The organism is Prochlorococcus marinus XMU1411, from assembly GCF_017696075.1.
In the GTDB taxonomy this organism is placed as follows: Bacteria; Cyanobacteriota; Cyanobacteriia; order PCC-6307; family Cyanobiaceae; genus Prochlorococcus_A; species Prochlorococcus_A marinus_V.
Window position 1 is genome coordinate 1 of record NZ_JAAORI010000003.1, and the last position, 112,001, is coordinate 112,001.

The following is a 112,001-nucleotide window of genomic DNA, read 5'->3' on the forward strand; positions in this document are numbered from 1 at the left end:
AAAAATTCAAATAAGAATATACAAAATTTTCAAGTTTTAGTAGAACAAAATAACAATGACTAATTCTCAAGCTCCAATGCAGGCTGCGGAAGTCCGCGTTTATCCTATATTTACTGTCCGTTGGCTAGCAGTTCACGCTCTAGCTATTCCATCAGTATTCTTTTTAGGTTCTATTGCTGCTATGCAATTCGTAGCCCGATAAATTTAACTATCATGCAAGTAAACGAAAATCCTAACAAAGTTCCAGTTGAACTTAATCGTACAAGCCTTTATCTAGGCTTATTATCAGTCTTTGTATTGGGAATTTTATTTTCCAGTTACTTTTTCAATTAAATTAAAATCATGAGTAAATTAAAAGGACCTGATGGAAGAATTCCAGATAGACTTCCCGACGGCAGACCAGCAGTTGCATGGGAAAGAAGATGGACTGAAGGAACCCTTCCTTTATGGCTTGTTGCCACAGCAGGTGGAATAGCAGTTATCTTTGTTTTAGGAATATTCTTCTATGGTTCATACCAAGGGGTAGGAGCTGGAGGCTAATAAATCCTACCTTGACCTGATAATCACTAATATCAAATAAGCCTAATAAGAATCAGTAAATATCCTTAGTTTCTTTTTTGTGGAGCTTGGGATATTTTCTTTTTGGGTTATCAATCCATCTTTTAATGAAAAATGAGATTTACTTTTTGGTCTTTCTTTTTCAATTAATTTAGCTACTTCAAAAATTATTTTATTGGCTACTTCAGTATTTGATCTAAGATTATCCAAAACCATCTCTACAGAAACTTCTTGATGAGTTTGATGCCAGCAATCATAATCAGTAACCATAGATAAGGAGGAGTAAGCTATTTCAGCTTCTTTAGCTAATCTTGCTTCTGTATGGTTCGTCATTCCAATTATTGAACATCCCCAACTCCTATATAAATTAGATTCTGCTCTAGTTGAGAAAGCGGGACCTTCCATTGCTAGATAGGTACCCCCTCTATGCAATTGTCTACCGCCAGGAATATTTTTTTCTCCGATTTCACTTAATATACGTGATAAATTTGTGCAAAAGGGATCTCCCATAGTTACGTGAGCAACAGCTCCCTCATTAAAGAAGGTTGCAGGTCTGTTTTTTGTCCGGTCTATAAATTGATCTGGAACCACTATATCAAGTGGCCTTATCTGTTCTTGCAATGAACCAACTGCTGATGGAGCAATAATCCATCTTACTCCTATTGATCTTAGAGCCCAAATATTAGCTTTGTAAGGGATTTCAGAAGGATTTAAACTATGTGTTCTGCCATGTCTAGGAATGAATGCTATCTCTAGGTTTCCAAGTTTATATACTTTTATTGAATCAGAAGGTTTACCATAGGGAGTATTGATTTCTAGTTCTCTTAAGTACTCAATTTGATCCATTGAATAAAATCCACTTCCACCAATCACTCCTAATCTTGATTTTTCAATTGGTAATAAATGTTCTTTATTCATAGTGATGTAAATGACTTTTAATCATCTGGTACTAATTGGAGGAGGACACTCAAATGTTTCTTTATTGAAGAAATGGTTAATGTTTCCGAAATTGATGCCAGAAATTCCTGTTTCAATTATATCTAGAGATTCTCATTTGGTTTATTCGGCGATATTCCCATCGGTGATTTCAAAATCAATTTCTTTAGAAGAGAGTTTAATTGATATAAAATCTTTAGCAAAAAATGCAAAAGTATCTTTTATAGAAGAAGAAGTAAAGGATATTGATTTTAATTTAAAGAAAATTGTTTTCAGTAATAGATCTTCAGTTAATTATTCGAAGTTGGTGCTTAATTATGGAAGTCAAACAATAATTCCAAAAGAATTTGAATCATTAGTTAAAAATCGAAATGCTTTTACAATTAAACCTTTTTTGAGGGCTTATGAATTAATAAAAAAAGAGGACATTTTTGATTCAATTAATGAACTTCCATTTGTAATAGTTGGGAGTGGTCTTGCTGCAATTGAATTATCATATGCTTTGAGAAAAAGATGGAGAAATAGATCTTTAAAATTATTATGTGATTCAAGAAAAATTAATAATACAATTCTTAAAAGTTTACGGAATTACAATATTGATTTAGTTGGAAAACTTAATTTTGATTATGGCAAGATTCTTTTATGTACTGGAAATACATCTCCGTTATGGGCACAAAAAAAATTATTAGATTCGGATTATCATGGCAGAATAATCACGAATCAGAATTTGCAGATAAAAAGTTTATCTGGAATTTTTGCCGTCGGTGATTGCGCAGTTGTAGGTTCAGCGAAAAGACCAGCATCGGGAGTTTTTGCAGTAAAAGTTGTAAATACATTAGTTCAAAATCTAAAAAAGGATATAGAAGGGAGATCATTGAAAAAGTGGTTTCCTCAAAAGATTGGATTGCAAATAGTAAATATATTTCCAAGCCATCATCCAAAGGCTTTTGCTATTTATCGTAATTTTGTTTTCGGCCCTTCTTTTCTTTTTTGGATTTTAAAGTATAAGATTGATCTCAACTTTATTAAAAAGTTCAGATCAAAAAGGCTAATTATGAAAGGTAGTGAAAAAAATATTTCAATGAATGATTGCAGAGGATGTGCTGCTAAAATTCCTCAGTTTGTTTTGAATAAATCATTAATAAATTCTAATTTAAATTCTTTTGCTTCATCACCTGAAGATTCAGTTGAGATATATCAAAATGGTCAACATATTATCTTGCAAAGTGTAGATGGATTTCCTGCTTTGGTAAGTGATCCTTGGCTTAATGCAAAAATTACTACTTTGCATGCTTGTTCAGATTTGTGGGCATGCGGAGCAAAACTTTCATCCGCGCAGGCTTTAATTTCATTACCAAAAGTTGAAAGGGAATTTCAGAGTTACCTCTTTTCTCAATCACTTCAAGGTATTAAATCAACAGTTAAGGATCATGGAGGTGAATTACTTGGAGGCCATACTTTCGAGGCAAGAAGTTTAGTAAATAAACCTTATTCATTAGGAATAGATATTTCCTTAACAGTTCAAGGTATTTTAAAAAATGGAGCAAAACCATGGCTTAAATCTGGAATGAATGTTGGAGATATTCTCATGATGTCTAGACCTCTGGGCGTTGGGATTTACTTTGCCGGTCAAATGCAAAATATTAATATGCTCGGTAGTTCTTCTGAAATAATTAATAATTTAGTAAAGAGTCAGCAATATTTGATTGATGAAATTTATCTTTTTCAAAATCAATTTAAAGAATCATTAGTCAATGCTGCGACTGACATTACTGGATATGGATTTATTGGACATCTTAAAGAAATGGTTGAATCATCTAATTTATATAGGCAAAGCAATAATCTTGAGCAACTAAAAGTTTTATTAGATTTATTTGCATTTAAAGCTTATCCTGGAGTATTTGATTTAATAAGAAAAGATGTTAAAAGTACTTTCTTTGAATCTAATAAAGAAATTTTTGACAAAATTTATAAAGTAAATAAGCAAAAAAGAATTATTAATTTTTTAAACGAAAATTCATTAGATCAAGAGACTTTTAACGAGAGAATATCATTACTATTAGATCCTCAAACATGTGGACCCTTGTTGATTAGTTGCAATCGTAAATATGAAAATGTTCTAAAGGATAAGTGGTACAAGGTTGGAGAAGTTGTAAAAATGTAATTAATTTCTATTTAATTTGTCAATTTCCAAATATCTTAATCTTTTGATTTCCTTACCCATCTCCTTCCCTGGATCCCATCCTTCCTTTTTTAATATTTCTCCATCTTTTTTTGATTTTATGAATTTGTAAATAAATAACCACTTAAAAAATCTATGCCAGTATGGTCCTCCATCACAAATTAATAATTTGACTGTCTCATCATTAAGGTTTCTGTCCTCAATAAATTCTGTCCAACTTGATGGAGAAAAATGATTAAATTTTTTTTGGTTTGTATTTAATATCTTTTTAATATTTAAATAATCTTCTAATATTTTTATCTCACTATTATTTACCAAAAATCTTTGACATGCTTTTTCTAAATCTTCTGAATCTTTTAATAAGTAGAGCATATGATTTCCCTTTAACTTCTTGATCCAATTTAGTCCTCTTAAAAACCTTTTATCGACTTTAATATTTTCATTTAAGATTGAGATAATTTCCCATTTATGAATTATCGAAATTACATTAGTCAAATTATCGTGTTTGCATATTTCAGCTAGTTCCATCCTTATTCGTATACCTATTGCAGGAGGGTAAATCATTTTCTGATGAGTTTTTGTACTTTTCCATGGCCATTGTCTAACTGTTTCTTGAGATTGTTTGAGGGAATTATTTGAAATATTGAAATTTAACCTTGAAGCATATTTTGCACATCTAATTAATCTACTTGGATCATCTGAAATACTATTACTGTGAAGTAAGTTCAACTTTTTACTTTTTATATCAGAAATTCCGCCATAAAGATCATAGATTTTCCTTGTCGAGACCTCGAAAGCTATTGAATTTATCGTGAAATCTCTCCTCTTAAGATCCTCTTCAATAGTACTATTAGTTACTGTGGGATTTAAGCCAGGAGCAGTATAAATTTCTTTTCTCGCAGAAGCAATATCAATTTTATAGTCATTAATATTTATTTCTACTGTGTTGTATATATTAAATTCCTTGATTAAACATAAATCTACATTTACAATATTTTTTTTGATAAATTTTGCCAGAGAAATAGAGGATCCTTCAATAATAAGATCAATATCTACAGGTTTAGAAAATAATTTTTTGTGGAATTTACTAATTAATAAATCTCTTAAATAACCCCCAACAAAAGCTACTTTAGTATTGTTATTAGATTCTATGTATTTAACAATTAGGTTATATAGATTAAATGGAGTTTTGATTAATTCCCCTTGGATGTAATCAGAGATATCGTTCATGAGTTTTAACTTACATAACGAATTGGAGCTAATCTGGGATCTAGAATTTTACTTCCTTTATCACCAAATTTTACTGCTAAAGATATTTTTTCCCCACTCCCAAAAATATGTATGATTTCACCTTTCCCAAACTTTGAGTGAATTAGCTTATCTCCAACTATCCAGCTTTTTCCTTTACTGGGACCTGAATATAATTTCCTTACTGCATTTATTGGTTTGTTAACAAATTCATTTGGATTGTTTCGATCAACTCTAGTTAAACGATCAAGATGCCAATCTCTTCTAATTGAAGCACCACCAGTTTGTGGTAATTCGCCATCCATTAAATCTTCAGGTATTTCTGAGAGAAATATTGAAGGAATTGTTGCTTCACGCATTCCACCCCATAATCTTCTTTCTCTGGCATGACTTAAGAAAACTCTTTCTTTAGCTCTAGTAATACCTACATAGCATAATCTTCTTTCCTCTTCAAGAAGTGAGGGAGTATCTATTGATCTATGGCTAGGGAATAGACCTTGTTCTAGCCCAGTGATAAAAACATTTTGAAATTCTAAACCTTTACTATTATGCAGAGTCATAAGAGTTACAGAGTTTGGGTTATTTTTCTTCGTATCATTATCAGTTGTTAAGGCTGCTGTAGAGAGAAATCCCTCTACATCTCCACTTTCTGTTTCTTCTTCATATTGAGTAGCTGCATTAATTAGTTCTTGTAAGTTATTTCTTCTATCTTCAGATTCTTCCGTCCCACTAGATAACAAGTCACTTAAATAACCACTTTTTTCTAATATAAGTTGTAGTAGTTGAGCGGGCCCTGAATTTTCTAGGTAACACAGTAGATCATTCATAACTTCAGTAAATTTATTAATTCCTTTTGATGATCGGCCTACTGTTTCTTCAAGACTTTGCTTATCATTAAGAACCTCCCATAATGGGATATTTAACCTATTAGATAGTTCATTAAGTTTTTGAATAGTAGTCTTACCAATCCCTCTTCTAGGAACATTTATGATTCGTAAAAGACTAACGTTATCTGAAGAATTAACCAGAACTTTCAAATATGCTATTGCATCTTTAATTTCTCTTCTATCATAAAAACGCAATCCTCCAAAAATTGTATAAGGAATGCGCCACCTTACAAGAGATTCTTCTAATACTCTTGACTGAGCTCTGGTTCGATATAATATTGCAAAATTTTTCCAAATTGGGTTTTGATTATTGTTATTGAGTGATTTTATTTTATTGGTGATTGCTTCTGCTTCGGAAATTTCATCATCACAGCTGAGTAAAGTTAAAAGTTCCCCTTTTTCTTTAGTAGCCTTTAAAACTTTGTCAATTCTTTCAGAGTTGTTTTCAATTAGTGAGTTTGCAGCATCAAGAATATTAGAAGATGACCTATAATTTTCTTCTAATTTAATTAAAGATGATTTTGTATTGTCGTTGATTGAAGTTTTAAAATCTTCTTGAAAACCAATTAAAATTCTGAAGTCAGCTGCTCTGAAACTATAAATACTTTGATCAGCATCCCCAACTACAAAAATTGACCGATCTTCCCAATTGAAGAATTTTTTTGGGTCAGTATTACCAGCAGTAATTAATTTTATAAGTTCATATTGTGTTCTATTTGTATCTTGATATTCGTCAACTAAAATATGTTTAAATCTTTTGTGCCAGTAATCTCTGACTATATCATTTTGCCTCAATAAGAAAACCGGCAAAAGTAGGAGATCATCAAAGTCTAAAGAATTATTTTTTGAGAGAGAAATTCTATATCTCTTGTAGGCTTCTGCAACTGTTTTATCAAAATTATTATCTGCTTTCTCTAAAAGATCATTAGAAGTTAAGCATTGATTTTTAGCATTACTTATTAATCTCTTAATCTTTTTGGGATCATATCTTTTTGGGTCAAGATTCATATCTTGACTGATAATTTCTTTTACTAATGTTTGAGAATCTGTTTCATCATAAATTGAAAATCGCCTTGTCCATTTTAGGCCTTCTGGATCAGTATATTTTTCAATATCGTATCTCAGAAGTCTTGAGAATAAAGAATGAAAAGTACCGATCCAAAGATTTTGAAGTCTCTCTTGATGAACGTTTGATCTTAATTGATTTTGATCAATTTCTTTGAGAGTTGTCCAAGGCTGACCAAATTGATTTAAAGCTAATTCTTGGGCTAGAAGAACCTCTAATCTTGCTTTCATTTCTTTAGCAGCTTTGTTAGTGAAAGTGACAGCGAGAATGTTATAGGGATCTATAGAGTTATTTTCAATAAGATTTGCAATTCTGTGTGTAAGAGCCTTAGTTTTCCCGCTACCTGCACCTGCCACAACTAATAATGGCCCATAAACATGTTTTACTGCTTGAAGTTGCTCATTATTTAAAGATTTAAAAAGAAAATTGTTGGTTTGAGGCACTTTTGGAAGGGTTTTTCAAAAATAAGACTTTACTATGAGGTTAAGATTCCGTTTCTAGGTCTTCTAAAGCTTTTTTTAAATTTATAAGTTCATTATTGTTATTAATTATTTCTTCAAATTTATTTTGAGGCATCCTTAATTTAATACTTCGGTCAAGAATTTCTTTTTCCAATCTCTTTTTGTAAGAGGAAATAAGTTTCTTTGATAATTTTAAATCTTGTTGATCCAAAACTTTATTAAAACGTAAGTTCATACTAGCGGAAAAAAATTTTTTATTTGAACTATTTCAACTATCACTTTGGAATAAAGTTATTAATTAAGAAGCGTTGCGTTAATTTTGAAATTGTATTGTTTTTACTAGCTTTGTACTATTCTAAGATTCGAACTTTAAATTTTTAACTTTAGGAATGTCAGTTTCAAAGAATAATCAACTAATGTCTGCTGATAGGAAATTAAATGATTTAAGTAATATAAAAGAATTTATTAATAGTGCAAACTCAAGATTAGATTCAATAACCTCAATAACCAATAATTCGCATGCAATTGCGGCAGACGCTGTAACAGCAATGATTTGCGAAAATCAAGATTCAGTTAATACAAAAATATCTTTAAATACAACTAACAAGATGTCCGTTTGTTTAAGAGATGGAGAAATAATCCTAAGGATTGTTGCTTATCTTTTAATTTCTAATGACGAATCAGTTTTAGAAAAAAGTTGTTTGAAGGATCTTAAAAATACTTATCTTGCTCTTGGGGTGCCTTTAAGAAATGCAAGAAGAGTTATTGAATTAATGCGAGATGCAACAATCTCTGATTTAAATTCTACAGTTAATAATATGCAGGTAACCAAAAGCTTCCTTCCTGACTTAATTTCTGAAACAGAGTTTCAATTTGAAAGGATAATTAATCTTTTAAACTAGCTAAATTTCTTATTTCAGAAGTATGGGAAGTCTGTATTACTGAGTTATTTTCAATATTTCTAATAATGGAAAATCTGGATCTTATATGAGTGGATAAAAAAGAAACTCTTTCTTCAGAAACTGTTGATTTGTAAAAAGTTTTAATGTGTAAATTATTTTGTTCATCAACGAAATAACTTGATGATGAAATAAAAGATTCTGTATAACCTTTATTTCGTAAGACAATTCCTGAATTTTCATTTTTGGGTAAAAATATCAATAAAGTTTCATCTCCCTCATTTATATCATTTTCTTCCCAATCACTAATAGATTGCCATTTTATAGAAATAGCTATGCTCTCTAGGTTATAACTTAATTCATTATTTTTAAAAATTTCAACTACTTTTTTATTTGTTAAGTTGATATGTTTTATATTTATCTTACTAGTTGAGTTTTCAAATTCTTGAAAAGCTAAAGTATGAGTACTTCTTATTGATTTCCACTCTCCTATACTTTTATCAATAAATTGATTAATTTTTGTTAGATTCTTCGTCAAGTTTATCTTCTACGGAATGATTTTCTGCTTTTTGAATCATTCTTACCATTGAATCTACCATTAATCTCTTTGCTGAAGTTACTTTTAATCCAGAAGGAGTGGTTGATATTTGTTCTCCAGGGCGATCATATGAAGTTGGTCTAAATGGACTCATCTAATAACTTTAAAAATAAATCGATTTCTATTCTTGCATGAATTCTTAGTTATATACTTGATGTTTGCAAAAATGTCATATCTTTCTTCTTTTATTACAGAATAATTAAATGTTTTGTTATTTAGGCATTTTATTTTTTGCTAATCCTGAAATAGTCGCTAAAGCAAACATCGCTAATAGGGCAATCCCCAGAAATAATCCTGCTCCCTGGCTAACCCCAGCTCCCACTGCTACTAGTATAGAGTCACTGATTAGAAGACTTATTAATAATGCTGGGGTAAATATTTTCCAGCGAGTTCCTCCAATACCAATTGCATAACTTAGAAAATCAAAAAGGCCAGTCATTAGTAGTCCTGTCATAAGAAAGAAATTTTCTTCTAGTTGGTTTTGATTAAAACTTTCAATCTTTTTCATTGCTTTTGGGCCTACTAAATTACGTACAGGAACCCGACCATAATTTCTTGCAATAAAGAAAGCAGCTTGACAAAAAACTATATCAGAAAAGATTATTGTGATGTAACCTTTTTGAAAGCCTAATAATGATCCTGCTAGCAGAGAATAAGCTGAACTTGGAAGAGCAGGTAAAATAATACTTACTCCTCTAAGTATGAATATTCCAAAAGGAGCCCAAATCCCCAAACTTTCTATTTTGTTCCTTAGAGGTTCAATCCCATAATTTTGGATTAAATAAATCAATACAACGAATATTGCTATAAAAAAAACAACTGAGAGAAATTTCTGTATTTTATTCATTATTTTTCAAATAAATTTATTGGGAGTAAATTATCAATTTTTAATATTTGATTGTATCTATAATAGAAATACTAATCAATAAAAATTTTTACAAATTTTTAATCTTAATTTTCTCCCAATAAAAGATTTTGTATTACATAAGTAGTTATGAATGATTCTAAGAATAAAGTTAATTTAATTTTTTTTAGAAATTTCATTTGTTTAGTCCTTTCGATAATCTTTTCCTTATGTATTTCAATAAAACAATTAGATGCTTTGCCTCATGAATGGGTTGGAGTACCTAAAAGTGAATATGGGGAACAGCTATGGGATAGGCAAAGTATAAAGAGGAATGAAGACGGTTCTGTCAGAGTATTGAGTAAATTTATTCCCAAAACAAAAAGTGAAATTACAAAGGACATTCTTTATACGATGGATATAAATTGTTTTGAAAAATCATTCAGAGACGTTGATGTTTCTATAAATGAAGTATCTAGTAATTTAAATGATTTAGCTGATTGGCAAGATCCAAATGGAGATGCACTTATTTTGGGTGTGATTGGTCAAGTCTGCAGAGTGGAAAACTAAAAATTTTGAATTATGAAAATAAAAGAAAAATTCAGGTTCTATATGTTCATAAAATATAAAACCCTGTCATAAACAGGGTTTAAAAGGTGCCAGGACCCAGATTTGAACTGGGGACACGGCGATTTTCAGTCGCCTGCTCTACCAACTGAGCTATCCCGGCTCTAATCTATATACTCTAAATTAAGATGTGTAGTTTGTGAAACCTTTTCATTAAAAATTTTATATCTTCATTAATTAACTTAAAAATACTAGTTTGAATCAATGGTTAATAAGGCAGTGCCAAATGAAGTAGTTTTATTGGATGAAACTATTGGTATATTTATAATTTTTTCTCTTATTTTTCTCCACTGAGGGTTTTTTGAACCTCCACCAATAGTAATAATTTTTTTTGGAAGTGAACCAGTAAGTTCAGATAGCTTTTCCCATCCTCTCAACTCTATTTTAGCTAGACCTTCGAATAATGCATGTAAATAAAGTGAGTCGCTTACTGGTCTAGGGCTAAGAATCGGCTCTAAATTGGAGTTATTAATAGGAAATCTCTCTCCTTTACTGTTAAGAGGTAAAAGATTTAAAGAAGTGCTTTTCAAAGGATTAATTTGTCGACTGAGTTCCTTAATTTCTGAATCAGAAAAGAATTTAGATAAGATACCACATCCTGCGTTTGATGCTCCTCCGCAGATCCAATCGCCTCTGACTCTATGGGTTGTAATTCCTTCTTTTTTTACAGGGTTATCAATAATTTTTTTTACCACAATAGTTGTTCCTAAAACTGTGAGACCATTCTCTTTCCCTAAGCCTGTAGCTATTAAACTTGCATTAGAGTCAGTAGTGCCTGAGATTAATATTAATTTCTTATTCAAGTTAAATCTATTGGCTAAATCAGAATTTACTTGGCCAATAATTTTTCCACTTTTTATAATTTTAGGTAAGCATTTATGCCATGAAGTATTTAGATATCTTTTTGGCCATGATTCTTTTTTAAGATCCCAACCAAGTTTGAGATTGTTACCTTCTTCTCCATGAGTCCAATCTTTTAAAAGCCAGCCAGTTATCCAATCAGATTGATGTCTTAAAAGTATATTCGTGCCATATTTATCTATTAGTTTTAATGCCTTAGCAAGACTGCTATATGGTGTTTGTAAATGATCTTCTCCAGGAGTTAAAGATTTAAGAAGGATATTATTATCATTACATGCTTGGTCATAAGGGATTGCCTCCCCTAATGGATCCCCTTTTAAATTGAATGCTGTTAAAGTTCCTGAGGTGCCAGATATAGCCAATTTCCCAAGATTCCTTTTTATCTCAATAGGTAAACTTTCTAAGAGCTTTTCACAAGAATTAATCCAAGAGTTTGGATTTTTAAAGCCGTATAGATAAGGGACTGAATTTGAATATAATAATTCCTTATGAAAATTAATTATAGATATTCTTGCACCACTTGTTCCAAAATCTAACCCTCCATAAAAAATATCAGGCATAGAAAAATTTCTTATAAAAATATTTTGGCAGACGCAGCTAATTGGGTTACTTTTTCTTGAACATTTTCCCAAGGCAGATCAAGATCTCTTCTGCCAAAATGTCCGTAGGATGCAGTATTTCTAAAAAATTTACCACCCATTTTTTTGGGTAGATTTCTTAAGTTAAATTCCTTTATTATTGCGGCAGGTCTTAAATCAAAGTGTTTTTTAATAAGCTCTGTCAAATTAGCTTGTGAAATAACACCAGTATCAAAAGTATCAACGAGAATGGAAATTGGTTTTGCAACTCCAATTGCATAACTTAATTGTACTTCTGCCTTTTTTGCTAATTTCGCCTTAACTATACTTTTAGCTACATAACGGGCTGCATAAGCGGCAGATCTATCAACTTTTGTGGGATCTTTGCCCGAGAATGCCCCTCCTCCATGTCTTGCATATCCTCCGTAAGTGTCTACAATAATTTTTCTGCCTGTAAGCCCTGCATCTCCTTGAGGTCCACCTACAACAAATTTTCCCGTGGGGTTAACTAGAAATTTTGTATTGTGAATGTCTGGTTTAATTTTTAAATCTTCAGTAGCAGGAATTACAACATTATTCCATAGATCTTCTTTTATTCTTTGACGAATATCTTCTTCATTTGTGATTCCATCAATCTCAGGATTATGTTGAGTTGAAATTAAAATTGTATTAATCGAAACTGGCACCCCTTTTTCGTAATCAATGCTTACTTGTGTTTTACCATCAGGGAGAAGATAATTAAGGACCTCGTCGTGTCTTACTTTGGCAAGTTGAATGGCTAATCTATGTGCCAAACTTATCGGTAAGGGCATCAATTCGGGCGTTTCATCGCATGCATAGCCGAACATTATGCCTTGGTCACCGGCTCCGGTATTGTCTTCCAAATCATCGTTTATATCATCGGCTTCGTTTACTCCTTGCGAAATATCAGGTGATTGCTCGTCAAGTGCTACTAAAACAGCACAACTATTTGCGTCAAAACCACCTGCTTTATAGCCTTCATATCCAATTTCTTTGATTACATTCCTAACAAGTTTTATATAATCGACTTTTGCTTTTGAAGTTATTTCTCCAGTAAGCAAACAAAGACCAGTATTAACGACAGTTTCACATGCAACTCTGCTTTCTGGATCTTCTGTTAATAAGGCATCTAAAACGGCGTCACTTATTTGATCACATATTTTGTCAGGATGACCTTCAGTTACGGATTCAGAAGTGAAAATAAAATCACTCATTTACAAATAATTTTTGGAACTAGGATTCATCCTAAATTAGATTATCGTTACAAATCAATTATTGTTAATTAAAAAATACTTGTACAAGAATAAAGTGCCTTAAGTTCAGATATTCGTGCACAAAATAAATAAGTGAATTTATACTGTTTCAGATGAAGTTGCGAGGATCTCTTCGTTATCGTCAGTTTGTTCAAATAACATTTGTTTGTATTTCGCAGCCATTTCTTCTGCTTTACTAAAAACTTTCTGAGGGTCTGTAAGCATATCTCCTGGTTCAGGTTCAAGCGCTTTCGTTGATAATGAAATTCTTCCTCTTTCCGAATCAAGATCAATGATCATGACCTTCATTTGGTCACTAACATTTAAAACATTATGAGGAGTTTCAATATGTTCATGACTGATTTCGGAAATGTGCAATAAACCACTTACTCCTCCAATATCAATAAAGGCTCCATAGGGTTTAATACCTTTTACAGAACCTACAACAACCTCCCCTACCTCTAGTCTGTTCATTTTCTTCTCAACCAAAGCTCTTCTATGACTTAGTACTAATCTGTTTCTCTCTTCATCAACTTCAAGAAACTTTAAAGGTAGATATTCACCTTCTAAGTCATCTTTTATTTTGCGTGCACTTATATGAGACCCTGGGATAAAACCTCTCAAACCTTCTACCCTCACAAGAGCCCCACCTCTGTTAGTTGCAAAAACTTCAGAATATATAGTGGCATCTTCTTTTTGGAGTTGTCTAACTCTTTCCCATGCTCTTTGATATTCAATTCTTCTAATGGAGAGGGCTAGTTGGCCATCTTCATTTTCTTCACTCATTATGAAAAACTCTCTGCTTTCTGAGGGTTGTAAAACATCATTAAGTCCTTCAACTCTATTTATTGAAACTTCTTGAACGGGCATAAAAGCAGCTGTCTTTGCCCCTATATCTATCATTGCCCCTTTGGGTTCTAAAGCGAAAACGGTTCCTTTTACAAGGTCTCCAGGCTTAAAATTATAGTCATACTTCCCCAAAAGTGATGCAAATTCTTCCTGTGTGAACCCTGCATTTTCAAAATCAGTATTTGTTCTGCTAGAGGAGGAGTCTGCTGAAGGAATATCGTTCTTTTCGAAAGATAAATCTTCTTCATTTTGGGTTGTTGAATCGTTATCCAATTCAGACAAATTTTTAATTTCTTTATCCTCAGAAAGTTCTTTAATAGTTTGGGAAGAATTTTCGTTCATTTGTTACATCGCAGACTACCTAAGGTAGTTAGAAAGGAATGCTATTGGCCTGCAAACTAATAGCAAAGATATTTGTGTTATGTATTCTACACTTTAAGATGCTTAATTTTATAAAATTGAAGCTAATTGGTTTTTTGAACTACCTTTTAGAGACTCAAGAGTAGAAATAAAATCTTTTACCCCATTAAATTTTCTGTATACTGACGCGTACCTTATATAAGCGACTTCGTTTTCTTTCCTAAGATTTTTAAGTATTAATTCTCCGATTTGTGAAGATTTAATATCTTTATTAGAGTCTTGAACGATTTGTGATTCAATTCCATCTACAAAGTTAATAATTGCTTCACTACTGAAGTTTGTCTTTTCGCAAGCTCTTGATATTCCAGTAAATAATTTTTGTTTATCAAATAATTCTCTATTTCCGTCTTTCTTTATAACTGAAACAGGCATTGTTTCAACTCTTTCATAAGTTGTAAATCTAAAGCTGCAATTTAAACATTCTCTTCTTCTTCGAACACTTTTACCACTATCAGCAGATCTTGATTCCAAAACTCTGCTATCTGTGTTTTGACAGGTTGGACACTGCATGTAGTGAAATAAGGTGAACTGTAACTCTAATAGTAGAGTAAAATCCTAATTATGAAAAGTAAAAAAAAACCTCTTGTTAAAGAGGTTTTTTAATAACATCATTTTTTATCGAATTTAGGTGGATCTCTAAAGGCGACAGCAAAGAATAAAGTTACAACTGCAAGAGTTAAAATAAGAACGTATGCGAAAGCTTCCATAAGATTAAGTAATAAAGTTTAGTTTAAACCCTTCCTGGGATTCTTCTGGTGGTTTCGTCACCAAGTTTCTTGAATAAACCAAATTCAACTTGGTCGCCAATCTCAGCATCAATACCAGCAAAGGAATTTCTGTAAAGAGTCCTTGAAGCATGCCACCAGTGGCCAAACAAGAATAGCAATCCGAAACATAAATGTGCATATGTAAACCATGCTCTTGGTGAGCTTCGGAATACACCGTCAGATTTATAAGTCTCTCTGTCAAACTTGAATGCTTCTCCAAGTTGAGCCTTTCTAGCTAATCTTTTAACTACTGCAGGATCAGTAAATGTTTGTCCATTTAAATCTCCTCCATAGATAGTTGCAGTTATGCCAGTTTGTTCAAATGAATACTTTGCTTCAGCTCTTCTAAATGGAATATCTGCTCTAACATTACCTTCTTTATCTTCAAGTATAACTGGGAAGTTTTCAAAGAAATTAGGTATTCTTCTAACTTCTAATTCGTTACCTTCCTTGTCTTGGAAAGAAATGTGACCTTGCCAACCAGTTGGTAAGCCATCACCATTAACAAGAGCTCCAACTCTGAATAATCCTCCCTTTGCAGGACTGTTTCCAACATAATCATAGAAGGCTAACTTTTCTGGGATTGATGCATATGCCTCTGCTTTAGTGGCACCATCATCAATAGCAGCTTGGACCCTTCTGTTAATTTCAGTTTTGAAATATCCAGAGTCCCATTGATATCTGGTAGGACCAAATAACTCGACTGGAGTTGTTGCTGAACCGTACCACATTGTTCCAGAAACAACGAAAGATACAAATAGTACAGCAGCTAGAGCACTAGCAAGAACTCCTTCAAGACTTCCAAGTTTTAGTGCTCTATACAGCCTTTCTCCAGGTCTATTGGTTATGTGAAAAATACCTCCAATAATACCCATTAGTCCTGCCGCAATATGATTTGCAACTATTCCTCCTGGATTAAAAGGATTAAATCCTTCTACTCCCCATGAAGGGGCAACAGGCTCTACATGACCAGTTAAACCATAAGGATCTGAAACCCAAATCCCGACGTTTGCGCAATGAAAAGCTCCAAAACCAAAGCATGTTAGTCCAGCTAGAAGAAGGTGAATTCCGAATATTCTTGGCAAATCAAGAGCAGGCTCACCAGTTCTTGAATCTTCCCATAAATCTAAGTCCCAATATGTCCAGTGCCAAATAGAGGCCAGCATCAGTAGTCCACTAAACACTATGTGTGCCGCTGCAACCCCTTCAAAACTCCAGAATCCAGGATCAACTCCTGTAGCACCCGTAATATCCCATCCGTTCCAACTACTTGTGATGCCTAGTCTTGCCATAAAAGGCATAACGTACATTCCCTGTCTCCACATTGGATTAAGAACGGCATCAGAAGGATCAAAAATGGCTAATTCGTAAAGAGCCATAGAACCGGCCCAGCCGGCTAATAATGCAGTATGCATAAGATGCACAGCAAGTAGTCGACCTGGGTCATTAATAACTACTGTGTGAACTCGATACCAAGGCAATCCCATCGGTTAATTTCTAGTAACTATGCTGAATAAACAGCTAAACATCACGATAGTAAGGGTTTTTTAGTCTTTGAGGGATTTTTGTAAATAAATTTATTTTCTTGCAAAAATTGGGCAAATCAATAAGCAGAACTGGAGTTACAAGGAATTTTAAGCTAAAAATTGTTAATATTTTGGTCACAATTCTCAAAGTAAAACGCCAAAATAAGAAAAATAACTAAAAAAAATGGCAACTATCAGATTTATCCGTGAGGATTTAGAGGTTAAATGTAATCCTGGTGAGAATTTAAGAGAATTAGTAATGAAAGAGAATTTACAACTTTATGGATTAAAAGGAATTTTAGGAAATTGTGGCGGAGCAGGGCAATGCAGTACTTGTTTTATTTCAGTTGAAGGAGGAAGCAAAAATTCTTTAAGTCCTCTTACATCAGTTGAAGAAGAAAAACTTAAAAATAGACCAGAAAATTGGCGACTTGCATGCCAAACATTAGTTAAATCCTCTACAGTCATTTTAACAAAACCACAATCTCCACCTTCAAATTTTGAAGAACTTAAAAAAAATAGCGAAAATAAAAAATTACCTCGCTAATTGTTTAAGACTGTTAATTAGTTGATAAAAATTTGTTTATTTTTCCACTTTATTTCAAGTTATATGTCTATAGTCTTAATACCTAATAGAACTGTCAACTAAATGGAAACAACTAATTTCGGATTCGTAGCTAGCCTTTTATTTGTAGGGGTGCCAACAATATTCCTTATTGGTTTATTTATTTCTACTCAAGATGGCGAAAAATCAAGCTTCTACTCAGAATCTGGTAAAGGTAAGCTTGGCCCAAAACGCTAAAGCTTTTATAAATGCTAAGCATTTCTGTAAAAGAAATTTTATTTTGGAAAAAAAAACAACTTTTTAAGGGTGGAGATCATGAATCTCTTGCTCTTTTACTTGATTCTGTAGGCGGTATATCAACCAGTGATCTAAACTCGCTTAGTATAAATCCTGAAGGAAACTTATATTTAAAAAAAAACTTAGAATTTTTAGAAAATATTTGGGAAGATCACTTATACAATTCAACTCCAATTCAATACCTTTGTGGAATAACTTTTTGGAGAGACTTAAAATTAAAAGTTACAGAAAAAGTTCTTATTCCTAGATCAGAAACGGAACTTGTAGTAGATATTGTCGGCAAAATTTTTGGAAAAAAATCTGAAAAATTATTGTTTGCTGAATTAGGGACTGGATCAGGTGCTATAAGTATTGCTTTGGTATTAGCGTATCCTTTGTGGAATGGAATAGCAACAGATATAGATCAAGATGCATTAGAAATAGCCAAAGAAAATTATATAAATTCTACTAAACAATCAAATTTGAAATTTTATTGCGGAAATTGGTGGAATCCTCTTGAAAGCTTTAAAGGAAAATTAGATTTCGCCATTTCGAACCCGCCATATATCCCTAAAGATACTTATGAAAAATTACCCAAAGAGGTTAGAAATTTTGAACCAAAAATTGCTTTATTAGGCGGCGATGATGGTCTAAAACATATTAATGAAATAATTCAAAACGCACCATTATTTTTAAAAGAGAGGGGATGGCTAATTTTAGAGAATCACTTTGATCAAGGTACAAAAGTAAAACAACTACTTTTAAAAAATAAATTTACTTCAATAGAAGTTGTGAATGATCTTTCAGGTATTGGTAGGTTTACCATTGGAAGATATAAATAAATTATTATTGGTTCCCAATCTAGATGAATTTAGTAGATTACAAATCAGCTTCGAAGACTCTAAAAAGTGGTTTACCTATAATTTTTCCAACAGACACCTTACCAGCAATTGGATGCTTGCCAAAATTTTCAAATATTATTTATGAGTTTAAAAAAAGAGATAGAAATAAACCCCTGATTCTTATGGGATCCGAACACAAACAATTAATTGATTTTGTTCACGATTCAGCTAAAGAAGATTATAAAAATATAGCTTCAAAATATTGGCCTGGAGCTTTGACAATGGTTGTCCCTACTTCAGAAAAGCAGAGTTCAATCCTCACAAGCAATGATCTTACTCTTGGGCTGAGGATTCCAAATTCATATATGGCTCAATCTCTCATGAGAGAAACAGGCCCATTGTTAACTTCAAGTGCAAATATTTCAGGTTTTAAAGGATCAATTGCAGTTGAAGGTATTGCTCTAGACTTCCCTTCTTTAAAAATATTAAGCCCTATCCCCTGGGGGAAAAGTAGTGGAAAAGCTAGTACTATTATATTTTGGAAGAAAAGCGGAGATTGGAGTTTGATTAGAAAAGGAGAAGTATTAGTTAGGGAATTGTATTAATGTTTTTATTATTATTTTTTGTTTTATTAATTCAATTTTTTACTTATTGGATATTTGAACCACTTGCATCTTTTTTAGAGTATGTTCTCGCAATAAAATTGTTTCCTATCATTGCTCTGATAGGTTTAATCTTTTTATTTTCAGCAAAGAATATTCAACAGAAATAAATAAGGCAAAATGCCGGCTAACAGATTTGAACTGATGACCTTCGCTTTACAAAAGCGCTGCTCTACCGCTGAGCTAAGCCGGCAATTTCTACATCTTACAATTAGGGAGGGTCAACTATCAGTATTTTTTTAGCTTTTTTTAAATTTATTACTTTTTGACATCATTATTAGCTTTATCAGTTTTATTAGTTTTTTTGAATTTTATTTCTCCTGAAATAGTCCTTTTGATTGGTAAATTTGCAACTAATGCAGTCATTCTATCCTCAGTCTCTAAACTAACTGCTACCTCTTCAAAATCAATTTCCACATATTTAGCAACAACATCAAGAATCTCTTTCCTCATTTTATCTAAAAGATCAGTTGTTAAGGAACTCATATCAACTCTGTCATGAGCAAGTACAAGTTGTAATCTTTCTCTAGCTGTATTTGCACTAGACGTTTCTCTGCCTAGTAATTTATTTATAAGATCTCTGAGAGTCATCATTTTAAAAAACCTTTGTTTGCATTAATCTCATGAATTTATCTTTAAGACTTTTGCCTTCTTTTTTGGGATCAATAATTGGTACATCTTTATTTGAAAGTCTTTGAGAAACATTCAAATAACATTTTTTTGCAGGAGATTTACCATCTGAAAGTGTCAGTGGCTCGCCTCTATTTGTACTTATTATTACTTGTTCATCTTCTAAAACAATACCTAACAATGGCAAAGAAAGGATCCCTTGAACATCTTCTATAGATAACATTTCTTGACTAGCCATCATGTTAGGGCGGACTCTATTGATTACAAGTTGGATAGGCTCAATATCTGAAGTATTAAGAATCCCTATTACTCTATCCGCATCCCGCACTGCCGATAATTCTGGGTTAGTAACAACAATTGCTTCTTTACATGCTGCAAGAGCATTTTTAAAGCCATCTTCTACACCAGCAGGACAATCTACCAAGACAAAATCAAAGTTCTCACTAAGTAGCTCACTAATTTTCTTCATATCTTCGGGCTTCATCCAATCCAACATCCTTGGATCTCCAGCGGGTAGAAGAGCAAGATTAGGTTCCTTTTTATGTCTAACCAATGCTTGGTCAAGACGACAATTCTTATCTAGAACATCTTGAGCCGTATAAATGATACGATTTTCTAATCCTAGAAGAAGATCTAAATTTCTTAAGCCAAAATCAGCATCTAAAACAGCAGTTGTTGCTCCGCTATTAGCAAGTGCAATGCCTAGGTTTGCAGTTAAAGTTGTTTTACCAACCCCTCCTTTGCCTGAACAAATTAATATTGTGCGAGTTTTCTTCCCCACGATTTTAAAGATTTTACAAATAATAAAGCCACTTGCAGAAAGTTAAATATTTTAAAGATTAAGTAATTCTTAAATTTATTTAGTTTGAATTAATTTATTGCAAATGATTGATTAATTTTTACTTTCGATTATGTGTGGTTTGATAATTATCGTTTGTTTATCTATTACTGCAATTTCTGGATAACAATTTTTGGGCTTATCCTTTGGACCAATAGCTATCACATCTGCAATTCTTAACTGTAAAGGGTTTAGATAAAGTGATGCAATAGAGGCATTTTTATTTCCACTTTTCCCTGCGAATGCGATCCCTAGTAATTTGCCCCAAACGTAAATATTTTTCTTAGCAGAAACGATTGCTCCTGGATTAACGTCTCCAATAATGCATAGGTTTCCATTTGAAGATATTCTTTCACCCGATCGTACTGTTCCTTTGTGAAGAATATCGTCTTTCTTTATTGAATTGAATGATAGTAACTTTTTTTTAATCTCTTGCTCTCTTATAAAATCTGAATCTATTTTTAAAAATTTTCCGCTTAGTATCGTATCTCTATTATTTGAGTAAATGCGTAGGGAACAAATATTTATTTTGTCAAAATGGTTTTTTAATTTTGCTAATTGATGAGAACTTATTGACTCATTGACTGCGAAAATTTTTGCTTCTAAAGGTTCCTTGATGGAAGAAAACCTTTTGATAGTTTCATGGATATTATCTAAATCTAATAAAGTAAAAATTTCTAAATATTTACTTTTAGTATTTTTTAAAACGATTTCCATTGAATTAAATCTAGGAATTGTTTTTCATTAATGAAATTTCATTTTTAATTTCATTTTTGATCATACCTGGATAAATAATAAAAGAGCTTTCCTCTGATCTCATTAAAGTTTTTATTAATGCAGAACTATTTTCTAATGCGCTTTGATAAGTGCCGTCCCATATTTTTAATGCATTATTAGATTCAAAACCTTTAAAAGACCTTTCCTTAATCCCACAAAATATTTCTGAATCGTAACCATTTTTTTCACATAATTTTGTTGCAAATGCAAGGATTTTTAATCTATTCATTTTACTTAGAAAACTTATGTCTGATGCCTTTAGTAAATCCCTGTCAATAAACATTTTGCATAGTGTAGAAAGTGGTTCAAAAGATTCATCTTTCCATCTCATCAAATGATAATAAAAGGTTATATCATCATTTCTTATGAAATCATCAAAATCAACCTTTGAAGGTGAAAAAATCCATTTATATAGAGAATCATCTAACCAAATTTTCTTTTCATAATTATGTTTTATTGTGTGTAATATTTTTTCCAGAATCCATGTTGATATTTCGTTTATTCTGTGATTGTAGATTGTTCTATACATCAAGTTTCTTAGTACAAGGAAATGCTCAATAGCGATCACTCCTTTTGGTTTGATTCCGATATTCCCATCAGGTGAAAAGGTAAGAGCTGAAATAATTCTTTCTAAATCTACTAACCCATAATTAGTACCTGTGTTGTAACTATCGCGTAAAAGATAATCGAGACGATCACAATCTATCTCACTACTTATTAATGTTTTTAATGGTTTTGAAAATAGTTGTTTTGATTGAAATAATTCACCAATTTTTCTCGGTAATTCGTTGTCATACTTTTTGAGGATTGAATTTATTGGAGAATATTTTGTAACTAAGTTTTCAGACCATTGTTCATGATCATGCTTGAATATTGTTTCACTGGTATGGCTTAAAGGTCCATGACCTAAATCATGTAACAGAGCTGCTCCATACAGGATAAATTTATTTTCAGAAAATGCAGATTTGATTTCAATTAATCTTTTATAAATTTTTCTAGCTATACAAAAAACACCAATTGAGTGAGTAAATCTACTCGATTCTGCACCATGAAAAAGTAATGATGCCGCACCTAGTTGTTTTATTCTTCTTAGTCTTTGAAAAGCAACTGTATCAATTAATTCCATAATCATTAATTCTTCTGGCTTTCCTGCATCAAATACTATTTCTTTATGAATTGGGTCATGAAAAATTCTTTTAATACTCATATTTTTTAAGATTTTTTTTCAATCTTTAGTTATTTCAAGATTTAATTTCTTCATTGTTTAATTCAATAGTTTGAACTGAAACTTCTTCTTTTTCTAGAAGCGACCCAAGAAATAATTCTGCATTCCTCACCCATTTATCATCAGTACTTCCATAATCACTTGTATCAGGGAGATCAAGTAATTTGTCAGGAGTCATACCTTGGCCTTGAATATTATTACCTTTGGGGGTTAAGTAACTAGCCACTGTTATCGCAATACCACTATCTTCTCCCAAACTTTTTAGGGATTGAATTAAACCTTTCCCATAAGTTTTTTCTCCCATAAGAATTGATCTTTCATTATCTTGTAAAGAACCAGCAAGTATTTCACTTGCACTCGCAGTACCTTTATTAACAAGGGTCACCATTGGTCCATCAAAAAATGTTTCCTTTTGAGAAATTATTGCATCTTTGATTCCATTTCTATTTTTTGTCTCTACAACAGGTTTCTCGCTTAATAATGAATCTGCAACTGCTATACCTGAGCTTACTAGTCCACCTGCATTATTTCTAAGATCTAATATTAACCCCTCGACCTCTTTCTCTTTTAACTCTTGAAGTGCCTCTTCAACTTTTTTGGGTACGCTTTCGCTGAATTGAGTTATCCTTAAATATCCTATTGTGTGAGAATCGTCTCTTAATCTTTTTGTTCTAACTGGTCTGAGATCTACTGATCTCCTCTCTAAATCGACCTCCCTTATTTCTCCTGATTCCGAAGAGATTTCAACCAGAACTTTAGTCCCTGATTCACCTCTTAACTTAGAGGCAGTATTGGCAAGGCCTAATTCTTTGGATGAAATTCCATCAACTTTTTCTATGTAGTCTCCGCTAACTATCCCAGCCTCTTCGGCTGGAGATCCTCCAAGAGTTGAGATAACTTTAACTTTTTTGTCATCATCACCTTCTCCTAATTGGAGCCCAACCCCATTAATCTCACTTCCAAAATTACTTGATTTAAGAAGTTCATAATCTTTTGGGCGTAAAATTCTTGTATACGGATCTTCTAGAGGTCTTAACATGTCTTCAATTGCGGAATAAGCCTCTTCAGTTGTTTCAATTTGTTTCTGTAATGTTTTTTGTCTAATCCTCTTCCATTGTATTTCTTCAAACTTTTCTGGGTCATAGAAGCCCTCATTCACTAAAGTCCAAGCGTCTAGGACTAATTGCTTGCTATCACTGAGAGCATCCACTCTTTCTATTAATAAAAGATTGATAGAAAAAACTATGATCATTGATGCAGTGATCAAAGTTTTGAATGTTAAAAGTTTGTTAAAAGATGAATTCATTGGGTTAAGTGTTAACACCAAGTATAAGAATTTTAAGTAAGCTCTTTATATCAAAGCTAATTTTTTTTTGGATGGCGAATTCTTCATCTGTTTATGACTGGTTTCAAGAAAGACTTGAAATTCAAGACATAACTGACGACGTAACTTCCAAGTACGTACCCCCTCACGTAAATATCTTTTATTGTTTAGGTGGCATAACTTTAGTATGCTTCCTAATTCAATTTGCAACAGGTTTTGCAATGACTTTTTACTATAAACCAACAGTTACTCAAGCTTATAGTTCAGTAAGTTATTTGATGACCGATGTAAGTTTTGGATGGTTAATAAGATCTGTTCATAGATGGAGTGCATCAATGATGGTTTTAATGTTAATCCTTCATGTTTTTAGAGTTTATCTTACTGGTGGTTTCAAAAGACCTAGAGAATTAACTTGGGTTACAGGTGTTGTAATGGCAGTCATAACAGTAGCTTTTGGAGTTACAGGATATTCTTTGCCTTGGGATCAAGTAGGTTATTGGGCAGTTAAAATTGTTTCAGGTGTACCCGCTGCAATACCTGTAATTGGCGATTTTATGGTTGAACTTCTTAGAGGTGGAGAAAGCGTTGGGCAATCAACTCTTACAAGATTCTATAGCCTTCATACTTTCGTATTACCCTGGTCATTAGCAGTTTTCATGTTGATGCATTTTTTAATGATTCGTAAACAGGGTATTTCAGGACCTTTATAAACACTTACAATTAATTCATAACAGGATCTACTCAATGTCTACCTTAAAAAAACCAGATCTATCCGATCCAAAATTAAGAGCTAAATTAGCCAAAGGTATGGGCCATAATTATTATGGTGAACCAGCTTGGCCTAATGACTTGTTATATATTTTCCCAGTAGTCATTTTAGGGACTATTGCATGTGTGGTTGGACTGGCAGTTCTGGATCCTGCAATGTTAGGAGACAAAGCAAATCCATTTGCGACTCCACTAGAAATACTTCCTGAATGGTATCTCTATCCAGTGTTTCAAATACTTAGGGTAGTTCCCAATAAATTGTTGGGTATTGCGCTTCAAACATTAATTCCACTTGGATTAATGATTCTGCCTTTTATAGAGAACGTTAATAAATTCTCTAATCCCTTCAGAAGACCTGTAGCTATGTCAGCTTTCTTATTTGGTACTTTTTTAACTATATATCTCGGTATTGGTGCTTGTTTACCTATTGATAAGTCTCTAACTTTGGGCTTGTTTTAGTCTATATTTTAAACATATCTAGATCGTTATTTTCTTCTCTTAGAAAGTGATTCATTAATAAAAAACCAACAATCGTCCAAGTTTGGTAGGTTCTCGATTGTTGACCTACCCAAGTACCAGTAGGTCCATCAAAATATTCAGCCCACTCTTGCTTGGGCAATTGATTAAGCTGACACCAATAAGATTCTTCTATAAGAGATTTCATTTCTTCCATAAGAATTACATCATCAGAAGCGTAATTTTTTTGATGTAAAAGAACAGCAGCACCAAAAAACCAAAGTAAACTCGGCCAATGACCACCATTGTGGTAACTCCAAGGCCAATTCTTTGGATCTGATCCAGTTTTATTTTGCCATTCTTCGACATCCATGTGAGGATGACAAATTCTCATAGGCATTTGAGCCATTAAATGTTGTCTGTTATGTAAAACTAATCTAAATAAAGCTCTTTGTTCTGCTGGAGGTAGTATTCCGAACATACAGGCCAAAGAATTCCCTAAACTGTAAAATCGAAAGTCAGGTCTTCCTGTTCTAATATTTCCTATTAAATAACCACCCCTATTTTCTAACCAATCTTGAAGCCAAGATGGAACTACTTGAGGTTGAACGTTAAATTCATTGAAGTGTTGATCATCTCCATACTGCTCAGTGGGTCTTCTTCTTAGAATTTGCATTGTTTGACTGGTAACCCAATAATGTTTTAGGAGAAAGCTTCCTAAATCCTTAACCCATTGATTTGTAAGAATAAGCCTTTGATCTAAGAGTCTACTTACATGATCTGCTCGACTTAATTCCATTAAGTTGATACAACTTTTTAAGCATCCATGAAGTAAAACTTCTACTTCTAGAGGTGCTCCCCACACATCCATAGGTCTATCAATCATAAATGCGCAATCCGGAACAAAAAGTACTGGCGTACCCTCAAATGTTGGATGCAGAACTAAATCTAGTAAAAGTTGAATACCTCTTTGAACTCCTTGACTTTTTCCGAAGGCATAATCACCACTTTTGTTGACATAATACCAACATAAAATGGGCCACCATAAACTTGCATCAGCTGAAGTTATCCTCCCTATTGATCTCTGACCATAGTCTCCAATGAGCTTTCCATTCTCTTCAACGAAACTAGTAGGAAATACGCCACGTGTTTGGTAATTAGTGCTTTGTAACTCAAGGCATACACTTAGGAACCTTTTGACAATTTCGTACCGTTTTTGGGTAATGAGGTAAATCATTACTGGAACATTATCTCTTAAAAAGATTTCTCCATAATTTAACTTCTTATTTTTTGTTGGGTGTTCAAGTGCAGCAACACTGCCGACTAGCTCACCTGATATTTCAACTAAAGTCTTTTCAAAGTGTTTTTTTGCATTTGTTACAATTTTCTCTTCTTCGGAACTTGGTCTTACTCTTAAATTTTTTTGACTAAATCTTTCTGCCATTTCATTTATATCCCTTTATTTAAGCCTAGTTGTTTAAAGAGACTTTGAACAAATAAAAAATTAATAAAAAATTTTTGTATAAAAGGTTGCACAATTACAGTCGGATGGTTTAGTATTTTCTTCTGGGCAAAAATAATTTTTTTTGCATTATTCAAGCATTTATCTTAAATCTTATTTTTGGTAAATGAATGAATTTTTTGAAGATTTGATTTCTATCAGTATTTTCAGCCAGAAGAAGGGTTTTCCCTTCTAAATGAGTTATACAATTTTTGTTTAACTCTGCACCTAGAAAATTTAAAAACTTAGGAACTGATGCTTTTATTGCGTCAAAACTTTATCAAATTAGATTTGGTAATTTCGAGATGTAATGCAATAAAGGTGTGAGGTCCCGTCAAGAATATATAAAATTGTTTTCAATTGCTAACTTTTAGTTTTTTGAAAACCAACGGATCTGAGATCTTGGAAAGTCACCTTGAAATATTTTTAATGTGCACTCAAAGTAATCCTTAATTATTTAAGGAGGCTGAACCTAAATAACTTAAGTCAACCTTATCGTTATTTAGAGAATGCAATTCATATTGAGTAGATTTATCTACAAAAGGATTTGAACACAACGGAGAGTTTGATCCTGGCTCAGGATGAACGCTGGCGGCGTGCTTAACACATGCAAGTCGAACGAACCTTCGGGTTAGTGGCGGACGGGTGAGTAACGCGTGAGAATCTGCCCTCAGGAGGGGGATAACGGTTGGAAACGACCGCTAATACCCCATATGCCTATTGGTGAAATGAATTTCGCCTGAGGATGAGCTCGCGTCTGATTAGCTAGTTGGTGAGGTAATGGCTCACCAAGGCTTCGATCAGTAGCTGGTCTGAGAGGATGATCAGCCACACTGGGACTGAGACACGGCCCAGACTCCTACGGGAGGCAGCAGTGGGGAATTTTCCGCAATGGGCGAAAGCCTGACGGAGCAACGCCGCGTGAGGGACGAAGGCCTCTGGGCTGTAAACCTCTTTTCTCAAGGAAGAAGATATGACGGTACTTGAGGAATAAGCCACGGCTAATTCCGTGCCAGCAGCCGCGGTAATACGGGAGTGGCAAGCGTTATCCGGAATTATTGGGCGTAAAGCGTCCGCAGGCGGCTTTTCAAGTCTGCTGTTAAAACGTGGAGCTTAACTCCATCATGGCAGTGGAAACTGAAAGGCTTGAGTATGGTAGGGGCAGAGGGAATTCCCGGTGTAGCGGTGAAATGCGTAGATATCGGGAAGAACACCAGTGGCGAAGGCGCTCTGCTGGGCCATTACTGACGCTCATGGACGAAAGCCAGGGGAGCGAAAGGGATTAGATACCCCTGTAGTCCTGGCCGTAAACGATGAACACTAGGTGTCGGGGGAATCGACCCCTTCGGTGTCGTAGCTAACGCGTTAAGTGTTCCGCCTGGGGAGTACGCACGCAAGTGTGAAACTCAAAGGAATTGACGGGGGCCCGCACAAGCGGTGGAGTATGTGGTTTAATTCGATGCAACGCGAAGAACCTTACCAGGGTTTGACATCCTGCGAACCTCTTAGAAATTTGAGGGTGCCTTCGGGAATGCAGTGACAGGTGGTGCATGGCTGTCGTCAGCTCGTGTCGTGAGATGTTGGGTTAAGTCCCGCAACGAGCGCAACCCACGTTTTTAGTTGCCAGCATTTAGTTGGGCACTCTAGAAAGACCGCCGGTGATAAACCGGAGGAAGGTGTGGATGACGTCAAGTCATCATGCCCCTTACACCCTGGGCTACACACGTACTACAATGCTACGGACAAAGGGCAGCAAACTCGCGAGAGCTAGCAAATCCCATAAACCGTGGCTCAGTTCAGATCGTAGGCTGCAACTCGCCTACGTGAAGTAGGAATCGCTAGTAATCGCAGGTCAGCATACTGCGGTGAATACGTTCCCGGGCCTTGTACACACCGCCCGTCACACCATGGAAGTTGGCCATGCCCGAAGTCGTTACTCCAACCCTTGTGGAGGAGGACGCCGAAGGTGGGGCTAATGACTGGGGTGAAGTCGTAACAAGGTAGCCGTACCGGAAGGTGCGGCTGGATCACCTCCTAACAGGGAGACAACAAAATGTTAAATATTAATTTTGTCACCTTAGGTCGATCGGTATCTCACATTCTTAAATTTATTAAGAATTTTAATTCCTAAGTTTTTTCTAGGTCACACCCATTACTTTCCCTGGGCCATTAGCTCAGGTGGTTAGAGCGCACCCCTGATAAGGGTGAGGTCCCTGGTTCAAGTCCAGGATGGCCCATATCTCTATGTTGGGGGTATAGCTCAGTTGGTAGAGCGCCTGCTTTGCAAGCAGGATGTCAGCGGTTCGAGTCCGCTTACCTCCACTGATTACCACCTCTTCCATACTTTAAAGAAGGGAAATGTTTTGAGTTTTGATCAAATTCTGAACGAATCTAGCTTCCTAATAAAAAATTATTAAGATGCTGGACTCATTGAATTACATTCATTGTTTTCAGAGAACCTTGACAACTGCATAGATTATTTTTAAAGACAATAAGCATCTTGGATGATGCAGATTTATTATTTGTGCGAATGCATTAATAACAATTCTATTAAGCTGATGCTTCAATTTTTGAAGTTATTGGTCAAGCTACAAAGGGCTCACGGAGGATACCTAGGCACACAGAGGCGATGAAGGACGTGGTTACCTGCGATAAGTCTCGGGGAGTTGGAAGCACACTTTGATCCGGGAATTTCCGAATGGGGCAACCCCATGTACGGCCAACTGAATATATAGGTTGGTGCGAGCTAACCCAGCGAACTGAAACATCTTAGTAGCTGGAGGAAGAGAAAGTAAATAACGACTCCCTCAGTAGCGGCGAGCGAACGGGGAACAGCCCAAACCGATAGTCTTGACTATCGGGGTTGTGGGACAGCAATATGGATCAATAAGTCTAGAAGAAACGTTTGAATGGCGTGCCACAGAGGGTGAAAGCCCCGTAATCGAAAGATAAGTTGACCTAGCTGTATCCCGAGTAGCACGGAGCACGTGGAATTCCGTGTGAATCTGCGAGGACCACCTCGTAAGGCTAAGTACTACTGTGTGACCGATAGTGAAACAGTACCGCGAGGGAAAGGTGAAAAGAACCCCGGGAGGGGAGTGAAATAGAACATGAAACCGTGAGCTTACAAGCAATGGGAGCCCGACTAATCGGGTGACCGTGTGCCTGTTGAAGAATGAGCCGGCGACTTATAGGCACTGGCGGGTTAAACCGAAAATGGTGGAGCCACAGCGAAAGCGAGTCTTAATAGGGCGTTTGTCAGTGTTTATAGACCCGAACCCTGGTGATCTAACCATGGCCAGGATGAAGCTTGGGTGATACCAAGTGGAGGTCCGAACCGACTGAAGTTGAAAATTCAGCGGATGAGCTGTGGTTAGGGGTGAAATGCCAATCGAACCAGGAGCTAGCTGGTTCTCCCCGAAATACGTTTAGGCGTAGCGTCTAGTGCTCCAGCAGGGGGGTAAAGCAACCATTTCGGTGCGGGCTGCGAAAGCGGTACCAAATCGATATGAACTCTGAATACCCTGTGTGTAACTAGGCAGTCAGACTGTGGGGGATAAGCTCCATAGTCAAGAGGGAAACAGCCCAGACCGCCAGCTAAGGTCCCAAAATTAACGCTAAGTGATAAAGGAGGTGGGATTGCCCAGACAACCAGGAGGTTTGCCTAGAAGCAGCCATCCTCAAAGGAGTGCGTAATAGCTCACTGGTCGAGCGATCCTGCGCCGAAAATGAACGGGGCTAAGCGTTATACCGAAGCTGCGGATAAATTTATTTATGGTAGGGGAGCGTTCTATGTAGGGTGAAGCGTTAGCGTAAGCGGACGTGGACAGCATAGAAGTGAGAATGTCGGCTTGAGTAGCGAAAACATGGGTGAGAATCCCATGCCCCGAAACCCTAAGGGTTCCTCCGGCAGGCTCGTCCGCGGAGGGTTAGTCTGGACCTAAGGCGAGGCCGAAAGGCGTAGTCGATGGATAACAGGTCAATATTCCTGTACCAGATGTGTTTTGGGAAGAGGGACGGAGAAGGCTAGCCAGGCCAGATGTTGGTTACTGGTTCAAGCGTTCGAGGCTTTGAGAGATGGAGAAAACATCTTGAGCTAAGGCGTGAGTACGAGCTGCTACGGCAGCGAAGTTGGTGATGTCATGCTTCCAAGAAAAGCTCTATACCCGTTAAGACACAAATGCCAGTACCCGAAACCGACACAGGTGGGGTGGTAGAGAATACCGAGGGGCGCGAGATAACTCTCTCTAAGGAACTCGGCAAAATGGCCCCGTAACTTCGGGAGAAGGGGTGCCAGCGAGAGCTGGTCGCAGTGAAGAGGCGCAAGCGACTGTTTACCAAAAACACAGGTCTCCGCTAAGTCGTAAGACGATGTATGGGGGCTGACACCTGCCCAGTGCCGGAAGGTTAAGGAAGCTGGTTAGCTTTTAGTGAAGCTGGCGACTGAAGCCCCGGTGAACGGCGGCCGTAACTATAACGGTCCTAAGGTAGCGAAATTCCTTGTCGGGTAAGTTCCGACCCGCACGAAAGGTGTAACGATTTGCGCGCTGTCTCGGAGAGAGGCTCGGCGAAATAGAATTGTCTGTGAAGATGCGGACTACATACACCCGGACAGAAAGACCCTATGAAGCTTTACTGTAGTTTGATATTGTGCTCGGGCTCTGAATGCGCAGAATAGGTGGGAGACATTGAAATAGTGCTTGTGGGTACTATTGAGTCATCGGTGAGATACCACTCTTTTAGAGCTAGGGTTCTAACGCTTACCCGTTATCCGGGAAGCGGACAGTATCTGATGGGCAGTTTGACTGGGGCGGTCGCCTCCTAAAAGGTAACGGAGGCGCACAAAGGTTCCCTCAGGCTGGTTGGAAATCAGTCGTTGAGTGCAAAAGCAGAAGGGAGCTTGACTGTGAGACCTACAAGTCGAACAGGGACGAAAGTCGGTTTTAGTGATCCGACGGTTCTGCGTGGAAGGGCCGTCGCTCAACGGATAAAAGTTACTCTAGGGATAACAGGCTGATCTCCCCCAAGAGTTCACATCGACGGGGAGGTTTGGCACCTCGATGTCGGCTCATCGCAACCTGGGGCTGAAGTCGGTCCCAAGGGTTGGGCTGTTCGCCCATTAAAGCGGTACGCGAGCTGGGTTCAGAACGTCGTGAGACAGTTCGGTCCATATCCGGTGTATGCGCAGGAATATTGAGAGGATTTCTCCCTAGTACGAGAGGACCGGGAGGAACGCACCTCTGGTGTGCCAGTTATCGTGCCAACGGTAAACGCTGGGTAGCCATGTGCGGAGTGGATAACCGCTGAAAGCATCTAAGTGGGAAGCCCACCTCAAGATGAGTATTGCCATGGCTTAAGCCAGTAAGGTCACGGGAAGAACACCCGTTGATAGGCTCTACGTGGAAGCTTGGTAACAAGTGCAGCGGAGGAGTACTAATAGACCGAGGGCTTGACCAAATAAACTTAATTTATTGTTTTTAATTTATATAATTTTCTATGCAGTTCTCAAGGTTCAACCTATCCTGGTGTTCATGGCGATGTGGACCCACTCCGATCCATCTCGAACTCGGTTGTGAAACGCATCAGCGGCGAAAATATTTAGGGGGTAGCCCCTTGAGAAAATAGCTCAATGCCAGGTAAAAATATTTAAAGGGTTTACTCTGTAGGAGTAAGCCCTTTTTTATTTTTGGCATTTAGGACACCAATGGGTACTCCTTCCAGTAATTTTTCGCCTTTCAATTAAATTCCCACATTTTCGACATTCTTTACCAGCTCTCCTGTAGACATTTGTTTGTAAACCAAAATTTCCATTCTCTCCTTCCAAGTCCCTAAAATCGCTAAATGTCGTCCCCCCAGAACCTATACTTTTTTTTAATACAGTCACAATTGATTCTTGTAGCTTAGTTAACTCATTCTTCTTTATTGTTCGGGCTTCCCGAAAAGGGGAAATCCCAGCTGAGTATAAACTTTCATCAGCATAAATATTACCTATACCTGCCACTATTGTTTGATCTAATAAAATAGCTTTTATAGATTTTGTTCTTTTTAAAAGAACTTTCTTAAGGTAATTTGCATCAAAGTCTTTAGAAAATGGTTCTGGTCCTAATGAACCTAAACCTTTAATTATTTTGTTAAGCGATAGGTCTTTCTTAATCCACCACATTTGGCCAAAACTTCTTACATCAATGTACCTAAGCTCATTATTCCTTCTATCGAAAAATCTTATTCTTGTATGTTTACAAGGCTGAGTCGAGTTATCAATAAATTTAAAATATCCAGTCATTCTTAGATGAACCACTAGAAATCCATTGTTTTGTGATTCTTCTAGAGAACAATTAATATCCTCATGTTGAACTTTTTTTAATTGAGCTATTAAGTATTTTCCTCTTCTCTCCCATTTTTGTATAAGTGAATTCTGAAGTCCCTTAATAAAATCTTCCTTGTTTGGGAATGCAATAGTTGAATCTCTAAAGACTTCTACTTTTTTTATAATAAAGTTATTAAGTTTTTGCTCTAAACCTCTGCGAACAGTTTCTACTTCAGGTAATTCAGGCAATTATTTAAGCTTTTTCTAATTCACTTTCAGCAAAGTTATTTGTATTTGCACCACCATCAGTTCCGCTGATACCAGCATAATTTACTTTATCGAATCTAACCACACAGTTATATTTAATACCTGAGGTATCAACTGAAGCAACTTTCCCTATTTCATTGTACCAATATGATTCTGGTCTTTTTACTCTTACGAGATCTCCTCTTGAAATTGCCATTACTGTTAATTTAACTTTTTGTACAATAACCTATCATTAATATTCTTAGACAAATTATTCACACATATTAATTAAAAGTTCTAACAAAAATCATTTATAAGATTTTTTTCGAATTCTTCTTTAGCAGGCTCTCCTCCCCTCCACTTTCTGCCTGGTATTCTTACATCTAATACATTTGTATCGCAATTTATTGAAAGAATAAGTTTTTTATTTTCTTTATTTAGTGCTTTTAAAACTTTTCTACCTTTAATTTTCTTAAAAGATTTACTTTGAATAATTATTGGACCATAAATTTGTTTACCTAACTCAAGTGATTCATTATTTTTTTTATTTTCAGTTGTTTCATAATTTTCTGAATTAATTGTGTTCTTTTTTCTTATTATGAGCTTTTGACCAGCTTTTATTGAATCAGGATTATTGAGATTATTTATCCCTATCAGATCGATTACTTTTAAATCATATTTGTTTGATATATCAGTAAGATTTTCACCAGTTTGAACAATATGATAATTATTTATAAAATCAGATTGTTTTGTAAGATTTTCAGTAGATTCGGAAATAATAAGATTTTGGCCAACAAAGATATAATTTTCATCTTTTAAGTTATTCAATTTAATAATTAAATCTTTATTTATCGAATAGAATTTTGAAATGCTTGATATTGTATCTCCACTTTTTACAATATGAATTTTTTTTATTTCAGTTTTTTCTTCAGTAATTGATTCTTTTTTAGCAATATTCTCAATTCTATTGTTTGCTGAAAATATTTTTTCTTCAGATTTTATCAATGATTGATTAAAAAAATTAATAAATATGGCAATTACTAAAAATGCAAATTTCATAAAACTCACTATTTATTTAAAGATAATCTTTAAATTTAAAATCGCTAGGTTTTTGAAAATAATTTAAGTAATTTAAATCTGAAAAATAAACTTTAAAAATTTCTTTACTCTTTCGTAGGGAGGATACCGCAGATTTGAATCAAATAAAAACCCTTTAAAAGTAATAGATTTTTGATTTGAAAAATTGCGAAACCCCTCTTCTCCATGAAATTTACCAATACCACTTTGCCCAACGCCTCCAAACGGCAAATTTGGAATAAGGACTGGTAGCATCACATCGTTTATACAAATTGTTCCTGAGCTGGTTACTTTTGAAATATGATTATGGATTTTTTTATTGCCTCCAAATAAATAGATTGCTAATGGTTTTGATGTTTGACTTATCTGTTTTAAGGCTGATTCCTTATCATTGATTCTAATTACTGGAAGTAGTGAACTGAATAGTTCTTTCTGCAAAATATCTGTTTCATTTAATTTAGTTCTCAAGATTGTAGGAGATATTTTCAACTTTTTTTTACTAAAAGTCCCCCCAAATAAAATTCTTTTTTCTTTTTTATATTTTTTGAGAATTTCTACAGTTGATGTAAATTGCTTTTTCTCTAATTTTGATAAGTTTTCGGAAATAATTGGATTATTTCCGTAAAAACTCACTACGTATTTCTTTAGTTTTTCTATAAAAATATTTTCAATTTCTTTATCTACAAAGATATGATTCGGAGCCATGCAGGATTGACCAGAATTAAAAAATTTGCCCCAAACAATTCTTTTTGCAGCCACCTCTAAATTTGCATTCTTGAAAACAATTACAGGATTTGTTCCGCTTAACTCAAGAGTTAATGGAGTTAAGTTTTTTGAAGCTAATTTCATTATAGATTTTCCAGTTTCAGTACTTCCTGTAAAAAAAATGTGGTCAAAATTTTGTTCAATTAATTTTATGGATTGTTGATTATCACCCTCTACTGTCATTAGGACATCTTTTTGGAAATATTTGGAAGTAAGCTTTTTAATAAGTTTTGAGGTCGCAGGACATTTCTCTGATGGTTTTATAACTGCAGTATTTCCTGCTGAGAAAATATTTACCAATGGCTTTAAAACATAAAGTAATGGATAATTATATGGACCAAGAATCAAGACACACCCAAGAGGTTCATAAATAACTTGGGAGGATGATGGAAATAGATAAAAAGGTGTACCAATCTTTTTTGGTCGCATCCAAGAGTTGAGTTTCTTTTTTATGAGTGAAATTTCTTCTTTCACTAAAAGTATTTCTGAAAGCCCTTCAATTTCAGATTTACCGAGATCAACAAAAAGTGATTTGATAATCTCTTTTTTATTTTCATCCAAAAGTTTAGAAATTATATTTATATGATGGATCCGCCATTTTATATCTTCAGTTTTACCAGTGAGAACTGTATTTTTTAATTTATAAATGTCTTCTAAATGAAATTTATCAGAAATTTTCATTTTTTACCTTTGAATAGTATTAAATATATCAGAGGATAAATTGTAAATAACTAAGGTTTTATCCAATTAAATCAAAGCGAATGGTTTATGAGAAATAATCAAATTTATTAATATTGCCTTTAAAAATTCAAATTTTTCTTGGTTAGTATATTTCTATGAGGAAAAATTTTTCAATTAGATTGATATCTATAAATGAAATACCAGAAGTCACAAACTGGGCAAGGTTAGAAGGATTTTCTCCTGGAATAGATGATGTATCAATTTATAGAAATACAGATAAACAAGGGGTATGGGTAGCTTGTCTCGATAATAAGCCTATAGGTTCTATTGCGTGCATAAAATATAATTCCTCATATGGTTTTATAGGTTTATTTATCGTTAAAAAAGAATTCCGAAATAATGGATATGGAGTGAGATTATGGAAACATGCCCTCGAATATTTGGAAAAAGTTGATTGTATTGGTCTTGAGGCTGCCCCAGATAGATTGAATGATTACGCAAAGTGGGGTTTTAGAAAATCTTCCATTACAAATCGATGGAAATTAAATGGTTCTCAAGATTTGCCATTGAGAAATTTCTATAAAGATCAATTTCAATCTTTTAAAGTTGTCCCTGGTAATAAAATTTCTTCTGAAGCAGTCTTAATTTATGATGATCAAAGAGAACCTAGTCCCAGACCACATTTTCTAAATGACTGGTTGAAAAATTCTCATGGTAATGTCAGTGCAATTGTCGATAATAATGGGATGTGTCATGGATTTGGAAGAATAAGACCTTGTGTATTAGAGGATAATGAACAAGGCTGGAGAATAGGACCTCTTTTAGCGGATACTCCACCACTTGCTGAACTGTTAATAAGGGAGTTAGTTGGTGATTTAGATGCACAAATCTTATTGGATTGCTCTAATCTGAATCCGTATGCCAATTATCTTTTATCAAGTTTGGGGTTTAAGGAAATATCAAAAACTTACAGAATGTATAAAGGCATTCAACCTCCCTGCCCAATGAATCAATTATACGGACTTGCCTGCTTGGAACTGGGGTGATTTCTTTTAAAGCGTTCAATTTACTTTATGTTTCTGTAATACTGAAAGAAGTTTTTTTGATTATCCATAAGCTTAACTTGCAGAAGGTTTTAAAATTTTTTCTACAATATCGGCGTTGATTATAGTGATCTCTCCATTATCAATATTGGCAACTTGAAACAAGGTCCATGAATTTGGATTTCTAGCTCCTCCAATACAGTCGATAACTTGACCGACCCAATGATTTTTATTCTTTTCCTTAGGATCTTCGCAATTTTCTTTTTTAATTGCGACATAATCACCAGGCTTAACGAAAAGAAACTCAGGAGTTGCCGAGCTCACAATAAATAGTTAATAGTATATATGTACTATAGTAAGTTATTAGTTTTGTTGCCGAACTTTGAATTATTTCGCAAACTAGAGGTAATTCAAAAATAAAATGGAATCAACTGAAATTGCTATATTTTCAACATTATTGGGGTTAATTTTAGCTTTAACTGATGCTTATATAGAAAGAAATATTCCTGGATAATATTTCCAATTCATTTCTTAAATCAAATAAGATTTAAGCTGGTCTAATATGTCGGCACGGTTGGAAACTAATTTTGTAAAAACTAAATATATCAATCCACCCATTGCGAGTCTTCCGTTAATTTTCTCTAACTGCTTTAGTTTTCTAAACATATTGATTTTGTGATTAAACAAAATTTAAAGGGTATAGAAAATAAAAAAGTATTGATTACTTCAAAATAAAAGAAATTTTTTACAAATTTATAGAAATATTATTTCAAGCACGAATTAAATTTAAAGCCAAGCCTCTTTCATTTCAAAATAAAGTCTTTCGCTCTCAGCGGAATTAATTTTGCTTTCAGAATAGGATTGCTGCTGTTGCTGTTGCTGCTGTTGAGTTGAGTTAGTATTAGGGTTTTGGACTTCGCTCATTAGAGGGCTGAAATATTTGTGTTTATTCTCTCATATTTAGAGCTTTTTTTGTCAAATTAAATTCTTAAATTTTATTTAAATTTTCTAATTTTTAATTTTTGTTTTTTTAGAAAAAAAGTTATTTCGCTACTGTTGTTTTGGCGTACAAAAATTTAACTTCCCAATATACAATTCCTAGGAAGATAGCACTTGCAATAATAATTTCCGAAATGGCTAACATTTTATGTATCAATTCTAATTTAATTTTGGTATCAATTTACACAGAATGCAATAGGTACTAATTACATATAAGATTTTAAAAAATCTTACTTAATAAAATAACGCATCAAAATAATATAAAATTTAGAGTTAGATATATATTATTTTCGTGGGGAATTTCATAAGTACAGCAATTCTTATACCTTTAATACCTCTACTAACGGCTTTATTTATTTTTATTTTATTGGCAAGTTTTAACAGAACACTTAACAGGTTAACAAAACCAGTTACTGCACTTATTGCATTATCTTTATTAAGTTCTGCTTTTATAAGCTCATTTGACTATTTTAAGAAAATAGAAGAAGAATTAGCTTTATCTGAATTTCTTAAATTGTTTGAAGAAACAAATTTAGTTCTACATCTTAATTTATTAAATGAAAAAATTATAATTTTTTTCTCATTAGTAATGATATTAATAATTGGGTTATCTTTTTATAAATTACCTAGAAAAAAAGGTTATGTCTCATTGATGATTGGCCTAGGACTAATATCTTCTTCAGTTATGATCTCAATATTACTATTAGATTTTTCAGCACTAATTTAAACGGTAGTAAGTATTGACAAAGCTTGGTTGAGTTCTTGGACATGATTTAATTCATCTTGCGCAATTTCTTTTATTTTTTCATCATTTGGATTGTCTTTTAAATATTTGGAATAAGTTTCAAATGCATGTTCTTCAATTTTTATGTTGACATCATAAGCATTAGCTGGAGAGAAGAAATAATAAAAAACCATGATCCAGTAATAAACGAGCACAAGGTGTCTCGCAAAAAATCTATCAATCCAGAACTTATCTCCTCCTCTTTTCTCCATTTCTTTAAGATGCTCAGTTTCGTTAATAGCTTGATAAAAATGTTCTTTCATTAAAATCATTGTTTTTTCATTTTTAATTCCTAGGGATTCTTTGAAATGAAGAACTGAAAGAAATGCGAAATAAGGTGATCTAGCTATGACTTCTAAAACCCAAAATCTTTGTAAAGATCTACCAGAGTATATGAAATCTAAGAATTTGACAGTAATATTCAAAATAAAAGAATTTAATTTCTTCATAAATTTTTGTTTTCTTTAAGTATAATTACTCAATTACTCGAAGTCTATAATGTTTTTAGGTAATTAACCAAAAATTAATATTCATAGTCCTAAAAATGTATCTTCCATTGAAATATTTTTTTTTCATGCATTAATTGGATAGATAAAAATTTTATATGACAATTACTGAAAAAATTGCAAATGCTAAAAAGAGGATTGATGAATTGGAAAGACTTATAAAATATTGGGATGATTCAGAGCATGATGAGGCAAAAATAAAAAATTTTACAATGAAAATTAAAAACAAAGTTGCTTAGATATTGATTATTAAGGCTGATTAACTTTTATCTACTTAAAGTGATTTAACCTCTTTGAGGTTTCGAATATTGTTTAATTCTTAAATAGAGCAATTAAACCTATTTTCAAAAACGGTAAAGAAGAAATAATCTAAAAGAAAAATATATATGAAAACCTTTTCAAAAAAATATTTAGTTCCAATTAAATTTATACCATGGGTTTTTTGGGTATTAATGTCTTTTATAAGTATATATTTGTGTAAGATAGCCTGGGTAAGTTGAATAATTAATGAATTTAGCTTCTCCTTAGCCAACCAGGAGCACCTCCAAACCAATCGGATATATCATCTTCATTTGGGTTGAAATGATTTTCTTTATCGAGTCCATCTATCCCAAATGATTGTAAGAGGTTATCAATCCCCCCATCATTTTTTGTGCCATTCCTTCTAAAGCTGTTAGCTTTTTTCAACCAAAGAGAAATTGTCGAATTATGGTGTGCAAATTTCTCAACATATATCCTTTCTTCTAACGTAATTGATTTATCTTGAGCAATTCTTTTAATTATTCCTTGAATCTTGAGTCTTTTTGCATTACTTAGAAGCATTTTTAATCAATTCATTATTCTTTTTATAGGAAGGATTACCAAATATATCTTGTCAATGTTAATTTCAACAAATTCACTACTTTAAAAGGCTTTTAAGCAAGAAAAGTCTTAAGACACTAAAAAAGGGGATCAATAAGTTACTCATGATACTTTTATTTATTTATCAAACTTATAATTCCTACAAATTAGATAAAAAAAATCAATCCATTCATAAGGATACTTTGGGAATTCAGATAAGTGGACGCAATTGTTGCGTTATAGTAAAATTGTACTAATATTAGTACATATGTATTGTTAAGATATGAAAGTGATTTCATCTTCTCCTTATGCCCCTTTTAATTCAAAAGAGTGGAATTCTCTAATAAGCAAAAATGCAAAGTTTGAAAATACTCCAATAAAGATTCAAAAAAAATTTTATAGAACTTTTACTCTAAAAAAGATTGAAAAAGATGAACTTTTGCAAGAAAAGAATGAATTGCATCAACAAATGCAACTTGTATTCGGATAGAAAAATATTAACTAACAATTTTTTTATTGAATATTATTTTAAGAGATACAATTTTTTGTTAGATTAGTAGAAATACAAGAAGGATTTAATTTGGCTGTAGATCGAGAACTTTTAAAAGAAGTTACCCAAGAACTTTGGAATACCGTAAAAAAACTAAGACCTGAAATAGATCGGCAAACTCGACTTCAATTAGTTTTAAAGGCCTTATTAACAATTGGAGATTTGCCAGATCAAATGCAAGCTGCCATGGTTGTAGGTGTTTGCGCAGAAATGGATAAGAGTGATGTTGATAATGTTGAAACCAATTCACAAACTAATGATTCTAGCGGAGTTGATACTTCTACAGGCAGAAAAGTTGTTAGAAGAAGTTCAGCTAAATAAACCTTTAAAAGATCATCCTTTAATTTTCTTTGATTCGTTTTTATTAAGTCTATTGAATAGGTAATATGAAATTACAAGTAAGAGAGGAACAAATATTGAATGTAAAGTCATCATTAATTCTGTTTGGCCCATTCCTATAAGATTTGACTCGCTTGGAAGTTGTTCTGACCAAGTGCCAACTAAATGCCATGCTTGAGGAATTGATAAGAAAAACATATTAAAGCTATAAGTTAAGTTTATGTTCAGATAAAGATTATCATTATTGAACGTTTTTGCTTTCTTTATTCTTATTTCTTAACTAAGTATTTGTAGTGATATTAAAAAGAACTTGATTCATAAATTTATTTTTTTAAGAAGAGTTTTAAATTCTTTTTTACCGATAATTTTTTCAGCTGCGTAAGCACCACTTGCTGAAACCGCAGGAATTCCAATACCTGGAAATGTACTTGCACCGCAAGTAAATAAATTTTTCACTGGAGTTTTGCAGCCTGGGAAAAGACCTTTTGCTGCAGATAATGCAGGGCCGTAACTACCGCAATAGGTATTGGTGAATTTTTTATGAGTAATTGGGGTTCCTAGCATTTTTAAATCAATCCTTTCATCTATGTCAGGGATGAATTTTCGCACTGCATTAAGGAATATTGAACATCTTTCTTCTTTCAAATTTCTATATTCTAATTCCTTTGGATTTAGGTTTTCCCAAATTTCCCAAGGTTCATTTGCGGGAGTATATCCATGAAGAACATGTTTCCCCTTAGGGGCCATATTTTTATCTAAAACAGATGGGATTGAAAATACAGCTATATTTCTTTCTGCGGTTATACCTTTTTCCCACTCATCAACATGTATCGCATGTATTGGCAAATCTTCAAGACCATCAGCATCAAAACCTAGATGTATATGAAGGAAAGAATCACATTTATTAGGGTTCAAAACTTTTGTATTCCATTTTTTTGAAATTTCATTTGGAATTAACTTTTTTAAATTCCAAACATCAGTATTTGTGACAACAGATTCACAACGATAACTAGAACCATTATTAAGAGTGATACCTGTCGCTAAATTTTTATTGAAGTTAATTGTCTTTACTCTAGAAGAGAGAATTAATTCTCCTCCATTTTTTTTAAATCCATTAATTAAGGCTTTTACGATAGATTCACTACCCCCTTTAGGGTATTCAAGGTATGAATTTGGTTCAAACCATTCGTTAAATAAAGTAGCCATCGCAGCAGTATTTGTATCATGCATTGACATACCACTTATCAAAAAGCTTAATAAATCAACCCAATTTCTGAGAAAAGGATCCTCTAGATGATTATTTACTAAATTCCCAAAGCCCTTATTAATTTTTGGGATTTGCTTGATATTAGGTAAAAATTTTGAGGTTAAATTTATTAGATCTAAAAAATTTATTGATTCGGGAGAAAATGAGAGTAAAGGTATTTCATTTATTATTTGGCTAAGAGGCTTTATTCCGGAAATAAATGATTCCCATTCTTTAACAGATTTCTCACCTCTTAAAGTTTTAATTGTTTGTTTAAAAGGTTCTTCCCCAACATCAAGATTAAAATTGCCTTCTGGGACAATTACTTGCCAACCTTTGTATTGAAATAGTTCAACTTCTTCATCAAGTAATTTAAGAATTTGCCCTAAGGGGTTAGTGGTCGGCCATTTACCTATTCCACTCCACAATGAAGGACCTGATTCGAAAGTGTAACCTTTTCTTTTGAAACTGTGAGCGGCACCTCCAGGTTGGGTATGTGCTTCGCATATAAGTACTTTTTTGCCTGATAAAGCTAGAATCGAACCGCAACATAATCCCCCTATTCCACTACCGACTATTACAACATCAAACTTTTCCATCAAATATTTACTCTACTCTTCTTGTAAAATAAATTTGTTTAGACAAAAGTATTAGTTGAAGTTGTGATACTTAGTACAACAGCTAAGAAAAATATGTAAGGGACTGCTTTAAGAGGTATGTAACCTTGGCTTTTAGAAATAAAATCCATTAATTTAGTAACTTAATGTAAACATAATAACGTGATCTTGTTCCTTATGTGTGCCAAAAAATTATTTTTTTAGAAATATATTGAAACAAAGAAATCTTTTTGAAGAGATTTTTTAACTAGGTACATTTTTTATGAAGTCATCTTAGTATTTGATTCTTAGATTAAAATCTATTATGCAAAACTTTCCTGATATTAATGAGATAAAACTATTAGAAAAAAATTCTCAAAAAAATGGTAGCGGAATTGTATATGAGGATTTGTTAGGAATATGGAAGTTTAAGTATGTATGGGGAAAGCAGTCAGATGAAATCAAAAATATACCCAGTTCGATTCTCCAAGTATTGTCGGCAAGACTCGAATTAAAAAGTAAAAATAAAGAGGATCAAATAAATTATGAAATAAAAAATTCAATTAATTTCGGATTATTAAATATTACTTTTATAGGCAGCGCAGAATTAAAAGGGTTTAGACCTTTATTGGCTTTTTATTTTGAAGAATTGAAAATTAGTATTGGTAGTTTCACAATATATAGTAAGGGATTAAAAAAAATAGAAGATAAAAAAATGCCTTTTTTCTCACTTGTAGGAATTAGCACGAAAGATAATTGGTTATGTGCTCGAGGAAGGGGGGGAGGGCTTGCAATATGGGTTAAGGCTTAATTTAGTGATATTCTCCTGGATGATCTACCTTTCTTACAGTAACTTTATCAACTTTTTGTCCATTAAATCTTAAGAGATCATCTCCTGAAAAGTCATAACCTAAGCGTTGACCTATTATGGCTACATCATCCGCTGTAGAGGATGTGGTGACCTGCTTTTTTAAGTCTTCATCAGATTGCATCTTAATTAAAAATTTTCTTATTTCAGAAAAACTCATTACTAGAATTTGATTGATTTATGCTAAAAAAAATTTATAAAATCTTTTTCTTATGAAGAACAAGATAAATAGATAATTATTATACTATTTTTATGACTTACTTATTCCTCTATATAGTTGTCGTAATATTGGTATGGTGGACTTACCGTGTTGGTTGGCTTGAGGCGCTCAAAACAGTAGTTAAAGTTATAGTTCCCTCAGCGCTTATTATTTTATTTAACATAAAAGCTGGAAGATTCATTTTTAAAAGTCCTGTAGTCGGTTTATTAAGCGCTTTGCCTACCTCTATTTTTATTTTTAGAGGTTCATTGCCTTTAGTTAGTTATATAAATAGCTGGATTGAAAATAAAATAAATAAGTATGATGATTCGGAAGTTATAGATACTGATTCTGTGTCTTTAGATGATTAATTTAATTCAATCAAAGCCAAGAAATAATTCTTTGTGTACAACAAGAACATCAAATAAAGTTGTTCCATGAATAGGACTTAATGGGATTTTGTCTATATTCAAGGCTTCTGCACAAATTAAATGAGCATCCCATTTTGTATCGTGATCACTTATTTCGATTGACCACTCAATTACTTTTTTGAAATGATCTGGCATCTCCGAACCAATTTTCCTGCAAATTTGACATAGAACTGACAAAATAGGAGGCTTTGATGGCCTTTTTAAATCTTTAATAAGACTAGGCTGCGTAAAAACACTTGTATAGCGGATGTAATCTATCAATTCATATTCTTCTTTAGTAAGAGCTGCTTTATCTAATGCTCTTTCAAATTCGTCTATGGGGGTTATGGGCCTATCCAAGATATTAGTTGTTGCTATTTTCTTTATTTAAAAAATTCTTGTTTTCTGAATCTATTTTTTCTTGATTAATTTCATTGGTTTGATTGTTTTTTATAGATTTAGGAGATTCATCTTTATCTTCTTCGTTCATAACTTGATCGATTTCATTTTGAAATTCATTCGATGCTTTTTTAAGACTTTTCAAAGTTTTTCCAAGCTGTTTTCCTAATTCTGGAAGCTTTTTGGGACCAAAAATTAAAAGAGCTAAGATAAGTATTACAGTAACTTCAGGTAAACCTACACCAAAAATATTCATAGCTGATAACTATTTAACTAATTAGGAAATCTATTATTAAATATAGTCAAATCATGTGAAAATTTCATTCTTGGAATAGCTTTATTAATATTAAAAAAATTTTAAAAATATCATTGTTATTAATACCCCTTTAATGAAAACTAACCAAAGTAATTGGTAATCACTCAATTTGAATTTTTTTTGATACCAATTTATAAGATTTTTGTGTTTATCTATTAATCTTCTCATTTTCACGGAGATTATTTTTTTATTATCACCTATTCTATCTTAATTTCTTTTATTATTATTTTGTGAGATATTCTAGATAAAAATTAAATTCGATATTCTTTTAAATTTTAATCTTTTTCTAAATTATTTTTGTTTCTAAATTATTTAAACTAATCGCTTAATTTCTGAAAAAAAATGAAGTACTTATTAGTTGTTTTTTACCTAAGTTTTCTAATTTATCCAGCTCAAGCTGTTACCACAAAAATGTTTAAAGTATTGGATACTTGCGCAAGATATAGACTGGATGAGATTGATGCTAATGAGGCTATAGAAAAACTAAAATTAAAATTAACGAAATCTTCTGACAATCAGCCAAAAGACTTATTAAGAAAATATTGCTCAGTATTTACTCCAAATGAAAAAATTGAATTTTAATCTTAGAAATACATATTTAATTATTCTTTTTTGAATAATCTATAGCTTTGTTTCGTATTTCTTTAACTTTTTTAAAATTAGTTATTTTTAAATTAAAAATAACTCCTAGAAAAAGAATAAGAAATAAAAAAATATAAATTATTAATTCCAAAATATTGAATAAATAATCTTAGCTTAGTTAAGCTATATAATTTTTTAGTATCTTTTAAAACAAAAAAACTGACTTTAATACTAGTTATTTACTTTGAAGGCCACAATAAAAACATATTAACCTCTAATATGGAACTTTATAACAATTATTGTGCAGATTGGAGATAAAATTCCAGAATTTTCTTTACTGGATCAAAATGGAGTGAAAAGATCAAATAAGGGATTAAAAAATCCCCTCGTTTTGTTTTTTTATCCAAAAGATGATACGCCAGGTTGCACTATAGAAGTTTGCGGATTTAGAGATAAATATGACTTATTTAAAGTATTAGGTGCGCAAGTTTGGGGGGTAAGCAATGGAAGTACTTCAAGTCATTTGGCATTTGCCAATAAAAATAAATTACAATATCCACTACTTTGCGATACGAATGATTCTCTTAGGAAAACTTTTAAAGTCCCTAAAGTATTAGGTTTTATGGATGGTAGAGTTACTTATGTTATCGATCGAAAAGGTACAGTTAGGCATATCTTTAGAGATTTATTGAATGGTCCTGAACACATTAAAGAGGCTATTAGAGTACTTAAGGAAATTCAAAATAAATAAATTATTATTCAAAGAATTTTAGATTAATAAGTTTTGTTTTATTATAGTTTAAGATTTTTTTTTAATATGAAGAAAATGGGAATGCAGGCTGTTGATCTTGCTATTCAAAATGGAGTTGATCTTGACGGTACTCCAATCCCTCAAAAAATGCTAGATCTATATAACAGAATTATGGATGAGGAGAATAAAAGACAAAGGAGTGGTGTTAAAAAATCCATGAGAAATAGATGCGTCAAAACGGGTTCTAAGCATTTTGATAAAGAAACATTGAATCAATTATTAATAGACTCTGGATGGGAAGGTCTCAAAGAAAAGGAAATTTTATTTTTTTATAATTAAAAAAATTTTTCCTTAAAAATTATTTATGATAATTCTTTACTTAAACTAAGAAACCTAGAACTAATTAAATAATTTTAGATCTAATTTTTTGAACTATTTAAACCATCCTTTTTTGTTAGAGGAAATTATTTTCTATTTTTCAGCTTTTGTTTTATTACTTACTTTTTTGAAAGCCAAATTGGCTTCTATAACTGTAACTATTGATATAAAAAAAAGACCAGAAATTCCAATTATTTGCTCAACTTGAGAAGGTTCTGAATCTCCCTTAAAAAAACCTAAAGCGAACCATGCAGTAGTAGCAATGATGGTAAAAAAATAGGGTTTCCATCTTCTTTGGTATAAGTAACCCGATCCCAAACCAGGAAGAAAATTTAAAAAAGATGCTACCCACCCTTTTGAAGATGCAAGAATTTCGTCTCTTGAGGGATAAGACATTTATGTTAGGTGTTTATTAAATGTGAATTTATATAAGCAAAAGATATTGCTGCACAAATTACCCAACTAAAAGGTAGGAACATTCTTATTTTTTCTTTATTGTTATCCATACCTTAATTATGGGAAATATTTTTAAAATCTGTGGATTTAATGGATACCTTAAAACTAGAAGAATTAAAAAAGACGGTTAACAACCGTCTTTGAAAAAGTAATTTCTCTAAAAATAAATTATTTATTTTTTGAGGCTGAGAGTACTTTAAGTTCTTTCTTAACTTCTTTTTCTCTCTCTTCAAGATGTTTTAGTTGAGCTTTAAAAGCATCTTCAAGTCTTACTTTTTGTGTTGTAATTTCATCAAGCTCTTCTTGATGTTGGTTTTTCTTTAACTCCTTCATTTCACTATCGGAAATAACATATACTGGGCGATATGAAGGTGTTTCAAAAAGAAGATCAAACATTGAATACATAAGTGACCTTTGAATAAGTACAAATTCAATATCTGATAATTCTTTCAAATATGAAAGGATAAATACCGAAGAAATTGATACGGTAAATACACCGAATTTCGGTTTACCTAACATAACCGCCCAGTATTTACCGATCAAATTTAAAGGTATGTTTTAAAGTATTAGAAAGATAATTCTAAAATATAGATCAAGAAGAACTTAAAATGGATTTAAAAATTACTAAAACATTAAAAATCCCATCTAACGAAATTAAGTGGCGATTTTCCAGATCTTCCGGTCCTGGAGGTCAAAATGTCAATAAAATTGAAAGCAGAGTAGAGATTATTTTTAATTTAGAAGATTCAAAGGTATTAAATGAGTATCAGAAAGAAATTCTTAAGAGAAACTTGAAAAATAAATTAGTGAATAATAGCTTATGTTTAGCGGTTCAAGAACACAGAAATCAATTATTAAATAGGCAGCTAGCTTTAATGAAATTATGTTCAATTATAAAAAATGCCCTAAATAAACCATTTAAATTAAGAAAGTCTACACAACCTACAAAAGCATCAAAAAAGAAAAGAGTTGAGATTAAGAAAAAACGTGGCGAATTAAAAAAAAGTAGACAAAAAGAAAAAACATATCAAATATGAATAAACTAAATAAATATTTTCCTGAGAGATTACAAACAAAGCATGTGATAAATTTAATTTTATTTTGGTTTATTGAATTCAACTAATGATTTCTGGTTAATTGACTCTAATTTTGTAGGGGTGATTCGTTTCTACAAAGATAAAGATCATTCTGATAAATCTATTGATTATATGTTTATTGAAGAAGGAATTATTATGGGAATTCATGGAGAAAATCCTCCATTAATGAAAACTAGAAAAAAAATTGTTATCGAAGAAGCAAGATTATTATGGCAAAAATTGTTAAATGAAGGTTGGCAAAAAACTAATAAAAAATGGTAATGAAATTCTACAATAAACTTTTTTAATTTCAGAAAATAAATGAGCCTCTAGGATATAGCCTGGAAATTTTTTCATGTTGTAAAAATTTCCTTTTTTTGATTTCGTTTTCATATCTTTTCAACATCATTAGATAGTTTGTAAATCCAAAAATTAATAAAAATAAAATAAATCTTACTCCTGCCTCAAAGTTCATGTGAGTATTAAGCTTTATTCTAATTTGACAATTATTAATCAAAAATCAACCATTATTTATACCTAATTACAAGTTCTAGAAAAAATATTTTTTGTTTTTATTGCATAAAAAATACATAGAAAAAGTAATATTAAAATTGCAATAAAGCTTCCTATTGGGTTAGGAATGTTTTGTGAAAAAGGCCCTGCTAAAAAAGAAGGTGTATTTTCTTTAAATTCTATTAATCCATGGTTCATTAAGAACCAAATACCCACAAGTCCTCCATGAATTCCTATGCAATTCCATAAAGAACCTTTATCTCTAATTTTTACTAATGAAAGAAATATCCCAAATAAAATAAATCCTAAACGTAATCCAATTATGTCCCCCAAAATCTCATTTGATAAATTATGAACAAAGCTAAAAACAATGGCTTGTAAAGCTATTGATATTTTTGTACCATATTCAAATTTTAATTCTTCTAGTAACCAGCCTCTAAAAATTATTTCTTCTGCGAATCCAACACCAAATCCAAGTAAAATAGAATTTAACAATATGCTAGGCGAGAATTCACCTATCCATGAAATATAATTTTTTTGCAATAGTGGTACCAGAATTAGAATTATTAAAACTAAAGCAAATAAAATCCCTTTAGAAAAATTGAAAATGTTTTTTAAGAATTTGTCTTTAGTTATACCAAGAAGTACCCAAGCACTTGATTTGTTTCTTTTGATATAAAACCAATATGGGAGTAAAAAGATAAACAGTAAGAAAGTAATAATAGTTCCAATTAAGGATAAATTTTCTTCTTCAAAATTAAACAATAAAAGTGGCTGAGATAAAGCCCAGCCAATGCCATATAAAATTGGAATAAAAAATATAGTGGATAAAAATCTTGGTCTTAAAAGAAAAAAGCTTTTAATTAATATCATTAAATTTTTCATTTTAATTTGAATATTAATTAACCCCAACCTTTGCCTTTTATTATTCTAACTACTTGTTCAAAAAGTTTTAGGTTTTTCTTTTTACTATAATTTATGTTTTTTGAAAGATTAGATAAATCTTTATAAAATTGCCGAGTTATTTTATCTTCTTTATCACTAGGCCATAGTAAGTCTGAGCCCTCTTCATATTCTTCTTTATATCTTTCTTTATTCAAATTTTTTTTATATCGTAATAATTTAAATTTTACTTATTGCAAATGCTTAAAAGTGATGTTTATTAAATTTGTGTATTTATTTAAAATTTATGCTGATTAATCTTTCAACTTTAATTTTTACATTATTATCTCCATTGCTTATTTTTGCAGTAATAGTATCGGTTTACTTATTTCATTAGGAAGTATTTAACAAATAAACTAAATTAATTTAAGGGTGTATTATGCCTACTTTTTCTAATGCAAATGATAAAACTGCAATTACCGCCATTAGTGTTAAGATCTTGTTCTTTTTGATGAAATCCATAATTCATATTAATAATCTATTTATTAAATTCTTTTGTAAATAATAAATAATTGAAATTATTATAACAATTACGATGGAACCCATATATGTAGGAGATTACTTCCCTCAATAGCTTCTTATAAAAAGATTATTAAAAAATATAATAAAGGTATAAAAGAAGGGGAATTTTATGAAGAACCTATTGAGGGGATTTTAATTACCCTGATTGGTATATATGCTTACTAAAAAAATAACTTTTGCCTTGGCTGATTGGATTAGAGAGTGGCGTAAGTGCGAGGATAAGAATCCTTCTATTGATGAATGTGTAAAATTTGTTCAATGGAAATTGGATGATTATAAACTTTCTGAAAGTGATAAAAGAATAATTGATTCTATTTTGCTCTATGAATCTGAATAACTAATTATTATAAACTTTAATTTCTATATTTATCTATAAAAAACAAAAGATCAATATAATCCTCTTACAAATTAAGAAAAAAGTAAATCAGCATATTTACGGATTTACTGAAAATATAAAAAGGAGTAATTTATAAATGTTGAGTTCGGAGGCAATCTAAATGATTGATAGTCCGCCTGAAATTTAGCAAATTCCAAAATATAGGAAGCGTATTCCTGAGAATGGGATTATTCGAAAATTAAAGTTCAATCAATTAGTCTGATAAGACTTCGCTTTATAATTACTAGCGACAATAGGGACTAAAATTATCGAAAGAAATCCCCTAATTCACGTATTCTAGGTTTATGAATATATAGACTTTAAAATATGTAATTTTATATCCTGAAGAAGGAAATCAAATATTAAAAAGGACTGTATAAGCAGTCCTTTTTTTTGTTTAACAAAATGCTTTTAAACTCGACTTCTTTTTGGATAATATGGATAAATAAAGTGATTAAAAATATTTAAAAATGAAAGATCAAGTCTTGTTTCCGAAAATTGAAGTGCGTGAAAAGGGTTTTTTACAAGTAAGTGATATTCATACTATTTATTGGGAAAGATCTGGCAATCCAAATGGCAAAAAAATACTTGTTATTCATGGAGGCCCAGGAGGAGGTAGTCAACCAAGATATAGAAGATACTTTGACCCCAATAAATTTGATATTATACAATTTGACCAAAGAGGATGCGGTTCTTCAACACCTTTCTCCGAATTAAAAGAAAATACTACTAATCATTTAGTTGATGACATTGAGAAATTAAGGATTCTTTTTAAAATAGATACTTGGCATTTGTTTGGTGGATCTTGGGGCTCAACACTTTCACTTATATATGCAATTAAAAATCCCTCAAGAGTTATGAGCTTAACTTTACGAGGAATATTTTTATGTAGAAAGTTCGAATTATTATGGTTCTATCAATATGGTGCAAGTGAGATTTTCCCTGATGAATTTGAAGAATATATTTCTGTAATACCAAAAGAAGAAAGAAATGATTTGATAAGTTCTTTTTATAAATATCTAACATCTTCAGATGCGAATCTTAGATCAAAAGCAGCAGCTGCTTGGACAAAATGGGAACTATCAACTAGTCATTTAATAAATAAAAAATTTGATTTTGATAAGTCTCAAGTTAATTCTTTTTCAGATGCCTTTGCAAGGATCGAATGTCATTATTTTATTAATAATATTTTCTTAGAAGATGATTTTATTTTGAAAAATATAAGAGCAATAGAATCGATTCCAACAAAAATAATTCAAGGGAGGTATGACGTTGTATGTCCTGTTAGGAGTGCATGGGATCTAAATAAGAAATTAAAGAATTCTGACTTAATTATTGTTAATGATGCTGGTCATTCAATGAGTGAAAAAGGTATTACTATCGAATTAATAAAAGCTGTAAAAGGAATTCAAAATCTCTAAAAGAGAGAATATTCTTTTAAAAATTAAAGGCCATTATCTTCAATATTTTGTGCAATACTCCTAAGAAGTTCGACGATATCTGAATCTTCGCATTGAGTATCTTCTTTGAGCAAAATGCACTCGTCTCTAATACTTACATTAGTACTCCACCATATACCTGAACTATTGGTATCGTCCCATTCAAATCTTTCAGACATAATTAATAAATTCTAATAAATACATTAAAGCTTGCATTACTTCATCGTGGATTTATATATCCAATTTCAAAATTTAAAAAAATTACCTATTCACTAAAAAGAATCTGGAAATTTCTGACAATAAAATTTAGAAATCTAATTTCAGTTCGTATTGTATTTCCTTTTCTTTAGAAACAATTTTTTTATTACTTATATTTTTTCTAAGCCTTTTTCTAGAACCATGTTTTAAATAAATTTCTTTTGAGATATCCCAATATCCATCCTTTTTAGTGATTTCCTGAATTTTCTTCTTTGCAGTTTTAGTGCTATTTGGGATGTCAATTATTGGTCTTATGTAATTAATTTGTTCATATTCTTCTTTATTAAATCTAGATAATAGCCATGGTTCATGAATGAAATTAAGTGATATATCCTTTAATTCTGGTATCCATTTTTTTATAAATTTTCCTTGAGGATCATGATCTTTTCCCTGCTTAATAGGATTATAAATTCTATTGGTATTGATAGATGTAGTGCCAGATTGCATTTGGCATTGGTTCCAATGTATTCCAGGCTCATAATCTACAAATTTATTTGCTAATTCTGAACCTGAATCTTGCCATGGTAGCCATAAATTATAGCTAGCAAAAGACATTAACATAGCTCTCATCCTGAAGTTAATCCATCCATTGAAATTTAATGAGCGCATACATGCATCTATAAAAGGAAAGCCTGTATTACCTGAACTCCATGAATAAAGTAATTCATTATTTTTTTCTCTAATGTTTTTAAAAAAAGGATGGAATTCCCTAAACTCTAGTTCTGGTTCACTTTCAAGTTTCTGAATAAAATGACAATGCCAAGTTAATCTACTTTTTAACATCCTAGAATTATTGTTTTTTGATATATTTGCTTTATTAAAAATTTCTTTTAATGAAATGCATCCCCAGCAAATATATGGGGAAAGTCTTGAACAACTATCAAATGATTTTTCTGGGCTAGAAATATCTTTTGAATAAGAATCTAATTTTTTACTAAAGAAGTATTGCATTCTCTCTAACCCTCTCTTTCTTCCACCTTGCATTCTTCCTGGACAAGTTTCTTTTTTAAAGTGAAAAATTCCATCTGAGGGTATTTCTCCAATATCAAAGTTAATAGAATTAATTCTTAATGGAGCTTTAAGTAAGTTTTTTTCAGAATTTTCTTGCCACTTTTTAGACCAATTATTCCTATCTAAATTTCCTCTAAAAACTGAAAATTGTAGAAATTCCTTCCAAATAATATTTTTGCTTAAAGCCCATTCTCTTACTTTTTGATCTCTTTTATAAGTAAGCCAATCTCCAGTTTCTTGATGGCTATATATACCTTTGATTTTAAATTTTGAACTTATTTCATCAAAAATATTGATAACATTACCAGTCCTAATAATTAATGGTTGTCCAATCTCAGCAAGTGCATTTCTTAAGTCTATTAAACTTTCTTTGCAAAATTGCCATTGTCTATTTGAATGAGTATTTTGGCTCCAAATATCTAACTCAATAATATAAATAGGTAAAATATCATTATCTTTAATAGCCTCACAGAGAGCTTCATTATCAAAAATTCTTAAATCTTTCTTAAACCATAAAATATTTATTTCTTTCATAATTTTTTCTTTTAATCCTAGAAAAATAAGATTAAGTTTGTAGGTAAAGAATATAAAAATTTTAGAATAACTAAAAATCAAAAAAATGAAAATAACAAAAAAACTTTGGGAGGATAATTATGAGATTGCTTTACTAAGTTTAAATACAAAATTTGTTCAAGGTTTAAAGAATGGAAGTCTCCCTAAATATATATTTCAAGAATATTTAGCTCAAGATTATTTCTTTTTAGAGACTTTTGCTAGGGCTTATGGTCTTGCTGTTTCCAAATCAAAAGATAAGTACTCAATAAGGAAGTTAAGTGAACTCTTAATGGGCGTTTCAGAGGAGTTAATACTTCATGAAACGTATGCAAAAGAATGGGATATTGATTTGTCTAAAAACTATATAAAAAAAGCCACTAAAAATTATACAGATTTTCTTGATGATAGTTCCAAAAGACTTAGCTCCGTTGAAATAATGTTTGCAATGACTCCATGTATGAGACTTTATTCTTGGATAGGAAAAAGTTTGTATAAGGAGGATTTTGACATTAAATATAAAGAATGGATAATTACTTATTCTGATGAGAGCTTTGAAAAGCTAGCAGATTCACTTGAAAATCTTATTGACACTAATAAAGAAACATATGATATTAATCAAGCCAAATATTTATACGGGAGAGCTATGGAATTGGAGTTAGATTTTTTTAATGCATATTCAGATTTCTGATTTAAATTAAAATTTATTTATAGTACTTTCAAAAACGAGTTAATAAATTATGTATTCAAAAATTGCACTTTCAATAGGAGGTAGTGACTCTGGAGGTGGAGCAGGCATACAGGCTGACTTGAGAACTTTCATGGCTCTTAAAGTACATGGATGTTCTGTTATTACATGTATTACGGCACAAAATAGTATAGAGGTTACATGCGTTCAACCAGTAGAGAAGAATACTTTATTAAATCAGTTAGATACTTTATTTGCTGATTTTGGTATTGATGCTTTGAAAACTGGAATGTTATTAAATGAAAGGATAATTAATGATACTGCTTCAAAATTAAATACATACAAAATAACCAAGATTATTGACCCAGTGATGGTTACAAGAACTGGTTCTAAATTACTGGAAGATTCTGCTATTAATGCTTATAAAAAACTCTTATTACCAATTTCTGATTTGGTAACTCCAAATATTTATGAAGCAAATCTACTTTCTGGTTTAGAAATAAGGAGTAAAGAAGATATCGAAAATTCAGCAAGAAAAATTATTGGTCTTGGAGCTAAAGCGGTACTTATAAAAGGTGGCGGTTTAAAAGATATGAAAGGGAAGGATTTTTTCCTTGACTTAAATGGTAGAAAAGAGTGGCTATTTAATAATTTTATAAATACAAAAAATACTCACGGAAGCGGCTGTACTTTGAGTGCTGCTATTTGTGGTTACAAGGCATTAGGTTTTGATCTATTTGATTCCATACAAAAAGCGAAATTATTTGTTGAGAAATCTTTAGACAATTCTTATAAAATAGGCTCTGGCCCTGGTCCCTTAGGCCATCATTAATTATTTATAGAAGTGGAGTTAGAACCACCATTTTCTGTAGGGTTTTTTTAAAAATAAGATTTCTTCAGTCTCCCATCCTCCTTCCAACCACTCAAGATGCTCAAGTAATAAAGACTCACTTTCCCTTTTACTTAATTGCCCAATTCTATTAGCAATACCATCGAACCTTACTTTCATCAATTCCTCAATCTTGATGTTATTCATAGGTTACATAATAAATTTTTTCTACTCTTACTTGTATACATTTCCTTGTCAACGATTTAATTTTATTTTTTTACTAGCAGTTCTAAAATATGTATTAAATACAACTTTTTAAAATAGATAGTAATTAAGACTTATTCACATAGATTTAATTAAAGACTAATTTATATAAAACACTTCAACAATGAATAAAGAAGAAACATCAAATCAAAAAACTATTTTAAATGTAGGCTATTGTGAAACAACCTCTGAATGGCTTAATAGAATCATTACTGAACTGGCAGATGAAAATAAAAATTTTGTAGATTTGTCAGTTATTTGTGCTTAATTTTTTAGAAAATATAGTTTATTTTGATTTTTTTTTCAGTTTGCTTTTAAGTATAAGAGAAATTTAAAAGATATTTTGTGATGTGAATCCTAATAAAAAAAACATAGAAATAATTAAACAATTCAATTTGTCTCCTCATCCTGAAGGTGGATGGTTTAGAGAGATAGTAAGGAGTGAGAATTCTCTAATAAGGGAAGATGGCCAAAGTAGAAATTTTATTACGGGAATTTATTATCTTTTGGAGAGAGATGCAAAAAGTGCTTGGCACAGAGTAAAAAATGCAGATGAAATTTGGATTTATTTAAGGGGTGATCCTCTGAATTTATGGTGCCTAGATGATGATAATAAGTTAATAAGAAATTTAATTTTAGATTCCAATAATCCAATAGAAATGATCCCAGCTGGATATTGGCAAGCTGCAAAAAGTACAGGCGAATTTACTTTAGTTAGTTGTTGTGTTGGCCCAGGATTTGATTTTAATGATTTTGAATTGCTCAGAAATACAAATCATATTTTTAGATTAGATAAAGCAATTAATGATCTTATTTGAGACATTTTTTTGTTTATATTTTTGAAATTATCCTCTAGATTTATAAGGCTACTCAATCAATCTATATTTAATGAATCAAAATTCTGTCAAAACAATTGGTATGAATGATGAACCAAGAAAAGATTCACACATAGTAAATTTAAATCAGGCTGATGGATTAAAAGGCATCCTTAATAGGGATTTTGATGAATGGTCTAATTTTGATAGTTGGGAAAGTATTTCAGTTCAGCAATGGATTTTTTCTAGAGCTTTGGAGGTTTTCAGAGGTAAGAAAATTGATATTAAATGTGATTGTTGTGAGCATAATGATTTAATGCCAAATGATATTGAGAGCATTAAAAAAGAAAAATGCTTTGGTAAAAAAAGTGCTTACATGATTGAAAAAGTTGTAGATGAAATTGTATTAGCTAAGGCAAGAAGAGAAAGTGATGGAACATATTCTGCGTAAGATTCATAAATATCTATGGAGTGAAAAATCTTTTACTTACCAGTGAAAATTATCAGAAGCACCAATCGTTAAATTTCTAGTCGACATCTTGTGGAACTTAAAGTGTACCGAAGCACTGAACTCCTTTTCATCTGAGTAATTCACAAGATCCACTGGGTCGATGTTTTCATCGAACCATGCATCATATTCAATATGGTTAGGTTCAGCAAAATAACTCATAACCGATTAATAGCTAACAAAAAATTTATAAACGGTACATGCTATACCAAAAAAAATTTTTTTTTCGCGAATTTATATTGAAAAAGGCTTAAAAATCTAAATTTAAAGATAATTTAAATGCTTTTTAAGTAATGGTTTTTAAATTGAAATTACATTTATGATTTTATTTATGGCTTACTATCACGTTCATGGACTTATTCCAGATGGAATTTCTCAGTCCGAAGGTTACAAGATGTTTGAGCAGTATATTGCTTCCGGTGCACCTATGGATAATTTTGATGGATTTGAATTGGTAAGTAGATTCCATGCGCCTGAAACTGGAGAGGTTTTTGTAACTTTCAAGGCTGATAATCATTTAGCAATATCTCAACATTTTGGAGTGTGGAGAGCGAAATTTGGTCTTGATTGGAATATCACTGCTGTTTTAAATGATGATGAGGTTATTCAAAGAAACAAACAAGTTGCTGATGCTGTCGCCGCAATGGGATAATTTAATTGATTGACAGTCGATCTAGAATAAGGAGCAACTAGCTCCTTTTTTTATGTCTCTTGAAACAATTAATGGCTAACTCTCATTGGTTGATTAATCCAAAAAGAACAGAAGTAAAAAGGTTTATAAAAAACGATAAGAGCATAGATGGTGTTTTTGAGTATATGTTTGTAGATACTGGAAAAATAGTTGGTGTGTTAGGAAAAGAACCTCCTGTGATGACAACAACAGTTTCTGTAGATATAGATTTAGCTAGAGAAATTTATGGTAGGTTAATTTCTCTAGGTTGGAGGAAAACTGAGGAGGTTTGGCCCAATAAAGAGAGTTAGGTCTTTGCTCCAAAAATTTTTTTGCTGAAATTTACGGAACTGTGGGAGATAAAGTTATTGAAGCTATGAACGGAACAGGAGTTCGATATAAGATCTTTAAAACAAAATTAGGTTATAGGAGAGTTTAAGGATGAGAGTATTAACTAATTAGTTCGACTAAATTATTAATAAGAATCTGAGTGCAAGAGGTAACCAAAGACATAGAAGGAGTATTAGTAAAAGAGTAATAGCATAAACATTTGGGATGTATTGCTCTTTAAAAATTTGCGTCTTCATAATTTATCTCGCTTTCTTAAGTTTGATTTCTCTTCTGATAAGCAGAGCTATAACTACAACACACATGTTCATTAGAAATACGTCTAATGGCATTTAATAAAAAAGTCTCTACTTAATTAATAGCAAGATTATTGATCTAAGGATCAGTAAATGAAAATTAAAATGAGATTCTATCAAGCATCAATACATCTTGAGCTTGAATTGTATCTTTCTTATCTTCATCTTCGGGATATTTATAAGATTCAATTTCAGCTTGAATTTTTCTCTTATAAACTCCCTTGATATAGTCAATTTCTCTTCTTTCTTTATTAAGTATTGAAAATGGTGATCTTTTTAAGTTCATAAAAATCTCCTAAAAATAAGTTTTGATTAGCTCCAGTTTTTGTCAGATTCAACAAAGCTATCCAATGTTTGTTGATTTCTGATTTCTTCCTCAAGAAGTTCTTCCTCTGATCTTTTTTCAAGCTCAGATTTATAGTTTTCTTTTAGTTTGTATTTGGTAGACATTTGCTCATGACGACTACAAATATGTTCTAACTAGTCAGACAGGCCATCCGACTTATAAATATGTACGGTTTGAGGTACTCCCATATACGGATAAAGGATCAACAGTTAAATTTGAATATGGTTAAAATAACTGAAATTTGAATAAGTTAATAATACAAAAATACTTCTTGCCGTAATTAATTTCATTTGGCAAGATTAGTAACCGACTCTAAAAATGGCACATCTATATTGGATGTTTCCACCTTAATGGACAGATAGAACTGAAGGAATTAAAGTCAGGGATTTTCTAATAATTTTTCTTTCGGTTCAGCTGTTAAAAAGCTCCTATACACATACTCATAGACAATGAAAATTATCAAAAGACTCACTTCGCTGCCTGGCTATTCTTTGAATGTAATACGCCGAACTCCATCACTTGTTTTTGCAATGGCTGTCTTATCTCTCGGAGGATTTATTGGCGCCTCCACAGTCCTTGTGAGAGGTTTCAGGATGGTTGAGAATTCCATCACTGTTACAGGAGCAAGTACTGAGAGCTTTGAAAGTGATATTGCTAAATGGTCAGTTCAGGTGAGGGCTAGGGGAGAGACTCAGATCGATTCATTCAACAAGCATAAAGAGTCTATGAAAAAGACTATTAATTTTCTTAAAGCAAATGGGATTGAAGATGGTATCAAACAGGAAGTTTATCTTGGACCGGCCACCATAAAAGAATATGAAACTAAGCATCCCAAGACAAATGAAATCATAAGAACCGAATGGATTACCTATCAGAGTATTGAAATCCAGAGTAATGATGTTTATCGAATTCAAAAGACCCACAGTAAGATAACTGAACTTCTTGGTGATGGTGTTCTGGTAAGACCAAGCTCTCCAGAATTCACCTATTCAAAGCTAGCTGATAAAAGAGTTGATATGCTCGCCAAGGCAGCAAAGGATGCCCGAATCAGAGCTGAGGCTATTGCACTTCAGGCAGGCTCTGAAGTGGGTGGTCTGAAGAAAGTGAACACAGGCGTTTTCCAGATCACAGTTCCTAATTCCACGAGAGTAAGTAGCTGGGGTTCTTATGACACTACCACTATCAAGAAAGATATTACTGCTGTTATGGGAGTGACTTTTGCAGTTAAGTAATGACTTAGGGAGTCTCTTTTTTGCCTTTAAGAATCATCAATAAAGGTAATCCAATAAGCATTAAACTCCCATCAATTAATAAAAAAGTATTCAGATTCATTTATCCATTCCTTCGGGGGTATTCAAATTAAGGGGTATCCCTTTTTTAACTTGTTCTTTTTTCATATTATCCATCTCATTTCTTATTTTGTTGTAATATGCCAGCTCCTCTGGATCAGCAGAACCAAGACCATAATTCATTGTCGCTGCAAGATAAATTCTGTGCATCCTGTATGACGATAATGGCATTTCTTATAACATTATTCTTAAATTCTAAAATATATAAAAGTTATTTAAGACTAATTAGTTTTATTGGGCTATACCCTCACCGATACCAGAACTCAGGACCTCTCCCTTACCAAGCTAAGTAAATTATTTTAATAAGAAGTAATTATGCTCTACTTCGTTTATATTTAGTATTCCTAAAATTATTTTATTTTTTCAATTATTTATAAACTCAGTTATGGAGATACTTTTTGTTCATGCCCTCGTCGGGACTTGAACCCGAGACCTCTCCCTTACCAAGGGAGTGCTCTACCGCTGAGCTACAAGGGCAATTTTAAAGTGGGCCGGGTTGGATTTGAACCAACGTAGGCAGAGCCAGCGGATTTACAGTCCGCCCCCTTTAACCACTCGGGCACCGACCCCCACTATTTGAACTTATCAGTTAATGGACACTTTTTGTGAAATTGTTTTGGTTTTTTTGTTTCTTTCTAGATAGCATTTGTAAAGAAAAGAGTTTTTGAAGATGAATATTTTATTGATAAATGGACCAAATCTAAATCTTTTGGGCACTAGAGAACCTGAAATATATGGTAATAAAACATTGAGTGATATAGAAAAAGATTTAACTAAAGTTGCTAAAGAAAAAAGTATTAATCTTGAATGTTTTCAAAGTAATCACGAAGGAGAAATAGTAGATAAAATTCAGGAGTCTGTAAAAAGCATCCAAGGTATTCTTATAAATGCTGGTGCTTTTACTCATACCTCGATTTCTATTCGTGATGCTTTAATTGGATCAAAAATTCCATTTGTAGAGTTACATATTTCAAATATTTTCAGTAGAGAAGATTTTCGTAAAGAATCTTTTCTTACAGATAAAGCTATAGGAATTATTAGTGGATTCGGCATATCAAGTTATTCCTTAGCTCTTGAAGGAATCATTGGATATTTAAGTAGTAAAGATTAAATGCTAGTCGATTTTAAAAGGCCCACTTCTCATATTAAATATTTATCGTCATTTACCTCAGATGAGTGGATCAAACTCGCATTATCTAATCCAATAGATATTCTTATTGACCATGCTCATTGTGAAAGAAAAGCAGCAGGAGTGGCTATTCAATTGATGTTTAGATATCCATCAGAACCAAATCTGGCAGAAGTTTTAAGTCCAATAGCGAGAGAGGAATTAGAGCATTTTGAAAAAATACTTTATTTTTTAAAGAATCTTGGACATTCTCTTGAGTCCTTAAAACCGCCTCCATATGGAGCTGAATTATCCAAGAATATAAGAAAGGAAGAGCCCAATAGAATGCTTGATAGTTTCTTAATAGCAGGACTTATTGAAGCAAGAAGTCATGAAAGATTAAGTTTGCTTGCGCTGAATTCTGAAGATAAATCTTTTAAATCCCTTTATGAGTCTTTGCTTGAGAGTGAGGCAAGACACTTTGGTGTTTATTGGAAACTAGCGCAAACTAAATTCTCTAAAAATCAAACTTTCAAAAGGCTAGAGGAATTGTCTAAGATTGAGTCAGAAATCCTTGCTGAGATATGTGTGCTGCCAAGGGTACATAGCTAAAGTTAATAAAATAAAAATGATAATAAACAAGTTCTTAAGTTTACTAAATCGATATAAAACTAATTTGCCCACATTCACCATCGTTGGTGTAGGACCTGGAGATCCATCGCTTTTAACAATTGCTGCTGTGGATGCAATAAAAAAAGCTAAAGTTATAGTTTTTCCAATATCAGATGATAATAAAAAGAGTTTCGCTGCAGAAATAGTCAAGAAATACACCAAATTTAAAAAAAATATTCCTATCATCTTTCCAATGGCTAGGAAGGAGTTTGATCCTGATGAAATATGGTCTAACGCAGTAGAAAAAATTGTGAAATTTATAAAAAATGGTGAATCAGTTGTTTTACTTTGTCTAGGAGATACCTCAATATTTGCAAGTTCTTCTAATATTTTGAGGATAATAAAGCATAATTATCCAGAAATCATTACCAAAACTATTCCTGGCATTTCTTCTCTATCAGCAACAGCAGCTTTTAATGATTTTGATTTAGTTAAAAAAGGTGAGACTTTAATAATCAAAGAGTGCCCCTCTTCTAATTTAGAATTAACATCCCTTATTAAAGAAAGTAGAGAAAATAAAACGGTCTTGGCCATTATGAAAATTGGGAAACGATGGAATTTAGTTAGGGAAACTTTAAGAAAAGAGGATATTATCAAAAAATCATTAATTGCTTTGAGTGTTGGTACACCTGATCAAATTATTCAATATGCATCCCAATATAATGAAGACGTTATGCCTTATTTTTCTTTGATTTTGATTAGGTTCGATTAATGCATAAAAAAGAAAAATTAGTTGAAAATCAATTTACATGGCCAATATGTAAAAAAATATTATTTCTTATTCTTGAAGATAAGGTTAGTGATGTATTTGTTTGTGAATTAGTTTGGGAAAGACTTTTTTATACTAGAGAACTATCTATAAATGATTGGGTATTTAGCGCATTAACTCCTTCTTATTGGTCAGAAAAATTTGAAAAAGCTCCTCAAATCATTTCAGAGCGACCAGCCTCAATACATTTGACTCGATCAATTCCAAAAGATTATAAACAGGGATTAAAAAATTTTCTTAATTTTAAAGGTTATAAGATTAATGAACTCTATCCAAGAAGAACTAGAAGAGCGACGGCAGTAAATTGGTTGATTTATTGGGCGATTGAAAATGATTGTTTTTCAAAAGATAATAGATTAATGCCAATTCCTAGTTTACCGCCTGTTAATCCAGTTAAAGGACATTTTGGCGATCCAGAAATTAAATAAGTTTTTTTGAATAAGGTAAATGATTCTATTAAAGGTATAGTTGTAATGGATACAACTTACTTTGGAGAGAAGAATTGATTCTTCCTACAATAGCAATTATCGGAAGACCTAACGTTGGGAAATCTACCTTAGTTAATCGTCTTTGCCAAAGTAATGATGCAATAGTATTTGATAAACCGGGTGTTACAAGAGATAGAACTTATCAAAATGCTTCATGGGGAGGTAAGGAATTCCAAATAGTTGATACTGGAGGTTTAGTTTTTGATGATGATAGTGAATTTCTCCCAGAGATAAGAACACAAGTTTTCTTGGCCTTAGAAGAGGCTTCACTCGCGTTACTGGTGGTAGATGGGAATCAAGGCGTTACTGATGGTGATTTATCAATAGCAAAATGGTTAAGAAACTCAAGCTGTAAAACAATTGTTGCTGTTAATAAATGCGAATCTACTACTCTAGGAATATCCCTAGCTTCAGAGTTCTGGAAATTAGGATTGGGCGAACCTAACCCTGTTTCGGCTATTCATGGTTCAGGTACTGGTGATCTTTTAGATCTCGTTGTTGGCGAACTTCCTGAAAATAAGTTTCAGGATGATGAAGAAAAGATAATGATGTCAATTATTGGTAGGCCTAATGTTGGTAAATCTAGTTTGTTAAATTCAATCTGTGGAGAAAAAAGAGCAATAGTTAGTGATGTTAGTGGTACTACAACTGATTCAATAGATACGCTTATTAAAAAAGATGATAATCATTGGAAAATTATTGATACTGCAGGGATTAGAAGAAAGAAAAATGTTAAATATGGTACTGAATTCTTTGGTATTAATAGGGCCTTTAAATCTATAGATAGAAGTGATATTTGTGTTTTAGTTATAGATGCCATAGATGGAGTAACTGATCAAGACCAGAAGCTGGCTGGGCGCATAGAAGAACAAGGCAGAGCTTGTATAATTGTTGTTAATAAATGGGATCTTGTAGAAAAAAATAGTTCAACAATTTATCAAGTAGAAAAAGAACTTAGATCTAAACTTTATTTTTTGCACTGGTCAAAAATGATTTTTATATCTGCCCTAACTGGTCAAAGAGTTAATAATATTTTTGAGCATGCTCTTAATGCTGTAAAGCAACATAGAAGAAGAGTTACAACATCAGTAGTTAATGAAGTACTTAAAGAATCAATAAGTTGGAAAAGTCCTCCAACGAAGAGAAGCGGCAAGCAGGGTAGGCTTTATTACGGTACTCAAGTAAAGAACAAACCTCCCACTTTTACTCTTTTTGTAAATGACCCTAAATTATTTGGAATAACTTATAGAAGATATATTGAAAAACAAATTAGAGTAAATTTAGGCTTTGAAGGCACACCTCTCATTTTACTTTGGAGAGGAAAACAGCAAAGAGCTTTAAATAAAGAAGTCGAAAGAGAAAATATTGAGTTAATTCAAAAAGATTAATGAATTTGCTAACCAAATTTTCTGTTGGTCAATACGTTCATGGTAATAGAAGTTGGCTAAGAATTATAGATAGTAGATTAAAAATAATTATCGTAATGATATTTTTAATCACTCCAATTTGGGCAGGTCCAATATGGAGATTGAGTTTAGTTGGTCTTTTACTATTAATTACTTTTTTAAGTTTATTGCCATCAAGAGTATGGTGGCGATCATTATTTTTTCTCTCATGTTTATCACTATTAATTGGATGTATATCAATACTTGCCTCGTCTGATATTCAATCACTTAATAGCTACTTAAGAAATCCCAATGAGTTGCAAGTAGTACTGGAAAGCCAAAAAGAATGGAATATTTTGCAAATTCCTTCGCAGAAGATATGGTTTATTAATTTTGGTCCCTACAACTTATCAAGAAAAGCCTTTGAACTAGGAATTAAAACCTCCACTTTGATATTTACTGTTATTCATAGTGTGAATTTGATGCTTTTAACCACATTGCAGGAAGACATTGTATGGGGATTAAGTTGGTTTATGTATCCATTAAGAAAGATTGGATTGCCAACAAGTAAGTGGCTTTTTCAGTTATTAATTGCCTTGCGTTTTATTCCTTTAGTACAGGAAGAATTTCAAAATATTATTAAATCATTATCAGTTAGATCAATAAATTTTCGAATTTTAGGGTTAAAAAAATCTTTTAATATTTTTTTAATTTTAGTGGAAAGATTATTTCAAAATATATTTCTTAGAATTGATCAAGGCGCAGAGTCTTTGCTTTCTAAGAAAGAAATTATTATTAAAACTAATAGATTTAGAACTATTTATCCTTCAAAATCTCTCAATGTAATTGTTAATACATTATCGATATGTTTTATTTGCATAGCAATTTTTCTTAGAAAACTGTATGGTGCATTATAAATAACAAAAAAATTAAGTTTGATTTCTGAGCGTTATTTAAACCACCCAACTTTTGGTATGTTGTACCAAGTCTCTACTGGAAATGATGGAAGAGATATTTATGCAACTTTGTATGCACAAAAAATGTTTTTTTTGGTTGAAGTTAGACAGAGAGAAGTTGTTTTTGAAGTCATACCTTATTTAGATGCCCGTAATCAGTCCGAATTAAACCTTCAAAAAGCTAGAAGAAATGGATCTGAAGAGCTACATAAATGGGAGAATTTATTCAACCAAACTTTCTTATAAAGGTGAATCCTTCAAATTATTTAAGAATAAAAAATAAAATACCATCAAATGTAAATATTCTTGCTGTAAGTAAAGGATTTAAAAGTCAAGAAATCAAGACTATTCAAAATATGGGTCAAATTGACTTTGGTGAGAGTAAGTTTCAAGAGGCTTTTGAGAAGCAATTAATTTTAAAAGATCTTAAACAAATTAAGTGGCACTTTATTGGAAGAATACAAAGTAATAAAATAAGAAAAATAGTGCAAAATTTTAAATATATTCATTCAGTAGATTCATTTGAAAAGTTACAAAAGATTTCTCATATTTCATGTGAAGAGAAGAAAAATCCATTAATAATGTTGCAGATTAAGTTGAGTGATGACCCTACTAAAGGAGGTTTTAAACCTGAACTTTTAAAATCGAAATGGGGAGAAATTCAAGAATTGAAAAATGTCATATTATCAGGTTTGATGACTATTAATCCTAAAGGGCTTAGTTCTAAGGAAAATTTAGAATTGTTCAAAAAATGTCGCTCTCTCGCTGATGCACTTCAACTTCAAGATTGTTCAATGGGAATGTCTGGAGATTGGGAGGAGGCTATTGAAGCTGGATCTACTTGGTTAAGATTAGGATCATTGATTTTTGGAAATAGATCCTAATTAATTTTTTTATAAAAATCTTATCTATAAACTTGCAGTTAAGTATAAGTAACGTTATTTAAGTATAGGTAGTTTATTCATTTAAAAAATGAATCTATTACTTGGGGTTCTTAAACCTTAGTAATCAATTTAATGAGGATTTAAAAGGTGTCACTTATTTCTAGATTAAAGGCAGTTGTCGCGGGGGATGAGTATCTCGATGATGATTTTGATGAATTGGATTATCCATTAGAGGATGAATTAAATGATATTAATGATTTAAAACAAAAATCAAGAAATTCAAATGCTCTAGCAAATGCAAACCCATTCGATTTTATGAATAACAACAGATCATCAAAAGTTGTTGGAATGCCTGGGATCTCAAATTCATCCTCAGAAGTCAGCTTAATGGAACCAAGAAGTTTTGAAGAGATGCCTCAAGCTATTCAAGCATTAAGAGAGAGAAAAACTGTGATTCTCAATTTAACTATGATGGATCCAGATCAAGCACAAAGAGCAGTTGATTTTATAGCTGGAGGGACATATGCAATTGATGGACACCAAGAAAGAGTGGGTGAAAGTATTTTTCTTTTTGCCCCAAGTTGTGTAAATGTAACTTGTTCTTCCCCAGATGAAGCTTCTCCTTCTTCTGGACCTACAGAAAATACTCCAAAATATAGTATGGGAATTAACACGACACCTGAACCCGCATGGGGTAATTCTAAATTAAGTGCTTTTTCATGATTAATCTGTGACTGTTAAAATTGCGATTATTGGTTTTGGAAATATTGCAAAAGCTATAATAACTCCATTATTAGAAAAAAAATTTATAAAGCCAGAGGATGTTTATTGTGTTGTAAATTCAGAAAAAAGTTTAAAAAATATAAAAAAAAATTATAGGTTTAACATAAATGTCTTTGAATCTAGATCAAAAGACTCAAAAATAATTTGGGACTGTCAAGTTAAACTTCTTTCTGTAAAACCACAGCACTTTGAAGATATAATTGAGGCGGATAATTTAAAAAGTAAGGATAATTTATTAATTTCAATTCTTGCGGGAGTCTCAATAAATAAACTTACTAAAAAATTCCCTAATCATAAATGTGTGAGGGTCGTTACAAATTTACCAATAACTGTTGGCAAGGGTTTAACTGGAATTGCTTGGGGTGAGAAAATCACAAAAGATCATAAACAAGTTACAAAACAATTATTCGAAGATACAAGTAAGATTTACGAATTTACAGAAGATTACCTTGATATATTTTTAGCTTTAACCTCATCAGGGCCTGCAATTATTGCTTTGATTGTAGAAGCATTAAGTGATGGAGGTTTAAGTGGTGGATTACCTAAAGTACTTTCAGAAGAACTTGTCAAAGAGATGATACTTGGGACCATTGATTTATTAAAAGAAAAGAAACTAACTACTTCCGAACTTAAAAATTTAGTTACTTCTCCAGGGGGAACAACTATTTCTGCTTTAAGGGTTTTAGAAAAAAAAAGTATGAGGTCAGCTCTAATTGAATCAATAGTTGCAGCTAGTAATAGAAGCAAAGAGTTTGGTTAGTTTTTGAAATGATCTTTTAAGTCCATGTAAACTTTCTCAAGCAAATTTATATTTTGAGAAATTGTATATCTCTCAAGTACTCGATCTCTTGCTTTTCTTCCAAGATCTTTTGTAAATGAAGGATGTTCTATTAAAATTGGGAATATAGTTTTTAGCTGCTTAGCTACATTATCAGTTGATATTACTATACCTGCTCCTTTATCTAAAACTTCACCATCAGCGCCAGCATCTGTGGCTACGCATGCCGTGCCAGTAGACATTGCCTCTAAAAGTGATAATGACAAACCTTCTACTAAGCTTGGTAAGAAAAATACCTCTGCTATTTGCATTATCGCTACCCTAGTTTCTAAATCTAACTCGGCACCCCACCAAATTAATTTATCAATACTAAGGTTAGAAAAACTATTTTCAAGTGTTGGCTTCATTGGGCCATCTCCAACAATAACTAATTTGCAATTATTGTTTTTTGTTTGGCGCCAAGAACGTAAAAGTGCTTCGATATTTTTTTCATTGGCAATTCTTCCCATATATAAAAAGATCCTTTCATGTCCAAGTTTGTTTTTAACCCGATCATATTTTTTATTTTTTTCGCAAAAAGGTTTCCAAATATTTTCATCAACGCCGTTTGGAATAATTATTAGTTTTTCTTTTGGTACACCTAATTTCTCAAGAACATTTTTTTGAAGTTCAGAAAAAATGATTAATTTATCAAACTTTGCCAAAGAGGGAGCATAAAGTTGATAAGTTAATTGTTGAGTGCTCGCAGTTAAATTTCTATTTTTTGCATCAAATGGTGGATGAAATGTTCCTATAAGTGGAATGTTAATTTCATTACAAAGCTCTGGAAGTCTAAAGTCTAAAGGAGATAAAGTTAGGCTTGCATGTACTATGTCAGGTTTTAATCTTTCCAATGATAGTCTTAGTTCTTTTTCTGCTCTTGGCGAAGGTATTGTATAAACTTGGGACTTAATTAAATATGGGAGACTTACATCAGGATCATTTGCCAGAAATAATGGTTTTGATGAATTCGAACTAGATGGATTGTCGAAATGAATAAAACTAATTTTATGGCCTCTGGCCTTCAATTCCTCAGTAGTTGAGTTGCCGTAAGTTACATTTCCACAAAAAGGGGATTTTTTACCCAACCAGGCAATATGAACCACATTGATTGAATTAACTATTTATTAAGTTAACAGTCAGAGCGCAAAAGATCATAATTAAAAAAAATTTTCGTTGTTCATGAAAATGCTAACTATATATTTCTCTCAACATTTTTAGTGAAGATAGATCTTTCTCTAGTTGAGTAGCGATCCAAGTCTCAATAATAAATAATATTTTAAGCCAAACTTTTTTAGGTCCTAACAACTCTCCATTAGATTTTATTGGTAATTCTGGGAAAAGCAGTCTCTGTAATAAAGCAACTTCAGATGCATTTATTTTTAGGTTACTTTGAGGATCTTCTATGGATGAAAACCCTTCACTTGGTAAATAATAACAACTCCATTCCCAATTTCCTAAAGGTGGAATTATAGGTTCTCCAGTTTTGCAACAATGATGAATTGGTAAATTAATACCCCCGATGGCTAATAGATGGATTAAAGATTGAATACTCATCGAGAGCATTTTAATATCTTCTTCTTGAGACTCTTTATATAAATAAATCCTATCAAGATGTGCAAGAACGCAAGATAAATAGTCTTGTTGCTTGTCATTATTACCTACTAATAAAAATGTTAATTCAGTAATTGCTTGCGCGGCTGCAAGACATTCAATATTTTTACCTAGGCCAGAATAGCTTTTTAATATTTTAATTTGACGTACAGATTTAAGATTTCTTTTTCCAAAAATCTGCAGACTTAAATATGTTAAAGGAGTAGCTGCGGCAAGACTACTTTTAGGACGCCTAGCACCAGGTGCCGCTAATCTAACAATCCCTTGCTCATCGGTAAGGATAGTTATTAATCTATCATTCTCGCCTAATGGAGAAGCTTTAATACAGAGACCTTTTAGTCTGCACTCACCAGAACCAGACATTTAATAAACGTTTACTTCTTCAAAAATTTCACAAAAATTGGAAGTACCCACGAAACTAACTCCATTATCAAATAAATCAATTACTTGCGTCAGATTTTTTATACCACCTACAACTTTGATTTGATTTTGTGATCCTATTATTTTTAGTATTTCGGTGACATCATTAGATGTAAGAGGAGACCCAAACCCGTCCCCGAATTGAAAATTTTTTATTCCTAATTCCAAACATATTTCTATCGCATTAATAAAAACTTCTTCTTTTAGTTTTGATTTATTTATGATTATTGAAACTGGTAACCCAGATAATTTAACCTGCTCAATTTCAGTAGCGAAAGTTTCTAAATTTCTTTTGGATAAATTTATAAAGTTTGGGATATATTCAATTCCTTTTGCACCCTTATCTTTTGCAAAACAAACTAATTCTTCAATAAATGAGACTGGTAAATCTGCTAAAGGGTAAGAAATAAGTGCGTTTATATTTATATCCGCACTGTAATTACCCAAACAGTTCTTAAGATCAGTTAAATAATTTAGTGAAGTAGAAATATTTTTGATATTGTAATTTCTTATCAAATCGCAATTCACACAGAAATCTTCCCAGGATAGATAAGGGTTAATAATTATCGCATGAATTTTCTCGTTTAATTCATATTCAATATTGGGCATTTAAAACTTATTTAGATTGAATCAGTCCATAACCTCCATGATTCCTTTTATATATAACTTGAAGTTCATTATTTTTTTTATTTCGAAAAACATAAAAATCATGATCAATTAGATCTAATTGTTTTCTTGCTTCTTCTGATGAAATTGGAGTCATTTCAAAGTATTTATTTTTAATAGATGGTTCAGGCAGACTTGCTTCAGTTCCTTCTTCAAATAAAGCTTTATCTAAAAAACTTGATTCCATACTTTCAATTGGTAAAGAATCTTTATTTTTAAATTGTTTATTATGAATTGTTTTATTGTTTCTTTCTTTATATTTACGTAATTTCCTACAAAGTTTATTTGAAACTAAATCAATGCTTGAGTATAGATTTTCAGTTTTTTCTTCAGCTCTAATTACGGTACCATTTGCAAAAATAGTAACTTCTGCAGTTTGGAACGAGACTCTTGGGTTCTTTTCAATTGAAAGGTGTATGTCAGCTTCTTTAACGATATCCTTATAGTGATGCGTTGCTTTTTCTATCTTTGCCTCAGTATATTCTTTTAATGCTCCAGTGAGCTCAAGATTCTTTCCATGGATTAAAATTTTCATAACAAATCTAAAAATATTTACTTACTTTCTAAATCTACTTAAATATGGAAAATAGAACAGCAATAATTAAACAACCTGATAATATTTCTTCTTTTAATGATGTTTATAAATTACAAAAAGAATATCAGGAGGCATTGATTTTAGACAATTCTAACCCTGACTTTATTTGGATAGGGGAGCATCAACTCTGTTATACGTTAGGTAGAGGATCTAATTACGATAATTTACTATTTTCTTTGGATGATGATAAATATGATGTTTTTAAGATTAATAGAGGTGGTGAGGTTACTTGTCATATGCCAGGACAATTAGTAACTTACTTGGTTTTAGATTTGAAAAATTTTAATAAAGATTTAAATTGGTATTTGAGAAAAATTGAAGAAATTATTATAAAAATTCTTGGAACTTTTAATATAAATTGTCATTCAAGAGAGGGTTTCACTGGTGTTTGGATAGGAAACAAGAAAATTGCTTCAATTGGAATTGGTTGTAAAAGATGGATAACAATAAATGGATTTTCAATCAATATTGACTGCGAATTAGAAAACTTTAATAAAATTGTTCCTTGCGGGATAGAAAATTGTCTTATGGCAAATATGATTGACTACAACAAAAATTTAAATATTCAAGAAGTCAAGAGAATTGTTAAAAAAATCATTCAGGAAGAATTTAATTTTGATTTTGTATCAAAATAGAAATTAAAATTTCAAAATAAATTTGATATGAGTGATTTAGCATACTGGTCTTCAGCCAAACTTTTTTCTAAAAAAGATAAATTTGCTAAAAATAGAGATTTTATTAAGAACCTTGATCATATAGATCAAATTTGGGAAAAATTAAAATTTAAATGTGGTGATACTTTAGCTGTTTGCGATTTAAGAGGGAAATACAAAGAAAAATTTTCTTATTCTGAGCTAGCTGATTTAATAACAAAAGTCTCTTTTTCTTTTAAAAATTATGGTTTAGCAAAGGGGGATGTAGTTACTGTAATATCTGAAAATTCTCCAAGATGGCTAGTAGTTGATCAAGGCTTAATGCGTCTAGGGGCTATAAATGCAGTGAGAGGTATTAATTCTCCTTCAGTAGAATTAGACTATATTATTGAGCACTCTAATTCAGTAGGTCTAATAGTTCAATCTAAGGAGATTTGGCTAAAGTTAAACAACAAAGAAGAATTAAAAAAAAGACTGAAATTTATAATCAGTTTAGAAGATGAACAATTTGAAAGTTTAATAAGTTGGAGTAAATTTATAAGTTCAGCAGAAAAAGAAAATTCACAAAATAATAATCTTGAAAAATTTAATCCAGAAATAGATGACGTCGCTACTATTCTTTATACTTCTGGGACAACAGGAAAACCTAAAGGTGTGCCTTTGACTCACGCAAATTTTTTACATCAAATAATCAATTTAGCCTATATCGCTGATCCAGAACCAGGGACCTCTGTATTAAGCGTTTTGCCTATCTGGCATTCTTATGAGAGGAGTGCTGAATACTTCTTTTTTTCATGCGGTTGTTCTCAATACTATACAATTCCAAAATTTCTTAAAGATGATATTACTCAAGTAAAACCTGTTGTCATGGCTACTGTACCGAGACTATGGGAAGCAATACATGATGGTTTTTTTCAGGCGTTGAAAAAAATGCCTTCCAAAAAGCAAAAACTTATTAAGTTTTTAATAAGTAATAGTTCGGTTTTCAAAAGAAGTCTTAGAAAGATAAGAAATATAGATATAAATCAAATAACTTTTAAATCAAAAATCCCCTTACTGGGTTCTGTTATTAGCCGATATCCTTTACATAAATTGTCTACTATTTTTTTATGGCCGAATATTCTAAGACAACTATGCGGAGAAAAACTGAAATTTCCCATTAACGGTGGAGGTGCATTGCCAGAACATGTAGATCTTTTTTTTGAATCTTTAGGTGTAGATGTTTTGGTGGGATATGGACTCACAGAAACTAGTCCAGTATTAACTTGTAGGAGAAGAGAATTAAATGTTAGAGGATCATCTGGGCAGCCTCTTTCATTTACTGAAATCAAAATAGTGAATGATGATAAGAAAAAGATTCTGAAGTTCAGAGAAGTCGGGAAAATTCTTGTTAGGGGGCCGCAAGTAATGAAAGGTTATCTTAATAATGAAATTGCTACAAATGATGTTTTATCCAAGGATGGTTGGTTTGATACTGGTGATTTAGGTTTTCTAATACCAAATGGCTCTCTCTTTATAACAGGAAGAGCCAAGGATACAATAGTGTTATCAAGTGGTGAAAATATAGAACCGAATCCGCTAGAGACTGAAATTCTTAGTTCTGAATTTATTAATCAGATTCAATTAGTAGGACAAGATAAGAAATGTTTAACAGCCCTTGTAGTTCCTAATGTCGAATTGGTTAAAAGCAAGTTTTTGGAAGAAGACCTTTCAAAATTAAACCTGAATAAGAAAATTGGTACATTTTTCAAATCACAAATTAATAATTTGCTTAAAAGTCGATTAGGAGCAAGATCAGAAGAACAAATATTAGATTGTTATTTTGTTGATGCCTTTACTCTAGAAAATGGGTTATTAACACAAACTCTTAAACAAAAAAGAAAAGAAATAGAAAAAAAGTATTCATTACAAATAGAAAATATGTATGAAAACAAATTTAGTAAGAAAATTTGATTTGTTCTATCTATATTGAAAAGGTAATTTAATTTTTTATGGAAACAAAAAACTCAATATCTATAAAGCGCTCAATAGCTATTAAAGCTGTAGTTACACCAACTTGGAAGGAAGATGCTGAAAAAGAATTAAGTAAAGCAATTTCAAACATTGATCAGCAATTATCGCAACTGGAGCAAGAGGGGCAGCAAATAGTAAACAATATTAGATCCCAATCGGTTAATCCCCTAGATCCAAGGGTTCAAGAACAGGTTAGTCAGGTGCAACAACAAGTCGCAGCAAAACGAAATGAAATTGAAGAACAAAAAAGAAATCTCTTACAACAACAGAGTCAAGTTCGCGAATTAAAAATGGACGAAATTGTTGATCAAGGGCAAGTGGATAGTTTCTGTGATGTCACTGTGGGAGACAATCTTATTGAAAAAATGCAAGTATCGATTACGGTAAAGGATGGAGTTATTCAATCTATAGATAATAATTAAAGAGAAGATTTAGTATTTTTGATAAATATAAGTAAATCTTAATTTCGAAAAGTTTTAAATTCTAATCGATCTAAATTATTACTTTCTTAAGTTTTAAGAGTTCCCACTGTGAACATGATTTCGTATAATTAAAACAAGAGTTTAAAGGCTTCTTAACCATAAAAACTTTAGGAAGTTTGGTAGAAATCCCTTGAAACTTATGCAATAACAATTTTCTTATGTCTCACGAAATATTCATGCCTGCCTTGAGTTCTACTATGACGGAGGGCAAGATTGTGGAATGGTTGAAAAATCCAGGAGATAAAGTTGAAAGAGGTGAATCTGTCTTGGTTGTTGAATCTGACAAAGCAGATATGGATGTTGAATCTTTTCAAGATGGATATCTTGCGGCTGTTTTAATGCCTGCTGGCAGCACTGCACCAGTAGGAGAGACTATCGGTCTTATTGTAGAAAATGAGGATGAGATAGCTTCTGTTCAAGAACAAAATAAAGGAAATCAACCCGAAGTTTCTAGTTCGGATCAACTTGAATTGGTAAGCAATAAAACTAAAGAAAAACCTCTGGTTCAAAGTGAAATTGTTGAAAAACAAGAAAAAGAAGTCGTATTAATGAGTGAAAAGGCAGCCTCATCTTTTAATAGTGATCAAATAAATGCTGCTACGAGCAATGTTTCTTCGAGGGTGATTGCATCTCCAAGAGCTAAAAAACTTGCCTCTCAAATGGGTGTTGATTTAGCAAAGGTTCATGGATCCGGACCTCACGGAAGGATTCAAGCCGATGATATTTTAAAAGCTAATGGCCAACCAGTCTCTATACCATGGATAGGTGAAGGTGGTTCTCCTGCAAGTATACCTGGTGCAAATTTGGGAGTTGAAAGTAAGCCAGAAACTTCAGGAAATAGTTTTGGTAATCCCGGAGAAACAGTTCAATTTAATACTCTTCAAAAAGCGGTAAATAAAAATATGGAATCTAGTTTAGATGTGCCATGTTTTAGGGTGGGTTATTCCATTAACACAGATAAATTAGATAATTTCTACAAAAAAGTAAAACAGAACGGAGTTACTATGACTGCTTTACTAGTAAAGGCAGTTGCAAAGACACTAAAGAAACATCCTCAAGTTAATTCAAGTTTTTCAGAGAATGGAATTTCTTATCCAGAAAATATAAATATTGCTGTTGCTGTTGCGATGGAAGATGGTGGACTAATAACTCCAGTTTTAAAAGAACCATGCAATACTGATTTATTTGAATTGTCTAGGGAATGGAAAGATCTCGTAAAAAGATCAAGATCAAAACAATTAGAACCTGATGAATACTCAACGGGAACCTTCACTTTATCTAACCTTGGGATGTTTGGAGTTGATAGATTTGACGCAATTCTTCCTCCAGGTACCGGTGCTATTTTAGCTATAGCATCATCGAAACCAACCGTTGTTGCTAATAGTGATGGTTCAATATCTGTAAAAAAAATAATGCAAGTAAATCTAACAGCTGATCATAGAGTGATATATGGAGCTGATGGAGCTTCATTCTTAAAAGACTTGGCTTCCCTAATTGAAGATGAGCCAGAGACTCTTGTCTCCTAAATTTAATTGATTTCTCAAATTAATAATGAAGAAAGAGATTATAAGCTTGAAGCTTATGATTATTTACTTGATCCTTCATTAATTGCTAGTAAACCTTCTGCAATTAGGCATGAATCAAGATTGATGATAGTTAGAAATAGTTTTTTAGAAGAAGACTGTTTAACTAATAAATTTACCAAGAATCTTTTAGATGAATTTAGAGAAGGGGATCTTGTAATTGTAAATAATACTAAAGTTATGAAAGCTAGGTTAAAGGTTGAATTAGAAAATAAGACATTAGTCGAATTATTAGTTTTAGAAAGATCCCATGAATGTGTTTGGTTATGTTTGGCAAAGCCAGCAAAAAAGTTAAAAATAAATAGAAAATTAAAATTAAAATCTCCAATAGCACAAGATATTTATTTAATTGTTGATGGAGTTGATGAAGAAACTGGAGGGAGATTTATTAAATTTCCTGGAAATATAACTTGTCTCAATTCAATGAATGAACTTCTTGATAAATATGGGGAAATCCCTCTTCCTCCTTATATAAAAAATTCCGAAGAAGAATCTTTTCATGAGAAAAGTTATCAAACTGAGTATGCAACAAATCCGGGGGCAGTTGCTGCACCAACAGCTGGTTTACACTTAAGCAAAAGTCTTATTTCCAATCTAAAAAAAAAAGGCGTAATAATCTTACCGATAACTTTGCACGTGGGTTATGGAACATTCAAACCAATTGATCAAGAAGATTTAAGTAACTTAAAACTTCACAAAGAATGGGTAAGTGTTAATAAGGAAGTAGTGGAGGAAATAAAAAGAATAAAGAAAACAGATAGAAAAATAATTGCTATTGGTACAACTAGCGTAAGAGCTCTTGAAAGTTGTTATTCTCACGAAATTAATGACTTTATTCCCATAGCTAAATACGTAGATTTAGTAATTAAGCCAGGTTATAAATTTAAGGTAGTTGATGGATTATTAACTAATTTTCATCTCCCTAAAAGTTCATTATTACTTTTAGTAAGTGCAATGATTGGTAGAGAAAGATTATTAGATCTGTATAAGAAAGCCATAAAAGAAAAATTTAGATTCTTCTCTTATGGCGATGCAATGTATATTTCACCAGATTCAATACTGGAGAAAAAATAGATTTAGGCTTTGACTGGTTCTTGAATGATTCCGCTTGGAACTTCAGTAAACATAATTGATGATAAATACCTCTCTGCTAAATCAGGTAGAACAACTACAATTGTCTTCCCAGCATACTCATCTTGTTCAGCTAATCTAACAGCAGCAGCAGCGGCAGCCCCACAAGATATTCCTACTAATAGACCTTCCTCTTTAGCTAACCTAAGAGCCATCTCAATTGATTCGTCATTAGTTACTTGTTCGACCTTATCAACAATTGATAAGTCAAGGTTCTTAGGAATAAATCCTGCTCCAATTCCTTGGATTTTATGTGGTCCAGATTTAACCTCTTCTCCATTCATTGTCTGTGTAATAACAGGACTGTGTGATGGTTCTACAGCTACAGAAGTAATATTCTTGCCCTTCTCTTGCTTAATGTATCTTGAAACTCCTGTAATTGTGCCGCCAGTTCCAACCCCTGCAACTAAAACATCAATTTCACCATCGCAATCATCCCAGATTTCTGGTCCAGTAGTTTTGAAATGAATTTCAGGGTTTGCTGGATTATCAAATTGACCTGGCATGAAATATTGAGAAGGATTACTTTCTGCAATTTCTTTAGCCTTAGCTATTGCTCCAGGCATACCTTTAGATGCCTCTGTTAAAACAATTTCAGCACCCAACACTGCCATAACCCTTCTTCTTTCAATTGACATGGATTCTGGCATTGTAAGGATCAGTTTATAACCTCTTGCTGAAGCAGTAAAAGCTAGAGCAATTCCTGTATTTCCAGAAGTTGGCTCAACAATAGTTTTGTCTTTTGTAAGCTTCCCACTTTTCTCTGCATCCCAGATCATGTTTGCGCCAATCCTACATTTGACACTGTAAGCAGGGTTTCTACCTTCAATTTTTGCAAGTACTGTAGCTTTCGCGTTTTTAGTAACTGATTTTAATTTTACTAATGGAGTGTTTCCAATAGCAAAACTGTTGTCCTCATAAATTTTTGCCATTTATATATTGAGAAAATATATATTAATACTAACTATTATTCAGAAAAAGAGTATATAAGTTTCTATACGGTAAATACTAGGAATTTAGAAATTATTTAGTGCTTCAGAAAAGGTTTTCCATAATTGATCTTGGTCTTCTAATCCAACTGATACTCTAATAAGGTGCGAGGGTATACCAAAACTTTCAGCCCAATCTAACTCGTCATAATGAGCCAGTAAAACATAAGGACAAACTAGAGTAAATTTTGTACCTAAACTAGGTCCTTTAGATACTTTTAGAGAATCATAAAATTTCTTAGCTTTGTTCAATCCTCCATTTAATTCAAACGATAATAAGCAGCCGTATCCTCCATCAGAAGTAAGTAAAGAATTAAAATTTGGACAATTTTCAGGATGGAAAATATTTTTAATCTCGCTATGGGTCTCTAATCTTTTTTTTAATTTTAAACATGCTTTATTTTGTTCAAAAACTCTTTGATTGACATCTCTACTAACTTTCTCTAGATAAACTGTATCTCCATCGGAAAGTATTGGAATATTAATCTCGTTTAATGCATTTCTAAACTGATCAATCCATTTACTTTTTGGATTTAGTATTAATGATCCGGCAAGAATATCACCACTACCTGAAAAAATTTTTGTAAGTGAAGTAAAAACTATATCTGCATGTTCTAGGGAATTTATATTTAAATTTGAACCAATTGTATCGTCAACAATTAAGGGAATATTTAACTTTTTTGCTATTTTTGAAATTTTTTTAATATTTACACATTTGAGCATTGGATTACTCGGTAGTTCAATAATTAATGCTGATGGATTTATTCTTTTGATTTCTAATTCAATATCCTCGCAATTTTCTTCTGTAATTAACTTGGCTCCATGAAAGATATTCATTGGTAATTTAAGTACATCTACATATGGAAAACCAATTTGGAGTGTTGGTTTAGCTGGAAATAATTTATATATGATTTCTAATGATGTATGCAATGCAGACATTCCAGATGAAGTTAAGTGAATATTATTAGAGTTAATTTTTGTAGATTTAGAAATTCTATTTTTTATTCTTTGAGAACATTCATTTACGTACGATTTTGGAGGGCAATCTTCAAGACCGAGTTCTATAGCAGCAGCTCTTGAAGATATACCAAGACCAGTATGTTGCCAAAAAGATTTTGCATAAATACTTCCTTCTTTTTCAGTTATTAAAAAAGCTAAATTATCTCTTTTTTCTATTAATGAAAATTGTTCAGAAGTATTTCTATCAATGTATTTTTTTGCTTTAAAAGCTATGCTTTCATTCGAATATGGCCAGATACTTTTATTGATGTAGTAATTATCCTTTTTTATTTTTTCGCATAATCTTTTCACGATGGGGTTTAGCCCGAACCTTGGGTATATGGACTTTAATAAATTCATACATTCTTTATTTTTTTCCTCGTAATTTTTTACATCATTCCAAGTTGGTAATGCTACAGAAACGGCATGAATACTATCAGGGATTGCATGTCCCAACTCTAAATTTTTCCATATAGGGTTTTTAAGTAAATCTCTCAATTTTCAGAATTTATTCAAAGCAAATAAAATGTCTGAGATTAAATCGTTTGTATCTTCACATCCAATTGATAATCTGACAAGAGCATCATCTATCCCAAGAAGATTTTTTGTTTTTTCATCAACAGAGGCATGAGTCATTGTTGCTGGGTGACAAATTAAACTTTCAACTCCTCCAAGGCTTTCTGCTAGTGAGAAATATTTGAGAGATTTGCAAAATTTAAAAGTATCTTCCTTATTTAAATTTAATTTTAGGGTGATCATCGAACCTCCAGATCTCATTTGCGATTTTGCTAAATTAAATTGCGGATGTTTTTGATTAAAAGGATAAATTACTTGACTAATTATTTTATGATTCTCTAATTCTTCAGAAATTAATTTTGCACTTTGCGTTTGTTGTTCGATTCTTAAAGGAAGAGTTTTTACTCCTCTCGTAATGAGCCAACTATCAAAAGGAGATGGTTGAAGCCCTAGAGCTTTTTGAGAGAAAAGCATCTTGCTATTCCATACCTCATTATTTGTCAGTACTGCTCCACCAAGTGCATCACTATGTCCATTAATGAATTTTGTTGTGCTTACGAGTGATAGTGTTGCACCAAGGTCTAATGGTTTTTGAATAAGTGCCGTAGAAAAGGTATTGTCCACAACTACTGGGATTTGTAGTTTATTCGCTTCATCACAAATCGCCTTAATATCAAGTACCTTCAAAAGTGGATTAGTTGGACTTTCAAGCCATATCAAGGTTGGCTTGAAGTTTGAAATTTTTTTGATATTATTTTCGTTTGTAAAATCTGTGTATAAAACTTCTAGTCCAAATTTCTTGAAAACTTTTTCGAACATCCTCACTGTACAACCATAGAGATTTGACTCGCAGAGTATCTTGTCACCTGATTTTAGTGTTGATGAAATTGCAGTTACCGCACTAATTCCAGATCCAAAAACTGTACAGTATTTAGAATCTTCTATTGATTTAAGGATGTTTTCTAGAATTCTAAAGTTTGGATTGCCTGATCTGGTGTAGTCGAAATTATCTTTATTTCCATGTTTGAAAGTAGATGTAGAAAAAATAGGAGGCATAACGCATCCAGTTTCTTCAGCAAATGTTTCCCCATGGTGAATAGATAAGGTCTTAAAACCTGGCTTTTTTATATTATTTTCCTTATTTCCCATTATTTTTAAAAATAAGAATTAAATTAAATTAAATCTCTCTTTTAAAAATGAGAGATTTAATAATCCAAAGAAAAGTAGTATTAAACTTTTCTTGAATAATATTCAACAACTAGTAGTTCGTTTATTTCAAGAGCCACCCACTCTCTATCGCATTTCCCATTTATTTTTCCCGTTAATTTAGGCTTGTCTAAATCAAGATGAGGTGGGACATTTGCTAAGCCAGGGAATTCTATATTACCTTCTACAAGTTTTTTGCTTGCTTTGTTTTCTTTAATTCCGATTACATCGCCTGATTTGCATTGATAACCAGCAATATCAAGAACCTTCCCATTAACGGTTACATGGCCATGATTTACTAATTGTCTTGAGCCTGGAATGGTACCTCCAAAACCTAATCTAAAACAAACATTATCAAGTCTGTTTTCTAAAAGTCTTAGTAGGTTAGTACCTGTAGATCCTTCTTGAGCTCTAGCTTTTTTTACATAACGTACTAGTTGTTTTTCAGAAACTCCATAATTAAACCTAAGTTTCTGCTTTTCTTCTAGACGAATTGCATATTCTGATCGCTTGCGACGGGCTTGGCCGTGCTGACCTGGAGGATTAGACTTCTTTGAAGCTTTCCTGGTGAGACCTGGTAGTTCTCCCAAGCGACGCGTAACCCTTAATCTGGGGCCGCGGTATCTTGACATAATTTTAAATTAAATAGAAAATTGCAATAATTTGGATAATTGATTAAATTCAATTAAACTAATTACTACTGGAAATATTATTTTACATCATTAAAGTGTTCAAAACTATTAATAAATCAATTACTTCTATACTTCTTTTTATGATTTCGTTTTATCAAAAGTGGTTTTCTCCTTTTTTTGGACCAAGATGCAGATTTATTCCAAGTTGCAGCTCTTATGGATATGAGGCAATTACTAGACATGGTCCTTGGAAGGGAGGGTGGTTAACTTTAAAAAGATTAAGCAGATGTCATCCTTTAACTCCCTGTGGATGTGACCCTGTGCCTGACTAAATGAATGAAAATATTTATTTTTGTTAGGCAGGGATGTTGCCTTTGTGATTCATTAAAAAACAAACTGGCAAAAATAAATCTTAATGAGTTATTCCCTAATCTAGAAGAGCTTAAAGAAATTGATATTGATAGGGTCGATTTATATAAAGATAAATATAAAAAATATGATTATGAAGTACCTGTTATTGCTGTTGAAAGAATTAGGTCCGAGGAGATCATAGAATTGCCTCGCATTTCTCCAAGATTAAAAGATGATCAATTAAAGAATTGGTTTCAAAAAAATATTAGTACCATTTTGGAGAAATAATTTTTTTATATGAGATCTATAAAATTATTTAAACTTTTAGATTTGGTAGGAATTATTCCTTCATCAAATCTTATCGATCAAGAAATCAATAATATTTCTTTTAACTCTAAAGAAGTACAAAAAGGAACTTTATTTTTAGGAATGCCTGGTTTAAATGTTGATGGAGGAAAATTTTGTATTGAGGCAATTGAAAATGGCGCGGAGGCTGCCATTATTGGCTCTGCTGCAAAAGAGAAAATTGGATCTATTGATCGAGAAAGGATTTTGGTTATTGAGGATAATTTAGATTATATTTTTGGTCAAATTGTAGCTGAGTTTTGGAATAGGCCTTCAAGAAAACTTAAACTTATTGGTGTTACTGGTACTAATGGAAAAACGACAATTACTTTCTTATTGGAATATCTTTTAAAAAAATTAGGGAAAAAGACAGCATTATTCGGGACCTTGTTTAATAGATGGCCTGGCTTCTCAGAAGTGGCTTCTCATACAACTGATTTCGCCGATAAACTTCAAAAGAAATTAAATGCTGCTGTTGAGGCAGAATCTGAATTCGCGATATTAGAGGTAAGTTCTCATTCTATTGCTCAAAAGAGGATATCAGGATGCGAATTTGAGGCTGCTATTTTTACTAATTTAACTCAAGATCATCTTGATTATCACTCAGATATGGAATCTTATTTTCAAACAAAAAGAAAATTGTTTTTCCCACCTTATTTAATAGAAAGGGATGGAATTTCTGTATTAAATCACGATGACCCTTGGATATCTAAATTATCGTCTGATCTTGAAAAAAGATCTTCATTAGTGTCTACAAAGATTACTAAAAGTGAATTTAAAAATCATGATTTTTTTTTCGTAACAGATAAAAAATTTACTGAAAATGGCTCAACCTGCATTTTTCATACACCTAAGGAAAAAATTCAACTTTTTGTTCCACTTGTTGGAGAATTTAATTTAATGAATGCGATTCAAGCAATAACAATTTTGTATAAACTTAATTTTTCTTTAAAAGATCTATCAAAGTTAATACGATCTTTCCCTGGCGCCCCTGGGCGAATGGAGAAAATAGAAATTGATAATGATGACGTTTCAAGATCACTTCCAACAGTAATTGTTGATTATGCCCACACGCCTGATGGATTGAAAAAAGTTTTGCAATCAATTAAAAAACTTTGTAAGGGAAAACTCATTACTGTTTTTGGCTGTGGAGGAGATCGAGATCTTGGTAAAAGGCCTTTAATGGGATCAATAGCTGAAGAGTTTTCTGATCAACTTTTTATAACTTCAGATAATCCAAGATCAGAAGAACCCCAAAAGATAGTAAATGATATTTTGATGGGTATAAAAAAAAGAGAAAAAATAACAATTGAGATTGATAGATTTAAAGCAATAAATAAATCTATTAAATTTGCCAATAAAGAAGATATTGTTTTAATTGCAGGAAAAGGACATGAAGACTACCAAATTCTCAATGATAAAGTTATTAATTTTGATGATAGAAAAATAGCTTATAAATTATTAAAAGAAAAAAGAAAATCTCAATAAAATTTCCTAATCAAATAAGAAAGATCTTTACGCAAATCACAAGAAAAGTTTCTTAGAATTGATTAAGTTATTTTTAATAAAATGAAAGGCTTAGCCTTAGTTGTAGGCGCAGGTGGAATTGGAACCCAAATAGCTAAAGATCTGAGTGAAAGTGAAAAAGATTTAGAAGTTGTTTTGTGCGGAAGAAAAAGTGAATTTAATTCTTTTTGGGAATTAGATATAGAGGATTCACAATCCCTTTTGCAGTTGAAAAATAAAATATCAAATAAGCCTTCAAAATTAAGGCTAGTTGTTAATGCTACAGGTAGACTTCATAGTGATTCTCTTCAACCGGAAAAAAGATTACAACATCTTGATAAAAAAAATATGATGGAAAGTTTTTCAATAAACGCCTTTTCTCCTATTTTATTAGCTAAAGCGATTGAAGAATTTATACCAAAAGATTTGGATTTTAATTTTGCAAGTATAAGTGCAAGAGTTGGTAGCATTGGAGATAATCAAACTGGAGGTTGGTATTCATATAGAGCTGCAAAATCTGCGCAAAATCAGTTTTTTAAATCTTTAAGTATTGAATGGGCTAGACGTTTCCCAAAGGCTACTATCACATTGCTTCATCCAGGAACAGTAGATACTGATTTATCTAGACCTTTTCACAAATTTGTTCCAGAACATAAATTATTTAGTAAAGAAAAATCCTCCCAATTTTTGATCAATATTATTAAAAATCAATCCCCAAAATCTACTGGAAAATTTATTGCTTGGGATAGCTCAGAAATACCCTGGTAATTTTTTAATTTCTTCAGAAAGTAAATTAATCTCAGCTTCTGTAGTCATTTGATGTACGCATGCTCTAAACCATTTTGGATCTTCTAAAACTCTAATCCAAATTTTCTTTTCTCCAAGTTTATTTACAAATTTATCCTTATCTTTAATATTTTCGATATTAAAACTAACTATCCCATTTAAGTACTTTTTTTCTAAAACTAATTCAACTCCTTTTAATTGATTTAATTCATCCCAAAGTTTCTCACTTAATCTTTTGATATGTTCGCTTTTTTCTTTTTCATGGCAGTCTTTATCCAAAAGATCTATAGAATTACGAAGCCCTGCAAGTAAAGGAATGCAAGATGTAGCTACTTCAAACTTCCTTGCGTCATCATGAAAAAGATTATCTGAATGCTCATAAATTCCTTGTTCTTTTTTTAATGATTTCCAACCAATTATTGTTGGATCTGTTTCATGAATAAATCTATCTGAGACATAAATAGCTCCAAGTCCTTCTGGACCACATGCCCATTTATGAGAAGTTATTGAATATAAATCAGAATAAAAAACTTCTTCTTCAATATTTATGTGCCCAAAGGTTTGAGCACCATCAACAAGTAGATAAGAGTTTTCTCGATTATTTTTTAATTCGATAGAAATTTGTTTTAAAGGTATTTTATATCCAAAGTTCCATAAAATATGAGAAATAATTAGGATCTTAGTCTTACTATTTAGATTTTTTAAAATCTCTAAAATTATATTTTCATCGTTTAGATTTTTAATTTTTTGGATTGGTAAAATTTTGAATATTAATTTATTTCTTCTGCAAAATTCTCTACTAGCAGCTACTACTCCAGGATGTTCACAGTCACTTATTAACAACTCTTCTCCCTCTTCTACTTTTATTCCCCAAAAGGGCAAAATCATACCAGAAGATATATTCTCGGTTAAAGCTATATTCTTTGAATTGACACCTAATTTTTGTGCAATGATTCTTTTTGTGGTTAATATTTCTTTGTAAATAAAAGGCCAAATATCATTGGTAAATGGTCCTAAATCTTGGATAATTTCCCAAGTTTTAACTATTGCTTCTAGAGAAGATTTTGGTAATGGTCCTTGACCGCCATAGTTGAAATAATACTTATTTTTTAATGCGGGTATTTGATCTCTTAGATTATTTCTCATGGAAAATTTAAATTATATTTTTAAATATTGCCCACTAAAGTTACTGTCCTAAATTCAATATCCTCAATTACTTTCCAAGGTTCAGCACTCCTTTCTGCAAATTCTAAATTTTTAAATCCTAGTTCTTTAAAGTCACTTATAAAGTCTGGTTCATACCATGCTCCACTAATACATCCTGTCCATAGGTCATGATCATTTTGCAATCTTAAAGGAACTTTTTTGTTAGAAACAATATCGCTAATTGCAATTCTTCCATTATCTTTTAAAACTCTTTTTATATTTCTTAGAAGGTTATTTCTAGATTCTGGACTTACCAAGTTTAAAACGCAATTACTTAAAATAATATCAACTAATTTGTCAGCGATTAATGGATTTAAATCTTTATCTAATTCATCAAGTTTCTCGATTGAACCTTCTAGAAATTCTGTATTGTTGAAACCTATATTTTTTGTAACTTCTTTAGAGGCTGATCTAGATAAAGAAAGCATATCAGGATTCTGATCAACTCCAATAACTTTCCCTTCTTTCCCAACAATTTGGGCACAAATAAAAGCATTTTTTCCGCTACCACTTCCAAGATCTAAGACTATATCATTTTTTTGAACATATTTTGTTGGATCACCACATCCATAGTCTCTTTCTATAACCTCTTGAGGAATTGCTTCAAGTAAAACGGGATTAAACCCAACCGGTGTACAAAGACAACTTTCTTTTTCTAGTGCGGCTGAACCATATCTTTCTTGAATCGCATCTTTATGATCGAATTGATCAGATGCTTTATTAGATGTGTTTGTATTACAGCAACTTTCAGACATATTTTTTAAAGGGACTCCTGATAAATATAGCCAAAAAAAAAGCCCCTGAAAAAGGGGCTTTTAATTTGTTTAATTAAATTATTTAGTGTAATTAACACCTCTGTAATTTAATTCTGCTTTTTCATTACTTGAAGAAGCGTCATCCATTCTGTTGGTGTATACGTTTCTTCTGTAGGTAAGTTCAATAAGTTGCTTTTTAGCAGCTTCTTTGTTTTGAACGTAGTTTTTACCTCTGTAAGTTAAAGTAGTCATGTTTCGATGTGACAACACGGCCATCCCCCGTTCCATGGTATGACTCGAACTGCGCCCTCAAATGAGGGTGAACGAAAAAGTAGCTATTGCTACCAAATTATTATAAACCTATTTTTAACTGCATGTCTAGCTTTTACAAATAGAAACGAAGATTTAATATTTTTTTAATTATTATCTTAGGTAAATTTTTTTATAAATAGTCTCTAAAAAGGATTATGTTTATATTTGGTTTAATCTTCATATAACTATTTTTCTATGACCGGTTTTTTATATTTCTTGGGAAATACTTTAAGGTGGCCAGTCCTAAAGCCAAAAGAATTTTTTTCACTACATGCGTATTTTTCAATTATCTATTTGATAACTTTTACTTTGAGTAAATATGATGTAAGCCAATCAAATTTAGTTTTTACTCTAGGAATTCTTGCACCTCTTTTAATTGCTATTGGGCAAGGACTTCCAACTGATTGCCTTGATATGGAATCATCTTTGTTGAAGGAATTAAAAACTAAGTAGTATATCTTTCAGTTAAAAATTTTTATAAAACCTGGACAACTTCGCTTATTTCAGGAATCATTTCTTTTAACTTTCTTTCAATACCCATTTTTAGAGTCATAGTACTACTTGGGCAACTACCACATGCTCCTTGAAGTCTGACTTTGACAATTGGACCATCTATTTCTGCAATCTCTACATTACCTCCATCAGAAATTAAAAAAGGTCTTAGCTCGTCAAGGACTTTTTCTACATTTTCGTTTGTCAGCGAGAGTGTTTCAGTACTCATAATTTTGGATTAACTTTATAATAAGCCTAGAAAGAAATCTGATTAATTGCAAAAAAGATAATTTTCTGTTGTGACTTCATCTAAAAATCCCACTAATGAAAATAGCTACTTTGATGCAGTCTTAGTAGGAGCTGGGATAATGAGTAGTACTTTAGCCCTCCTAATTTCAGAAGTTTTACCAGATAAAAAATTTCTTATTATAGAAAAATTAAATGCTCCAGGAAGTGAAAGTACTGGCGCTTTTAATAATGCAGGTACAGGACATGCGGCTAATTGCGAATTAAACTATACCCCTTTAGACGAAAAAGGAAATCTAAAAATAGATAAAGCGCTCTCAATAAATCGTTCTTTTGAAACATCTATGTCATTGTGGGCTTCATTGTATGAAGTAGGGAAAATTGATATTAAGAAGTTTCTAAAATTTATTCCTCATATTAGCTTTGTGTCTGGCCAGGATAATATTTCTTTTTTAAAAAAAAGATTTCAGAAAATGACCGAAAATCCTGAATTCATCGATATGGAATTTTCTACATCTTTTGATGAAATTTCATCATGGGCTCCTCTAATAACAAAAGATAGAAATCCATCTACTAATATTGCTGCTACCAGAATAGGTAGAGGAACTGATATTAATTTTGAGGCTTTAACTAAAGAGTATTTGTCATTAGTTTCTTTAAACAAAAATGTTGAAATTAGATATAAAACAGAATTAGTAGATTTAAAGAAAATTGATAAAAAACAATGGGAAATAGAAATTAGTTCAGAAGGTAGAAAATCTTCAATTAGAACAGGCTATGTTTTTCTTGGCGCTGGTGGAAAAACAATTAATTATTTACAAAAATCAAAAATTCCAGAAGCAAAAAGTTATGGTGGATTTCCTGTTAGTGGGAAATGGCTTATTTGCGAGAAAAAAGATCTAACAGAAAAACATAACTCAAAAGTTTATGGTAAAGCTGATATTGGATCGCCACCAATGTCTGTTCCTCATTTAGATACCAGATGGATTGATAATAAAAAACTTCTTTTATATGGACCTTTTGCTGGATTTACAACAAAATTTTTAAAGCAAAGTTCATACTTTGACTTATTTAGTTCAATTAAAAAGAATAATATTTTTTCTATGTTAGACGTTGGTTTCAAGAATAATGATTTAATTAATTACTTAATATCACAATCATTAAAGAACCATAACTCAAGAGTTGAAAATTTAAAGAATATGATGCCATCAGCTAATTCGTCTGATTGGTATTTAAAGAATGCTGGTCAAAGAGTCCAAATAATTAAAAAAACTGAAGCCGGTGGTTCTTTGAAATTTGGAACTGAGATTGTGAATTCATCTGATGGATCATTATCTGCTTTGTTAGGGGCATCTCCCGGAGCAAGTACTGCGGTCTCAATTATGGTTAAGGTTCTAGAAAAATCTGTCTTATTTTTAAACGACAAGCATAATCTTCAGAAAAAAATAAATGACTTAATCTATCCAGGAATATCGGACTCTGAAAATAACAGTACCTTCATAAAAGACATCAAAAAAAGAAATAATTCCATTTTTGGTTTCCATCCATAATTCTAATTAGCTAGTATTAATCAAGATGTAATAAGAGGAGAATTTTTCTTTACTATATGACTGATATATCGGTTTCAAAAATTAGAAATTTCTGCATAATCGCTCATATTGACCATGGTAAATCTACCCTTGCAGATAGGTTGCTCCAAGATACTGGTACTGTGCAGCAAAGGGATATGCAAGAACAATTTTTGGACAGCATGGATCTTGAAAGAGAGAGAGGAATTACTATCAAGTTACAAGCCGCTAGGATGAAATATAAAGCTGACGATTCTCAAGAATATGTTTTGAACTTAATAGATACTCCAGGGCATGTTGATTTCTCTTATGAGGTTAGTAGATCACTTCAAGCTTGTGAAGGCGCTTTACTCGTTGTTGATGCAAGTCAAGGAGTAGAAGCTCAAACCTTAGCTAATGTTTATCTTGCCTTAGAAAATAATCTTGAAATTATTCCTGTTTTAAATAAAGTTGATTTACCAGGTGCTGATGCTGAAAAAATAAAACAAGAAATAGAGGAAATTATTGGACTTGATACATCTAATGCTATAAATTGTTCAGCAAAAACTGGAATTGGTATTAAAGATATTTTGGAAGCAATCGTAAGAAGAGTACCTCCTCCTCAAGATGAAATTAAACTACCTACAAAGGCACTCATTTTTGATTCTTATTATGATCCGTACAGGGGAGTTATTGTTTATTTCAGGGTAATATCTGGGTCTCTTAATAAGAGAGAAAAAATATTATTAATGGCAAGTAAGAAAAATTATGAACTAGATGAGATAGGAATAATGGCGCCTGATCAGCAGCAAGTTGATGAATTACATGCAGGAGAAGTTGGTTATTTAGCTGCTTCTATAAAATCAGTTGCTGATGCGAGAGTGGGAGATACGATTACTCTTTTAAATTCACCTGCCAATGATCCTTTGCCTGGTTATAAGACAGCAAATCCTATGGTTTTTTGTGGCTTATTCCCGACTGATGCTGATCAATTCCCAGATTTAAGAGTATCACTAGAAAAATTACAATTATCTGATGCAGCTTTAAAATATGAGCCCGAAACCAGTAGCGCAATGGGCTTCGGATTTAGGTGCGGATTCCTAGGACTTCTTCATATGGAGATTGTTCAAGAAAGATTAGAAAGAGAATATGACTTGGATCTAATCGTAACGGCACCATCAGTTATTTATAAGGTTAATTTAAATCAGCAAGAACATATCTTTATTGATAATCCCTCTACAATTCCTGATCCACAACTTAGAGAATCAATAGAAGAGCCTTATGTGAAAATGGAAATTTATGCACCCAATGAATTTAATGGAACATTAATGGGTTTATGTCAGGAAAGAAGGGGAGTATTCATAGATATGAAATATATAACAACAGATCGAGTTACTTTGATTTATGAAATTCCATTAGCAGAAGTAGTTACAGATTTCTTTGATCAAATGAAAAGTAGGACCCAAGGTTATGCATCAATGGAATATCACTTGATTGGCTATAGAAAGAATGACCTTGTTAGATTAGATGTTCTAATAAATTCAGAAAGAGCAGATCCATTAACTTCGATTGTTCATAAAGATAAGGCTTATGGAATTGGCAGAAGTTTAGTTGAGAAATTAAAAGAGCTTATTCCAAAACAACAATTTAAAATACCTATTCAAGCTTCAATCGGTAGCAGAATTATTGCAAGTGAAAGTATAAGTGCTTTACGAAAAGATGTTTTATCTAAATGTTATGGAGGAGATATTTCTAGGAAAAAGAAACTTTTAAAGAAACAAGCTAAAGGTAAAAAAAGGATGAAGGCAATGGGTAAAGTTGAAGTCCCTCAAGAAGCTTTTATGGCAGTCCTGAAATTAAATCAGTAATTTCTTAAAATTTAAATTTAATAACTATTTTTTTTTTAAGAATTGGGTATATTTCAGTCATATCTCTAAAAAAGATTTTGGATATTAACTCAATCAATCGTGTCGGCACAAATATCAGAAAAGCTGGATTTTTAATTGTATTTTTTTATCTTCTTGTTGTTTTAATAATGAAATTTTTAGAGGCCAATAATTTTTTTGGTTATTCATTTTCAATGTTAAGCAATGATATCTTTGCACCTCCTTCGCTTAATCATTTCTGTGGCACAGACAGATTAGGAAGAGATGTTTGCTTAAGAACTTTGCAAGGATCATCTTTAGCGATAGAAGTTGTTTTCTTAGCTATTCTTTTTTCATTAAGTTTGGGTTTGCCATTAGGATTATTAAGTGGTTATTTTGGTGGTTTTTTTGATAAATCTTTATCACTTATAATGGATACTATTTTTTCAATACCTGTAATTTTGCTTTCAGTTGTTGTTGCTTTTGTATTGGGTAAGGGTATCCTTAACGCATCTTTGGCATTGTGTATTGTTTACTCTCCTCAATATTTTAGATTAATCAGAAATCAGACAATATTGGTTAAATCAGAAACTTATGTGGAGGCAGCTCAAGTTTCAGGAGCTGATGTTAAAACAATTATTTTTAAATATATTCTCCCAAATGTAATAACACCCTTGCCTATTTTGCTTACCCTAAATGCTGCGGATGCTGTCTTGGTATTAGGAAGTTTAGGATTTTTAGGTCTTGGTGTTCCTGCAGATGTCCCAGAGTGGGGAAGTGATTTGAATCTTGCTCTTGCCGCTTTACCTACAGGTATATGGTGGACGGCTTTGTTCCCAGGTTTGGCAATGTTTTTTTTAGTTTTAGGTCTTTCTTTTATAGGAGAGGATCTTGAAGAAATTTTTGATAGTCAAAATTCTGATTAAATTTAGTTATCTGTAATTGGATCAAGTTCTCCTTGATCATTCAACTTTGGATATTCTTTAGCTGATTTTTTATACACCGCAGCTAATTCTGGGTAACACCATTCAAAAAGTGTTTTTTGATATTCATCTATATTTAACCCTTCTCCATTAGCGGGTAATATACCTTTATTTTTTCTTTGGCGAATAGCTTCAAATAATAATATGGAAGCAGCAACAGAAACATTCAGAGATTGAACCATACCTCTCATAGGTATAAAAATTGATTGATCAACCATTGATATAAGTTCATTACTTAGCCCCCATTTTTCTGCGCCTAAAACAAAACATGTGTTTTGAGAATAATCAAAATTTCTATAATCTACTGATTCGCTATTAAGAGTCGTTCCATATAATTTAAAACCCTTATTTTTTAAAGAAGATATTGCCGTGATAGTGTTTTCATGATTATTCAGTTTTACCCATTTTTGACTTCCTTGAGCAGTACTATTAAAAGTCTTAACGGCATTCGTTTTACTAATAAAATTTGCTTCGAAAACTCCTGCGGCATCACATGTCCTTAATATCGCAGATAAATTATGTGGTTTATTTACATCCTCAACTAAAACAGTCAAGTTTTTCATTCTGCAATCTAAAACACTTTTGATTCGTTCAAATCTTCTTGGTAAAATTGACATTTATAATTTTTTCACACTTTTAAATTATATTCAAAAAATATTGATTACCTATTAAATCTCTTGGTTTATAATATTTTGGTAGTTTGAATTAACTCAATGGCATACATAGAATGGGACTATACAGTAATAACAAGTATGGTAGAAAAACAAGGGTGGGATTTACCTGAGCGTGAATCTGAAGAATGGAATAAATTTAACGATGAATTAGGAGAAAAAATGAGAGGTGTTGGACTTATTTTTGAAAAATATTGTAAATTTACCCCTGACGTAGGAGAGGGAGTTCATCTTCTAGATGAATGATAATAAATAGTTTTAAACCATTGATGTATCCCTTAGTCAATGGCTTATTAATCTATAAGATAATATAATTTCACCAAATTAGAACTGGCAATTATAAAGGCTTTATAAAGCTTATACTCTAAAAAAAAATTTTTTATTCCACAAAAAAGTTATTTAATTTCTATATTTGAATAAAAATATGAAAAATAAATTAACCTTTTTATTCGATGGTGGTTGTCCACTTTGTTTGAGAGAAACAAATTTTCTAAAAAAAAGAGATATCTTAAATCAAATTGCATTTATAGATATTAATAGTAAGGATTATGATCAAACTCTTTTTAACGACATCTCATACTCAGAAGCTATGTCAAACCTGCATGGGATTATGGAAAATGGTGAAATTATTAAGGGACTAGATGTACTTGCATATTCTTATGAATTAGTTGGTTTAGGTTGGGTTTATTATCCCTTGAAGATTAATCTCTTTTCTCCATTATTGAGACTGGTTTATAGATATTGGGCAAAATATAGACTTCAAATTACAGGTAGATCAGATATAGAAAAACTTTGTACCTCACAATGTGAACAATAAATATGGAAAGTATCGACATAGACAGAATAATAGAAATGTGTTGGGAAGATAGAACACCCTTTGAAGCTATCGAGTATCAATTTGGTTTAAAAGAGGAAGATGCGATAAAAATTATGCGTCAAAATCTTAAACCCAAATCCTTCAAAGTCTGGAGAAAGAGAGTTTCGGGAAGAAATACAAAACATATGGCGCTTAAAGATTCAACTAGATTTAAATCTACTCATAAAAGAAAATTATAAATTTTGAAAAATCTTACTACTAAAACATGTCCTGTTTGCAATAGGCCGTTCGAGTGGCGTAAAAAATGGAAAAACTGTTGGGATAATGTTATCTACTGTTCAAAAAGATGCAGTAACAGGAAGTCTCAAAGATGAAACAAGTATCAATTATTTTCCCGAATCAACTTTTTAGAGAAAGCCCAATCTTAAAAATAAATTGTGAAGTTTTGATTTTGGAAGACTCATTATTTTTTGGAAATGATAAATTTTATAAATTAATTAACCATAAAAATAAGTTAGTTTTTCATAGAGCATCTATGCTTGCTTATAAAAATTATTTAGAAATATCTGGCTTTAAAGTTTTATATATCGAAAACAAGAATAATTTTTCTACAGTTGATTACTTATCGGAATTTATTAAAAATAAATATCAGAAAATAAATCTCATTGACCCTCATGATTTTTTAATAATGAAGAGGATTAATAATTTTGTTGAAAGTAATAATTTAGCTTTAAATATTTTGCCTTCTCCTATGTTTATGAGCAGTGAAGATTTAAAAGATTTATTTGCAACAAATAAAAAAAAACCTCTTATGGGGAGATTTTATGAGAATCAAAGAAAGAGCCAAAAGATATTAGTTAATCCTGATGATACACCTGAAGGGGGTAAATGGAGTTTCGATGAAATGAATAGAAAAAAATTACCAAAAAAAATAAATATACCCGATACACCTAAATTACAAAAAAATAAATTTGTAGTTAATGCAGAAAGGTCATTAGCCAATGTTGATATTGAGTTTATTGGAGAAAGTAATAACTTTTTATATCCAACTAATTTTGAAGAGGCAGATGAATGGTTAAATGATTTTTTTAAACATAGATTTTTCTTATTTGGAGATTATGAGGATGCTATTTCTAAAGAAAATTCTTTTTTATGGCACAGTTTACTTTCTCCTCTTTTAAATAGCGGCTTATTAACCCCAGATGTAGTAGTGAATAAAGCATTACTTTTCGCAAAAAATAATAATGTTCCTATTAACTCTTTAGAGGGTTTTATTCGTCAAATCATTGGATGGAGAGAATTTATTTGCCTCGTCTATAAAAAGTACGGAACAAAGATGCGAAATAGTAATTTTTGGAATTTTGAAGATAAGCCAATTCCAAAATCTTTTTATCAAGGAAATACAGGAATTGAACCAGTAGACGTTGTTATAAAAAATATTATTAAATTTGGTTATTGTCATCATATTGAGCGGCTAATGATTGTTGGAAACTTTATGCTTCTATGTAGAATTCACCCCAACCAAGTTTATAAATGGTTTATGGAAATGTTTATTGATTCTTATGATTGGGTTATGGTCCCAAATGTTTACGGAATGAGTCAGTTTAGTGATGGAGGTATCTTTTCAACAAAGCCATATATATCAAGCTCTAATTATGTAAAAAAAATGTCTAATTTTAAAAGTGGCCCATGGTGTGAAATATGGGATGGCTTATTTTGGAAATTCATTAATGATAATGAAAGCTTTTTTAGAAAGCAATATCGTCTGGCAATGTTAACGAGAAATCTCGATAAAATGTCAGAGGAAAAATTAAATAATCACCTAAAAACGGCTGATAAATTTTTAAAAGATATTCAATAAATTAAGATTAATAATCTACAGTTGTCTTTGAAAAAATTAAAAAAATATTATGTTATGACGAAATATTAAGTACGGATGATAGTTTAGGAGATATTAGGTTTGTCTAATGGAAATTGGAACACTTTTTTTAAAAAGTAATTCGACAGGTATTATCACTTTTTCTGAATTAGATTGGATAACTACCCATCAATCTAATTTCACAAGGTTGGAGGAATCCATAGCAATCAAATTAGGCAGAATGATTGATGTAGGAGCTATCAATATTGGTTGCCGTTTGAAATCCTGATTAAGTTTTTATTTTAATAATGAAGTATCAAGAAGAAAAAAAAATATTTTTTCGGGAAAGAATCCATTCTTTAAATATCTTTCTTTTTTTAGGATTTAATCTTTCACTTATTTCTATCTTAGGTTTTATTTGGTTGAATACTGCAATTGAAAAAGTAGTTTAAATTTTTGAATTTTTTGTATATTAAAGTTATCTTTAAAAATAAATTATATTTTGAGCATAGGATATTTACAAAGAAAGGCAGCTTGGGAAATTTTATTAAAAGTTAGTTCTGGTGATTTTTCTGATCATGCTCTTGAAAAGGTCTTAAAAAATTATCAATTTAATCCTCTTGATATAGCTTTTATTACGGAATTATCTTTTGGATGCATAAGGTATAGAAAATTTCTTGATCTTTGGACGGATCATACATCAAAAATTACTCATAAAAAGCAGCCTCCAAAGTTAAGATGGCTTCTCCATATAGGTTTATATCAACTATTGAAAATGGATAAAATTCCATTTTCTGCTGCTATTTCTACTACTGTAGAAGTTGCTAAAAAAACAGATTTAAATGGTTTAGCGGGAACTGTAAATGCGATATTGAGAAATGCATCAAGAAAATTAGAACAAAAAATTTTCCCAGAATTATCTTCTGATAGTAAAGAAAGAATCTCATATCTTGAATCATTTCCATTATGGCTTGTGAAGGATCTTTATAAATGGGTCGGCAATAGCGAGGGTGAAAATATCATTAAGGCATTTAATAAAAAACCATCAATTGATTTGAGAATTAACCCATTAAAAACTAACTTAGATAACTTTTTGAAAATACTTCATGAAAATAAAATTGATGCTGAAATTATTAAAGATTTACATAATGGAATTACTTTAAAATCTAATCCAAGATCTATAAAAAATTTACCAGGATATAGTAATGGACTTTGGACAATTCAAGATAGATCTTCTCAGTGGATAGCACCTCTATTAAATCCAAAAGAAGGTGAAAAGATTTTAGATGCTTGTGCAGCTCCAGGAAGTAAGTCTACCCACCTAGCAGAATTAACAAATGATAGTGCTGAAATCATTGCCGTAGATAGATCAGCAAAAAGATTGAAAATACTGCAATCAAATTTAGAAAGGTTAAATTTGAAATCTGTTAATACCCTTAAGGCTGATGCTAAGAGTCTGATTGAATTAAATCCTAATTTTATATCTTATTTTGATAAGATTTTATTAGATGCTCCATGTTCAGGCATTGGAACTCTTTCCAGGAATCCAGATTCTAGATGGTCTTTAAGTAAAGAAAAAATAAAATCTTTAACTTTATTACAGGAAAAACTTTTGGAGAGTATTTTTCCTCTTTTGAAAAAAGATGGCACTTTAGTTTATTCAACTTGTACTATTTGTCCCGATGAAAATAATCTATTAATTGAAAGATTTATTGAAAAAAACAAAACTTTAAAATTAGTTAGCCAAAAGCAAATTTTACCTAGCTTGGATTATCCTGGTGATGGATTTTATTCTGCAATAATTTCTTATAAATCTTAAAAATATAATTTATTTTTTAATTGGAATTTTATAAATTTCAGATATGAACTTCTTCCATAAATAAGCTGCATTTCCACTAGATAATTCAGATTCCTTGTTATCGTCGTAACCTATCCAGATCCCTGTTGTAAGGTTATCAATGGAACCAATAAACCACAGATCTTTATTTCCATCAGATGTTCCTGTTTTCCCATATATTTTCTTTCCTTTTATAGAGGCTGCTTTTGAAGTGCCTTCTTTTACAGATTTTTCAAGAAGTTTATTTATTTTCTTATTTATTGTTAAATCTAATATTTTCTTCGAAATAGATTTTTTTTCCCAAATAGGTTGTTTTTTAAATGATTCTATTTTTTCTATAATTTCAGGGTTTTGAATCTTCCCATTATTGTTTATTGCAGAATATGCATTTGTGATGTTTAAAAGATTATCTCCGTAGGAGCCAATAGCTAATGATGGGAATTCCTCAAACTCTTGCTCGAAACCTAGTCCAAATGAATTCGCTAAATTAATAATATTTTTTAAGCCGATTTGTTTTGTTATTGATATTGGAACGATATTTGATGAACTTTTAAATGATTCAATCAAAGATATTGAACCTCTATAGTCTTCTGAAAAATTTTTTGGGCAATAACTTTCCCAGCATATTGGTAAGTCTTCAAATTTATCGCTTAATTTTATTCCTTCTATTAATGCAGCAGCATAAGGAATTATTTTAAAAGTAGAACCTAAAGGCCTTATTGATGAAATCACCCTATTGTATTCATTAATTGATGGATTTTTGCTGGTTATCATTGTCCTGATTAGTCCCGTGTTTGATTCGATAGATAACAGACCAAATTCAAGTTCTTTAGGCCCTGCATATCTTGATATTTTTTGACCTTTTTCTTGCCAATCTTTGTTGATAGAAGATTTAATTCTTAAAAACTTATAATCATTTTTACTTCCAACTCTTTTATCTGTTTCCTGAAGAATAAAGTTTATTAGTAATTTATCATCTAAAAAATTATCAGATGTTTGATAATTTAATTTTATTTTTTCTTTAATAGCCTTATTCTTATTTGTTAGAGAAATATATCCATCAACATACATTGATTCAAGAACTTTATTTCTATTTTTAATAGCAAGTTCTAAATTTTGATAGGGTGAATAAATTGATGGAGCGGGAGCTAATCCTGCAATTAATGCGATCTCTGATAATGTCAATTCTTCTGTAAATTTTCCAAAATAAACTTGGGCAGCCTCGTCTACCCCGTAGGCTCCTGATCCTAGATAAATATTATTTAAATATAATTTTAAAATTTGATTTTTGTCATATCTAAATTCAAGTATGAGTGATATAAATATTTCTTTGATTTTTCTTTGAAAACTTAAATCATTATTTAGAAAAAGTAATCTAGCAACTTGCTGGGTAATTGTACTTCCTCCCTCTTTAACATAACCACTTCTAATATTTTGAATGAGGGCACGTGAAATACTTTTTAAATCTATTCCATTATGTTTATAAAATCTTTTATCCTCAGAAGATATAAAAGAATGTTTAAGAAAAAATGGAATTTTATGATAGCTATTATCTATTTCAAATTTGCGGCTTAATTTGCTTAGTATCTTATTATCAGAAGATGATATTACATAAGAATATTTGGTTTCCCGAAACTTTTTATTTTTAGACACGTCAAATTTTAACGTACTAAATATTAGACTAAAAAAATAAAAAGATATTCCAGAAAAAATTAATATTGGAATTATTAAAACAAAAGATTTGAATTTAATCTTTTGCACCTTAAGCAACTAAAAAACTATGTCCAATCGCTAAAGCTGTAACTAACATTCCGGTTATAAGGAACGGTTGGGCACTTGCTTGATATTTGACATCAAACTTGAGAGGATCTCTTAGCAACCACATATCTTGAAATGTAATTTGTGGAATTACCAATAAAACCAAAATTACAGAGGCTAAATGTTGACCAATAATAACTAATACTACAACCATTGCTAATTGAAAAATGTCAATCAGTCCTGCACTTATTCTACTTGCATTTTTAATTCCAAATACTACAGGTAGAGAATTTAAGCCTAGCTTTGAGTCTCCTTCAACACTTTTGAAATCATTAATAACAGCAATTCCAAGTCCTGAGAGGCTATAAGCAAGTGTTAGTATCGCCGTCACGATAGTTAATTTCCCAAACAAGGCTTGTCCTGCCCACCAAGGTAAAGCTATATAAGATGCTCCTAATGCATAATTTCCAAGCCAACCATTCTGTTTTAATTTGAGTGGTGGAGCAGAATATATATAACTAACAAAGGAACCTCCTAATGCCAAAAGTAAGACGGAGGGGAAGCTGTGCTTAGCATATAAATCTAATAGAAAAGCAACTATTAAACCCGCTATAAGTAATACCCAGATTTGTATTTTTACATCTTTAATTGAAATTTTTCCAGAAGGAATTGGTCTATTTGGTTCATTAATTGCATCAATTTCTTTATCAAAAAAATCATTTATGGTTTGGGTATAACCAGCCAGAAGTGGTCCACTCATCAACATACATGCTAATGAAGCTAAAACATTACTAAATGTCCATTCAAAATTCCCACTTGCAGCTGCTCCACAAATAACTCCCCATATCAAAGGGATCCACGTTATGGGTTTCATTAACTGTATACGGAGTTTCCATATACTTGATGTTTCAGAGGCGCCCTTAATTCCTAATAGTTGTTTTGGATCATTCACTGTACTCTTTAACCTTTCTCAATTTCGTCTGGGAAAAACCAATTTTGCTCACCATTCTGAAATTTTGCGGTGATCCCAATACTTCTGCCGTCTGTCATTTTATAGCCTGTTATTACGGCTTTAGGATTCGAGGATATTTGATCGATTAATTTAGCTGGTAGTCTATCTTTTACTTTGTTAATGTTAATTTTGATTTTACTACCGATTTTGGGTAATAATTTTGTTTCAGCCATAAGAGGTAAAATGGAAGCTATTATGCAAGATTAACAGCATTTGGACAATTTTTACTAAAATGGTAGCTCTTCGTTTAATTCCTTGTTTAGATGTCGCCCATGGCAGAGTCGTTAAAGGTGTAAATTTTGTTAACTTGAGAGACTCAGGTGATCCTGTTGAATTGGCTTGTAGGTATTCTGATGAGGGCGCAGATGAATTAGTATTCTTAGATATTAGAGCTAGTGTAGAAAATAGAAATACATTAGTTGACCTTGTCTCTAGGACCGCAAAATCAGTAAAAATCCCATTTACAGTAGGGGGAGGAATAGACTCTGTGTCTTCAATTAATGATCTTTTAAGAGCTGGAGCGGACAAAGTGAGTTTGAATTCTTCTGCTGTTAGAAATCCAGATTTAATTTCTAAAAGTTCTAGAGAATTTGGTAATCAATGTATCGTGATAGCAATTGATGCTAAAAGAAAAGTTAATAAGACTGATGAATGGGAGGTATATGTAAAAGGTGGGAGAGAAAATACTGGAATAGATGTATTAAGTTGGGCAAAGAAAGTTGAGGAGTTAGGCGCAGGGGAAATTTTGCTTACTTCAATGGATGGTGATGGCACGCAGAATGGATATGATTTAGATCTGACTGAATCTGTTACCAATATTGTTAATATTCCAGTGATTGCTTCTGGAGGAGCAGGTTGTTTAGAAGATATCTATGATGTTTTCAATGAAGGTAGGGCATCTGCCGCACTTTTAGCATCATTACTTCATGATAAGAAACTTTCTTTAAAAGAAATAAAGACTTTCCTCCTCGAAAAAAAACTTCCAATTAGACCATATGAATAAAAAATTTAATTTAATACCAAAAAGATATAAGTTAAAAATTTAAAAATGAAATTCACAAAAACTACCGAAGTCAAAAATATATTTAATAAAATTTCTTATAAATATGACTTTTTAAATAATCTATTAAGTTTTGGGCTGCACAGATTATGGAAAAGGAAATTAGTTAATTTATTGGAACCTTTAAATGGTGAAGATTGGGCTGATTTATGCTGTGGAACTGGAGATTTAGCATTCTTAATTTCTGAGAGAGTTAGTCCAAGGGGTTCAATTACTGGGATTGACAGTGCAGAGGATATTTTAAATATTGCAAAAAAAAAATCAGAGCTCACAAAAAATAAATTTATTAAGTGGGAAATTAAAGATGTATTAGAAATTAATGATTATTCAAAAAATTTTGATGGGATTTGCATGTCATATGGACTTAGAAACTTGAATAATGTTGAAGAAGGAATAAAAAAAGTTTTTGATCTTTTGAAGGATAAGGGAAGGGCAGGATTTTTGGATTTTAATCACTCAACAAGAAATTCACTATCCAATATTTTTCAGAAAATTTACTTGAAATTAATTGTAGTAAACATTTCGAGGCTTTTTAATTTAGGTCCAGAGTACGCATATATTGAAAAAAGTATTAGTAATTTTCCAAAGAAAAATGAGCTTATAAATATTGCTAAGGAAGTTGGATTTAAAAAAGCTGAATATAGGACTATTTTGGGGGGGCAAATGGGAATACTAATTTTAACTAAATAAAGAATTTAGTTTTTTATTTTTCTCCAACAAAAGGAACACTTTCCCCACCTTTTGATTTCGCCCTCAGGAGTAGGGGAATTACAAAGAGTGCAAATGCACATATTATTTTGATTGATTCTGCTTGGATGCTTTGCCCAAACTATCTTTGCATTAGTAGCTTTGATATTTTTACTTTTAATTTCATAATTTTGTATTATTTTTATTTCATTCAAAGTTATTCCAATTTTCTCGATTCTCTCTTTTAATTTATGCTTGTTATAGATTAAAGCTTGGCGCCACTCTGGATGATTTACTGCAATAGTAAGTATTTTTTTTTCAATATTTAATGGTTTACATTCTTGAAATAGTTCTAAGCCAATTAAGTTCTTCCAGTTTTCGTTGATTTTAGAGAGTTTATCTAAGTCTCCGCAGGATTTTTTGAAATTATCAAGACAATTTTTTAATGGATGTGGATTCCTTCTATTCACTATTGGCAAATACTTTTTGTCCAATTTGTAAAATTTACTTATTAAGACTAAAGTTAATCTAATCTTTAAAAAGATGCTCGTTGTTTTAATAAAGAATTTGTGAAAGTTATTGGACCTGCAGCTAAGACACTTTTTTATTTAAAAAAAATTCAGGGTCAATATCCAACCTGGAATCTTCATTACAAAATAAAATGTAAAAGTACTGAAAATGAGCTAACAAACTTGCTTGAATATTCTGAAACAAAGAAAAACCAGCCAGTAGCGATAATCGCAAGAGAACAGTTCTCAGGGGTTGGCCAAAATTCAAAAACTTGGGTTTCTCCAAAAGGCGGGATTTGGTTAAGTGCAGCTTATCCAATATTTTCAAAAGAATTTGAATATCAAATATTTAATTTGTCTTTAGGTATTAAGTTATGTGAAATGCTTAGACAAAAGAATATAAATGTTTGTTTGAAATGGCCAAATGATATTTTTTTTGGTTCAAAAAAGTTGATTGGATTTTTACCAAGGGTTATCACAAGAGGTAAAAAAATTATCTATGTAAGATTAGGACTTGGCATGAATGTTTTAAATTACACCCCATCAGAAGGTATTTCATTATCAAAAGTTCTTCAAACTAAGAATATTAATCAATATTATTGGACAGCCAAAGTTCTTAAAGCTTTTTATGATTCAATTGAATGTAACAAGAAAAAAGAATATGTGATTAAATCTGCAAATAAGTTTCTTACTAAAAGTTTTTTACCTAGTGGTTATTGTCCAAATATATGGAAAATTAAAGATATTGATTCGAATGGGCATTTAAGAATTGAAAATGAAACTCAATTAAAGATAATTAAAAGATTTTGAATTTAATTAACTTTTAAATCAACTATTCTTCCATCCTTAAATTTGGCTATTTTTTTGGCGCGATTTGCAACTTCATCTTCGTGAGTAACTAAAACTATAGTTATTCCAGACTCATGCAGTTTGTCAAAAAGATCTAATACATCTTTAGTTGTTTTTGAATCTAATGCCCCAGTAGGTTCGTCTGCTAATAATATTGCAGGATTATTAATAATAGCTCTTGCAATAGCAACTCGTTGTTGCTGCCCTCCCGATAATTGGTTTGGGCGATTATTCATTCTTTCTGAAAGGCCAACTTTTTTTAAGGCATACTTACCTCGTTCTAATCTTTGCTCAGGCTCAATACCAGCATAAATCATCGGCAAAATTACGTTTTCAAGTGCCGTTGCATCTGAAAGAAGATGAAATTGTTGAAAAACGAAGCCTAATTTTTGATTACGTATTTCTGCTAGCTCGTCGTCACATAAATTCTCAACAGGGATACCATTTAGTTTATAAACACCTTCAGATGGTCTATCTAGACATCCAATAATATTCATAGCGGTACTTTTGCCTGAGCCACTAGCTCCCATTACAGCTAAATAATCACCCTTATAAATTTCTAAGTTTATGCTGTCTAAGGCTTTAACAGTTAGATCTTCTTTCCCATATGTTTTGGATATATTTTCTAAACTTGCGACTTTTTTAGGCATTTATTGAAAAATTTTTCTAGGAAATATTGTTTGCTGTAGCAATAATATCTTGTAAGAAAGGAGTTTCTGAAACAGCTGTATTAGCTAATTTAAAAAGAGGATTAGATAGGATTCCTCCAAGAGCAGTTACCGCCACGCAAGTATAAAGTGCAATTCTTAAAGGAGGTAATCCTATAATTCCCCAATTAATTTCAGGATATGATTTGACTATTTCAGAAGCTTCCTGTGGTTCTTTAACTACCATCATTTTTATCACTGAAATGTAGTAATAAATAGATATAACTGAAGTTACTAATCCAACGATTACCAGTAAATATTGATGATTTGCCCAACCTGCAAAGAACAAATAGATCTTTCCAAAAAATCCTAACATTGGAGGTAAACCTCCAAGAGATAGAAGACAAAGACTTAATCCTAATGTAATGAGAGGATCTTTTTGGTAAAGTCCAGAGTAATCAAGAATTCTGTCAGAACCAGTTCTTAGTGAGAAAAGTATTACACATGAAAATGCCCCCAAATTCATAAATAAATACGCAGCCAAATATAAAACAGCAGCTGATAAACCATCTTGTGTGCCAGATACTATTCCTATCATTACAAATCCTGCTTGTCCAATAGAACTGTAAGCAAGCATCCTTTTCATTGAGGTTTGAGCTAGAGCTACAACATTTCCTAGAGCCATGCTCAAGATTGCCAAAATAGTGAATAAAAGTTTCCATTCCTCATCAAATGAAGAGAAAGTAGTACTTAATATTCTTATCGCAAATGCAAAACCTGCCGTTTTTGAACCAACAGATAAAAAAGCAACCACAGGCGTAGGTGATCCTTCATACACATCAGGGGTCCATTGATGAAAGGGAACAGCAGCGATTTTAAAAGCAACGGTTGATAAGACAAATACAAGAGATAGAGAAGTGATGAAGGAGGGTTTGTTTATAATCTCTAAACCAATCGTTACTAAATTTGTGGAACCACTTAATCCATAAAGAAAAGAGGAGCCATACAGATAGACTGCAGCAGCAGCTGACCCAACAAGCAAGTATTTTAAAGCTGCTTCTGAACTTCTTGGATCTCTCTTGAGATAACCAGAAAGTAAATAGCTTGCAACAGATAAAGTCTCAAGAGAGATAAATACACTAATAAGGTCAGTAGATCCACACAAAAGCATTGCTCCAAGAGTTGCCGAAAGAACTATCGCTGCGAACTCCCCTATAGGGCTACCACTTTGCTCTGTATAACGCCAGCTGATGAGTAAAGATACTAGAGTTGACAGAGCTATTATTGCTCTAAATGCGATTGCTAAATTATCTGAATTAAAAGAACCAAGAAAAGCGCTATTTACTGGATTCGTCCATTGCAAGGCTAAACTTAAAAGAGAACTTCCAATTGATACGTAGCATATTATTGGTGCCCATTTTGATGCAGTTTTTTCTCCTGCTAAATCTACAAGAAGAGTCCCAACAATGCCTATTAAGATAAAAGCCTCTGGAATAATGGCTTGAGCATTTAAATTAATTGTAAAGATTTCGTTGGGCACTTTATTAAATAGGATTAAATTAGATGATTGATTGTAATGGTCAAAGAGTTAATCTTAACTTGATTATAATTTGTGGGTATGATTTTTGAAATTTTCAAGAGAAATTACTTGAAAAAGTTTCAAATAATCATAATATGCCCTAACTGAACAAAAACACCAATTTTTGAAATAAACCTTGGATCACACACTTGTTATTGTTGAAAGTCCCACCAAAGCAAAAACTATAAGAAAGTTTTTGCCTTCTAATTATGAAGTTCTTGCTTCAATGGGACATGTAAGAGATCTTCCAAAAGGAGCGGCTGAAATACCTGCTGCAGTTAAAAAGGAAAAATGGTCAAGGATAGGAGTAAATACAACGGAAGATTTTGAACCGCTTTACATAGTTCCTAAAGATAAGAAAAAGGTTGTTAAAGAGCTGAAAGATGCTTTGAAAGGCGCTAGCCAACTATTACTGGCAACTGATGAAGATAGAGAAGGAGAGAGTATTAGCTGGCATCTTCTGCAAATACTGAAGCCTAAAATACCGACTAAGAGAATGGTTTTTCATGAAATTACAAAAAAGGCAATTAATAAAGCATTAGATCAAACAAGAGAAATTGATATGGAACTTGTTCAGGCTCAAGAAACTAGAAGAATCTTGGACAGGCTTTTTGGATATGAATTATCTCCTTTACTTTGGAAGAAGGTAGCCCCTAGATTATCTGCTGGTCGGGTTCAATCAGTTTCTGTAAGACTTCTTGTTAGACGAGAGAGAGAAAGAAGATCCTTTAAAAAAGCTAGTTACTGGGGGATTAAAGCATCTTTAGTAAAAGATAATATAACTTTCGAAACTAAATTATTTAGTTTAAAGGGTCAAAGAATTTCTAATGGTTCCGATTTCGATGAACAGACGGGCAAATTAAAACAAGGAAATAAATCTTTAATAATTGGAGAAGATAAAGCAAATGATTTATTAAAGACTTTTTCCTCAGAGGACTGGTTAGTCTCAAAAATCGAAAAAAAACCATCCACTCGTAAGCCAGTTCCTCCATTTACGACAAGTACATTGCAACAAGAAGCAAATAGAAAGCTTCGTTTATCTGCAAGGGAGACCATGAGATGTGCACAAGGGCTTTATGAGAGAGGTTTCATAACATATATGAGGACTGATTCAGTTCATCTTTCCGAACAAGCCACAAGAGCTGCCAGAGAATGTGTTAGTTCTATGTATGGAAAAGAATATTTATCTAATTCACCAAGACAATTTAATTCGAATGCAAGAAATGCACAAGAAGCTCACGAAGCTATAAGGCCGGCAGGTGAGGTATTTAAAACACCAAAAGAAACTAGTCTGACTGGTAGAGACTTATCTCTTTACGATTTAATTTGGAAAAGAACTGTAGCTAGTCAAATGGCGGAAGCTAGGCTAACCATGATTAATGCTGAAATAAGTGTGGGGGATGGATTATTTAAATCGAGCGGGAAAAGTATTGATTTCGCAGGATTCTTCAGAGCTTATGTTGAGGGAAGTGATGACCCAAGTTCATCACTTGAACAACAAGAAATTATTCTCCCAAACCTAATAACTGGAACAAGTCTTAAAGTTGCTAATAAGGAATCTACTTTTCATGAAACCAAACCGCCGGCAAGATATACAGAGGCTGCATTAGTAAAAGTTCTTGAAAAAGAAGGGATTGGAAGACCATCTACCTATGCAAGCATTATTGGGACAATTGTGGATAGAGGTTATGCAAATATATCTTCAAATACTTTGGCTCCGACGTTTACAGCTTTTGCTGTTACCGCTTTATTAGAAGAACATTTTCCTGATCTTGTTGATACTACTTTTACTGCAAAAATGGAGTCTTCATTGGATGAAATATCTTCAGGCAATCTTGAGTGGCTGCCATACCTCGAGACTTTCTATAAAGGTAAAAATGGTCTTGAGGTAAAAGTTCAGAAAACAGAGGGTGATATTGATGGTAAAGCTTATAGACAAGTTGATTTCGAAGACCTTCCTTGCGTAGTCAGAATAGGTTCAAACGGACCTTGGCTAGAGGGTACAAAAATTGATGAATCTGGTAATGAGATTCAGGCTAAAGGTAATCTTCCAATGGATATAACTCCGGGAGATTTGGATATAAAGCAAGTTGATCAAATTTTAAGTGGCCCATCAGATCTTGGAACTGATCCAAAAACTGGGGAAAAAGTCTTTTTAAGATTTGGCCCTTATGGACCTTACGTACAATTGGGAAATAATGATCAAGATAAAGCTAAACCAAGAAGAGCTTCATTACCCAAAGAGTTGAAAACTGATGATCTAACTTTAGATGAGGCTCTTGTACTTTTAAGTTTGCCTAGATTATTAGGGGTTCATCCTGAAGGAGGTGTTATTGAGGCTGATAGAGGAAGATTTGGACCTTATATTAAATGGATTAAAAATGAAAATGAATCTGAAAACAGATCATTAAAGAAAGAGGATGATGTTTTTACAGTTGATATAAAACGAGCACTAGAAATTCTTGCGATGCCAAAAATGGGTAGAGGCGGTCAAGAGGTAATTAAAGACTTTGGGAAACCAAAAGAATTTAAAGAAAAAATCCAAATTTTAAATGGAAGATATGGGGTCTATTTAAAATGTGGCAAAACTAATGTTTCGATTGCTAAAGATACTGACTTAGAAAAATTTACTATAGATGATGCCATATCTCTTTTAGAAGAAAAACTAAAAAATAAAAATGGCTCTATTTTAAAAAAAACAAAAATAAGTAATAAAAAAACTACAAGTAAAAAGAAAAGTTAGAAAAAAATATGATTTTTAAAAAAAAAGAATTTTTTTTATTAATTTTTTTAATTTTCTTGCAATCATGCACTGGAGGAAGGATTGGTAATTTTCTTGAGAGTAGTTTCAATGATTTAGAAAGAACAAGCCAAAATGAAGATCTACAAAATAATAATTTAGAAAATAAAAAAGATATAGATTTAGTAAAAGAAAACAAAGAAATAGATGATAAAAAAAATAAAAAAATTAAAAAAATAGAAAATTCAAAAAATGTTCCAGAAAATAAAAAAGATATAGATTTAGTAAAAGAAAACAAAGAAATAGATGATAAAAAAAATAAAAAAATTAAAAAAGTAGAAAATTCAAAAAATGTTCCAGAAAATAAAAAAGATATAAATTTAGAAAAGATACAAAGACAAAAAAATAAAAAAATTAAGAATCTTTCAGAAAAAAGAAAAATTGAGCTTCCATCTTACAAAATAATATTAATTCTAAAAGATGTAGATCCAAAAGATCCCACCGAAGAGTTAAGCTCCATATTAAGTAAATCTGAGGTAAATTTTGAGATAGAAAAGATTGAACGTATCTTAGATTCAAAAAATAAAAGTATGAATAAAAATTAATTAAAAATATTCAACAAAAAATGAAAATAACAACAAAAACTGAAGCATTAAATATTGTCGAGACATCATATTTAGCATCTCTGTCGTCTTTGTTATGGGTTGCACTATATTATTTGCCCATTGGGGGAGCTTTATTAAGGTTGATTTTGCCTCTCCCAATGATCTTACTGCAATTAAGAAGAGGAACTAAAATTGCATTGGAAGGACTCTTAATACAATTTCTTCTTTTATTCATAATTATGGGTCCTGTTAGAGGAACTTTATTTTTATTTCCTTATGGAATCTTGTCGTTTTGGTTAGGTTGGTGTTGGTTTAAAGAAAAGAGTTGGAAACTTAGTTTAACTGTTGGAATTGTTATTGGAACCCTTGGCTTCTTACTACGAGTAGTAGCATTATCTACTTTGGTTGGAGATAATCTTTGGGTTTTAATTACTAGAGCCAGTTATGGTCTAATAGAAAAGTTCATTGGATTTTTTAATTTACCTCTATCTCCCTCAATTGTGAGTATCCAATTAGGTGCAATTTTATTAATAATTTTTCAAGAAATAGTTTATGTTTTAACTGTACATGTAGTTGCTTATTCTCTGTTTCCTAGATTTAAATTAAATATCCCAGATCCACCAAGATTATTAAATAGCTTAGTTGATTTTAAAAATTGAAAAAAGTAAGAATGTACAGTACAGAATTAGGGATAAATTTTTTTGGTAATGAATCCAATAAAAAAAATCAACTTAATAAGTTAGAAATACTGAAAAAGAATATAAATAATTTCAAAATATTTCTTATAATTGCAGGCACTAATACATCTCAAATTCCTGGAATTTCCGCTGCAGGTATTAATGCAAAATCAAGAAGAAAAACTGCTCTAGCAGATGCCGAATTTTTGCTTAAGGGTGCTTCAAAAGATCATAAATATAAATTGCCTCTCCTCAATGCAGGAGTAACTCCGGCCCTAATAAGTCATGTTTGTTCAAAGCTTATAAATATTTATCCAGTCATTGTTCCATTGGGAATAGGAGTCGAGCCTTATTTTAATCATTTGGTTGTAGAAGATAAAGATTTGGGTCCATCAAATTGTCTAACTTCTGGTAAATCTATGTCCAAAGAAAGAGTTATAAATCTCTATGAGAAAGGTCTCGCGATTGGACAATCTTCAAAACGACCCATCTTAATTTCTGAATCTGTACCAGGGGGCACCACAACTGCTCAGGCAGTAATGGAAGCTTTTGGTTTGCGGGTGTCTAATTTAGTAGGGAGTAGTTTATTTAAAGCTCCAAGAGAACTAAAAAGAAAAGTAGTTCAAAAAGGCCTTTTAAATGCAAGTCTCAAGACTGATTTTGACTCTTTTGATGTTGTCGCGGCAGTAGGTGATCCTTTCCAAGCTTTCTCGATGGGTTTATTAATTGGTGCCAGGTTAGCAAAACAACCTGTCATATTGTCTGGCGGAAGTCAAATGTTAGCGATCATTTGTCTTGTATTAGAATTCTTAGATGTGAAAAATCAAGATGACTTTATTGAAGATGTTTTTATTGTGACAACTGGGTGGCTCGTGAAAGAAAATTCTCTAGATGATTTGTTAAATCTAATTAATGAAAAATTTGATGTCAAATTATTAGGTTTAGCAAGTCCATTAAATTTTAAATCTTCAATATACAAAGAATTGAAGGATTATGAATTAGGTCATGTAAAAGAAGGTGTAGGTGCTGGTGGAATATCATTGCTTGCTTTCTTATATGGATTTAAAAATGAAGAAATAGTTTCATTGTGTCAACAAAATCTGGAAATGATGAAGGGCCTAGGTCAAATTTCTTTAGAGAAGGATTGCTGAATGTTTTCAAAATTTTCAACCAGGAGAGAATTTTTAAATTGTGGTAAGCTTTCCTTTTTATTTCTCTTAAACTCTTGCAGTAATTCTCCTAATAAGGTAAAAATTGCACTTCAAAATTCTTTTTATCCAGAATCTTTTAAAGATACTATTCCAAAAGATTGGAAGCAGGAAAAAATTAATTTTGAAAGTATCCAGTTACAAAAAAATAGAAACACAATTTTCAATTCTGACTTTACTCTAATAAACGATGGATGGATAACTAGTATAGATTTTGCAGAATTTGAAAAAATAAATGAATATTCATTGATAGAAAATTTGGATAAGAGATCGATAGATTTTTTGGGTAGTTTTAATCAAAATCGGAGAAGTAAATTATTCCCTATTGGCGTAGTACCTTATACAATTATCCTTAAAAATAATAAAGAATTAATAAATTCAGCCAGAACTTCTTGGGATTTTCTTCTTTCTAAAAAATTAACTGGGAAAATTATTTTTCCACAAAGTCCCAGAATAATATTGTCAATTGCTCAAAAGATTAATTCATCTAGTTCTTTAAAAAAACTCAAAAGCCAAGCAATGTTATTTGATGATAAAAATACGCTCAATTGGTTGATTAATTCTGATGCTTGTGTCGCAATAGTTCCTTATAGTCTCTGCTCAAAATATTTAAAAATAGATCCAAGGCTTTCTTTAGTTTTCCCAAGCCAAGGCGTACCTTTGATGTGGCATTTTCTACTTAGTCGTTCAAATCTTAATAATCCGATATTAATTAAATGGATTAAATCTTTAGAAAACAAATCAATAATAGATAAATTAGTAAGCCATGGTTGGTATCTACCATTCAATAGTGATTATTTACAAAGTAAATATAAATCTGAGATGTTCCCCATATCAGGACCTTCTGAGAAATGTTGGGAAAATAGCTGGTCTTTTCCTGTCCTAACAAATGAACAAAAAATTAATCTTGAAAATTTCTGGAATGAGTCTTTAACCCCATAATCTTTTTTTCGGAGTTTCAATTAGTAAGTTATGGGTTTGGTTTAATAAATTTGGTATGTCTAATTTACTAGGACATTTAGGGACGCATTCGTTGCATTCTTGACAAAATGAAGAATTTTTTTCTTCCCACCAGTGGCCAGCTTTTCCTATTAAATTGTATCTTTCTTTTGAAAATTCTAATTGGCCATAACCAATAGATATATTCCTTAAACGAAGTATTTCTGGAATAGGTATTTCATTTGGGCATGGTAGACAACATCTGCATTGTTCACATTTGGTTGAGTTTAATCTTTCATTAGCAACTTTCTCAATTTTATTCAGGGCCTTTTTTTCAATTTTTGTAAGCTTCTCGAAGGAGTTTCTAAGTTTATGAGCATATTCAAAATCTTTTTTGCTTGTCGCCCCTAAGGATAAAGTCGTAATGCCTTTTGCTAAGAGAAATCGATACGCTAATTCTAATGGATGAAAAGGCTTTGAGGCCTTTAACAAAATATCACTTGGAGAATATAATCTACCGCCTTTATCAGCAGGCGATATTGCTAATACTCCCATACCTTTTTTTATAGCTTCCTCTGCCAAAGTAATTTTAGATTGATCTAAATAATGTAAATGTAGGCTACAAAAACTAAAAACTTCACAGTTTATTGCTTCTTTAATTAGTGAATAACTTCCGTGTGAACTAAAACCAACTTGATCAACTAGCTCCTTCTCAAGTATCCATGATATGAATTTCTTACCCTCCCCAGCCAGAACCCAATCTAGATGTTGTTTTAAGTTGAGTCCGTGAATTGCAAGATTATTGATTTTCTCGCGATTTAAATTTTTAAGAGACTTTTTAAAATTATTTTTTAAAAAGTCAAAATCACCCTTTGGTAAGACTTTGGAAGTAATCACCCAATTTTTTTCTTTTATATTCTCTTCTATTGCTAGTTTTTTTATTGAATGTCCAATAAGTGATTCAGCATCACCATAAGAAGGTGCTGTTTCTATGTGGTTAATTCCAACATAATATGCATTTTTTATTATGTTATACATTTTTTCGAGACTTTCAGTTGCTCGCATTGTCCCTAAAGTGAATAAGCTCACTTTCGCCCCTCTACCAAATGATCTTTTTTGTGAATTAATAATCATCTAAGATTGATCAATTTCTTTTTATTTAATCTTTAATTTATTTATAGTTGAAAATGATTTAAAGTAAATTAAAG

At 31.9% G+C, this 112,001-nt stretch carries 134 protein-coding genes, 6 tRNA genes and 3 rRNA genes; 77 read left to right on the plus strand and 66 right to left on the minus strand.

Going from position 1 to position 112,001, the window contains the following annotated elements; translation table 11 throughout:
• The first annotated feature begins 55 nt into the window (after positions 1-55).
• From psbF to HA145_RS01605, 3 genes are read left to right on the plus strand one after another with little or no spacing between them, the layout of a single operon-like run.
• A complete protein-coding gene (gene psbF, locus HA145_RS01595) occupies positions 56-202 on the plus strand; it encodes a cytochrome b559 subunit beta (RefSeq protein WP_011375863.1) in 147 nt (48 codons plus the stop codon).
• 11 nt (positions 203-213) lie between these two features.
• Positions 214-333 carry a photosystem II reaction center protein L gene (locus HA145_RS01600; RefSeq protein ID WP_002806119.1) on the plus strand — a complete coding sequence of 40 codons (120 nt, stop codon included), beginning with the start codon at positions 214-216 and terminating at the stop codon, positions 331-333.
• A 9-nt stretch (positions 334-342) separates the two neighbouring features.
• On the plus strand, positions 343-540 hold the full coding sequence (locus HA145_RS01605; protein WP_011375864.1) for a photosystem II reaction center protein J: 198 nt from the start codon (positions 343-345) through the stop codon (positions 538-540).
• Between the two features lie 42 nt (positions 541-582).
• On the opposite strand, the gene mtnP is transcribed toward HA145_RS01605, so the two are convergent.
• A complete protein-coding gene (gene mtnP, locus HA145_RS01610; protein WP_209127569.1) occupies positions 583-1,476 on the minus strand; it encodes an S-methyl-5'-thioadenosine phosphorylase in 894 nt (297 codons plus the stop codon).
• Between the two features lie 10 nt (positions 1,477-1,486).
• On the opposite strand from mtnP, the gene selD reads away from it, so the two are divergent.
• Positions 1,487-3,658, plus strand: coding sequence for a selenide, water dikinase SelD (gene selD, locus HA145_RS01615; RefSeq protein ID WP_209127570.1), 2,172 nt, complete (start codon positions 1,487-1,489; stop codon positions 3,656-3,658).
• Here selD and HA145_RS01620 read toward each other — a convergent pair whose 3' ends face one another.
• The 3 genes from HA145_RS01620 to HA145_RS01630 are packed head-to-tail and all read right to left on the minus strand — an operon-like array spanning position 3,659 to position 7,573.
• On the minus strand, positions 3,659-4,906 hold the full coding sequence (locus HA145_RS01620) for a CCA tRNA nucleotidyltransferase (protein ID WP_209127571.1): 1,248 nt from the start codon (positions 4,904-4,906) through the stop codon (positions 3,659-3,661).
• A 5-nt stretch (positions 4,907-4,911) separates the two neighbouring features.
• On the minus strand, positions 4,912-7,320 hold the full coding sequence (locus tag HA145_RS01625; protein WP_209127572.1) for a UvrD-helicase domain-containing protein: 2,409 nt from the start codon (positions 7,318-7,320) through the stop codon (positions 4,912-4,914).
• A gap of 40 nt (positions 7,321-7,360) precedes the next feature.
• Positions 7,361-7,573, minus strand: a complete 213-nt coding sequence (locus HA145_RS01630; protein ID WP_432421775.1) for a hypothetical protein — start codon at positions 7,571-7,573, stop codon at positions 7,361-7,363.
• Positions 7,574-7,727: 154 nt separating this feature from the next.
• Here HA145_RS01630 and HA145_RS01635 point away from each other — a divergent pair, with 154 nt between their 5' ends.
• Positions 7,728-8,240: an R-phycoerythrin subunit beta gene (locus tag HA145_RS01635; protein ID WP_209127573.1), complete on the plus strand. Its 513-nt coding sequence runs from the start codon at positions 7,728-7,730 to the stop codon at positions 8,238-8,240.
• Here HA145_RS01635 and HA145_RS01640 read toward each other — a convergent pair.
• The 3 genes from HA145_RS01640 to HA145_RS01650 all read right to left on the minus strand — a co-directional run bounded on the left by HA145_RS01640 (position 8,224) and on the right by HA145_RS01650 (position 9,682).
• Positions 8,224-8,775: a phycobiliprotein lyase gene (locus HA145_RS01640; protein ID WP_209127574.1), complete on the minus strand. Its 552-nt coding sequence runs from the start codon at positions 8,773-8,775 to the stop codon at positions 8,224-8,226. The two genes, HA145_RS01635 and HA145_RS01640, sit on opposite strands and share 17 nt — an antisense overlap.
• The gene (locus HA145_RS01645) at positions 8,750-8,929 is read right to left on the minus strand and encodes a hypothetical protein (RefSeq protein ID WP_209127575.1); all 180 of its coding nucleotides are present in this window, start codon (positions 8,927-8,929) and stop codon (positions 8,750-8,752) included. Before HA145_RS01645 ends, HA145_RS01640 begins: the two co-directional genes overlap by 26 nt.
• A 117-nt stretch (positions 8,930-9,046) precedes the next feature.
• Positions 9,047-9,682 (minus strand): TVP38/TMEM64 family protein, encoded by a 636-nt coding sequence (locus HA145_RS01650; RefSeq protein WP_209127576.1) that lies wholly within the window; start codon positions 9,680-9,682, stop codon positions 9,047-9,049.
• Between the two features lie 147 nt (positions 9,683-9,829).
• On the opposite strand from HA145_RS01650, the gene HA145_RS01655 reads away from it, so the two are divergent.
• Entirely contained in the window at positions 9,830-10,249 is a 420-nt protein-coding gene (locus HA145_RS01655) for a hypothetical protein (protein WP_209127577.1), read from the plus strand.
• An 87-nt stretch (positions 10,250-10,336) separates the two neighbouring features.
• Here HA145_RS01655 and HA145_RS01660 read toward each other — a convergent pair.
• From HA145_RS01660 to psbB, 7 genes are all read right to left on the minus strand, one after another.
• A tRNA-Phe gene (locus tag HA145_RS01660) sits at positions 10,337-10,409 on the minus strand.
• An 88-nt stretch (positions 10,410-10,497) separates the two neighbouring features.
• Positions 10,498-11,727 carry an FGGY-family carbohydrate kinase gene (locus HA145_RS01665; protein WP_209127578.1) on the minus strand — a complete coding sequence of 410 codons (1,230 nt, stop codon included), beginning with the start codon at positions 11,725-11,727 and terminating at the stop codon, positions 10,498-10,500.
• 11 nt (positions 11,728-11,738) lie between these two features.
• Positions 11,739-12,980, minus strand: coding sequence for a methionine adenosyltransferase (gene metK / locus HA145_RS01670; RefSeq protein ID WP_209127579.1), 1,242 nt, complete (start codon positions 12,978-12,980; stop codon positions 11,739-11,741).
• 138 nt (positions 12,981-13,118) lie between these two features.
• On the minus strand, positions 13,119-14,210 hold the full coding sequence (locus tag HA145_RS01675) for a 30S ribosomal protein S1 (protein WP_209127580.1): 1,092 nt from the start codon (positions 14,208-14,210) through the stop codon (positions 13,119-13,121).
• A 108-nt stretch (positions 14,211-14,318) separates the two neighbouring features.
• Positions 14,319-14,798 carry a transcriptional regulator NrdR gene (gene nrdR, locus HA145_RS01680; protein ID WP_209127581.1) on the minus strand — a complete coding sequence of 160 codons (480 nt, stop codon included), beginning with the start codon at positions 14,796-14,798 and terminating at the stop codon, positions 14,319-14,321.
• Positions 14,799-14,896: 98 nt separating this feature from the next.
• Positions 14,897-14,995, minus strand: coding sequence for a photosystem II reaction center protein T (locus HA145_RS01685; RefSeq protein ID WP_032527597.1), 99 nt, complete (start codon positions 14,993-14,995; stop codon positions 14,897-14,899).
• A gap of 23 nt (positions 14,996-15,018) precedes the next feature.
• On the minus strand, positions 15,019-16,542 hold the full coding sequence (gene psbB / locus HA145_RS01690) for a photosystem II chlorophyll-binding protein CP47 (RefSeq protein ID WP_209127582.1): 1,524 nt from the start codon (positions 16,540-16,542) through the stop codon (positions 15,019-15,021).
• 223 nt (positions 16,543-16,765) lie between these two features.
• Here psbB and HA145_RS01695 point away from each other — a divergent pair, with 223 nt between their 5' ends.
• The 4 genes from HA145_RS01695 to HA145_RS01710 all read left to right on the plus strand — a co-directional run bounded on the left by HA145_RS01695 (position 16,766) and on the right by HA145_RS01710 (position 18,869).
• Entirely contained in the window at positions 16,766-17,128 is a 363-nt protein-coding gene (locus HA145_RS01695; RefSeq protein WP_209127583.1) for a 2Fe-2S iron-sulfur cluster-binding protein, read from the plus strand.
• A 102-nt stretch (positions 17,129-17,230) separates the two neighbouring features.
• A complete protein-coding gene (gene psbM, locus HA145_RS01700) occupies positions 17,231-17,383 on the plus strand; it encodes a photosystem II reaction center protein PsbM (RefSeq protein ID WP_042849813.1) in 153 nt (50 codons plus the stop codon).
• Positions 17,384-17,394: 11 nt separating this feature from the next.
• Positions 17,395-18,264 carry a peptide chain release factor N(5)-glutamine methyltransferase gene (gene prmC, locus HA145_RS01705; RefSeq protein ID WP_209127584.1) on the plus strand — a complete coding sequence of 290 codons (870 nt, stop codon included), beginning with the start codon at positions 17,395-17,397 and terminating at the stop codon, positions 18,262-18,264.
• A gap of 23 nt (positions 18,265-18,287) precedes the next feature.
• Entirely contained in the window at positions 18,288-18,869 is a 582-nt protein-coding gene (locus tag HA145_RS01710) for an L-threonylcarbamoyladenylate synthase (protein WP_209127585.1), read from the plus strand.
• Positions 18,870-19,047: 178 nt separating this feature from the next.
• On the opposite strand, the gene HA145_RS01715 is transcribed toward HA145_RS01710, so the two are convergent.
• The 6 genes from HA145_RS01715 to ctpZ all read right to left on the minus strand — a co-directional run bounded on the left by HA145_RS01715 (position 19,048) and on the right by ctpZ (position 23,702).
• A tRNA-Thr gene (locus tag HA145_RS01715) sits at positions 19,048-19,119 on the minus strand.
• Positions 19,120-19,184: 65 nt separating this feature from the next.
• The gene (minE, locus tag HA145_RS01720; RefSeq protein WP_209127586.1) at positions 19,185-19,520 is read right to left on the minus strand and encodes a cell division topological specificity factor MinE; all 336 of its coding nucleotides are present in this window, start codon (positions 19,518-19,520) and stop codon (positions 19,185-19,187) included.
• A 1-nt stretch (position 19,521) separates the two neighbouring features.
• Entirely contained in the window at positions 19,522-20,337 is an 816-nt protein-coding gene (gene minD / locus HA145_RS01725) for a septum site-determining protein MinD (protein ID WP_209127587.1), read from the minus strand.
• A 111-nt stretch (positions 20,338-20,448) separates the two neighbouring features.
• On the minus strand, positions 20,449-21,111 hold the full coding sequence (locus HA145_RS01730; RefSeq protein ID WP_209127588.1) for a septum site-determining protein MinC: 663 nt from the start codon (positions 21,109-21,111) through the stop codon (positions 20,449-20,451).
• A gap of 10 nt (positions 21,112-21,121) precedes the next feature.
• Positions 21,122-22,378 carry an HD domain-containing protein gene (locus tag HA145_RS01735; protein WP_209127589.1) on the minus strand — a complete coding sequence of 419 codons (1,257 nt, stop codon included), beginning with the start codon at positions 22,376-22,378 and terminating at the stop codon, positions 21,122-21,124.
• Between the two features lie 34 nt (positions 22,379-22,412).
• The gene (gene ctpZ, locus HA145_RS01740) at positions 22,413-23,702 is read right to left on the minus strand and encodes a carboxyl-terminal processing protease CtpZ (protein WP_209127590.1); all 1,290 of its coding nucleotides are present in this window, start codon (positions 23,700-23,702) and stop codon (positions 22,413-22,415) included.
• 71 nt (positions 23,703-23,773) lie between these two features.
• Between ctpZ and petB the strand changes: the two genes are divergently transcribed.
• Together petB and petD are read left to right on the plus strand one after the other, a co-directional pair.
• Entirely contained in the window at positions 23,774-24,430 is a 657-nt protein-coding gene (petB, locus tag HA145_RS01745; RefSeq protein ID WP_011817812.1) for a cytochrome b6, read from the plus strand.
• Positions 24,431-24,464: 34 nt separating this feature from the next.
• A complete protein-coding gene (gene petD, locus HA145_RS01750) occupies positions 24,465-24,947 on the plus strand; it encodes a cytochrome b6-f complex subunit IV (RefSeq protein ID WP_209127591.1) in 483 nt (160 codons plus the stop codon).
• A 1-nt stretch (position 24,948) separates the two neighbouring features.
• On the opposite strand, the gene HA145_RS01755 is transcribed toward petD, so the two are convergent.
• Complete coding sequence (locus tag HA145_RS01755) at positions 24,949-26,388, minus strand: glycoside hydrolase 100 family protein (protein WP_209127592.1); 1,440 nt, start codon at positions 26,386-26,388, stop codon at positions 24,949-24,951.
• Between the two features lie 610 nt (positions 26,389-26,998).
• Here HA145_RS01755 and HA145_RS01760 point away from each other — a divergent pair.
• From HA145_RS01760 to rrf, 5 genes are all read left to right on the plus strand, one after another.
• Positions 26,999-28,483: ribosomal RNA gene (locus tag HA145_RS01760) — 16S ribosomal RNA — on the plus strand.
• A gap of 125 nt (positions 28,484-28,608) precedes the next feature.
• Positions 28,609-28,682: transfer RNA gene (locus HA145_RS01765), tRNA-Ile, on the plus strand.
• 12 nt (positions 28,683-28,694) lie between these two features.
• A tRNA-Ala gene (locus HA145_RS01770) sits at positions 28,695-28,767 on the plus strand.
• Positions 28,768-29,026: 259 nt separating this feature from the next.
• Positions 29,027-31,902 (plus strand): 23S ribosomal RNA (locus tag HA145_RS01775).
• Between the two features lie 64 nt (positions 31,903-31,966).
• A 5S ribosomal RNA gene (gene rrf / locus HA145_RS01780) occupies positions 31,967-32,083 on the plus strand.
• The 16S, 23S and 5S rRNA genes sit together here with 2 tRNA genes alongside, the layout of an rRNA operon.
• A 42-nt stretch (positions 32,084-32,125) precedes the next feature.
• On the opposite strand, the gene HA145_RS01785 is transcribed toward rrf, so the two are convergent.
• From HA145_RS01785 to HA145_RS01800, 4 genes are all read right to left on the minus strand, one after another.
• Complete coding sequence (locus HA145_RS01785; protein ID WP_209127593.1) at positions 32,126-33,001, minus strand: DNA-formamidopyrimidine glycosylase; 876 nt, start codon at positions 32,999-33,001, stop codon at positions 32,126-32,128.
• Between the two features lie 4 nt (positions 33,002-33,005).
• Positions 33,006-33,215, minus strand: coding sequence for a photosystem I reaction center subunit IV (locus tag HA145_RS01790; protein WP_011817817.1), 210 nt, complete (start codon positions 33,213-33,215; stop codon positions 33,006-33,008).
• Between the two features lie 80 nt (positions 33,216-33,295).
• Positions 33,296-34,057, minus strand: coding sequence for a LysM peptidoglycan-binding domain-containing protein (locus HA145_RS01795; RefSeq protein ID WP_209127594.1), 762 nt, complete (start codon positions 34,055-34,057; stop codon positions 33,296-33,298).
• A gap of 72 nt (positions 34,058-34,129) precedes the next feature.
• Positions 34,130-35,521, minus strand: coding sequence for an aldehyde dehydrogenase family protein (locus tag HA145_RS01800; RefSeq protein WP_209127595.1), 1,392 nt, complete (start codon positions 35,519-35,521; stop codon positions 34,130-34,132).
• Between the two features lie 155 nt (positions 35,522-35,676).
• Here HA145_RS01800 and HA145_RS01805 point away from each other — a divergent pair, with 155 nt between their 5' ends.
• Positions 35,677-36,567, plus strand: coding sequence for a GNAT family N-acetyltransferase (locus HA145_RS01805; RefSeq protein WP_209127596.1), 891 nt, complete (start codon positions 35,677-35,679; stop codon positions 36,565-36,567).
• Positions 36,568-36,639: 72 nt separating this feature from the next.
• On the opposite strand, the gene HA145_RS01810 is transcribed toward HA145_RS01805, so the two are convergent.
• Both HA145_RS01810 and HA145_RS01815 read right to left on the minus strand, forming a co-directional pair.
• The gene (locus tag HA145_RS01810) at positions 36,640-36,888 is read right to left on the minus strand and encodes a DUF3104 domain-containing protein (RefSeq protein WP_209127597.1); all 249 of its coding nucleotides are present in this window, start codon (positions 36,886-36,888) and stop codon (positions 36,640-36,642) included.
• Between the two features lie 462 nt (positions 36,889-37,350).
• Positions 37,351-37,488: a hypothetical protein gene (locus tag HA145_RS01815; protein WP_209127598.1), complete on the minus strand. Its 138-nt coding sequence runs from the start codon at positions 37,486-37,488 to the stop codon at positions 37,351-37,353.
• A 367-nt stretch (positions 37,489-37,855) separates the two neighbouring features.
• Here HA145_RS01815 and HA145_RS01820 point away from each other — a divergent pair, with 367 nt between their 5' ends.
• On the plus strand, positions 37,856-38,290 hold the full coding sequence (locus HA145_RS01820; RefSeq protein WP_209127599.1) for an NADH-quinone oxidoreductase: 435 nt from the start codon (positions 37,856-37,858) through the stop codon (positions 38,288-38,290).
• On the opposite strand, the gene HA145_RS01825 is transcribed toward HA145_RS01820, so the two are convergent.
• Positions 38,287-38,796 (minus strand): alternative oxidase, encoded by a 510-nt coding sequence (locus HA145_RS01825; protein WP_209127600.1) that lies wholly within the window; start codon positions 38,794-38,796, stop codon positions 38,287-38,289. The two genes, HA145_RS01820 and HA145_RS01825, sit on opposite strands and share 4 nt — an antisense overlap.
• Before the next feature lie 155 nt (positions 38,797-38,951).
• Here HA145_RS01825 and HA145_RS01830 point away from each other — a divergent pair, with 155 nt between their 5' ends.
• Positions 38,952-39,092 (plus strand): hypothetical protein, encoded by a 141-nt coding sequence (locus HA145_RS01830; RefSeq protein WP_209127601.1) that lies wholly within the window; start codon positions 38,952-38,954, stop codon positions 39,090-39,092.
• A gap of 274 nt (positions 39,093-39,366) precedes the next feature.
• On the opposite strand, the gene HA145_RS01835 is transcribed toward HA145_RS01830, so the two are convergent.
• Positions 39,367-39,675, minus strand: coding sequence for a hypothetical protein (locus HA145_RS01835; protein ID WP_209127602.1), 309 nt, complete (start codon positions 39,673-39,675; stop codon positions 39,367-39,369).
• A gap of 301 nt (positions 39,676-39,976) precedes the next feature.
• Between HA145_RS01835 and HA145_RS01840 the strand changes: the two genes are divergently transcribed.
• Both HA145_RS01840 and HA145_RS01845 read left to right on the plus strand, forming a co-directional pair.
• Positions 39,977-40,183 (plus strand): hypothetical protein, encoded by a 207-nt coding sequence (locus HA145_RS01840; protein ID WP_209127603.1) that lies wholly within the window; start codon positions 39,977-39,979, stop codon positions 40,181-40,183.
• 90 nt (positions 40,184-40,273) lie between these two features.
• Entirely contained in the window at positions 40,274-40,564 is a 291-nt protein-coding gene (locus tag HA145_RS01845; RefSeq protein WP_209127604.1) for a TIGR03894 family protein, read from the plus strand.
• A gap of 12 nt (positions 40,565-40,576) precedes the next feature.
• On the opposite strand, the gene HA145_RS01850 is transcribed toward HA145_RS01845, so the two are convergent.
• Both HA145_RS01850 and HA145_RS01855 read right to left on the minus strand, forming a co-directional pair.
• On the minus strand, positions 40,577-40,780 hold the full coding sequence (locus tag HA145_RS01850) for a hypothetical protein (RefSeq protein WP_025931386.1): 204 nt from the start codon (positions 40,778-40,780) through the stop codon (positions 40,577-40,579).
• A gap of 117 nt (positions 40,781-40,897) precedes the next feature.
• Entirely contained in the window at positions 40,898-42,427 is a 1,530-nt protein-coding gene (locus HA145_RS01855) for a phytoene desaturase family protein (protein ID WP_209127605.1), read from the minus strand.
• Positions 42,428-42,749: 322 nt separating this feature from the next.
• On the opposite strand from HA145_RS01855, the gene HA145_RS01860 reads away from it, so the two are divergent.
• Positions 42,750-43,235, plus strand: coding sequence for a hypothetical protein (locus HA145_RS01860; RefSeq protein ID WP_209127606.1), 486 nt, complete (start codon positions 42,750-42,752; stop codon positions 43,233-43,235).
• Position 43,236: 1 nt separating this feature from the next.
• On the opposite strand, the gene HA145_RS01865 is transcribed toward HA145_RS01860, so the two are convergent.
• Positions 43,237-43,452, minus strand: a complete 216-nt coding sequence (locus tag HA145_RS01865) for a Nif11-like leader peptide family natural product precursor (RefSeq protein WP_209127607.1) — start codon at positions 43,450-43,452, stop codon at positions 43,237-43,239.
• A 92-nt stretch (positions 43,453-43,544) separates the two neighbouring features.
• Between HA145_RS01865 and HA145_RS01870 the strand changes: the two genes are divergently transcribed.
• Positions 43,545-43,862, plus strand: a complete 318-nt coding sequence (locus HA145_RS01870) for a hypothetical protein (protein ID WP_209127608.1) — start codon at positions 43,545-43,547, stop codon at positions 43,860-43,862.
• Between the two features lie 6 nt (positions 43,863-43,868).
• Here the strand turns inward: HA145_RS01870 and HA145_RS01875 are convergent, their stop codons facing one another.
• Together HA145_RS01875 and HA145_RS01880 are read right to left on the minus strand one after the other, a co-directional pair.
• Positions 43,869-44,261 (minus strand): hypothetical protein, encoded by a 393-nt coding sequence (locus tag HA145_RS01875; RefSeq protein WP_209127609.1) that lies wholly within the window; start codon positions 44,259-44,261, stop codon positions 43,869-43,871.
• A 4-nt stretch (positions 44,262-44,265) separates the two neighbouring features.
• Complete coding sequence (locus HA145_RS01880; RefSeq protein ID WP_209127610.1) at positions 44,266-44,556, minus strand: TatA/E family twin arginine-targeting protein translocase; 291 nt, start codon at positions 44,554-44,556, stop codon at positions 44,266-44,268.
• A 402-nt stretch (positions 44,557-44,958) separates the two neighbouring features.
• Here HA145_RS01880 and HA145_RS01885 point away from each other — a divergent pair, with 402 nt between their 5' ends.
• From HA145_RS01885 to HA145_RS01895, 3 genes are all read left to right on the plus strand, one after another.
• Positions 44,959-45,198 (plus strand): non-structural protein (NS2)-like protein, encoded by a 240-nt coding sequence (locus tag HA145_RS01885; RefSeq protein WP_209127611.1) that lies wholly within the window; start codon positions 44,959-44,961, stop codon positions 45,196-45,198.
• 301 nt (positions 45,199-45,499) lie between these two features.
• On the plus strand, positions 45,500-45,949 hold the full coding sequence (locus tag HA145_RS01890; RefSeq protein WP_209127612.1) for a peroxiredoxin: 450 nt from the start codon (positions 45,500-45,502) through the stop codon (positions 45,947-45,949).
• A gap of 66 nt (positions 45,950-46,015) precedes the next feature.
• Positions 46,016-46,288 (plus strand): small RNA NsiR4-regulated ssr1528 family protein, encoded by a 273-nt coding sequence (locus HA145_RS01895; protein WP_002808213.1) that lies wholly within the window; start codon positions 46,016-46,018, stop codon positions 46,286-46,288.
• Between the two features lie 132 nt (positions 46,289-46,420).
• On the opposite strand, the gene HA145_RS01900 is transcribed toward HA145_RS01895, so the two are convergent.
• Together HA145_RS01900 and HA145_RS01905 are read right to left on the minus strand one after the other, a co-directional pair.
• Positions 46,421-46,723, minus strand: coding sequence for a hypothetical protein (locus HA145_RS01900; protein ID WP_209127613.1), 303 nt, complete (start codon positions 46,721-46,723; stop codon positions 46,421-46,423).
• A gap of 228 nt (positions 46,724-46,951) precedes the next feature.
• Positions 46,952-47,302, minus strand: a complete 351-nt coding sequence (locus tag HA145_RS01905; RefSeq protein ID WP_245151759.1) for a hypothetical protein — start codon at positions 47,300-47,302, stop codon at positions 46,952-46,954.
• Between the two features lie 89 nt (positions 47,303-47,391).
• Here HA145_RS01905 and arfB point away from each other — a divergent pair, with 89 nt between their 5' ends.
• Complete coding sequence (gene arfB, locus HA145_RS01910; protein ID WP_209127614.1) at positions 47,392-47,820, plus strand: alternative ribosome rescue aminoacyl-tRNA hydrolase ArfB; 429 nt, start codon at positions 47,392-47,394, stop codon at positions 47,818-47,820.
• Positions 47,821-47,892: 72 nt separating this feature from the next.
• Positions 47,893-48,141 (plus strand): DUF1651 domain-containing protein, encoded by a 249-nt coding sequence (locus tag HA145_RS01915; protein WP_209127615.1) that lies wholly within the window; start codon positions 47,893-47,895, stop codon positions 48,139-48,141.
• Between the two features lie 255 nt (positions 48,142-48,396).
• Here HA145_RS01915 and HA145_RS01920 read toward each other — a convergent pair whose 3' ends face one another.
• Complete coding sequence (locus HA145_RS01920; RefSeq protein WP_209127616.1) at positions 48,397-49,257, minus strand: CPBP family intramembrane glutamic endopeptidase; 861 nt, start codon at positions 49,255-49,257, stop codon at positions 48,397-48,399.
• A 17-nt stretch (positions 49,258-49,274) separates the two neighbouring features.
• On the minus strand, positions 49,275-49,472 hold the full coding sequence (locus HA145_RS01925; protein ID WP_209127617.1) for a hypothetical protein: 198 nt from the start codon (positions 49,470-49,472) through the stop codon (positions 49,275-49,277).
• A 518-nt stretch (positions 49,473-49,990) separates the two neighbouring features.
• Here HA145_RS01925 and HA145_RS01930 point away from each other — a divergent pair.
• Entirely contained in the window at positions 49,991-50,173 is a 183-nt protein-coding gene (locus tag HA145_RS01930) for a hypothetical protein (protein WP_209127618.1), read from the plus strand.
• A 509-nt stretch (positions 50,174-50,682) separates the two neighbouring features.
• Positions 50,683-51,633 (plus strand): prolyl aminopeptidase, encoded by a 951-nt coding sequence (gene pip / locus HA145_RS01935; RefSeq protein ID WP_209127619.1) that lies wholly within the window; start codon positions 50,683-50,685, stop codon positions 51,631-51,633.
• A 23-nt stretch (positions 51,634-51,656) separates the two neighbouring features.
• On the opposite strand, the gene HA145_RS01940 is transcribed toward pip, so the two are convergent.
• A complete protein-coding gene (locus HA145_RS01940; protein WP_179852285.1) occupies positions 51,657-51,830 on the minus strand; it encodes a hypothetical protein in 174 nt (57 codons plus the stop codon).
• Positions 51,831-51,957: 127 nt separating this feature from the next.
• Positions 51,958-53,454 (minus strand): FAD-binding domain-containing protein, encoded by a 1,497-nt coding sequence (locus HA145_RS01945; RefSeq protein ID WP_209127620.1) that lies wholly within the window; start codon positions 53,452-53,454, stop codon positions 51,958-51,960.
• Between the two features lie 85 nt (positions 53,455-53,539).
• On the opposite strand from HA145_RS01945, the gene HA145_RS01950 reads away from it, so the two are divergent.
• Both HA145_RS01950 and thiD read left to right on the plus strand, forming a co-directional pair.
• On the plus strand, positions 53,540-54,163 hold the full coding sequence (locus HA145_RS01950; RefSeq protein WP_209127621.1) for a TenA family protein: 624 nt from the start codon (positions 53,540-53,542) through the stop codon (positions 54,161-54,163).
• Between the two features lie 49 nt (positions 54,164-54,212).
• Positions 54,213-54,992: a bifunctional hydroxymethylpyrimidine kinase/phosphomethylpyrimidine kinase gene (gene thiD, locus HA145_RS01955; RefSeq protein WP_025880482.1), complete on the plus strand. Its 780-nt coding sequence runs from the start codon at positions 54,213-54,215 to the stop codon at positions 54,990-54,992.
• 18 nt (positions 54,993-55,010) lie between these two features.
• Here the strand turns inward: thiD and HA145_RS01960 are convergent, their stop codons facing one another.
• Complete coding sequence (locus HA145_RS01960) at positions 55,011-55,196, minus strand: hypothetical protein (RefSeq protein WP_032515599.1); 186 nt, start codon at positions 55,194-55,196, stop codon at positions 55,011-55,013.
• Between the two features lie 181 nt (positions 55,197-55,377).
• Here HA145_RS01960 and HA145_RS01965 point away from each other — a divergent pair, with 181 nt between their 5' ends.
• From HA145_RS01965 to HA145_RS01985, 5 genes are all read left to right on the plus strand, one after another.
• Positions 55,378-55,521, plus strand: a complete 144-nt coding sequence (locus HA145_RS01965) for a hypothetical protein (protein ID WP_179850525.1) — start codon at positions 55,378-55,380, stop codon at positions 55,519-55,521.
• A gap of 82 nt (positions 55,522-55,603) precedes the next feature.
• Positions 55,604-56,071, plus strand: coding sequence for a cupin domain-containing protein (locus HA145_RS01970; protein ID WP_209127622.1), 468 nt, complete (start codon positions 55,604-55,606; stop codon positions 56,069-56,071).
• 70 nt (positions 56,072-56,141) lie between these two features.
• Positions 56,142-56,519, plus strand: a complete 378-nt coding sequence (locus HA145_RS01975) for a phosphoenolpyruvate carboxykinase (protein ID WP_209127623.1) — start codon at positions 56,142-56,144, stop codon at positions 56,517-56,519.
• 388 nt (positions 56,520-56,907) lie between these two features.
• Positions 56,908-57,228 (plus strand): DUF3303 domain-containing protein, encoded by a 321-nt coding sequence (locus HA145_RS01980; protein ID WP_209127624.1) that lies wholly within the window; start codon positions 56,908-56,910, stop codon positions 57,226-57,228.
• A gap of 71 nt (positions 57,229-57,299) precedes the next feature.
• Positions 57,300-57,557, plus strand: a complete 258-nt coding sequence (locus tag HA145_RS01985; protein WP_209127625.1) for a DUF1651 domain-containing protein — start codon at positions 57,300-57,302, stop codon at positions 57,555-57,557.
• Between the two features lie 433 nt (positions 57,558-57,990).
• Here the strand turns inward: HA145_RS01985 and HA145_RS01990 are convergent, their stop codons facing one another.
• Positions 57,991-58,176, minus strand: a complete 186-nt coding sequence (locus tag HA145_RS01990; RefSeq protein WP_209127626.1) for a hypothetical protein — start codon at positions 58,174-58,176, stop codon at positions 57,991-57,993.
• A 26-nt stretch (positions 58,177-58,202) separates the two neighbouring features.
• Positions 58,203-58,340, minus strand: coding sequence for a hypothetical protein (locus HA145_RS01995; RefSeq protein ID WP_209127627.1), 138 nt, complete (start codon positions 58,338-58,340; stop codon positions 58,203-58,205).
• 345 nt (positions 58,341-58,685) lie between these two features.
• On the opposite strand from HA145_RS01995, the gene HA145_RS02000 reads away from it, so the two are divergent.
• The gene (locus tag HA145_RS02000) at positions 58,686-59,468 is read left to right on the plus strand and encodes an SIMPL domain-containing protein (protein WP_209127628.1); all 783 of its coding nucleotides are present in this window, start codon (positions 58,686-58,688) and stop codon (positions 59,466-59,468) included.
• A gap of 96 nt (positions 59,469-59,564) precedes the next feature.
• Here HA145_RS02000 and HA145_RS02005 read toward each other — a convergent pair whose 3' ends face one another.
• The 3 genes from HA145_RS02005 to HA145_RS02015 form a co-directional block, all read right to left on the minus strand.
• On the minus strand, positions 59,565-59,756 hold the full coding sequence (locus HA145_RS02005; protein ID WP_209127629.1) for a hypothetical protein: 192 nt from the start codon (positions 59,754-59,756) through the stop codon (positions 59,565-59,567).
• Positions 59,757-59,990: 234 nt separating this feature from the next.
• A tRNA-Thr gene (locus HA145_RS02010) sits at positions 59,991-60,062 on the minus strand.
• Positions 60,063-60,072: 10 nt separating this feature from the next.
• Positions 60,073-60,154 (minus strand) — tRNA-Tyr (locus HA145_RS02015).
• Between the two features lie 101 nt (positions 60,155-60,255).
• Between HA145_RS02015 and aroQ the strand changes: the two genes are divergently transcribed.
• The 10 genes from aroQ to proC all read left to right on the plus strand — a co-directional run bounded on the left by aroQ (position 60,256) and on the right by proC (position 67,390).
• On the plus strand, positions 60,256-60,696 hold the full coding sequence (aroQ, locus tag HA145_RS02020; protein ID WP_032515592.1) for a type II 3-dehydroquinate dehydratase: 441 nt from the start codon (positions 60,256-60,258) through the stop codon (positions 60,694-60,696).
• Positions 60,697-61,305, plus strand: a complete 609-nt coding sequence (locus HA145_RS02025; protein ID WP_209127630.1) for a tRNA-(ms[2]io[6]A)-hydroxylase — start codon at positions 60,697-60,699, stop codon at positions 61,303-61,305.
• Positions 61,306-61,321: 16 nt separating this feature from the next.
• A complete protein-coding gene (locus HA145_RS02030; RefSeq protein ID WP_209127631.1) occupies positions 61,322-62,077 on the plus strand; it encodes a precorrin-2 C(20)-methyltransferase in 756 nt (251 codons plus the stop codon).
• Positions 62,077-62,562 carry a DUF1823 family protein gene (locus HA145_RS02035; RefSeq protein WP_209127632.1) on the plus strand — a complete coding sequence of 162 codons (486 nt, stop codon included), beginning with the start codon at positions 62,077-62,079 and terminating at the stop codon, positions 62,560-62,562. Before HA145_RS02030 ends, HA145_RS02035 begins: the two co-directional genes overlap by 1 nt.
• Positions 62,563-62,636: 74 nt before the next feature.
• Positions 62,637-64,010, plus strand: coding sequence for a ribosome biogenesis GTPase Der (gene der, locus HA145_RS02040; protein WP_209127633.1), 1,374 nt, complete (start codon positions 62,637-62,639; stop codon positions 64,008-64,010).
• Positions 64,010-64,924 (plus strand): energy-coupling factor transporter transmembrane component T family protein, encoded by a 915-nt coding sequence (locus HA145_RS02045; protein WP_209127634.1) that lies wholly within the window; start codon positions 64,010-64,012, stop codon positions 64,922-64,924. Before der ends, HA145_RS02045 begins: the two co-directional genes overlap by 1 nt.
• Before the next feature lie 18 nt (positions 64,925-64,942).
• Positions 64,943-65,209 (plus strand): PII-interacting protein PipX family protein, encoded by a 267-nt coding sequence (locus HA145_RS02050; RefSeq protein ID WP_209127635.1) that lies wholly within the window; start codon positions 64,943-64,945, stop codon positions 65,207-65,209.
• A gap of 2 nt (positions 65,210-65,211) precedes the next feature.
• Entirely contained in the window at positions 65,212-65,847 is a 636-nt protein-coding gene (locus HA145_RS02055) for a YggS family pyridoxal phosphate-dependent enzyme (RefSeq protein ID WP_209128288.1), read from the plus strand.
• Between the two features lie 147 nt (positions 65,848-65,994).
• Positions 65,995-66,570: a cell division protein SepF gene (locus HA145_RS02060; protein WP_209127636.1), complete on the plus strand. Its 576-nt coding sequence runs from the start codon at positions 65,995-65,997 to the stop codon at positions 66,568-66,570.
• 7 nt (positions 66,571-66,577) lie between these two features.
• Positions 66,578-67,390: a pyrroline-5-carboxylate reductase gene (gene proC, locus HA145_RS02065; protein ID WP_209127637.1), complete on the plus strand. Its 813-nt coding sequence runs from the start codon at positions 66,578-66,580 to the stop codon at positions 67,388-67,390.
• Here proC and HA145_RS02070 read toward each other — a convergent pair.
• The 4 genes from HA145_RS02070 to hpf all read right to left on the minus strand — a co-directional run bounded on the left by HA145_RS02070 (position 67,387) and on the right by hpf (position 70,682).
• Positions 67,387-68,553, minus strand: a complete 1,167-nt coding sequence (locus HA145_RS02070) for a glycosyltransferase family 4 protein (RefSeq protein ID WP_209127638.1) — start codon at positions 68,551-68,553, stop codon at positions 67,387-67,389. The genes proC and HA145_RS02070 overlap by 4 nt on opposite strands.
• A gap of 85 nt (positions 68,554-68,638) precedes the next feature.
• Positions 68,639-69,424, minus strand: coding sequence for a DNA repair protein RecO (gene recO, locus HA145_RS02075; protein ID WP_209127639.1), 786 nt, complete (start codon positions 69,422-69,424; stop codon positions 68,639-68,641).
• On the minus strand, positions 69,425-70,090 hold the full coding sequence (locus tag HA145_RS02080) for a 2-deoxyribose-5-phosphate aldolase (protein ID WP_209127640.1): 666 nt from the start codon (positions 70,088-70,090) through the stop codon (positions 69,425-69,427). It lies immediately after the preceding gene.
• A 7-nt stretch (positions 70,091-70,097) separates the two neighbouring features.
• Entirely contained in the window at positions 70,098-70,682 is a 585-nt protein-coding gene (hpf, locus tag HA145_RS02085; RefSeq protein ID WP_209127641.1) for a ribosome hibernation-promoting factor, HPF/YfiA family, read from the minus strand.
• A 44-nt stretch (positions 70,683-70,726) separates the two neighbouring features.
• Here hpf and lipB point away from each other — a divergent pair, with 44 nt between their 5' ends.
• From lipB to queA, 5 genes are all read left to right on the plus strand, one after another.
• Entirely contained in the window at positions 70,727-71,377 is a 651-nt protein-coding gene (gene lipB, locus HA145_RS02090; protein WP_209127642.1) for a lipoyl(octanoyl) transferase LipB, read from the plus strand.
• A 27-nt stretch (positions 71,378-71,404) separates the two neighbouring features.
• Positions 71,405-73,348, plus strand: a complete 1,944-nt coding sequence (locus tag HA145_RS02095) for an AMP-binding protein (RefSeq protein WP_209127643.1) — start codon at positions 71,405-71,407, stop codon at positions 73,346-73,348.
• A gap of 38 nt (positions 73,349-73,386) precedes the next feature.
• Entirely contained in the window at positions 73,387-73,830 is a 444-nt protein-coding gene (locus HA145_RS02100) for a YlqD family protein (protein WP_025880659.1), read from the plus strand.
• A gap of 218 nt (positions 73,831-74,048) precedes the next feature.
• Positions 74,049-75,416: a dihydrolipoamide acetyltransferase family protein gene (locus HA145_RS02105; RefSeq protein WP_209127644.1), complete on the plus strand. Its 1,368-nt coding sequence runs from the start codon at positions 74,049-74,051 to the stop codon at positions 75,414-75,416.
• A 6-nt stretch (positions 75,417-75,422) separates the two neighbouring features.
• A complete protein-coding gene (gene queA / locus HA145_RS02110) occupies positions 75,423-76,547 on the plus strand; it encodes a tRNA preQ1(34) S-adenosylmethionine ribosyltransferase-isomerase QueA (RefSeq protein ID WP_209127645.1) in 1,125 nt (374 codons plus the stop codon).
• A gap of 2 nt (positions 76,548-76,549) precedes the next feature.
• Here queA and cysK read toward each other — a convergent pair whose 3' ends face one another.
• The 4 genes from cysK to rpsD all read right to left on the minus strand — a co-directional run bounded on the left by cysK (position 76,550) and on the right by rpsD (position 80,946).
• Positions 76,550-77,536: a cysteine synthase A gene (gene cysK, locus HA145_RS02115; protein WP_002805805.1), complete on the minus strand. Its 987-nt coding sequence runs from the start codon at positions 77,534-77,536 to the stop codon at positions 76,550-76,552.
• An 84-nt stretch (positions 77,537-77,620) separates the two neighbouring features.
• On the minus strand, positions 77,621-79,090 hold the full coding sequence (locus HA145_RS02120) for a PLP-dependent transferase (RefSeq protein ID WP_209127646.1): 1,470 nt from the start codon (positions 79,088-79,090) through the stop codon (positions 77,621-77,623).
• Between the two features lie 3 nt (positions 79,091-79,093).
• Positions 79,094-80,257, minus strand: coding sequence for a trans-sulfuration enzyme family protein (locus tag HA145_RS02125; protein WP_209127647.1), 1,164 nt, complete (start codon positions 80,255-80,257; stop codon positions 79,094-79,096).
• 80 nt (positions 80,258-80,337) lie between these two features.
• Positions 80,338-80,946 (minus strand): 30S ribosomal protein S4, encoded by a 609-nt coding sequence (gene rpsD, locus HA145_RS02130; RefSeq protein WP_011817920.1) that lies wholly within the window; start codon positions 80,944-80,946, stop codon positions 80,338-80,340.
• A 95-nt stretch (positions 80,947-81,041) separates the two neighbouring features.
• On the opposite strand from rpsD, the gene yidD reads away from it, so the two are divergent.
• From yidD to HA145_RS02150, 4 genes are all read left to right on the plus strand, one after another.
• Positions 81,042-81,278, plus strand: coding sequence for a membrane protein insertion efficiency factor YidD (gene yidD / locus HA145_RS02135; protein ID WP_025922190.1), 237 nt, complete (start codon positions 81,042-81,044; stop codon positions 81,276-81,278).
• A 4-nt stretch (positions 81,279-81,282) separates the two neighbouring features.
• Positions 81,283-81,585: a glutaredoxin family protein gene (locus tag HA145_RS02140; protein ID WP_011375968.1), complete on the plus strand. Its 303-nt coding sequence runs from the start codon at positions 81,283-81,285 to the stop codon at positions 81,583-81,585.
• A gap of 9 nt (positions 81,586-81,594) precedes the next feature.
• Entirely contained in the window at positions 81,595-83,130 is a 1,536-nt protein-coding gene (locus HA145_RS02145; protein WP_209127648.1) for a UDP-N-acetylmuramoyl-L-alanyl-D-glutamate--2,6-diaminopimelate ligase, read from the plus strand.
• Positions 83,131-83,211: 81 nt separating this feature from the next.
• The gene (locus HA145_RS02150; protein WP_209127649.1) at positions 83,212-83,916 is read left to right on the plus strand and encodes an SDR family NAD(P)-dependent oxidoreductase; all 705 of its coding nucleotides are present in this window, start codon (positions 83,212-83,214) and stop codon (positions 83,914-83,916) included.
• Here the strand turns inward: HA145_RS02150 and HA145_RS02155 are convergent.
• From HA145_RS02155 to HA145_RS02165, 3 genes are all read right to left on the minus strand, one after another.
• Positions 83,899-85,080: an aminotransferase class V-fold PLP-dependent enzyme gene (locus HA145_RS02155; protein ID WP_209127650.1), complete on the minus strand. Its 1,182-nt coding sequence runs from the start codon at positions 85,078-85,080 to the stop codon at positions 83,899-83,901. The genes HA145_RS02150 and HA145_RS02155 overlap by 18 nt on opposite strands.
• Before the next feature lie 20 nt (positions 85,081-85,100).
• Entirely contained in the window at positions 85,101-85,895 is a 795-nt protein-coding gene (locus HA145_RS02160; RefSeq protein WP_209127651.1) for a methyltransferase domain-containing protein, read from the minus strand.
• Positions 85,896-85,973: 78 nt separating this feature from the next.
• The gene (locus tag HA145_RS02165) at positions 85,974-86,147 is read right to left on the minus strand and encodes a DUF4278 domain-containing protein (protein WP_187151245.1); all 174 of its coding nucleotides are present in this window, start codon (positions 86,145-86,147) and stop codon (positions 85,974-85,976) included.
• A gap of 255 nt (positions 86,148-86,402) precedes the next feature.
• On the opposite strand from HA145_RS02165, the gene HA145_RS02170 reads away from it, so the two are divergent.
• The gene (locus tag HA145_RS02170; RefSeq protein WP_209127652.1) at positions 86,403-86,660 is read left to right on the plus strand and encodes a hypothetical protein; all 258 of its coding nucleotides are present in this window, start codon (positions 86,403-86,405) and stop codon (positions 86,658-86,660) included.
• 22 nt (positions 86,661-86,682) lie between these two features.
• Here the strand turns inward: HA145_RS02170 and HA145_RS02175 are convergent, their stop codons facing one another.
• Positions 86,683-86,928 (minus strand): NifU family protein, encoded by a 246-nt coding sequence (locus HA145_RS02175; RefSeq protein WP_002805305.1) that lies wholly within the window; start codon positions 86,926-86,928, stop codon positions 86,683-86,685.
• Positions 86,929-86,998: 70 nt separating this feature from the next.
• On the opposite strand from HA145_RS02175, the gene HA145_RS02180 reads away from it, so the two are divergent.
• From HA145_RS02180 to HA145_RS02190, 3 genes are all read left to right on the plus strand, one after another.
• On the plus strand, positions 86,999-88,495 hold the full coding sequence (locus HA145_RS02180) for a malate:quinone oxidoreductase (protein ID WP_209127653.1): 1,497 nt from the start codon (positions 86,999-87,001) through the stop codon (positions 88,493-88,495).
• A 56-nt stretch (positions 88,496-88,551) separates the two neighbouring features.
• Positions 88,552-90,360 (plus strand): translation elongation factor 4, encoded by a 1,809-nt coding sequence (lepA, locus tag HA145_RS02185; RefSeq protein ID WP_079331120.1) that lies wholly within the window; start codon positions 88,552-88,554, stop codon positions 90,358-90,360.
• Positions 90,361-90,527: 167 nt separating this feature from the next.
• The gene (locus HA145_RS02190; RefSeq protein ID WP_209128289.1) at positions 90,528-91,283 is read left to right on the plus strand and encodes an ABC transporter permease; all 756 of its coding nucleotides are present in this window, start codon (positions 90,528-90,530) and stop codon (positions 91,281-91,283) included.
• Positions 91,284-91,285: 2 nt separating this feature from the next.
• On the opposite strand, the gene trmH is transcribed toward HA145_RS02190, so the two are convergent.
• Complete coding sequence (gene trmH, locus HA145_RS02195) at positions 91,286-91,957, minus strand: tRNA (guanosine(18)-2'-O)-methyltransferase TrmH (RefSeq protein ID WP_209127654.1); 672 nt, start codon at positions 91,955-91,957, stop codon at positions 91,286-91,288.
• Positions 91,958-92,053: 96 nt separating this feature from the next.
• On the opposite strand from trmH, the gene HA145_RS02200 reads away from it, so the two are divergent.
• From HA145_RS02200 to HA145_RS02230, 7 genes are all read left to right on the plus strand, one after another.
• Complete coding sequence (locus HA145_RS02200; protein ID WP_209127655.1) at positions 92,054-92,257, plus strand: hypothetical protein; 204 nt, start codon at positions 92,054-92,056, stop codon at positions 92,255-92,257.
• Between the two features lie 178 nt (positions 92,258-92,435).
• Positions 92,436-92,828, plus strand: coding sequence for a thiol-disulfide oxidoreductase DCC family protein (locus HA145_RS02205; protein ID WP_209127656.1), 393 nt, complete (start codon positions 92,436-92,438; stop codon positions 92,826-92,828).
• Positions 92,829-92,830: 2 nt separating this feature from the next.
• A complete protein-coding gene (locus HA145_RS02210; RefSeq protein ID WP_002806923.1) occupies positions 92,831-93,067 on the plus strand; it encodes a TIGR03643 family protein in 237 nt (78 codons plus the stop codon).
• Between the two features lie 3 nt (positions 93,068-93,070).
• On the plus strand, positions 93,071-93,202 hold the full coding sequence (locus HA145_RS02215) for a DUF2256 domain-containing protein (RefSeq protein ID WP_209127657.1): 132 nt from the start codon (positions 93,071-93,073) through the stop codon (positions 93,200-93,202).
• Positions 93,199-94,689 (plus strand): cryptochrome/photolyase family protein, encoded by a 1,491-nt coding sequence (locus HA145_RS02220; protein ID WP_209127658.1) that lies wholly within the window; start codon positions 93,199-93,201, stop codon positions 94,687-94,689. Before HA145_RS02215 ends, HA145_RS02220 begins: the two co-directional genes overlap by 4 nt.
• Positions 94,690-94,795: 106 nt before the next feature.
• The gene (locus tag HA145_RS02225) at positions 94,796-94,975 is read left to right on the plus strand and encodes a hypothetical protein (RefSeq protein ID WP_209127659.1); all 180 of its coding nucleotides are present in this window, start codon (positions 94,796-94,798) and stop codon (positions 94,973-94,975) included.
• A 213-nt stretch (positions 94,976-95,188) separates the two neighbouring features.
• Positions 95,189-96,505 (plus strand): 16S rRNA (cytosine(967)-C(5))-methyltransferase, encoded by a 1,317-nt coding sequence (locus tag HA145_RS02230; protein ID WP_209127660.1) that lies wholly within the window; start codon positions 95,189-95,191, stop codon positions 96,503-96,505.
• A 9-nt stretch (positions 96,506-96,514) separates the two neighbouring features.
• On the opposite strand, the gene HA145_RS02235 is transcribed toward HA145_RS02230, so the two are convergent.
• From HA145_RS02235 to petP, 3 genes are read right to left on the minus strand one after another with little or no spacing between them, the layout of a single operon-like run.
• Positions 96,515-98,284: a transglycosylase domain-containing protein gene (locus HA145_RS02235; RefSeq protein WP_209127661.1), complete on the minus strand. Its 1,770-nt coding sequence runs from the start codon at positions 98,282-98,284 to the stop codon at positions 96,515-96,517.
• 1 nt (position 98,285) lies between these two features.
• Positions 98,286-99,233 carry a chlorophyll synthase ChlG gene (gene chlG / locus HA145_RS02240; RefSeq protein WP_011817939.1) on the minus strand — a complete coding sequence of 316 codons (948 nt, stop codon included), beginning with the start codon at positions 99,231-99,233 and terminating at the stop codon, positions 98,286-98,288.
• An 8-nt stretch (positions 99,234-99,241) separates the two neighbouring features.
• A complete protein-coding gene (petP, locus tag HA145_RS02245) occupies positions 99,242-99,466 on the minus strand; it encodes a cytochrome b6f subunit PetP (protein ID WP_209127662.1) in 225 nt (74 codons plus the stop codon).
• Between the two features lie 59 nt (positions 99,467-99,525).
• Here petP and hisF point away from each other — a divergent pair, with 59 nt between their 5' ends.
• Positions 99,526-100,296, plus strand: a complete 771-nt coding sequence (gene hisF, locus HA145_RS02250; RefSeq protein WP_209127663.1) for an imidazole glycerol phosphate synthase subunit HisF — start codon at positions 99,526-99,528, stop codon at positions 100,294-100,296.
• Between the two features lie 45 nt (positions 100,297-100,341).
• Entirely contained in the window at positions 100,342-101,043 is a 702-nt protein-coding gene (gene ubiE / locus HA145_RS02255; RefSeq protein ID WP_209127664.1) for a bifunctional demethylmenaquinone methyltransferase/2-methoxy-6-polyprenyl-1,4-benzoquinol methylase UbiE, read from the plus strand.
• Between the two features lie 5 nt (positions 101,044-101,048).
• On the opposite strand, the gene HA145_RS02260 is transcribed toward ubiE, so the two are convergent.
• Positions 101,049-101,534, minus strand: a complete 486-nt coding sequence (locus tag HA145_RS02260) for a DUF721 domain-containing protein (protein WP_245151762.1) — start codon at positions 101,532-101,534, stop codon at positions 101,049-101,051.
• Between the two features lie 75 nt (positions 101,535-101,609).
• Between HA145_RS02260 and HA145_RS02265 the strand changes: the two genes are divergently transcribed.
• On the plus strand, positions 101,610-102,359 hold the full coding sequence (locus tag HA145_RS02265) for a biotin--[acetyl-CoA-carboxylase] ligase (RefSeq protein ID WP_209127665.1): 750 nt from the start codon (positions 101,610-101,612) through the stop codon (positions 102,357-102,359).
• Between the two features lie 2 nt (positions 102,360-102,361).
• Here the strand turns inward: HA145_RS02265 and HA145_RS02270 are convergent, their stop codons facing one another.
• Together HA145_RS02270 and HA145_RS02275 are read right to left on the minus strand one after the other, a co-directional pair.
• Complete coding sequence (locus HA145_RS02270; RefSeq protein ID WP_209127666.1) at positions 102,362-103,048, minus strand: ABC transporter ATP-binding protein; 687 nt, start codon at positions 103,046-103,048, stop codon at positions 102,362-102,364.
• A 16-nt stretch (positions 103,049-103,064) separates the two neighbouring features.
• On the minus strand, positions 103,065-104,585 hold the full coding sequence (locus HA145_RS02275) for an NAD(P)H-quinone oxidoreductase subunit N (RefSeq protein ID WP_209127667.1): 1,521 nt from the start codon (positions 104,583-104,585) through the stop codon (positions 103,065-103,067).
• 175 nt (positions 104,586-104,760) lie between these two features.
• Here HA145_RS02275 and topA point away from each other — a divergent pair, with 175 nt between their 5' ends.
• The 5 genes from topA to HA145_RS02300 are packed head-to-tail and all read left to right on the plus strand — an operon-like array spanning position 104,761 to position 110,796.
• Complete coding sequence (gene topA, locus HA145_RS02280) at positions 104,761-107,367, plus strand: type I DNA topoisomerase (protein ID WP_209127668.1); 2,607 nt, start codon at positions 104,761-104,763, stop codon at positions 107,365-107,367.
• An 8-nt stretch (positions 107,368-107,375) separates the two neighbouring features.
• Positions 107,376-107,969, plus strand: coding sequence for a hypothetical protein (locus HA145_RS02285; RefSeq protein WP_209127669.1), 594 nt, complete (start codon positions 107,376-107,378; stop codon positions 107,967-107,969).
• A gap of 20 nt (positions 107,970-107,989) precedes the next feature.
• Positions 107,990-108,628 (plus strand): DUF2232 domain-containing protein, encoded by a 639-nt coding sequence (locus HA145_RS02290; RefSeq protein ID WP_209127670.1) that lies wholly within the window; start codon positions 107,990-107,992, stop codon positions 108,626-108,628.
• An 11-nt stretch (positions 108,629-108,639) separates the two neighbouring features.
• Positions 108,640-109,797 (plus strand): nicotinate-nucleotide--dimethylbenzimidazole phosphoribosyltransferase, encoded by a 1,158-nt coding sequence (locus HA145_RS02295; RefSeq protein ID WP_209128291.1) that lies wholly within the window; start codon positions 108,640-108,642, stop codon positions 109,795-109,797.
• On the plus strand, positions 109,798-110,796 hold the full coding sequence (locus HA145_RS02300) for a hypothetical protein (protein ID WP_209127671.1): 999 nt from the start codon (positions 109,798-109,800) through the stop codon (positions 110,794-110,796).
• Here HA145_RS02300 and HA145_RS02305 read toward each other — a convergent pair.
• Positions 110,785-111,927, minus strand: a complete 1,143-nt coding sequence (locus HA145_RS02305; protein ID WP_209127672.1) for an aldo/keto reductase — start codon at positions 111,925-111,927, stop codon at positions 110,785-110,787. The two genes, HA145_RS02300 and HA145_RS02305, sit on opposite strands and share 12 nt — an antisense overlap.
• Between the last annotated feature and the right edge of the window lie 74 nt (positions 111,928-112,001).

Bases quoted from the DNA above. Each gene is read 5' to 3' on its own strand.
- hisF (WP_209127663.1), top strand. From the start codon at position 99,526: ATGGTAGCTCTTCGTTTAATTCCTTGTTTAGATGTCGCCCATGGCAGA.
- HA145_RS02190 (WP_209128289.1), top strand. From the start codon at position 90,528: ATGAAATTTTTAGAGGCCAATAATTTTTTTGGTTATTCATTTTCAATG.
- HA145_RS02030 (WP_209127631.1), top strand. From the start codon at position 61,322: ATGATAATAAACAAGTTCTTAAGTTTACTAAATCGATATAAAACTAAT.
- HA145_RS01945 (WP_209127620.1), bottom strand. From the start codon at position 53,454: ATGAAAGAAATAAATATTTTATGGTTTAAGAAAGATTTAAGAATTTTT.
- HA145_RS01930 (WP_209127618.1), top strand. From the start codon at position 49,991: ATGCTTACTAAAAAAATAACTTTTGCCTTGGCTGATTGGATTAGAGAG.
- arfB (WP_209127614.1), top strand. From the start codon at position 47,392: ATGGATTTAAAAATTACTAAAACATTAAAAATCCCATCTAACGAAATT.
- HA145_RS02000 (WP_209127628.1), top strand. From the start codon at position 58,686: ATGAAAATTATCAAAAGACTCACTTCGCTGCCTGGCTATTCTTTGAAT.
- HA145_RS01730 (WP_209127588.1), bottom strand. From the start codon at position 21,111: ATGGAAATCGTTTTAAAAAATACTAAAAGTAAATATTTAGAAATTTTT.
- HA145_RS01880 (WP_209127610.1), bottom strand. From the start codon at position 44,556: ATGAATATTTTTGGTGTAGGTTTACCTGAAGTTACTGTAATACTTATC.
- HA145_RS02225 (WP_209127659.1), top strand. From the start codon at position 94,796: ATGGAAATTGGAACACTTTTTTTAAAAAGTAATTCGACAGGTATTATC.
- HA145_RS02300 (WP_209127671.1), top strand. From the start codon at position 109,798: ATGTTTTCAAAATTTTCAACCAGGAGAGAATTTTTAAATTGTGGTAAG.
- HA145_RS02005 (WP_209127629.1), bottom strand. From the start codon at position 59,756: ATGCCATTATCGTCATACAGGATGCACAGAATTTATCTTGCAGCGACA.
- HA145_RS02305 (WP_209127672.1), bottom strand. From the start codon at position 111,927: ATGATTATTAATTCACAAAAAAGATCATTTGGTAGAGGGGCGAAAGTG.
- HA145_RS01600 (WP_002806119.1), top strand. From the start codon at position 214: ATGCAAGTAAACGAAAATCCTAACAAAGTTCCAGTTGAACTTAATCGT.
- HA145_RS01965 (WP_179850525.1), top strand. From the start codon at position 55,378: ATGAATAAAGAAGAAACATCAAATCAAAAAACTATTTTAAATGTAGGC.
- HA145_RS02100 (WP_025880659.1), top strand. From the start codon at position 73,387: ATGGAAACAAAAAACTCAATATCTATAAAGCGCTCAATAGCTATTAAA.
- hpf (WP_209127641.1), bottom strand. From the start codon at position 70,682: ATGAAAATTTTAATCCATGGAAAGAATCTTGAGCTCACTGGAGCATTA.
- HA145_RS02285 (WP_209127669.1), top strand. From the start codon at position 107,376: ATGATTTTTAAAAAAAAAGAATTTTTTTTATTAATTTTTTTAATTTTC.
- HA145_RS02160 (WP_209127651.1), bottom strand. From the start codon at position 85,895: ATGTCTGAAAGTTGCTGTAATACAAACACATCTAATAAAGCATCTGAT.
- HA145_RS01685 (WP_032527597.1), bottom strand. From the start codon at position 14,995: ATGGAAGCTTTCGCATACGTTCTTATTTTAACTCTTGCAGTTGTAACT.
- HA145_RS02105 (WP_209127644.1), top strand. From the start codon at position 74,049: ATGTCTCACGAAATATTCATGCCTGCCTTGAGTTCTACTATGACGGAG.
- HA145_RS01635 (WP_209127573.1), top strand. From the start codon at position 7,728: ATGTCAGTTTCAAAGAATAATCAACTAATGTCTGCTGATAGGAAATTA.
- HA145_RS01855 (WP_209127605.1), bottom strand. From the start codon at position 42,427: ATGGAAAAGTTTGATGTTGTAATAGTCGGTAGTGGAATAGGGGGATTA.
- psbM (WP_042849813.1), top strand. From the start codon at position 17,231: ATGGAAACAACTAATTTCGGATTCGTAGCTAGCCTTTTATTTGTAGGG.
- HA145_RS01645 (WP_209127575.1), bottom strand. From the start codon at position 8,929: ATGAGTCCATTTAGACCAACTTCATATGATCGCCCTGGAGAACAAATA.
- HA145_RS01650 (WP_209127576.1), bottom strand. From the start codon at position 9,682: ATGAATAAAATACAGAAATTTCTCTCAGTTGTTTTTTTTATAGCAATA.
- HA145_RS02150 (WP_209127649.1), top strand. From the start codon at position 83,212: ATGAAAGGCTTAGCCTTAGTTGTAGGCGCAGGTGGAATTGGAACCCAA.
- psbB (WP_209127582.1), bottom strand. From the start codon at position 16,542: ATGGGATTGCCTTGGTATCGAGTTCACACAGTAGTTATTAATGACCCA.
- HA145_RS02045 (WP_209127634.1), top strand. From the start codon at position 64,010: ATGAATTTGCTAACCAAATTTTCTGTTGGTCAATACGTTCATGGTAAT.
- HA145_RS01710 (WP_209127585.1), top strand. From the start codon at position 18,288: ATGAATTTAGTAGATTACAAATCAGCTTCGAAGACTCTAAAAAGTGGT.
- HA145_RS01920 (WP_209127616.1), bottom strand. From the start codon at position 49,257: ATGAAAAATTTAATGATATTAATTAAAAGCTTTTTTCTTTTAAGACCA.
- petD (WP_209127591.1), top strand. From the start codon at position 24,465: ATGTCTACCTTAAAAAAACCAGATCTATCCGATCCAAAATTAAGAGCT.
- trmH (WP_209127654.1), bottom strand. From the start codon at position 91,957: ATGTCAATTTTACCAAGAAGATTTGAACGAATCAAAAGTGTTTTAGAT.
- HA145_RS01850 (WP_025931386.1), bottom strand. From the start codon at position 40,780: ATGTTTTTCTTATCAATTCCTCAAGCATGGCATTTAGTTGGCACTTGG.
- HA145_RS02025 (WP_209127630.1), top strand. From the start codon at position 60,697: ATGCTAGTCGATTTTAAAAGGCCCACTTCTCATATTAAATATTTATCG.
- HA145_RS02210 (WP_002806923.1), top strand. From the start codon at position 92,831: ATGGAAAGTATCGACATAGACAGAATAATAGAAATGTGTTGGGAAGAT.
- HA145_RS02080 (WP_209127640.1), bottom strand. From the start codon at position 70,090: ATGCCCAATATTGAATATGAATTAAACGAGAAAATTCATGCGATAATT.
- cysK (WP_002805805.1), bottom strand. From the start codon at position 77,536: ATGGCAAAAATTTATGAGGACAACAGTTTTGCTATTGGAAACACTCCA.
- HA145_RS01655 (WP_209127577.1), top strand. From the start codon at position 9,830: ATGAATGATTCTAAGAATAAAGTTAATTTAATTTTTTTTAGAAATTTC.
- HA145_RS01885 (WP_209127611.1), top strand. From the start codon at position 44,959: ATGAAGTACTTATTAGTTGTTTTTTACCTAAGTTTTCTAATTTATCCA.
- HA145_RS02170 (WP_209127652.1), top strand. From the start codon at position 86,403: ATGACCGGTTTTTTATATTTCTTGGGAAATACTTTAAGGTGGCCAGTC.
- pip (WP_209127619.1), top strand. From the start codon at position 50,683: ATGAAAGATCAAGTCTTGTTTCCGAAAATTGAAGTGCGTGAAAAGGGT.
- thiD (WP_025880482.1), top strand. From the start codon at position 54,213: ATGTATTCAAAAATTGCACTTTCAATAGGAGGTAGTGACTCTGGAGGT.
- ubiE (WP_209127664.1), top strand. From the start codon at position 100,342: ATGAAATTCACAAAAACTACCGAAGTCAAAAATATATTTAATAAAATT.
- HA145_RS01995 (WP_209127627.1), bottom strand. From the start codon at position 58,340: ATGTCTACCAAATACAAACTAAAAGAAAACTATAAATCTGAGCTTGAA.
- HA145_RS01805 (WP_209127596.1), top strand. From the start codon at position 35,677: ATGAGGAAAAATTTTTCAATTAGATTGATATCTATAAATGAAATACCA.
- HA145_RS01605 (WP_011375864.1), top strand. From the start codon at position 343: ATGAGTAAATTAAAAGGACCTGATGGAAGAATTCCAGATAGACTTCCC.
- HA145_RS01870 (WP_209127608.1), top strand. From the start codon at position 43,545: ATGACTTACTTATTCCTCTATATAGTTGTCGTAATATTGGTATGGTGG.
- metK (WP_209127579.1), bottom strand. From the start codon at position 12,980: ATGAGTGATTTTATTTTCACTTCTGAATCCGTAACTGAAGGTCATCCT.
- HA145_RS01900 (WP_209127613.1), bottom strand. From the start codon at position 46,723: ATGTCTTATCCCTCAAGAGACGAAATTCTTGCATCTTCAAAAGGGTGG.
- HA145_RS01990 (WP_209127626.1), bottom strand. From the start codon at position 58,176: ATGAACTTAAAAAGATCACCATTTTCAATACTTAATAAAGAAAGAAGA.
- HA145_RS01795 (WP_209127594.1), bottom strand. From the start codon at position 34,057: ATGAAATTTGCATTTTTAGTAATTGCCATATTTATTAATTTTTTTAAT.
- HA145_RS02175 (WP_002805305.1), bottom strand. From the start codon at position 86,928: ATGAGTACTGAAACACTCTCGCTGACAAACGAAAATGTAGAAAAAGTC.
- HA145_RS01895 (WP_002808213.1), top strand. From the start codon at position 46,016: ATGAAGAAAATGGGAATGCAGGCTGTTGATCTTGCTATTCAAAATGGA.
- HA145_RS02140 (WP_011375968.1), top strand. From the start codon at position 81,283: ATGAAAATATTTATTTTTGTTAGGCAGGGATGTTGCCTTTGTGATTCA.
- mtnP (WP_209127569.1), bottom strand. From the start codon at position 1,476: ATGAATAAAGAACATTTATTACCAATTGAAAAATCAAGATTAGGAGTG.
- HA145_RS01755 (WP_209127592.1), bottom strand. From the start codon at position 26,388: ATGGCAGAAAGATTTAGTCAAAAAAATTTAAGAGTAAGACCAAGTTCC.
- psbF (WP_011375863.1), top strand. From the start codon at position 56: ATGACTAATTCTCAAGCTCCAATGCAGGCTGCGGAAGTCCGCGTTTAT.
- aroQ (WP_032515592.1), top strand. From the start codon at position 60,256: ATGAATATTTTATTGATAAATGGACCAAATCTAAATCTTTTGGGCACT.
- HA145_RS02155 (WP_209127650.1), bottom strand. From the start codon at position 85,080: ATGAGAAATAATCTAAGAGATCAAATACCCGCATTAAAAAATAAGTAT.
- HA145_RS02290 (WP_209127670.1), top strand. From the start codon at position 107,990: ATGAAAATAACAACAAAAACTGAAGCATTAAATATTGTCGAGACATCA.
- rpsD (WP_011817920.1), bottom strand. From the start codon at position 80,946: ATGTCAAGATACCGCGGCCCCAGATTAAGGGTTACGCGTCGCTTGGGA.
- HA145_RS01905 (WP_245151759.1), bottom strand. From the start codon at position 47,302: ATGTTAGGTAAACCGAAATTCGGTGTATTTACCGTATCAATTTCTTCG.
- HA145_RS01815 (WP_209127598.1), bottom strand. From the start codon at position 37,488: ATGAGCGAAGTCCAAAACCCTAATACTAACTCAACTCAACAGCAGCAA.
- HA145_RS01980 (WP_209127624.1), top strand. From the start codon at position 56,908: ATGGCTTACTATCACGTTCATGGACTTATTCCAGATGGAATTTCTCAG.
- HA145_RS01695 (WP_209127583.1), top strand. From the start codon at position 16,766: ATGGCAACTATCAGATTTATCCGTGAGGATTTAGAGGTTAAATGTAAT.
- HA145_RS01675 (WP_209127580.1), bottom strand. From the start codon at position 14,210: ATGAACGAAAATTCTTCCCAAACTATTAAAGAACTTTCTGAGGATAAA.
- HA145_RS01960 (WP_032515599.1), bottom strand. From the start codon at position 55,196: ATGAATAACATCAAGATTGAGGAATTGATGAAAGTAAGGTTCGATGGT.
- HA145_RS01940 (WP_179852285.1), bottom strand. From the start codon at position 51,830: ATGTCTGAAAGATTTGAATGGGACGATACCAATAGTTCAGGTATATGG.
- HA145_RS01840 (WP_209127603.1), top strand. From the start codon at position 39,977: ATGAAAGTGATTTCATCTTCTCCTTATGCCCCTTTTAATTCAAAAGAG.
- HA145_RS01800 (WP_209127595.1), bottom strand. From the start codon at position 35,521: ATGAAAATTTCTGATAAATTTCATTTAGAAGACATTTATAAATTAAAA.
- HA145_RS02220 (WP_209127658.1), top strand. From the start codon at position 93,199: ATGAAACAAGTATCAATTATTTTCCCGAATCAACTTTTTAGAGAAAGC.
- selD (WP_209127570.1), top strand. From the start codon at position 1,487: ATGACTTTTAATCATCTGGTACTAATTGGAGGAGGACACTCAAATGTT.
- HA145_RS01865 (WP_209127607.1), bottom strand. From the start codon at position 43,452: ATGAGTTTTTCTGAAATAAGAAAATTTTTAATTAAGATGCAATCTGAT.
- lipB (WP_209127642.1), top strand. From the start codon at position 70,727: ATGGAAAATAGAACAGCAATAATTAAACAACCTGATAATATTTCTTCT.
- HA145_RS02125 (WP_209127647.1), bottom strand. From the start codon at position 80,257: ATGGGAAATAAGGAAAATAATATAAAAAAGCCAGGTTTTAAGACCTTA.
- recO (WP_209127639.1), bottom strand. From the start codon at position 69,424: ATGTCTGGTTCTGGTGAGTGCAGACTAAAAGGTCTCTGTATTAAAGCT.
- HA145_RS01860 (WP_209127606.1), top strand. From the start codon at position 42,750: ATGCAAAACTTTCCTGATATTAATGAGATAAAACTATTAGAAAAAAAT.
- HA145_RS01665 (WP_209127578.1), bottom strand. From the start codon at position 11,727: ATGCCTGATATTTTTTATGGAGGGTTAGATTTTGGAACAAGTGGTGCA.
- minE (WP_209127586.1), bottom strand. From the start codon at position 19,520: ATGATGACTCTCAGAGATCTTATAAATAAATTACTAGGCAGAGAAACG.
- prmC (WP_209127584.1), top strand. From the start codon at position 17,395: ATGCTAAGCATTTCTGTAAAAGAAATTTTATTTTGGAAAAAAAAACAA.
- HA145_RS02205 (WP_209127656.1), top strand. From the start codon at position 92,436: ATGAAAAATAAATTAACCTTTTTATTCGATGGTGGTTGTCCACTTTGT.
- HA145_RS01825 (WP_209127600.1), bottom strand. From the start codon at position 38,796: ATGAAGAAATTAAATTCTTTTATTTTGAATATTACTGTCAAATTCTTA.
- ctpZ (WP_209127590.1), bottom strand. From the start codon at position 23,702: ATGAATTCATCTTTTAACAAACTTTTAACATTCAAAACTTTGATCACT.
- HA145_RS02035 (WP_209127632.1), top strand. From the start codon at position 62,077: ATGCATAAAAAAGAAAAATTAGTTGAAAATCAATTTACATGGCCAATA.
- HA145_RS02295 (WP_209128291.1), top strand. From the start codon at position 108,640: ATGTACAGTACAGAATTAGGGATAAATTTTTTTGGTAATGAATCCAAT.
- petP (WP_209127662.1), bottom strand. From the start codon at position 99,466: ATGGCTGAAACAAAATTATTACCCAAAATCGGTAGTAAAATCAAAATT.
- lepA (WP_079331120.1), top strand. From the start codon at position 88,552: ATGACTGATATATCGGTTTCAAAAATTAGAAATTTCTGCATAATCGCT.
- HA145_RS02270 (WP_209127666.1), bottom strand. From the start codon at position 103,048: ATGCCTAAAAAAGTCGCAAGTTTAGAAAATATATCCAAAACATATGGG.
- nrdR (WP_209127581.1), bottom strand. From the start codon at position 14,798: ATGCAGTGTCCAACCTGTCAAAACACAGATAGCAGAGTTTTGGAATCA.
- HA145_RS01975 (WP_209127623.1), top strand. From the start codon at position 56,142: ATGAATCAAAATTCTGTCAAAACAATTGGTATGAATGATGAACCAAGA.
- HA145_RS01830 (WP_209127601.1), top strand. From the start codon at position 38,952: ATGACAATTACTGAAAAAATTGCAAATGCTAAAAAGAGGATTGATGAA.
- HA145_RS01630 (WP_432421775.1), bottom strand. From the start codon at position 7,573: ATGAACTTACGTTTTAATAAAGTTTTGGATCAACAAGATTTAAAATTA.
- HA145_RS01620 (WP_209127571.1), bottom strand. From the start codon at position 4,906: ATGAACGATATCTCTGATTACATCCAAGGGGAATTAATCAAAACTCCA.
- HA145_RS01950 (WP_209127621.1), top strand. From the start codon at position 53,540: ATGAAAATAACAAAAAAACTTTGGGAGGATAATTATGAGATTGCTTTA.
- HA145_RS02200 (WP_209127655.1), top strand. From the start codon at position 92,054: ATGGCATACATAGAATGGGACTATACAGTAATAACAAGTATGGTAGAA.
- HA145_RS01835 (WP_209127602.1), bottom strand. From the start codon at position 39,675: ATGCTTCTAAGTAATGCAAAAAGACTCAAGATTCAAGGAATAATTAAA.
- HA145_RS02095 (WP_209127643.1), top strand. From the start codon at position 71,405: ATGAGTGATTTAGCATACTGGTCTTCAGCCAAACTTTTTTCTAAAAAA.
- petB (WP_011817812.1), top strand. From the start codon at position 23,774: ATGGCGAATTCTTCATCTGTTTATGACTGGTTTCAAGAAAGACTTGAA.
- HA145_RS02145 (WP_209127648.1), top strand. From the start codon at position 81,595: ATGAGATCTATAAAATTATTTAAACTTTTAGATTTGGTAGGAATTATT.
- HA145_RS01735 (WP_209127589.1), bottom strand. From the start codon at position 22,378: ATGAGTATTAAAAGAATTTTTCATGACCCAATTCATAAAGAAATAGTA.
- HA145_RS01790 (WP_011817817.1), bottom strand. From the start codon at position 33,215: ATGGCAATTTCAAGAGGAGATCTCGTAAGAGTAAAAAGACCAGAATCA.
- HA145_RS02165 (WP_187151245.1), bottom strand. From the start codon at position 86,147: ATGACTACTTTAACTTACAGAGGTAAAAACTACGTTCAAAACAAAGAA.
- HA145_RS01985 (WP_209127625.1), top strand. From the start codon at position 57,300: ATGGCTAACTCTCATTGGTTGATTAATCCAAAAAGAACAGAAGTAAAA.